Here is a 94,605-nt window from a genome sequence, read left to right as displayed (position 1 = left end):
GGCTGCACAGGCTCAAGGTTTCTTCGACAAAGAAATTATTGCAGTAACGATTCCACAGCGTAAAGGCGATGCCATTGTTGTGGCAAAAGATGAACATCCTCGTGCAACCACCATTGAAGCATTAACCAAGTTAAAACCTGTGGTGAAAGCTGAAGGTACAGTCACTGCGGGTAATGCTTCAGGCATTAACGATGGTGCAGCAGCGCTCCTTATCGCTTCTGATGATGCCGTTGCAACTTATGGTTTAAAAGCCCGTGCCAAAGTCATTGGTGCAACAACAGTCGGTGTTGAGCCTCGCATTATGGGCTTTGGTCCTGCACCTGCGATCAAAAAATTGCTTGCTCAAACAGGTTTAACACTTGAGCAGATGGATGTGATTGAACTAAATGAAGCTTTTGCAGCACAAGCATTGGCAGTCACTCGTGATTTAGGTATTGCCGATGGTTCAGAGAAAGTCAATCCAAATGGTGGTGCGATTGCTTTGGGTCATCCACTTGGCGCATCAGGCGCACGTTTGGTGATTACCGCACTGAATCAGCTTGAAGCAACAGGTGGCAAATATGCCCTGTGCTCAATGTGTATCGGTGTCGGTCAAGGCATTGCTTTGATTATTGAACGTGTTTAATCCCTCCTAAGTAAAGTCCCTCTTTAAAAAAGGGGGATTTAGGGGGATTTTTTCTACAAAGATAACTGCTCTTTCTTCCCTCCTTTCTTAAAGGATGAGGAATATCATTCCGCAAAGAAGAAAGAGGATGAGGAAAAGAAAATGCCAACATTTACATCCAATGATGCCCAAATTAATTACCAAACTTTTGGTGATGCAAGTCAGCCTGCAATTGTATTTTCTAACTCATTGGGTACAAAATACAGCATGTGGCAACCGCAAATTGATGCATTGCAAAATGATTTCTTTGTGATTTGCTATGATACACGTGGACATGGCGCTTCTTCTGCACCACAAGGTCCATATTGTATTGAACAACTTGGGCAAGATGTTGTGAATTTGTTAGATCATTTACAGGTTGAAAAAGCAACATTCTGTGGTATTTCAATGGGTGGTTTAACAGGTCAATGGCTTGCTATTCATAAGCCAGAGCGTTTTAATCATGTTGTTGTGTGTAATACCGCAGCAAAAATTGGACAAGAACAAGCATGGAATGAGCGTGCTGCTTTAGTACGCCAACAAGGTCTGCAAACCATTGCTGCAACTGCGGCATCAAGATGGTTTACGGAAAGCTTTATCCAAAGCCAAGCCGCAACTGTACAATCTTTAAGTAACGACTTAGCAGCTGGCAGCGCAGAAGGTTATGCAAGTTGTTGCGAAGCTTTGGCTAAAGCAGATTTACGTGAAGAATTGAAAAATATTACAGTTCCAGTACTTGTAATCGCAGGTCAGCAAGATCCTGTAACTACTGTTGCAGATGGTCAGTATATGGTTGATCGCATTGCAAATAGTCAGCTATTTGAAATTAATGCTTCTCATATTTCAAATATCGAATGCCCAACAGAATTTACGCAAGCTCTACGTGGTATTTTGAATTAATTCTGTTTTATTTTTATGTTTCCTCTTCAGATGTAGTGTTTCGACATTACATCTTTTTTTATGTTTTATCCTTTATCTCAAACAAAAAATGCCTCAAATGAACCTTACATTTAAAGCATTTTTTAAATTTAATGTTTAATCTCTTAAGCTGCTTTAACCGCTATACCATTTCTGCCTGGAAACTCTGGCGATAACATACGTGCATTTGGCATTTTTAACCAAAGGCGCAATAATTTACGATTTTTTTCAGGATGTTCATCATCTATAAATCCTGTTCGAGAATGCATCACTGCATAATTATTACAAAATTGGATATCGCCCGATTCTAACATCATATCTAAACGTAAATCAGGATCATGAATAAAATGATCAAAAAGATCTAAAGCTTCTTTTTGAACTTGAGAAATTTTAAAGTTTTGATATTCATGTCCAAGTTCAATATATGCACGCATATAACGACAACTTAATTTATTTTGATAAAAGCTAAAAATAGGCGTAAGTGGTTCAATATCATCACCTAAATGCGCACAAGGCATCGGATGATAAAAATAACTTAGATATTCAGGATATTCGGCTAAAATTTTATTATAAATGGTAGCTGCACTAACTAAACTACTCAAACCACCTTCTTTGGCTTTACGAATACAGAGTAGTCCAACTGCATCCGATAAGTCAGTATGATAAGGTAAATAAGCATTTGTCTCATAAACCCGTGTCGATTTTTGGCTTTGATCACCGACATTTTGTACAAAGCCAATCAAGTCCCCTTTTGGATTTTGAGTTACAGGTTCACCCAAATATAAACCTAAACCATAATAAATAATGGCTAATTGTGTTTCAGAGTAGATCTCTGCTGATAAGCCTCGTAGTACAAAAAAACCATAACCATTTTCGAGTTCATCTGCCCAATGTGCGATTTCTGCTAATACATCTTGATCATCAATCAAAAAGTCTTGCTGAGTAAAATGTGGTGCAGTTAAATGTTTCGCTTCAACTTGTTTGAGTGCCTGATCAAATACCGTTAAACTATGTGGTGAAAGTTGATAAATCCAATTTTGTTGATTTTGTGCTAAATCCTTACCGATCCATGCAGCTTTTGCTTCAATTTTTTCTTTTAAAATAATACTCATCACATTTTCCCTGTTGATTAAGCTTGTTCTATCAAGCTGTTGTTGCTTGCATTTTACGCACCATCGCATTAAAAAATTTAATGGCAAAACCACTGTCACGAATCAGCATTGCGGTTAGATCTGTGCATTTTTGTTTTACTTCTTCACTTAATGGATAGTCTTCGCCTCCTAGTGCACCTGCTTGACACTGAATTTCAGCCGCGCGCTGTACAGTCCAAAGTAAGAAAAATGCTTTTTCAATGCTATTTTCTCCTACTGCAATTCCATGATTTCGCAGCACTAAAATATGTTTATCTGCCAAATTTTCAATCATGCGCTGTTTTTCTTCTGCAAATAAAGTAATTCCCTCAAAAGCATGATAAGCCACACGCCCATAGAGTTGCGCACCATAAAAACTATCATAGGAAAAACCATTTTTCTTTTGTACCACTGCGCTAATTGGTGTGGTATGGGTATGAATGAGGCAACGAATATCATGTCGTGCGCCATGTACTGCGCTATGTAAAGCAAAACCTGCTGGATTTGCATCATATTCAGAGGGTTCAACTTTATGACCATCTAAATCAACTTTGAGTAAATTTTCAGGTGTAATTTCACTATAATTTAGCCCAAAAGGATTGACTAAATAATGATTTTCATCTCCCTCAAGACGTGCTGAAATATGGTTAAAAATGGTTTCTGTCCAACCAAAATAATCGACCAAATGGTAGCAATGTGCCAATTTTACGCGCAGTTCCCACTCCTGCTGACACATACTGGTGGGTTTTACACTTGCATTCATAAAAATCCTTTTTAAGGTTGAAGTGATTGTTGACTCAAATAATGTGTAAGATTACAAATATGTTTGGTGACTGGCATCGGACAGTTAAAGCGCTCTGCTAACTCTAAAACTGCTTCTGCAATACCTGCCATTTCTAAAGGTTGTTTTTTTTGATAGTCATACCACATTGACGTATGAATCTCGCCCATATCTGCACCAAGTTGTAAAAAAGTCATTGGGTCTATGCTGATACGGGCGCCATAACTTGCTGCAACTTGCCGTACTTCTTGTGTAATTTGCAACGTAATTTCACGTAAATAAGGATGTGAATAAATATCTTTTAATGTGGCTCCTGCCACAACTGACAAAGGATTTGAACTTAAGTTTGCAATCACTTTCGTCCAAATCTGATCTCGAATATGTTCTGTAATTCGCAACTCAATTTCTGTATCAACAAAGATTTTTTTAACTGCTGTTAAACGTGATGTAATTTGATGAGTTGGTTCACCTAAAATCAATAAATACGGATTATTCGACTCAACTTTTCCATAGCTTCTTAGCTCTGCGGTAATAAATACAACCGCACCGATTAAATGTACTAAAGGAAACTGTTGAATTAATTGCTGATCTGCATCTAAACATTTCACCACAGGAATATCTTGTTGTGCTTCCTGCTGATAAAAATACCAAAAAGGAATACCATTCATTAAAGGAATAACTAAACTCTCTGCATGTAAAACATGCTGAAGTGATTGCACAATTTGTGGCAAGGCATTGGATTTTGTGGCAATAAAAACAATGTCTTGCTTATCTAACTGGGTTAAATCTTCAACCACTTGGTAGGGCTGCACATGATATTCACCTGTTAAATCTTTAAGATAAATACCTTGCTTTGATAAAACTTGAAAATTTTCACCACGTGCGATCAAACTAACACAATCACAACCCGATAAAATGAGTCGTGCTGCTAAGGTGCAACCGATTGCACCTGCTCCTAAAATGGCAATTTTGGCATTTTTTTGCATCACAAAACTCCCTACTAAATTGCCAGAATGTCCTGATGTTTACTGTTAATTCCCAAATAACTTTCAATAATTCTAGGATCTTCAACTAAATCTTGCCCTGTTCCTTGCATAGATAATTCACCCATTTCAAGTACATAAGCATAATCAGCAAGTTTTAGTGCAGCACGAGCATTTTGTTCAACCAATAAAATTGATACACCTTGTCCACGCAATTGATCAATAATTTTAAAAATTTCACGGGTAATTAAAGGTGCAAGCCCCAAACTTGGCTCATCAAGCATTAACAATTTTGGTTTTGCCATTAAAGCACGTCCCACGGCTAACATTTGACGTTCACCGCCTGAAAGCGTACCCGCCTCTTGAATACGACGCTCTTTTAAACGAGGAAAAATGGTATAAACTTCATCTAAGGTTTCTTTTAAAGCCCGATCACCATGACGATAACGCTGAAAGCCACCCAGCATTAAATTATCTTCAATCGTCATGGTACTGAAAAGTTCTCGTTTTTCAGGGACAAGTCCTAAACCACGTACCACCATTCTTTCAATTTGTAGGCATTGTTCAACTTGACCATCAAACTCAACCTGACCTTTTGAACCCAATACCCCCATAATGGCTGAAAGTAATGTGGTTTTTCCTGCACCATTTGGACCCACAACAGAAACAATTTGTCCTTCATTCACTCGCATATTAAAGTTCATTAAAGCTTCGACTTTGCCATAAGCAACACTTAAGTTATTGACCTCAAGTAAGCTTTTCCCTTGCGTATTTGCTGTTACGATGCTCATGCTACACCTCCTAAATACGCCTCTAATACTGCCTCATCTTTTTGTACATCTTCTGGTAAGCCTTCTGCAATTTTCTCACCAAACTCCATTACGACAACCTGATCAACCAAGTTCATGACAAAATCCATATCATGTTCAACCAGTAAAATTGCCATGCCTTCAGCTTTTAGTTTGCTTAATAAATCAGCCAAAGCTTGCTTTTCTTTGAAACGTAAACCTGCTGCGGGTTCATCTAGTAACAATAAACTTGGATGCGCACACAAAGCACGTGCAATTTCTAAAATGCGTTGTTGCCCTAATGCTAAACTGCCCGCTTCGGTATAAAGATATTCACCTAAACCGACACGTTCTAATTGATATTTAGCTTCATTTAAAAGATTATTTTCTTCTTCACGATCTAAGCGAAATAAAGATGCCCATACGCCTTTTTTGCCACGTAAATGCGCGCCAATCACGACATTTTCGAGCACTGTCATTTCAGGTAAAATTTTGACATGCTGAAAAGTCCGACTGAGTCCTTTTTTCGCGATCTCACGAGAATGCTTGCCATTAATTTTTTCACCTAAAAAAATCACTTCGCCACTGGTTGGTACATCGACCCCCGAAAGTTGATTAAACATGGTACTTTTACCTGCACCATTTGGACCAATCAGGGCTAATATTTCACCTGCATGAATTTTTAAATTCATATTGTTATTGGCAACTAAACCACCAAATTTTTTTGTGACATTTTTCGCTTCTAAAATGACTGTGCCTTTGACAGGTAAATCTAAGCTGGGTAGTTTTTGCGTAGGTTCAGTTAAAACAGTATGTAAATCATTGGCTTTAAAACGCTGAGGAAGTAATTTTACCAACATCGGCCATAAACCAGATGGTGCTTTTTGCATCAACACAACAATCATTAAGCCAAAGACAATCGTTTCATATTGTCCTTCATTACCAAATAATACAGGCATGAGGTCTTGTAACCATTGGCGCATCATTGTAAAAATGCCCGCACCAAAAATTGCACCCCAAATACTGCTTACCCCACCGAGTAAAGCCATAAATAGGTAATCAATCCCCATTTGTAGACCAAATGGCGTTGGGTTAATAAAGGACTGATTATGCGCATATAACCAACCAGAAATAGACGCAAAAACTGAAGAAATAATAAATACGACCATTTTTGATCTAAAGGTATTCACCCCCATAGACTCTGCCATAACTTGCCCACCTTTAAGCGCACGAATCGCACGACCTTCTCTTGAGTTAAGTAAGTTTTTAGTCAAAATAATCGCAATAAATAAAATAAACCAAATCAGATAAAACATTTTGTTATTGGTATCTAAGGCATAACCTGCAATCGCAATATTTGGAATATTGGAAATCCCTGAATGCCCACCTAATGTTTCAATGGTTGAGAAAAAATAATATAAAGAAATTCCCCAAGCAATTGTGCCTAAAGGTAAATAATGCCCAGACAGTTTTAAGGTTAATCCACCGACTAAAAGTGCAGAAACCACAGTAATGAATATTCCCAACAACAAGGCTGCCCAAGGACTTCCTCCTGTCCATGCTAAAAATTGTGGAAGCTGCTCTGTCACAGTTAAATACGCTGTTGAATAAGCACCAATTCCCACCAATGCTGCCTGACCAAAACTGGTCATGCCACCAACGCCTGTGAGTAAGACTAAACCCAAAACCACTAAGGCATTTAGACCAATATAATTTAATAATGTGACTTGATAGGTGGGTAGCAAGAAAGGACTGATTGCCATGAGCGCAACAAAGCCCATAAATAAATACTTAGACTTCATTCATGATCCTCCTCAATTTGACGAGAGGTTAAAGACTTCCAAAGTAAAAATGGAATAATCAAGGTAAATACAATGATTTCTTTATAGTCACTTGCCCAAAACATTGAAAATGCTTCAATAATACCAACAACAACAGAACCGATTGCAGCAACAGGAAAGCTTGCTAAACCGCCAATAATCGCGCCCACAAATCCTTTTAAACTGATAATAAAGCCTGAGTCATAATATAAAGTTGTAATCGGTGCAATGAGAATTCCTGCAAATGCCCCCATAAATGCAGCCATCGCAAAAGTGATTTTTCCTGCAAAAATAGGAGAAATTCCCATGAGCTGAGCACCCACTCGATTTACAGCCGTTGCTCTTAATGCTTTGCCGTAAAGTGTTTTACCAAAAAAATACCACAACAAAATAATCATGCTAAAAAAAGCAAATAAGATATATAAAGTTTGACTACTCACAACCAAACTACCAAGCTCAAAAGTTGCTTCGCTAAAGGGTTTAGTTTGCGCACCATTTGGACCAAAAATTAATAGTCCGATTCCGACCAATGCGACATGCACAGCAATCGAAACAATCAGTAGAACTAAAGGCTTAGCAGCCACTAAAGGTTGGAAAAATAAACGATAAACTTGTGGACCTAGCGGTGTAACCACAGCCAAAGCCAGTATGACTTGAACAAAAATTGGTAGCTCTGCTAAAGGCAAAAAATACATTGCAGCTGTGATGAGCGCAATATAAAACCCCCATAGACTATGACTCTTTAAATTAAACTTTGCGTTATTTTTTAAACTCACATAAGCATCTATAAGCAATTGCACAACAAAAAATACGACGAGTAACCAGACAATACGGCTTGGTGTTCCAGCTTGAATTGCAGCAAGTGTTAAAGCACCAAAAACACTAAACTCGCCTAAAGGAATAAGTAAAATTCGGGTTACGGTAAAAACCAATAAAATACATAATGCGAGCAACGCATAAATTGCACCACTGGTAATGCCATCTTGCCCAAGAATTAATGCGATATCTAAATCCATAACGCCTGATCCTTGCTATTTTAGAGGCAACACTCCGCTAAGAGTGTTTATACCCTAAATTTTAAATAGCAGATTAATAAATTAAAAAAGATGAATTATTTCAACAACGTCCATTGTCCATTTTTTACTGTAATCATCACGCGTCCACGCTTGTCAAAACCACTATGATCCATTGGTGTCATGTTATAAACGCCTTGTGTTGCAGCCAATTCTTTGGTTTGTTCCAATGCACTGCGTAAAGCTTGACGGAATTTCACATTTCCTGGTTTAGACTGCTTTAATGCAATTGGAATCGCTTTTTCAAGCAACAAACCTGCATCATACACGTTAGCGCCAAAAGTCGCGGGATACTCACCATAAGCCTTTTTATAATTATTCATATATTTCAATGCAATGGCTTTAGATGGATGTGTATTTGCCACCTCATTAATCACCAACATTAAACTTGCTGCTAAAATCGTATTTTCAACTTTTTTACCACCCAGTTTTAAAAATTGATCCAACGCTGCACCATGTGTTTGGTACATTTGCCCACGATATCCACGGTCATATAAAGCCACTTGTGGAGTAACGGCTGAACTTCCTGGTGCTGCCACCAAAATCGCTTGTGGTTTACCTGCAATTAATTTTAGCGCTTGCCCTGTTAATGACGTATCTTGACGTTGAAAAGATTCTTTTTGAGTGACTTTAATCCCTTTCTTGGCTGCTAAGTTACTGACAACTTTGCTCCAGTTTTCTCCATAAGGGTCTGCTGTACCAATAAAACCTAAAGTTTTAATGTTACGCTTCACCATATCATCGACTAAAGCTTCTGCAATCAACTCATCATTTTGTGTGGTTTTAAATACCCATTTACGTTGCTCATTCATCGGTAACACGACCGTTGATGTACCAACTGGTGCTAATAAAGGAACTTGCGCTTTGGCAATAGTACCGATAACAGCATTGGCATTAGGTGAACCTGATGGTCCAATAATCGCATCAACATTAGTTTCATTAATCAGTTTATTGACTGCTTTTACACTGGCAGTTGGGTCACTTGCATCATCCAATGAAATATAAGTGACTTTTTCACCACCAATCATTTTAGGCAGCAAAGCAACTGTATTACGTTGTGGAATGCCGACCATCGCAACAGGTCCAGTGGATGAACTCACCACACCAATACGTATTTCTGCATAACTATTTACTGCAACAGTCGTTAATGCTGAAAGCAGTAATATTTTTTTAATTTCCATATCCTTAACTCCATTTTTCATTATCACAAGTCTCTCGACTTAGCATTTTTATAACATAAATACATGTAATTTTCATGTTAATTTTAAAAATATATATCGAATTTTAAATCGATATAGATGCTATTTTTAAAATTTAGACCATATATTGCAGCAATCATCATCCCAATGATTGACTCAGCACAATACACTCATCAAAATTTCAAGTCCTCAAATTTACCGATAAAATCTTTCATTTTTTATCGGTAAATAAACGTCTTAAACAATACCTGCAATATCTCTTAAGATTTTAATGAAAATCTCTTTTTCATTTTCAGGGTACTTTTCAAAGACTTCATTTTGGTGACTATCGGCGATATCAAATAAATAATGTGCTGTTTTTTTACCTTTTTCTGTTAAATGATAAAAACCATCATTTTCCACCAATAAGCCTTCTTTGGCTAATATCGCCGCCGATTGCTCAACTTCTCGCATTGGCATTGCAATATCTCGAGGTAAATCAGCTTTGCTAGACGCTGTACCACTGCCAAGCACTAACAATAATCTGGCTTCACTGGTTCTAAAACCCGTCACCAATTGTTTTGGAATATAGTCATTTTGGTAAAATTTAAAAGCACGACTCATCAAATAACAAACGTTACGATGTAAATGCCCTTGATGCATTGCTCCAACATCATATTCAACATGATCATTGGTATCTTTTACTTGCAATAAAGGATGTGGGGTCACACCAGAATATGCACCTTGGTGATACACCAATGGGCTACGCCCTTCATCATGGAAATTTACAACTTTGCCAATAATAATCCAATGATCACCACCTTCAATAATTTGATGGCGTTCACATTCAAATACCGCAGAGCAATGTGCCAAAATTGGAGCACCACCTGCACCTTCACGATGGCTTGTACCGTCATATTTATCAATATTACGGCGTGAAAATTTATTCGATAGCTCAATTTGAGAGCCTGACAAAACATTGACTGCGAAGTGTGTTGCTTGTTCAAACACATGAAAACTCGAAGATTTTTTATCAATACTCCACAAAATTAAGGCAGGGTCTAAAGAGACTGAGTTAAAGCTATTTGCTGTAACGCCTACTTTTTCGCCCTCTGCATTTTGTGCAGTCATAATCGTCACACCTGTCGCAAAATTACCTAAAGCACGACGAAATTTCATTGGATCTATTTGCATAGTCTCTATTGCTTGTAATGCATTCATTATTCTCTCCTGAATCTTTGGTCCTATTCCTAAATGGACGGTATCTATTTGAAAAATTTAAATATCAAGCACCAAACGCGCAGATTTAGCCCGAGAACAACAGACTAATATTTGCTCATTACTGGCTTTTTCTTCATCCGTAAAATAAACATCTCGGTGATCAGGCTCACCTTCGATGACGTCACACATACATGTACCACATACACCCTGTTCACAAGACATTTCTATTTCAATACCTTCTCGTGCCAAAGCCTGTAAAATCGTTTCTTCTGCATTCACCATGATAATTTTGCCGCTTTGTTGCGCAATCACTTCAAATGCATCGCCACCTGTTTCAATATCAACCTGAAAATATTCTTTATGAATCTGATTTTCAGCAAAATTTTGTGTTGTTGCCAGATTAATCACCCAGTCCATAAACCCATTTGGACCACAGGTATAAATATGACTTTCTGCATCAATATCTTTGATTGCAGATTCAAAAAACTCCCGATGGCTTGCACCTTCCGATTTAAAATGAAAGCTTGTAAATGCCGCAAGTTCACCATTTTTAATTTCATCAACAAAAGCACAACGCTCAGGACTTGCACCACAATAATGTAGTTCAAATGAAGCGCCTTCTTGTTGCAACTGGTATGCCATCGTAATAAGTGGCGTAATCCCAATTCCACCTCCGATCAAAACACTATGTTTTGCCTTAACCAGTGGAAATAAATTTTTAGGCTCACTGACCTGAATTTGCATGCCATCTTTGAGGTCATCAAATGCAGAAACTGAACCACCACGTGATTCGGGATCACGTAAAATACCCAAACGAAATATGCCTTGTTGGCTCGGATTTTGACAAAGTGAATACTGTCGCACCATACCATTGGGTAAATGCACATCAATGTGCGCACCCGCCTCAACTTTAGGCAGTACTTTTGCTGTCGCAGATTCAAACTCCATAACTGCGACATTTTCACCTTCAATATGACGGTTTTTAACAACAACAGGATAAAGTGTAGTCATGATTTTTCTCCCTCTTATGCATTAAGCACAAGGCTTAACGCATAAATAATCCGCCGTTAATATCCCATGTTGCACCTGTCACAAATGCAGCATTTGGACTTGCCAATAAAGCACATGTTTCTGCAATAAATTCCATACTTCCTAAGGCTTTCACTGGAATATTTTGAATAAACTGTGCCATTTTTTCATCAGATACGACACTATGTACAATAGGTGACTCCATTGGACCTGGTGCAATGGCATTTACAGTCACCCCTTTTGCTGCAAATTCTTTCGCAAAAATTTTGGTTAAGGTCACAATTGCACCTTTGCTTGCCGCATAATGTGCCCCTGTTGCAGTTCCACCATTTTGCCCAGCCAACGATGCCATATTAATAATACGTCCTTGACCTTTATCTGCCATATATTTCCCAATAATTTGACAGGCTTGGAATGTACCTCTTTGATTTACTTGGGTAATCCAATCAAAATCTGCTGCTGTAATTTCTAAAACAGGTGTTGCCTTAGTGACTGTTGCATTATTAATCAACACATCGAGTTTAGAAAATTTCGTTTCGATCCACGCCACAGCAGCATGAAAATCTGCTTCTTGTGAAATATCTAATTTCAAAGGAAACATATGGTCTGCATGTGCACTACGTGCTTGAGCATTTTCAGCTTTTTCTAAAGTACTTGCCGATAAAATCACCTGATGACCTTGTGCTGCAAAATATTCAGCGATGACATTTCCCAAACCTGATGCAGCACCAGTCACTAAAACAACCTGTTTCATTTTTTTCTCCTAGAGAATGTAACTGATACCCGCTAAAGTATCTGTAGAGTTAACTAAGTTAATAATTTTACGATTAATTTTAAAACCTTGTTCTGCATCACGTACCAAATGGAATGTAATATCTGCGGTATAATGTTTTAAATTTTCTTTACGAAATTCACGTAAGTTCTGCGCACAACGTAAGACGATTTCACCATTTTCATCTTTAATAATGCGTACTCGTGACACACTACGTACAGTATTGGCTTTTGGTGATGTTGAAATTGCTTCACCATTTTTTAAGCGATTCACACGAAGTTGACGCATATGATGATTGTCATAGGCATAGTTCAAATTATTTTCATAATCAGTCAATGTCGGATCAATCGGAATAATATAAACACCTTGTTCATTCCACAGGTTTAACCATGCTTCATGTTCAAAATGGTCGAGCATATCTGCTTCAGCCCAAATAAAAGCAGTCACTTCATTTAATAAATTCAAATCAATTTTCATGGCACTCTCCTTAAGCCGTCATCAACTTTTTCCACTGCTGATAAGCAGCGCGCATCCCTGTTTCAGCACTCACATCGCTTTTTAGACCATCTTCCGTTTTCACTTCACCTGGTAAACCACGATTCAGCATGATCCACAAATCATCACCTGCACTTGCACCTTTTTGTACACGTTCCCATGCTTCAGCGTCATCTGGTGTACCAAAACCAAATGGACCTTGGAAATGTTCATGTAAACGTAGACGATATTGGTTGGCAATTTGAGGACCACCATCCATCGTAATCACAGAATGGTGAATTTCAGTTTTTTCTACAGAAATTGGCTGCATTACACGGAAAAATGCCATTGAACAAGCGATATTTGGGAAGATATTTAAGTTAAAACCTGAACCACCCACTGCACGTACAATACGACGCACTTCTAACTCTTCATGTCCTTCATCACGTAAAGCCTGTGCCAAATCTTCAAAACGTTCTTGAATTGGACGTTCCATCAATTCTTCGTCTAAATCAACCAATTCAGGAATCATGACCATCACACTATGACCATTACCCAAATCTTCGACATAGCCTGGTTGGTTTTCAAAGTTAAATAATTCTTCTGTTTTTTCATCTACAGAGCTGAGGAATGATTTGTGTACCAATGGGAAATGATACGCATCTGTTGTATTTTCTAACTGAATTTTCCAGTTACCTGGGAAGGTAAAACGGTGCTCACCTAAAACTTTGACAGGATAACCTGCACCTTGTTTCATGAACAAATCAATCCATTTTTTCGCAGCACCTAAAAAGTCTTCTAGTGGCTCTACATCATGATTAAATGAAGCGAAAATCATGCCGTTATATTCTTCGACACGTAAACTGATCATTGGTAGTTCTGATTTATCTAAACATTCACCATAACTTTCAGGAGATGGCACACCACGTAAACTGCCATCAAGTGCATAGCTCCAACCGTGATATGGGCAAACAAAACTATTGGTTTTACCTTTTTTATGTTCACAAACAGTTGCAGCACGATGACGGCAACGGTTTAACAGCACATGAACTTTTTTCTTACGGTCACGTACTGCAACCACAGGTTGTTTACCAATGTTCATTGTTTTATAACTACCAGCATCTGGGATTTCACTCGCATGAGCAACCCAAACCCAAGTTTTATAAAATATTTTTTCCATTTCATCTTCAAAGATATTGGCATCTTTATACAAAGATGTATGCGCACGATCACTTTGCACAAGCTCGTTATAATCAATATCAATATTCTGCATTGGAATAATACTATTCATTTTGATGATCCTTTTTCATTTATCCTTGGTTAATTTTGGGTCGGTACTGGCAATTCGGCTGTACTGTCCCAATGCGATACAGGGCGACTTAAAATATTTTCAGTCTGGAAATGTTTGATTTTCCAAGTTCCATCTGTCTGTTGTTGAAACTTCACACTGAGTTTGGCTGCATTTAAATGACTGCGACCATCACGGAACGTTGAAGTTTGCAACATCAGCCAAGTGGCTTTTGCCTGCTGCTGTTCTACATAAATTTGTTCTGAGCTGACAAAGTGAGCATTCATGACAAAATGTGATTCTTTTTGGGTATAGCTTTTGAACATGTCATAAATTGCCTGCCATGATTCATAACGCCCAAAAGATTTGGCATATTTTTCGCCAATCCCTTCCCAAATACTGTTGGAGTCAAATAAATCCATCAATTCATTCAGATCAGTATTGGCATCTAATGCATCACAGATTTCCATATAACGATTGATGCAATTACGGATTGCGCTCTCTGCTTCAAGCTTATTTAGACGTGCTAAGATTGCTGTCAAATCCATGTCATTCATCTTAAATACTCACTTTTTTGCCTAAAAATGCTTATAAATAACCCGGTGTTGGTTTTAGACCAAAACTTACCGAACCTGCATTTTGTAAAGTAGCGTCGCCCATAAAAGCATGCTGTGTCACGACATTGGTGTCGTTCACAAAACGGCTAAACACATTATTGGTATAAATAGCAGTCATCCCTGCCAACATTTGCATTTTACGAGCCACACGCGCTGCAACACGTGCTGCATGTGTACAAGACAAACGCATATCACTAATCTGTTGCTCTGTCGGTTTTTGCCCTGCAAGTATTTCATTCCATACTGCGTCCATCGTTTCATAGAACCATGTACGTGCTGCTTTAAACTCTGCTTCAACTTGCGCAAATTCATATTGTGTAACAGGTCGATTTGCAATTTCTGAACCGCCTGTAATCGATGCTTTACCCGGTGCTAGTTTTTTAAACTCTTCCAATGCAGCCGCTGCTACACCAATACCTACAACCGTCAACACTTGTGTTGCCAAAGACAAAGATGGATATTTAAAAAAGGGTTCAGGCAGTTTTGAAGGCTCACCACGAACAAAAGTCCACTCTTTTGCAACCAATACATCTTCAACAACTAAGTCATGGCTGCCTGTTCCTTTTAAACCAACCGTATCCCAAGTCATTTCAATTTTTACTTTATGTGCTGGCAACACTGCCATACGCGGTAAACCTTGAGCTTCATTGTCTTTACGTGGAGAAATTCCTACACCGACAATATCTGCCCCCATACAACCGCTTGAAAACTTCCAACGACCTTTTACAACTACACCTTCGTCTGTGATTTCAGCAGGTTGCGGTGGGAAAATTCCGCCAGCAAATACAATATCAGGCGAATCTTTATATAAAAGTTGCAAAGTTTCCTCAGGCAAACCACCTAAATAAGCAGGACTCATTCCAAAACTTGCAACCCAACCCACTGAGCCATCAGCCATAGATAATTTTTCAATTAACTCACAAAATGTTCTTGGCGAAACTTCCAAACCACCAAAACGTTTTGGCACAAGTGCACGATATACACCCAATTGTTTTAACTTTTGAATCATGTCTTGGCTGACATAAGCCTGATCATCAAACTCGCCTGTAATTGCACGTTCACGAATTTCCTGACATAACGTCTCAAGATCAACCGTTGTACTCTGGTCAAAACTAAACACTCTAGATAAATCATTCATTACCTAACTCCTTGTAATTTATTGCGCTGCCTTCACGACAAATTTTGCAATTGCACACAACTGCTCATCCGCATTGCGTTTAGCTACGATTTGTAATCCAACAGGAAAGCCCTGTTCTGTTTCTAGTGGAATGGATATTGCAGGATGCCCAGATACGTTAAATGGGCGAACCAGAGCAGTTAAGTTTAAAAATGCCACCGTATTTTCAGCATCAACAACTTTGGGTGCTAACTGCGGTAAAGTGGGTAAAATCAAAGCATCATATTGTTCCAATAACGCATCAATTTCTTGTGTAAAAATCTTTTTGATTTGCTCCGCTTGTTGAACTTGTTCTTGTGTCGTTTCCGCAGCTTTTAACAAGCGTCCTTGTACATCAGCACCAATCAAACCTGTTTTGGTGAGTGCTGCATAAGCCTGCCAATTTTCATAATTAATGATTTGCATACCTGCATGAAAAGCATCGGTAAAAGATGCGACATGTTCATGCCCAATATCTAAATTTCTTTGAGATAAAAATTTTTCTATACATGAAATGATGCTTACATCTGCATCTACATCCAACCATGCAAGTTTGGGTGTTTGCTCTATAGCATTTAATGCTGAAAAACTTGGATCTATAATTTGCATGGCGGTTTCAATCATTTCGACTGAGTTTGCAAAAGGTCCAACACAGTCCAAAGAACTCGTCTCAGGATGAACTCCATTGCGACTCACACGACCAAATGTAGGCTTTAAACCATATACACCACAGCATGCTGCTGGCATACGAATTGATCCGCCTGTATCTGTACCTAAAGTAAAATCTGCAAGCTGTGCGGCAACAGCAGCAGCGGAACCACTTGATGAGCCACCTGGAATTAACGCTGGATATTTAGGGTTAAGGGGTGTACCAAATGTATGATTAATACCCGTGATGCCAAATGCCAACTCATGTAAATTGGTTTTTGCGGTTATTTTGCAATCATTTGCAAGCACTCGTGCGACGACATCCGCATGATTTTCTGCCACTGCGCTATCTTCTAACGAACGGCTGCCTGAACGTGTTTTAAATCCTTGAATATCTATAGAATCTTTCACCATCACAGTGAGCATTCCTGATCCTAAATGCACATCCTCTGCAACAATATTCATTCACTTTTCCATGTATTTTTATATATAACTATAATAATAGAAAAAGTAATGTAATTGTCAAGTATTTTTTATACTTAGAATTAAAGTTTTTTTTTCAAATCCTTGTATAATTGGATATATTATTTTTTAACTCAGTTATAGCTTGGCCATGCTTAAAAATTTAGAACAATTTCTTCCCAACAATGAGCCAGAAAGCTTGAAGAGTTATCCATTTTTTTGGATTTCTCAAGTGAATGGGAAATACACTCAACTTATTGAAAAATCTATAAAAAAATTAGGTATAGACAATACTCGCCGTAAAATCATTCTGAGCGCAAATGCTTTAGGGCAAGCCAGTATTACCGAAATTGCAAATTTATCTACACTCAAATTAACAACAGCAACCAAAGCAGTATATCGACTGGTTGAGGATGGAATTGTTGAAGTATTTTCATCTGAACAAGATGAACGTATTTCAATGGTAAAACTGACAGAAAAAGGGTTTTCATTGGTCGAACAGATCAATACCATTAGCCAAATCACACTTTCAGGTATTTTGAATGCTTTTGATGACGATGAACTCAAGCAACTCAATGCTCAAATGAAAAAAATTTACGATCTTATGCCTTCAAGTTAAAATTATTTTCCAATAAAAAACCGTTGTTTAAACAACGGTTTTTTAACTTTAAGTCAAAGCATTCAATGATGATAAAATATGAAGCTAAGATTTGATTTATCAAGATATTTTTTAAACACAATTAAATTTTGGTTTTAAATTTGCCTGTTCAATGCGTTGTGCAAATGTATTTAATACTTGTAACTTATATGCAGCGACATCCATGTTTTCATAATTATAAAAACCTTGTTTTTCACGTAAACCATTTCGGTTATTTTGCATATTTTCTACAATAACCTCAGGTGTTGCATAACGCTCACCCAGTTCTTTTTGCAAATACTGCGAAGCATAGTACAAAATATCACCACCGCCCCAATCAATAAACTCAAGCAGCCCCAGTACAGAAAAGCGCAAACCAAACCCTGTACGAATTGCAATATCAATATCCTCTGCTGATGCTACACCTTCCTCAACCATACGGGCAGCTTCATTCATCGCTAAGGCTTGAATACGAGGTACGATATAGCCTGCTTTAGCATTACATAGCACAGGAACTTTGCCTATTTGTGTTAAAAAAGATCTTAGCGCTTCAACCGTTTCAGTTGAAGTCTGTTCTGAACGACTCAGTTCAACCAATGGAATCAGATAAGCAGGATTTAACCAATGTGCGTTTACAACACGCTCAGGGTGTGACAACATTTTAGCAATATCAGTCACTAAAAAAGTCGATGTGGTTGAAGCAACAATGCATTGTGTTGGTATATATTGATCAAGCCAACTCAAAATATCTTGTTTAACTTGTGATTGTTCAGGCACCGCCTCCATCACCAAATCACATTTTTTCAAAAATTCAATTGCTGTTGATTTTGCCATGATTTCAATATTATTTTGAATCATCTGCATTTGATCAGTTTGAATAAATTGAATATCCTGTAATAAAGTCAACTCTTGAGCAAGATCTTGCTTAACGTGCTGCTCATAAAGTAAAAACGCCTGTTCAGAACGTACTTTTGCATCAATTAATTTGACCTGTAAGCCAGCGTAGCCGAAAGCGATTGCAATCGCTTTTCCCATACGCCCAGCGCCAACGACTGCAACATTTTGAAGTTTAGACATGTTAAATTCCTTGTTGCAGTAAAATCTGCATGTCTTGTCTAGATTTATTGACCAAACCTAAATTTTCTAAAGTACGCCCTTCAGCATATAAGTCCTTACCTGTGACCGCAGAAGCAATATTCAATAAACCTTCAGCAACAGGGGTTGCCACACCAGCCCAACGTCCAACAGACACAATCAAAGATAAACCTAAACGCGTATCCTCTAACATATAACGATGTTTTTCTAAGTCAATATCTTCACGCCAATCACCGCTATCGGTTAATTTTCCATGTGCTCCACGTCCATACATCCACTCATCACCCTCACCATCCTTATTATAATGATCAGCGAGTGGGAAATGCGGTGCAGCATAACCTAGAGCTTCTCGTACACGTATACGCTCAGAATCAAGCGCACTGGTCACCCGACGAATAGAAGGCTGTGTTCCTTCATTATGAATATCCCATGCCTCAAAATGCTCTAAAGGACCTGCATTCATCATAATCAGTGGTGGGTGAATAATTGGACCTGCATTCATCAAAGCCCCACTTAAACCATCTTCAATAGGCTCTACACTCGGATAAGCTTGTTTTAAAATATGAAATGCATGCTCAGATAACTGACTTGGGAAGACACCCGTAGGTAAACGTGTCGCATAACCACTCACAACGATATGATTAACGCCATGTTTACGAACTAAATAGGGCAATGTTCCTGTTTCAGCAAAAGCAACTTTGGCATGATTGCCTGCATCATACATCGCTTGAGCAAACACAAAACTTCCAAAAGTACCCGGTGGTAAAAACACCACTTGTCCTTCTTTAAAATAAGGCGCGGCTTGAGCTGCAAGATTTAAATGTGTTGTTGATGGCAATGGAATAATCACCAATTCAGCATCTTGAATGGCTTGCTCTAAATTATTTTGCAGGTTGATTTGACACGTTTTAAAACCCACTGTGACTGAACGCTCACCTTGATAATCTTTGACAAAAAGCTGACCTGTAGCTGCTAATTCATTTAAAGCCTCTGTATCACGACGCCATAAAACAACCTCATGCCCTTTTTCTGCCATTTCTAAAGCTGCTGCATAGCATCCGTGACCGCCACCTAATACTGTAATTTTCATTATTCATCCTCCTGATTGATACCCTCCATCATAGAGCGAATAAAATCAGGTGGCATCTCCGTATGCGACAGAACTATTCCATTTACGAAGAGAATATGTTGAGCATTTTAACTTTAAGCAACACGCATTTTTAAAGTTTGTGAAGGTAAACAACCATAACGCTTTTTATAAATCGTCGAAAAATGTCCAAAACTTTGAATGCCATTTTCCAGTAAAATATCAGATACAGTTTCATATTCATGACTATTTAATAAGGCTTGATGCACCAATTCCACACGTAAATCACGAATATATTCGATTGGCGTTTGCTGAAAATATTGATTAAATCCTTTTTGTAAAGTACGCGTTGAAACAGCACAAAACTGGCTTAATTCAGCTAAGGTAATATTAGCTCTCAGATGTTGTTGAATATATTTTTGAGCTTTTTTCATATAATTGGGTAAAACGTGTTGCCGCCGTTCATTTAACTTTAGACTATAATTATTGGGCACTTTTAATAAAATAAGTTCAATTAAATATGCGGTAAAACTTTCTGAAATAAAACTCCAATTTTGAATATTATAATAGGCATGACATAAATAGTTTAATGTTTCAACAATGGCACTCAAACCTTCATCAGTACATGACATTCCGCTATTAAAAATAACTGCTTCTGTACTACGATAACCCAACATTTTAAATAATTGTGTTTCTACTTCTTGCTTACTGAGTTTTAGAATAATATTGCGACAATGATGATTGGTCATAATACGACTTTTGGTATGTGGGTGCGTGACTGTCATAATCCCAACAGATTGCACTACTTTGTTTTGTGCATATTCAACTTTGCATTGACCTTCTAAAGTGATCCGAAACAAATAATATGGTGAATCTTCATCAAGCGTAATCGCAACAGGTGCGCTATATTTCAAATCATACAAAGCAGACTGACCAAAACTAAAACCATTTAAACGTGTATTTAAATCAGTCACCGCTTTTACATCAAATTGATGTGGGCATAAATAATGACTAATTTGATCTTTTATTGTTTGATAATCATTGGAATTAAATAATAAAAACTCATCTAAATAATGCAAATGATTAAAGTTAAATAATTGTTTCATTACTGCCCTCCATTGGCTTTATTGTTCTTTTTTAAAATAGCAAAAGCCCACGTATTCACAAATGGGCAATCACAAAAATCTATCACAAAGACTTTTTTCTCAAATCAATTTATATGAGCGGCTATATATCACCACTTTTAAAATAAGATATAAGCCCTGCAAACATTATGAGATACCTTGACCTTGTTCTTGCTGCATACTGGTACTAAATGCTTTACAGCCTTTTTTCAATAAAATAAAGGCTAAAACACACGAAATCCCACCAACAATAGACAATGAAGTTCCAACCATTAAAGGGTTTTCAAACACTTTATCTGTGACCAAAGCCACCAAAGTTGTGCCTATTCCAACTGCAACTAAGTTACTAATCAAGAGAAAAATTGCTGAAATCTGCGCCCGTAACTGATTTGGTGCTAACATTTGCATTGCTGTGGTGGAAATTGGCATTGGGAAAGATGCAAAGAACATCGCAGGTGCTAATAATGTCACGGCTAACCAAAGCTCTGATACTTGCGTAAATGCAATTAAAGGTAAAACCAAACCCACAATGCCGATAACACCTGTAATCATTGGGGCATCTTTACGACCTTTTTGAATCAACCAATCATTTAACCAACCTGCACAAAACACGCCTAAGGTATTTGCAACCAATAATACCGTACCTAACATATACCCAGCTTCAGTTGGTGTCATACTAAACTTGCGCATGAAAAATGCAGGTGACCAACTAATTAAACAATACAATGCCATGGCATAAAAAGTGAAACCAAAATAATGACAGCTAAATGTTGTACGATGCTTTTTTAAAAATTGAAAGGTGGCTTTCATGCTCACTTTTTCAACTTGACCTGCTGCATTTAACTTCTGACCTTTACGTTGTGGATCACGTACTGTTAAAAGAAAGAGTAAACCAATAAAAACACCAGGCAAACCTACTAAAATAAATGCCATTTGCCATGCTTTAATTGCACCAAAAATTGGAATTTGGATTAAGCTCATATCTTTAAGTAAGCCAATCACATAACCGCCAACTAAAAAGGCAATCCCGCCACCGACAAATGAACCAATAGAATAAACTGCTACAGCACGTCCAAGTTTATCCTTACTGAACATATCACTAAACATAGAGTATGCTGCAGGTGATAATGCTGCTTCACCAACACCAACACCCATACGGCTAAAAAACAACTGAATAAAATTTTTACTTAAACCGCATAATGCTGTGGCAATACTCCAAAACACAATCCCAACAGCAATAATTTTAGGGCGTGAAAAACGGTCTGCTAAATAAGCAAGAGGCAAGCCCATAAAGGCATAAAATAATGAAAAAGCTAAACCGTGTAATAAACTAAATTGAGTATCTGTTAAATTTAAATCTGCTTTAATTGGCTCAATCATCAAAGCTAAAATTTGCCGATCAATAAATGAAAATATATATGCCAACATACAAAGTAAAACGACATACCATGCATATACACTTGATTTACTTTGTTCTTTTTCCCTATGGATATTTAAATTACTCATCCATTTTCATCCTGTGAAACGATAACATCGTGTTATCGTTATTGCGTTTCCTTAAGCAATGCACAATGTAAAGAAAATGTGTTGAATAAAATTTAAAATGGCAGTATTTTCAATTGGATCAATATGAAATGAGCGATTTAAAAGTCAGCAACATTTTACCCTTCATTGTGAATAACTATGTCCATTCGCGATATTATGTTCACTTTTAAATGTATTTTTCCATAACTTTTTAAGTATATTTTTATACCTTTTTATTCATTCTCCAGATTGACACCATATTTTAGAACCACAGAATATTTTAAATTTTCAAAAATAAAATAAATAATGTTTTAATTTTCATAATGTTAAAATAAATACAGCAGATAAATACTCATTTTTATATGATTTCTATCTGCTGTAAAAAATTGAATGTTCTGGTCTAATCTAAGTTCATCACCACAGATTGGCTAGATTTACGCTTACGTGTCACAATCAAGCCACAAATCACAACAACAGACGTTACCCCTAAAGACAAAGCTGTTTCATAGCTATAAGCAGGTGACAAGAACATATATCCTAACACACTTAAAATCACCACAATGACAAACCAAGTGAGCCAAGGAAATAACCACATTTTAAATGGAACAACTGCGCCTTCTTTTTCAAGTTTTGTTCTTAACTTTAATTGTGAAAATGCAATCACCAAATAAACCAATAATGCAATTGAACCTGTGGTTGAAAGTAAGAACCCAAACACTTGACCTGGAAAGATATAGTTCACAGCACAACAAATTAGACCAACGAAAGTTGACGCAAAAACAGCAATGGTAGGCACACCACTTTTATTTAACTTAATCACCATGTTTGGTGCTTCTTTACGTGCTCCTAAAGCAAAGAGCATCCGAGAAGAGGTATATACTGCGGCATTCATACAGCTTGCAACAGCAATAAAAACTACCGAATCCATAATCAGTTTAGTTTCAGGTACATTCAGACTCATTAATACATATTGGAATGTTCCAAATTTTTGTAAATCTGGCGAACGCCAGTCAACCAAAGCAACCGCAAGAAAAATAGACACGACAAAAAATAAAATAATACGATATAACACTAAATTGGTGGCACGTTTAATTTTTTCTTCTGGATTTTTAGACTCGGCTGCCGCAATAGATAAAATCTCTATACCAAAAAATGAAAATGCCGAAATTAAAATTGCAGATAAAACACCACCCATGCCATGTGGCATGAAACCGCCATTTGAAACTAAATTTCCAATTCCACTGACATCTTTAGCCAAGGGCCAAAAACCAAAAATTGCAGTTAATCCGATTCCTATAAACACCACAATCGCAATGACTTTAATTAAAGCAAACCAAAATTCAAACTCGCCAAAACTTTTGGTGCTAAAAAAATTTGCCAAACTCAACAATATAATAAAAGCAAAAGCATAAATTGCACTTGGAATTTGTGGAAACCATGCATGTAAAATTTCTGCACCAGCAATGGCTTCAATTGGGATCACCAAAACCCAAAACCACCAATATAACCAACCAATGGTAAACCCTGCCCAAGGACCAATCGCTTTACGTGCATATGTTGAAAATGAACCTGTATCTGGCTGAGTGACCGCCATCTCACCTAACATGCGCATTACAAAAAAAACTAAAATACTGGTAATCATATACGCCAGTATTGCTGCTGGACCTGCTTTAGCAATTGCTGCAGAAGAGCCAACAAATAAACCTGCACCAATCACACCACCGATACTGATCATCGTAATATGTCGGTTGGATAATCCTTCACCTAATTTTGTTGTTGTTTCATTGTTCATCTTTGATTCCTTCAAAATGAATTCTAAAAATTTAAACGACATTTCTCCAAACACAATTAAAAAAAGAAAAAGGGAAAATATCATATTTTCCCTTTTTAGGCTCAACTCATCTTAGGCATTGCAAATTGAATCACTACATTTGTAATAAACCATTGCTGAATGACTATTTTATGACATGTGTTCGGCGTAATATCTTCTAAATCAGATACATCTAAACCACAAACATCTAAATCAAAAAATAATGAAAATTGTGTATCTGGCATAAACGGACTCACCCATATTTTTCCAGTTCTACTCAGCACCTGATCATCATTCAATGATTTGACTCGCTGCCATTTCACCAGAAACAAGCTCATTTGAGCACTGTCTTTATTGGGTTTAGCCAGATTAAAACCTGCAATACGCTTCATTATTTTTCCTATCCATTTCTTATTTTCTAAAAAATATTATTCACTCAGCATATGACTAACTCACTTGATATAACGCATCTCCCACAGCATTCATTAAACGTTGTAATTCAGTTTCAGTACTATTAAACATCGGTCCAAATTGGATCGTGTCACCGCCAAATCGAACATAAAAACCTGCTTTCCAAAGCTTCATGCCTATTTCAAAACTACGAATCGTTGCATCGCCATCACGTGGTGCTAATTGTAATGCGCCAATCAATGCACAATTTCGGATATCAACAAGGTGAGGTGCCCCTTTTAAATCATGTAATAAAGTTTCAAAAGTAGGCGCTAAAGCCTCTGATTGAGCTAACAATTGTTGATTTTCAAGAACATTAAGTGTCGCTAAAGCCGCTGCACACGCAACAGGATGAGCTGAATACGTATATCCATGTGTAAATTCAACAGCATGTTCAGGTAAATCTTGCTGCATAAAGGCTTGATAAATTTCACGACTCGCCACGACGCCACCTAATGGAATTGCGCCATTGGTGATTTGTTTAGCAAAATTTAAAATATCTGGACATACACCAAAATATTCTGCGGCTGTCCATGTTCCCATACGCCCAAAGCCTGTGATCACCTCATCAAAAATCAATAAAATCTCATGCTGATCACAAATTTCTCTTAGACGTTGTAAATAACCTGTTGGTGGAACAAGACAACCTGCTGAACCAGAAACAGGTTCAATAATCACTGCTGCGATATTAGATGCATCATGTAACTCAATCAGCTTCAGCATTTCATTTGCAAGCTCTACACCGCCTGTTTCAGCACAGCCTTTGGTAAAACTTAAATCTGGCTGTAAGGTATGTGGCAAATGGTCTACATCCATCAATTGCCCAAACATTTTACGGTTCCCACCAATACCGCCTAAACTTGTTCCAGCAACGTTGACACCATGATAACCACGTGCTCGTCCAATGAGTTTAGTTTTACTTGGTTTACCTTTAATACGCCAATAGGCACGTGCCATCTTCACTGCGGTATCGGCAGACTCAGAACCAGAATCAGTAAAAAACACATGCTGTAATTTTTCTGGCATATGTTGAACAATTTTTTCTGCAAGTTGAAATGCCAATGGATGCCCAAATTGAAATGCTGGCGAATAGTCCAATGTTCCTAATTGTTTACTCACAGCGTGTTGAATTTCAGGCAAAGTATGCCCTGCACCACACGTCCATAAACCTGATAATGAATCATAAACCTGACGTCCATTACTATCCGTCAAATAAGCACCTTTTGCTCCCACAATAATGCGTGGATCTTTATGAAAATTACGGTTTGCAGAAAACGGCATCCAATGCGCTTGATAATTTAATTTCATCGGCGTTGTGGTTTCATTTTTTTCTACTGCCACATCACCATTATCTATAAGATCAAACATTCTCACTCTCCTTGTTCTTAGGGTTATTATTTGAGTGTACATAGCGCTATAGTTTTGATAAATTCAAATTATCTTGAGTTTAGATATAAAAAAACCAAAGTAAATGAAACCGAAAAAATTAAATCAAGTGACTGATTTTGATCTAAAATTACTGAAAATATTTAAAACAGTATGCGATTGTCATAGCTTTACTTCTGCTGAAAGTATTTTAGGTATTAGTCGTTCAGCAATCAGCTTACATATGAGTGATTTAGAAAATCGCTTAGGTGTCCGTTTATGTCAACGTGGACGTGCAGGTTTTGCTTTAACAGACGAAGGACGAGAAATTTTAGAATATATTGAAGTGCTTACCGCTTCGATTGAAGACTTTCGTGCCAAAATCAACCAAATGCACCATACATTAAAAGGCGAATTTAATATTGGTCTAATTAATAACTTAGTGACGATGCAAAGCGAATATATTACCAACACTTTAGCGCAATTAGCTGAAGAAAATACTGAAGTCGTCATTAATATCAGTATGTGTACCCTCTCAGATATTGAATGCCGTGTCTTAGACAATCGGTTACATGCAGGTGCAATTCCATTGGTTACGCCTTTATCTAGCTTAGATTATTTTGAACTTTATAGTGAAAATTCATTTTTATATTGCGGCAAAAATCATCCACTGTTTAATCATTTACATGAAATTAATAGCAGTGACTTAAAAAATTGGAAAGCGGTTTTACCCAATTATGCCATCAGCCCTGAGGCTGCAAAATTACACCAACTTTTAGATTGTTCCGCGACAGCAAGTGATCGTGAAGGCATTGCCTTTTTGATTTTAACAGGAAAATTTTTAGGCTTTTTACCTGACCATTATGCAAAAAAATGGGTTGAAGACCGTGTCATGCAACCTATTTTACAAAATAAAATACATTACAGTACCCCAATTTGCCTGATTACACGTAAAGGAAAAAATCAAAATATGATCTTAAAAACCTTTATGGACATGCTCAAAAATAAAGTTGCTCATTAAACGCTTCATCAGTATCAAACAGATTTAGTTTTGTTGAATCTGTTTTATTGTTGAATCTGTTTTCTACTGCGTTTATCGTGATACATATTCAGATCAGCACATTCAATCAGTTGATCAATACCTTCAGCATCTTTAGGATAAATTGCCAAACCAAGGCTTGCACCAATTTTAAGATCAAGATTTTCAAATACAAAAGGTAAACCACACGTTTCAGAAATACGATTCATTGCTTGTCTTGCCAATTCCTGATTTTCAACAGAGGCTAAAATCACAGCAAACTCATCTCCACCTAAACGTGCCACTAAATCATCATGACGTAAAGACTGCTTAATACGTTGCGCAATTTCTTTTAAAGCAACATCTCCCAAACGATGTCCATGTAAGTCATTAATCCCCTTTAGACCATCCATATCAATCATTAAAATCCCTAATTTTTTATTATTTTGTTTGGCAGTGAGTAGCCCTTGACGTAAACAATCTAAAAATAAAGCTCGATTGGCAAGTCCAGTTAATTGATCTTGTGTTGCAAGTTTATACAATGCTTGTGCACCAAACTTAGTCGCGTGATACATTGCAGCAGCAATCAACTCAGACATTAAAGTTAATAATTGCAAATCGCCTTCTTTAAAGGCTGCTATTTTTTCCGAATAAATTTTTAAAACACCAATAGCATCACCACAATGAATCAAGGGTACAACTGCCATTGAACGTAGTCCAACTTTACGACATGCCATCTGATCAACACGTGCATCGACTTCACTGTCCTCACAATATAAAATTTTATTTTGCTCAACACATAAACCCGACAAACTGTTTTTTTGCCCCAAACGTAAGCCTAAAAGATGCGCTGCACCACCTGACACTGCACGATAAACCATCTCACCATCTTCAGCCAATTCAACAACTGCACCTTTCGCATGTGTAATTAACTGTGCTTGTTCAGCCACAAGTGTCATGACAGCATTAAGATCTAGTCCTAATTTTGCAATTGCTGTTTGAGTTTGAATGACAGCCAATAATTGTTTTTGTGTCGGTTGCTTAGGTTTTGACATAGTCTATAAATAAACATTTAGAGGTAATTTTATTCTAGGAATAAATTAATTTTTTGTATAGCTTGTTTCATAGCACTTCTTTGAATTGGTTCAAATTATTCAGATGTTTTTGTTCAATTTAACAACAAATACATTTGTTTTTAAACTTTTATATTCTGTCATTCTATGTTTTAATACACTTAGTTTGAGATGAGCCTCATACAGTATATAACTTAGATTTTATATACGACTAGCCCCTGAAAAATGGGGCTTTTTATTGTCTAAATCTTTTTATGATCATTAATTCAAGCCCAAATAAGACGTTTACTTTTATAGCAATTAAACGCTGAAATATCGTATTTTTCATTTTATTCTTCTAAAAATGCGATAAGCTTTTATTCACCCAATTTTCGCTAGGCTTACAATGACTGATACCCATTATCAACTTGACCGCATAGACAGAAAAATTTTAGCTGAACTCCGCAAAGATGGTCGTTTGAGTGTGACTGAGCTGGCTGAAAAGGTAAATCTTTCAACTTCTCCCTGCTGGACACGTTTAAAACGTTTAGAAAATGCCAATATTATTGATGGTTATACAGCAAATATTAACCCGAAAGCTTTGGGAATTAATGAATTATTCTTTATTGAAATCACGCTTGAACGGCATGATGATGAAATTTTAGATGAGTTTAGCCACACCCTTGCAAATATGCCTGAAGTTGTAGAAGCACATTTGGTCACAGGTGATTATGATTATTTGGTGAAAGTTGCTGTAAAAAATGCCGAACATTATGAACGTTTTTTACGGAAAAATTTATATTCGATGAAAGGGATTCGCCATACTCGTTCTATTTTTGCATTAAGACCTTTGAAACTCGCCAATAGTGCAGATTTGTTGATGATCGAATAATTTTTAATGCTTTTGTGAAAATATTCATATTTTTGTGTGATATATCTGAAGAAAAAGCCCCTAAAAAGTAAAAATGGGGCTTTGAAATATTTGTCTTTTTAAAAATAAGTTTCAGTCTATGTCATAGACCCAATTTCGTGCTTGTTGATCTGTCGTAGTTTCACAAACATAATAATCATGATCCCATGCGTCTTGGTTAAAGATTTCCTTTTTAAAGTACGTAACTTGTTTGCCATTTTCGACGCAAACGAAGTTGTCACCTTGGTCTTTAACTTGTATTCCGTTGAGGAAACCACCTATACAGAGAAATCGGGATTGTTTGGGCATTTTATGAACCAACTCATCTAAAATACGATTTAAAATTTATTACATCGATTTTCACTTAGCCTATTCCTACAAATCTTTAATATAAGTAGGGTTTGATGTATCCATTAATAAGTCACCTTCTCTCATATATATATTTAATTCTATTTGAGAATAATCACCCCCAATAGAAAGAAAATCTTTAGAATAAGTTATTCTCATATATAAATAATTTAATTTTTTATTACATTTCAGCTCAATAGAAGCACTAATATGATCATCAAATATCAATCTATTCATTGAATTTAACTGAGCTTGTATACAAAAACTTGCATAATCATCATAAATTTTTGAATAAAATTTAAACTCATAACAATTATTTTTTTCATCATATTCAACACAAAACTCACTCTTATCATCTCGGGAAAGAATTTTCTTACCAAGAAAAAAATTCAAATATGGTATACACTCATTTTTAGTATCTTTTTTATATATTTCTTTTATAATACTATTTGAACCCATCCAAATATTTTGAGAAAATGCATTTGAATCATAATAATGAAATACATATAAAATTGGTACTACAATCTCCCTTCTATTATTTACAATAGATATATGTTCTAAAAAACCAAATATCTCCAAATATTCTTTATATTTTTCATATTTTTGATTCTTTTCATCTTCTAAAATATAACAATGTATAGCCAAAATTTGAATCAATTCATTAGGTAAATAAGATCTCAGTAAATTTGTATAAAATTTTTTATCTAATAAGTCATCTGATTCATGATTACTAACAAATTTCAAAATCAAATACAAGTTTCTTAATAAATCACCATATACATAATTATAATTTCTAACTATCTTCTTTGCATTTTCTAAATCAGATGATCTAATTTCTTTAATAACCTCATCAACATCCTGCCTACTAATGCCAGACTTGATATTTAAAAAATTATTAACTAATGAAAAAAATTTTGTTTCAAAATTATCTTGGTATGATCTTTTCCTTTCAAAACTTAATGTTTTAGCCAAAAAAACTAATGATCCTGCCGTTAAAAATATACCCAATGTGCCACTTAAAAAACTACCTAAATATCCATAATTTACAATTATTTGATTTTCATCACTCATACCTATTGACGGAATTATTGAACTGAAATAGATAACTCCTATCAAAAAAACAACTAATATTATGGGAAGAATGTAAGCGTAAAAACTTATACTCAAGATAACTTTAATGTCATTAAAATTCATATTTAATAAAAATAATATATGGTCAAAAAATAAGGGCTGATTTCTCAGCCCTTATTTTTAACTCATTTAACTTTAATTTTCAACAAATTAAGATAATTGAGCAGCAGCAATTTTCTTCGTATCTACTTCTTTAGATGCATCTGTATAAGATTCCATCTTGTCGAAGCTTAAGTATTGATAGATGTCAGCAGACATGCTGTCAATTTGAGCTGCATATTGTTGGTATTCTTCTGGAGAAGGTAATTTACCTAATACAGCAGCAACAGAAGCAAGTTCAGCAGACGCTAAGTAAACGTTTGCACCTTGACCTAAACGGTTCGGGAAGTTACGAGTAGAAGTCGATACACAAGTTGTGTTCGGTGCTACACGTGCTTGGTTACCCATACACAATGAACAACCTGGCATTTCAGTACGCGCGCCAGCTTTACCATAAGTGTTATAGAAACCTTCTTCCATCAATTGGCGTTCGTCCATACGAGTTGGAGGAGCTAACCAAAGACGAGTAGATAAAGAACCACCAGGTACTTTCTCTAACAATTTACCAGCCGCACGGAAATGACCGATGTTTGTCATACAAGAACCAACGAATACTTCGTCAATTTTCACGCCTTGAACGTCAGATAACAATTTCGCATCATCTGGATCGTTTGGACAGCAAAGAACTGGTTCAGTGATAGTTGCAAGGTCGATTTCATATACTTTGGTATATTCAGCATCAGCATCAGCTTTAAGAAGTGATGGGTTAGCCAACCATTTTTCCATGTTTTCAACACGACGAGCCATAGTACGTGCATCGCCATAACCTTCAGAAATCATCCACTTAAGCATAGTGATGTTTGATTTCAGGTATTCAGCAACTTTCTCTTCAGAAAGCGTGATAGAACAACCCGCAGCAGAACGTTCAGCAGAAGCATCAGAAAGTTCGAATGCTTGCTCAACAGTCAGGTCAGTTTCCATTTCTGTTAAGTCGATCTCAAGGATACGACCAGAGAAGATGTTTTTCTTACCTTTCTTCTCTACAGTCAAGTCACCTTGCTGGATCGCAACGTAAGGAATTGCATGAACAAGGTCACGTAGAGTGATACCAGGTTGCATTTTACCTTTGAACTTAACAAGTACAGATTCAGGCATATCAAGCGGCATAACACCAGTCGCAGCAGCGAACGCTACAAGACCAGAACCTGCAGGGAATGAAATACCGATTGGGAAACGAGTATGTGAGTCACCACCAGTACCTACTGTATCTGGAAGAAGCATACGGTTTAACCAAGAGTGGATAATACCGTCACCTGGACGTAGTGATACACCACCACGGTTCATGATGAAATCAGGAAGCGAGTGTTGCATTTGAACGTCAACTGGTTTTGGATACGCAGCTGTGTGACAGAAAGATTGCATAACGAGGTCAGCAGAGAAACCTAAGCAAGCTAAGTCTTTCAATTCGTCACGAGTCATTGGACCAGTTGTATCTTGCGAACCAACAGTCGTCATCTTAGGTTCACAGTAAGTACCTGGAAGTACACCTTGACCTTCAGGAAGACCACAAGCGCGACCAACCATTTTTTGAGCTTGAGTGAAACCTTTACCTGTAGCAGCAGGTTGAACTGGTGCACGGAATAAAGTAGAAGCAGGAAGACCTAAAGCTTCACGCGCTTTAGTTGTCAAACCACGACCGACGATCAAGTTAATACGACCACCAGCACGAACTTCGTCTAGAAGCACTGGAGTTTTAAGTTCAGATTCAGCAATTTGCTCGCCGTCTTTGAACGCTGTTACTTTCGCAGCAGCATGGTCAATTTTAAGAACGATTTCGTCACCCATGTTCATGTTTTGAACATCGATTTCAACTGGAAGCGCACCAGCATCTTCCATTGTATTGAAGAAAATCGGAGCAATTTTAGAACCTAAGCAGTAACCACCGTCTTTTTTGTTCGGAATGTGAGCGATGTCGTCACCAAAGAACCAAAGAACAGAGTTAGTTGCAGATTTACGAGATGAACCAGTACCAACAACGTCACCCACGTAAGCAACTTGGTTGCCTTTCGCGATGAGGTCTTTGATTTGGTTTAATGGACCAACTTCACCAGGAACTTCTGGGTTGATGCCATCACGTACGTTTTTCAACATTGCATTTGCATGTAATGGAATATCTGGACGGCTCCAAGCGTCTTGTGCAGGTGACAAGTCGTCTGTATTTGTTTCGCCAGTTACTTTGAAAACTGTAAGTTTAATTTCTTCTGGAACATCTTTACGAGATGTGAACCATTCAGCATCAGCCCAAGACTGCATAACAGCTTGTGCATTTGCATTACCCGCTTTTGCTTTTTCTGCAACGTCATGGAAAGCATCAAATACAAGAAGCGTTTTCTTCAATGCATCAGCAGCTAGACCAGAAAGCGCAGCATCATCAAGTAATTCAACTAAAGGCGCAACGTTATAACCACCAAGCATAGTACCTAGTAAGTAAACCGCACGTTCTTTAGAAACTAATGGAGAAGTTGCTTCACCTTTAGCCACAGCCGTCAAAAATGCAGCTTTAACGTATGCAGCTTGGTCAACACCCGCTGGAACACGGTTTTCAAGCAAATCAACTAAGAATGCTTCTTCGCCAGCTGGTGGATTTTTTAATAATTCAACTAGTTCAGCAGTTTGAGCATCGTCAAGTGGCTTCGGTGGGACTCCGAGTGCGGCACGTTCTGCAACGTGTTGGCGGTAAGCTTCTAGCACGGTGTTATTCCTCTTTTTAAAAATTTACCTGTGAATTCCTGCTTATAAAAGCTACACAAGCAATATGGACTGTCAAATTTTACTAAAAATCGCGTTAAAAGTTAATGCAAAGATCGTGTTTATTCGTGATGACCATTATTTTGTAAATAAATACTCATCAACTTTGATCATTTAACAGCAACTTTTTAGCTAACGCTTTTCATTTTACGTCGTATAGCTTCGCTCACTATTCAACAAAAAAACTTAAATAGCAAAGAAATTCTCCTATTATGAGAATTAAATAAAGAAAAATATCAAGATATTATGTTCTATAAATTTCTCTTTGATTTTAACCATAAAAAAGGCAACAAATAAGTTGCCTGATTTTTTTATACAAAAATATTCAACCTTAGTGGACTGTTGTACGCTTTATATACTGCTGATAAGCATCATGACCACCTTCGAACTTTATTTGCACTTCATCTTCATGCAACATCACATGTTCAGTACAAGCAAATGAAATTTTAACTTGATAAATTTTAGCCTGTTCATCAATCATTTCATGAAAAAAAACTTGATCACCTAAACTCAGTACATAATGACTTCCACCAATCACAGCAACACCTTGTGCATCCTCTAAGAGCAAGTCTGCATTGTGTAGATACGCAATAACTTCCATTTTCTTACTCCTTGGCTATGGCTATTTTTAATTTTCTATTTCTATATTTTATATATGCTTTTCACTTTTTATGCTAATCATATTTTATAACAACTTATGACAAGCTCTGTTCACATTTGTAATATAAGCCAATTCAGTGATGATGCTGTGTGATCTTGAAATACTGATTTAGAATAGTGGACATTCAATCGCAGTATACACCTTGCCATCGACTCTACTTTTAACTTCACGACAACCTTTTGAATCTGTTTGTGCCTCTTGCAACATTGCAATGGCTTGCGGTACACCTGCTTCAGCAGCTTCTTGTATCAAACGATACGCTTTATCCTGATCTTTTTTCGTGCCGATACCGTTGTAATACGCCAAAGCCAAATTTACTTTTGCTGTTGCCTCGCCAAGTTCAGCCGCTTTTTCCAATAACTCGACTGCTTTTTTATCATTTTGTTTTACACCATCACCACGGCTATACAGCGTTGCCAAGTTAGCATAAGCCAAAGCATTATTTTGTTTTACGCCTTTTTCTAAGTATTCTACTGCTTTCTGATTGTCTTGCTGTACTCCTGTACCTTTGTAATACATCCAACCCAGATTATTTAGTGCAAGACCATGATTTTGTTTGGCAGCAGCCTCTGTCCACTTGATGCCCAGTTCAATATTTTTAGGTAAACGCTCCCCTGTTAAATAGTAACTTCCTAAGGTCGCTTGGGTCTGTACATGTCCTGATTCGGCAACTTCAGTTAAAAGTTTTGTTGCTTCTGCAATGTCTTGTTTCGAGACATCTGTACGATGTAATAAGATCATACCCGTCATATATTTTGACTGTGTATCACCTAAAACTGCCCCTTGTTTGGCATAGTACAGTGCTTTATTTTCATCTTTGGCAACTATTTCACCTTTGCCATAGATTGAGATCAGTTTATGAATCGCTGCAAGATCACCTTGATCCGCTTTCTTGATCAGTTGTTGCGTAGATTTTGAAACAGCTTTTGAATCTGCATAACTGGACACAGAAAATCCCAGTAATAATGAAAAACTGAGTACATGAAAACATTGCTTAATTTGAGTAAATTGCATCATTGCCTTAATTTTCTAAATTTTTAAAAATTTATGTTAAATAATATAAAGATAGTTAGAATATTATTAAAAATAGTAGCGATCAGTTCAAGTTTTGGCTACATAAAAAAACCGTTCTTTTAGAACGGTTTATAATCAGGCATTTTTTTCGGGTCATGCGGTGTTTTTAAACATTGTTCATACGCTTGTTCTTTAAACTTTGTTTGTATTGCATCTTTATCTGCTTTTAATTCAGCATCAGGCACAGCATAAATTTTTTCCAAATACTCAAGTACAAAACCTTTAGTTGTTGGATCTGTAACTTTATTTGCATACTCAACTGCTTCTTTCTTCGTAATCCCATTTTGACGATCTAATGTAATCGAACGGGCAGCATTACCAATACTTGTGCAATAGCCTTGCCAAATTTCTTCTGGAGTTGCAGGTTTCTTTTCTGCACAACCTGATAAGACCAATACTGTACCGAGTACAGCAAAGATAACTGACTTTTTCATAAATATCTCCTATCGCGCCTTATCATACTGAAATTCACTTCAATTTGGAGTTTTTCTTGTTATTTTCATTGCATTGAGTCAATATTTTTTTAAATTCGCCTGTTTTTAGCAAAGTAAAATCTAGGTATGCTTCACCTCGTATAACAATATTTTTCTAAAAAAAAGGCTTTATAACGCGCTGTATAAAGCCTTTTTTACCCACATATTATTTTTTAGAAACGCCAATGATAGAACAAATCGATTGCTTTTTCTAAAGATTGACTTGCTTCTAAATACAAACGTTTATTCATTTGATAACGTAATGTCAGTTTATTGACAGGTGTAAATACCCCGACACCATAACGAATATATAAGTCTGGCGTAATATAACCCGTTAAACTCACTTGTGTATCATCACCTGTGCCTTGAGCATCTAAAGCTAAACCACTTAAACCAAAAGTTTGACCAATTTGATTGGTAAATGCGCGAGTACCGCCTAAGCCTAAACTAATACCTGCTGCTGCAATGGTATTGTTGATATCAGACTTAAAGCCCGCCTCATTACTCAAACTACTATTTCCTTCATTAATACGTCCTGTAATTAGAGCATTCATTGCCTCTTGTTCAGACAATCCTGCATCATTATAAACTTGGATATTTGGGCTGCTTGCCGTGCCTGTAACACGTAAACCCACTGTACTTCCTGAGATGATCTTATTGGTATCTACGTCTAATGTTGGGTTTGCCAAAGCACCATTAAAACGTGCAATCGCTCGATTTAAATCCAGTCTTTGCCCATAAGCTTCTATCGTTACTTTTTGACTCACACCAATCGCACCATTAGCACGCATTGCTGTTTCTAGACCACGTTGTGATAAATACACTCGCCCAACCAATGGAATACGACTATTAAAGCCTTGGAAAATCACTTTATTACCCAAACTTACATCAATATCGGCACGAATATCCCAAGGTTTTGCAGCCTTCAAAATTGCCAGTTGGTTATCGCCTTCATGTACGATACGTACATCAGAAGAAACGTTGACAACTGTGGCACTTGACTCTGGCATTGAAATTAAAGCATTTGGAACATCAACTTTACCTTTGACCGTCACACGTTTACTTAATGGCAAAGCATCTAAGCTAATATCAGTATCCACTACAGCAGTAATTAATGGCGCTTGACGTACTAATAATTTGTCACCTTTAAGCACCAACTGAATACGTGGTTCATTTTTCCAATCAATATTTCCTGTTAGTTTCCCTACACCACGACCACTATTAAAGGCGCCATCAATACTGGCTTGGTTTTGTTGAATATTTGAATAAAGCTGTATGTTTTTAAGGTTAATTGGTAGTGAAATCATGCTGAGCTCACCATTGACTACACGTAATGCACCATCAAAAGTAGGTTGTGATAATGTACCGCCAATATTTCCAGCCAAAGACAAAGTACCATCAATTTTGCGTACATCTGCAATAAATGGTTTAAGAATTTTTAGCTGCACTTTATTAAACGCAACCTCACCTTTCATTGCCTTCGCTTCTGAATATGGGTCAATCACTACACTTGCATAACCCGTACCGACATTAGGCGCTTTTAAATCTACTCGTGCTAATACACCTTGAGCAACACTTTTTACAATGACACTTGCTTCATCATAGTTCATGGATGTTGCAGGATCATCTGGGTTTTCTGCTGAAATTCCAATATTACCTTTGCGTGTAATTAATTTAGCATCAATTTTTGGTCGTGCTCCTTGTGCCCAAGCCGCTTTAGCATAACCATTTAATTCACCTGTTAATGCTAAACCTTCTGGCATAAAAGCAGCAAAATCAGTTAAATTTAAATTTTGTGTAAGAAATGACACATTACCTTTTGTTGGGCTTACACGTACAGGCTGATCAAAACATAGTTTGCTTTGCTTACTTGACCAACAATGCTGTCCAACATAGACCTCAGACTTTGCAGCAGTAAAAATAACAGGTGCAGCTTGATCTTGTAAAAGATGTGCGCGCACAGAGTCAAATTCACCTTTTTGAATTTGTCCTAACCAATCATTTTGTGCATTAAAGCCACCTGCTAACTGCACATAAAATTTTGAATAATAGTTCCAGCCTTGTAACTGCAATAAATGTGCTTTGCGTGTACCTGTTAAGGTGACTCCTGCATATTGAATTTGACGGTTACCACTACGTAAATTGTCCATACGTGCCACCATTTTAGATGGTGTACTTTCAGATGTTGGCAATTCACCAATTAAACTAATTTTTTCAACACTTAGGCTATTATTAAAACCAAAATTATCAATTTTTAAGTTTGCTGTTGCACTTAAACGTGGTTGCGCTTGTAAGTTTAAATAGCCATAAGCTGTACCTCGTAACCCAGGATACAGCTCATAAAGTGCAGGAGCATTCACTTTTAAACGTAAATTTTGTGCATTTCCTGTCGCTTGAACTTGGTTCTGTGCATAAGATAAAAATAGGTTATTTGCTTCAAACTGTTGTGGCATAAAGCCTTTTTCATTTGAATTTAAGACTACAGCTAAGTTTCCTTTGCCGCGTAAAGGTTTATTATTAATAATACCTGCCAAATTCAAATTTTGAATATTAATGCGTTTCAAACGATCAGACCAAGTGCCTTGTGTCTTCACATTACCTGAAACTTCACCACGTACAGCAGAAACAAAATATTGTGGTTTAAAGCGCACTAAAGAAGCGTTTACATCCCAACCGATACCGTTACTGATATGAAGCAAACCATTTGCAGAAATTTTTCCAGCAATACCATCATGTTGTAAGTCAGCAATTTTGATCAGTTCAGGTGTGCCTGAAACACGAACTTTGAGTAAACCACTGCCTTGTTTAAATTGTGAAGCATTCAAAGTTCCATCGTAATTGACTGCAAAACCTTTAAAGCCACCACCTGCTTTTTCATCCTTTAAAATGATCGCAGCGGTACTTGTCCCTTTGAGTTGAATCGTTTCGGCTTTGGCTTGACCTGCCATTCTGCCTGTCAAATCAATCCCTGTTAAATGAATAATCTGTTGATTTGGTTTTGCATAACCATTGGCTTTAATTTGACCATTCAACAAGTTTACAGGTGCAGTCGCAAGCACAGCTTGTGGATTAAAATCTGTCGCATTTAAAGAAGCATTCCATTTTAACTGGCGCTTTTCACTTGGTAACTCTACAATGGCTTGTCCTGTTAAACGACCTTTAGCAGCAATATAGCTAAATGTAGGCACATGTAAATTATGACCTTTTAAATCTAATTGTGCATTATATTGACCCGCAGGGAGCGATCCTTTTTCATGTTGGCGTACTACAGTTGCCACATGAACGTTTTGTTGCCCTTCAACCAGTGCCAGTTTAACTTGCCCACTTTCACTGCTCAGCCAACCAATATAAGGCACTGCACGATCAATATTTTTCCACTGCACGTCCATCAGCATTGGTTCAGGTGTTTTCTTTTTCTGCTCAGCTTGATCAAGCTTCAGATTCCATGCTTCATATTTATCAAAATCTACATTTGCAGTTAAATGCATTCCTTTTTGTAATGCGCCTTTAGAAGCAATATTGGCATCTAAACTTGGAGGTAAAAAGTCTTGAATCGCTTGTGGTATCAACTTATCTTTAGGATTAATACGATCTAAACGTCCTTTAACATCCCATTGAACATGGTCTTTCCAACTCACTAAACCTGCGACATTTACTGCACCACCCATCACCTGACCATTAAAGTTTTGAATATTTAATTGCGTCATTAAATCAGTATGTGCCAAAGCACTATATTGACCTTGTGGAATATTTGCACCGCTTAGATTTGTATCTAACTCTAAATCTAAACCTTGAATATCACCTTTAAATTTTGCAATGCCCTGTTTAGCTAAAAGTTTTTGTTCAGGTAAAATAGGCAAATGGTAATTTTTTAAATTTAATGCACCTTGCATAGGTACATGTGGGCGCATAGGGTGTAATACCGCCCAACCTGTCAACAAGTCTGGTGTATGGGTAGCAACCCCTGCTTGAATGGTATCTAAACTGCCTCTAGCATGAATATAAACATCTTGCACATTTAAGCTTTTTAAGGCTGGTAAACTTACCACTGCTTTGGCTTTTAATGGATATTTCCCTTGAAAATCCATCGCACCTTCTGCATTTTTTACCAGCAAATATCCCATATCAACACGGGAATTTTTAAACTTAAGCGCAGTACCAGACCACAAAGCTTCTTCTAAATGAACATCATTAAAATCAATTTTGCTCGTTGCAGTCTGTATTTGTAAATGGTCTACATCTGCTTTGTCTAAACGTAATACAAAAGGCAGTTTTATTTCATTAAACTTAAAAGGTTCATCACTTGGCGGAGATTTACTAATGACTCTAAGATTACGAACATCTGCATGCCCCAGATGAATTTCTTTATCTAAAATTGCACGCCAGCCTAAAGAGATATCAGCACGATCAATTTTTACATCAACTGCTGCGAGTGTCACAAGAATATTTTTTAAAATAATGCCTTGTAATAAATTTCCACCTTCATAATCATAATGGATAATTTTTTGACTTGCTGCGACACGATCTAATAAAAACTTACTGCCTTTATCTGTCGAAAACATCACCACTAAAGCAGCTATCAGTAAAACAATGACCAAACCGATAGACAGCAGAATATTACGTAATATATGCCGCTTTGGAGGTTCATGCCCAGTTTTTTGCTGAGGCTGTTGATCATTATTTTGAATATCTTGCTGCTTATCTTCAGCCATAACCATCCCAAATTTAAATTATTATGTCATTAAAGTTGTGAACCAATAAAGAAATGTAAGCGTATAGGCTTATCTGGATCAGAAATCCCAGAAGCAACATCTAGACGTATTGGACCAATCGGTGATTTCCAACGAATACCAACCCCAACACTATATTCAGGATCATTCGAAAATTTATCATTAAAAGCATTACCAACATCACTAAAAACCGCAGCACGCCAACCCTCTTTAAACTGATAATTATACTCTAAAGAGCCTATTGCCAGTGCCTGACCACCTACTTTATAGCCATATTCTTCTGGAGATAAGCTTTTATAATCAAAGCCACGCAAACTTTGATCACCACCTGCAAAGAAGCGTAAGTTATAAGGTACTTTGGCAAAATCTTTAGCAAAAATATAACCCGTTTCTAAACCTGCAACAAATTGATGATCGTTATTTTCACCTAATGAATACAAGCCTTTCCATGTCGCATTGACAATTGCCATGTCTGTATCTGTTAATAAACTACTACTACCCACTTGGACTTTATAAGATTGTTTAAAACCTTGTGTTGGGTTTAAACGATTATCACTGGTGGTTTTTGAAGTTTCATAACCTAATAATAAAGATTCTTGCTCTTGGTTTGCACCAGGAATCAAAAAGGCATCTGGAATATTTTCAAGATCAACTAAACCCGATTGAGTCACACGATCTAAACGATAACGCACACCAAATACATGCTGCCAGTCTTTACGTGAGCCTTTAATAATACGGTCTGCCCCTGCAACAGCAGACTCAATTACAAGACTCATGTCATTACCAATACTGTCTCGCTCTTCACGCTCATATCCACCCACTAAACTAATATAATCATTGAGTGGATGTTTATAAGGAATATTATAACGACCATCAAATGATTGGCGTATCTGAGATAGCTCCATATTGGCATCAAAAGAATGACCTAAATGATTAACAATGGCACGGCGATACTGCCCACGTAAACGTACCCCTGTATCTGTTCCATAACCAATACCAGCTTCTAAACTATTCAAACGATCCGCATTTAGAGTCACAATAACAGGAATGATTTTTTCCTCACGTGCCTTTTCTTGTAATAGCTCAGTTTCCGATTGTTTTACTTCTTGTTGCTCTTGCATCATACGTGCATTAGGGTTCATCTCAGCACTATTTGCCCCTGCGAACTGATTTTCATCCACAACATTTTGCGTCACTTCTGTCGCTGAATGGTGTATTTTTTTACTCTCAGTTTGGTCGGCAAATGCTGCCTCTGAAATTTTTTCTTGGTCGACTAAAGCTTGTAAATCAGGAGGTAACTCTAAAGGTTTTTCAATAGGATCTGGTTTAACAGCATCAACCAAAGTGTAATTAAAATAACGTGAATTGGTTAGGTTATTTGCTAATGAGTTTACACGCCAAGCGGTATAATCGGCGCCCGCTTTCCATGGCGCCATCGACTGCAACACTTTCAAATCAATCGGGAGAGGTTTCGTTGGGTCACTCATTCTAAACTCAACTTCGCCGAGTTTATATCGCTCTCCCGTTTCATAACGTAAGTTAATATCTGCTTTATTCTGTGGTTGTTTAACTTTTACATCGTGTAATCGCCAATAGCTGTCAAAGAAACCATTATTCGTTGCAGCATCAACAATACGTGTTTTTGTCGCTTCATAAGCACCATGATTTAAAATATCGCCAACATCTTGTTCAGGTAAAACTCGAATGACTTGTAATTGGGCTAAATTTTTCCCTGCACCAGAGAATTCTATATTTTGTTCTTCGATTAAAACAGGATCATTGGCTTCTACAATAACTTTAACTTTATTTTCACTCATTTCTTGAAATTTAAACTTCGCATTATAATAACCAACAGCTTGTGCTGCTTGATTTGATAATGTTCTAAGCTGAGGAACTGCCGCATTAAAATCAGAAAATGCTTCCGTTGTAAAACTCGAAAGTTTTGCTTTGATATTATTGGCTAATATCGTTGGCGCACCTTCAACCTCCGCACTGATACGCTCTACTTTTGCAGTATCAAATTTTGCTGGACGAATACTATAAAGAATACGCTTAAAAATATTGGCTTCTTTTTTCGGCTCTTGATCTTCAACGCTCATGTCAGACAAAGTCCGACCATACTCGTTGGCTTCAACCACAATTTTATTATCTGCACGAATAGAGCGAATTAGCTCATTGACGTCCTTCACATCTGTAGGTGCTGTGGTAATTTCAGAAATTTCTTGTTGTGTTGCATCATTTACCGTAATTTCAGGTGCTTGAGCCACACCATTTCGAAAGTTTTGTGCTTCAACTTTGGCTTCTTCCGCAACCTTAAAAATTTCATTCACTAAAGCACTATCAACATTATTTTCAGGTAGTTCTTCTAATTGTTCAAATTCGATCGGCTTAAAGTCGTTTAAAGTTGCAGGATTCTGCTCTTGCTGTTGCAGCATTTCTACACTATCTACAGCGACTTTATCTTGATTGATTTCCTTGATTCGTTCATCAATTTGGTCAATTTTTTCTTTGCCTAGACCTTGCTGTTCGGCTGCATTTTCAAGCTGTTTTTGCGTATTTCCAGCCAATGTTTGTGAGCGCGACTCCACATTTTCGGTCTCTAAGGCATAGGAACTTTGTGCCGCACAAACACTCAAAAAAATACTCGCACACAACAGTTTATTTAGATCATTTGTGTTAAAAATGCCATACATACAATGTGCAAGCATAGATTTTTTAAATTTGATTTTTGCTAGCATAGCAAGCTCTAAACACCATAATATATAAATGGAAAATAAGAGTAATGAAAGTTCCCAAAACCAACTGAAAACACTTGGCTTTTCACATTATCTTGGACGTTAAAAATATCATACATGATTTTGCGATATAGTTACCAAATGCTCACATTTCTTAATATAACTTAAATGAATGGCTTACTGAATGGAAAAAAATGAACATATCTTAGGAACTCGACGTTTTTTGCCCATGTTCCTCACCCAGTTTTTTGGTGCATTAAATGATAATGTTTTCAAAGGCTCATTATTACTTGTCATTACCTATGGTTGGATTCATTTAAATGGCACCTCCATCAGCACTTTAAATAATCTTGCGGCATTGTTATTTATTTTACCGTATTTTATTTTTTCTGCGACAGCAGGACAAATTGCCGATAAATATGAGCGTTCCTTTTTAGTTCGTGCGATTAAAATTCTTGAAATTTTCATTATGCTGCTGGCAACCGCAGGTTTTTTAATGGGCAATTTATGGGTTTTATTATTTGCCCTCTTTTTAATGGGTACTCATAGTACATTTTTTGGTCCCATTAAATACGCTATTTTGCCTGAAATTTTAAAACCCAATGAATTAATGTCAGGAAATGCTTTATTTCAATCAGGTACCTCAATTGCTATTTTATTAGGAACGATTATTGGTGGTGCTGTTATCTCAGTTTCGGCAGGCAATTTACTTTGGATTAGTTTAACTGTCATTATTATTGCTGTACTTGGTTTTATTGCCAGTCGTTTTATATTAAAACAACCTACTCTAAATAATGACTTAAAAATTGATTGGAATTTTTTTCGCACCAGTTTTCAAACCATTCAATATGCAAAAAGCTTACCTTTAATTTTTTTAGTTTTATTAGGAAATTCTTGGTATTGGTTTTATGGTGCTACCTATTTAACTCAGATTCCACAAGTGACTTTGCAGAACTTACATGCCAATGAAAATGTTTCTAGCTTATTATTAACTTTTTTTTCTGTTGGTATTGGTGTTGGTTCATTGTTGTGCCGTAAGTTTGGTGGCAGTGAAGTGAATATTAAAATGGTGCCTATTGGTGCAATCGGTTTGACTCTATTTGCATTTTATTTTGCAGCAAGTTTAGCTTTTATTCCAACACATACAGGTGATTTAATGGGAATTTCCCAAGTCTTCCAAGCAGGTTGGGCATATTATCATGTGATGTGTGCTGTGACATTATTGGGGGTTTGTGGTGGTTTTTATATTGTGCCTTTATATGCCATGATGCAAGCATATGCACCTAAATCCCATCGTGCACGTGTTGTTGCAGCCAATAATATTTTTAATGCAATTTTCATGGTTTCATCTGCAATATTCTCTATAATTATTTTAAGTGTACTCAAGCTTGATATTAAAATACTCTTCAGTATCACTGCGATTTTAAGTGGCTTATTTTGTATTTGGTTACTCATACGCTTAAAACCATTACTTGCAACAACCCAAATTACTTTGGAGGATTGACATGCGTCATTACACGGGTATCGACAAATTTATTCATTCTTTTGATCAAGCCCTAAGAAGCTTAGTGCCAGGAACAACCTCTGCACAACGTGAGAATCCTTCAGTCAATACCGAAACTAAATTGGCAGTGAGCGAAGCGCGTCATGTTGCGGGTTTAATGCGTGTTAATCATAGCGGTGAAGTGTGTGCTCAAGCGCTCTATCATGGGCAAGCATTGACTGCAAAACTTCCTAATGTACGTCGTGAAATGCAAACTGCGGCACTTGAAGAACAAGACCATTTAGCTTGGTGTGAAGACCGTTTAAAAGAGTTAGATAGTCATACAAGTTTGCTGAACCCTGTTTGGTATGGTTTATCTTTTGGTATGGGTGCATTAGCAGGAATCGCAGGCGACAAATATAGCTTAGGATTTGTCGCTGAAACTGAACGTCAAGTGAGTTTGCATTTACAACATCATATCAGCCAATTGCCACCTCAAGATGAACGCTCGCGTAAAATTTTGGTGCAAATGAATGAAGATGAACTGCATCATCGTGATACTGCTTTAGATGCAGGTGGTGTCAACCTCCCGATCCCTGTCAAAATTACGATGACGGCTATTTCAAAGTTAATGACTAAAACCAGTTACTTCATTTAATTTTTAAGATTTATTTTCTTATAAATAGAGTCTAATCCTAGGCTCTTTTTTTATTCAAAAAAAAATTTGCACCAAAAGTGATCAAATGTATTTTTCAACTGCTTTTATTTTAAGCATTTCATACAAAAATACATAAAAAACTTAGAAAAATACCTAATATCAGGGATATCTATAAGCCTAGAATACAGGCACATTATATAAAACAAATTATTAGAGAAATTTTATGGTTAATAATGAGTTAAGTTTACCTGTTCCTGTAATTATTGTGGAGGATGAACCACTCATACAAATTCGTTTGAAAGAAATCCTACTAGATATGGGATACCATAAAGAAAATTTATTATTTGCTACAGACTTAGCACAAGCCAATTCACTTTTAGAAAAGCATTCTGCTTCTTTTGCATTGGTAGATTTAGGTTTGCCTGATGGAAATGGAATCGACTTTATTAAAACCCTAAAAAAATATGATCCGAGTATTTTGGTTTTGGTGGTTTCTGCATGGAGTACTGAAGATGTCATTTTAAATGCCATTAGTGCAGGGGCAACAGGTTATGTCCTCAAAGAACGGGATAATTTAGAAGTCATGTTATCTATTCGTAGTGTGTTACGTGGCGGTGCCCCAATTGACCCATTTATTGCCCAAAAAATTTTAAAAAAATTGCAAATTGATACCTTAGCAACACAGTCTAATCATCCAAGCAATAAAGAAAAAACTGAAGTATTATCAAAACGTGAACAAGAAATTTTAATTTTAGTTTCTCAAGGTCTAAGCAATAAAGAAATCGCTGATTTATTATCACTTTCACGCTATACCATTGAGTCACATATTAAACATATTTATAGAAAACTTGCTGTTTCAACACGAATTATGGCTGTAGATGCAGCACGTCATATGGGGATCTTAGATTGAACTCAGGTGTTTTCTCATGGCTGTTCCTGATCTTTTCTAGTCTCTGGATCATGTCTAGCCATGCGTCTACACCTTTAAATAACGCAAGCAATGCTCATTGTCATTTTAAAATTTTAAGCACTCAAGTTGCCCAAGTATCTCATTATAATGATCCTGTGCCGCAGACAGGATGGAAAACTGTAGTACTGCCGCATAATTGGGATATGGACTGGAGAAATTATTCAGGCACGGCATGGTATAAAATTATTTGGCAAAGACAGTGTGCATCTAAACTTGATCAACAACAACCTGCTGCATTCCTCATCGACCGTATTAATATGGCAGGTGCTGTTTATCATAATGGCGAATTACTTTGGCAAGATGAATCTTTAGTAGAGCCATTATCTCGTAGTTGGAATATGCCACGTATGTGGACACTACTCGCATCGACCATTCATACAGACCGCAATGAAATTTTAGTGAAAGTTGTGGGCGTCCATACTCAAGCTTCTGGAATCAATAACATTGAATTTAGTTCTGTAGATGATATTACTCAATTATATAAACGATTGGTTTTAGAACGACGCAGCACCTATGTGATTAACCTAATTATTACTTTAGTTTTAGGTTTAATGGGGTTATTTATTTGGTTATTTCGCCGTAAAGAATCTGCTTTTGGCTGGTTTGCATTAACCTCATTTTTTTGGATTGGATTCATTAGTAATATTTTAATGACGAAGCCAATCCCTTTAACAGATACATTAATGACAGCACGTTTGAATCTTATTTTATTGCTGGGTTATGTTTATTGTTTATGCTTATTTTCATGGCGTTTTGCACACAAAAATTTTAAAAAAACTGAATATTTTCTTTTAGGATTAACCATCATTTTCAGTGTAATTCTTTTTATTACACCTGTTACCTATTTAAGAGAGGTTAGCCTATTTTGTTTTCTCTATAGTTGTACTGTTTTTTTAAGTAATTGTTTATTTTTTCAATGGCTCGCTTTTAAAAATCGAAATGCAGAAGTTTTATTTTTAGCTGCTATTTTTTTAATTTTTATTATTATTGCGATTCATGATTTAACAATTCGACATGTTGATATTAACGCTTTTTTTTGGACACCTTTTGCTGCACCATTTACCAGTTTAGCCATTTCTTGTATTTTGGCTTGGCGTATTGCACAAAATATTAACCAAGTCGAATTATTTAATCAAAACTTAAGCCATACAGTTGAAAAAGTAACCGTTGATTTAGAACATTCCTTAAATAAAAAATATCAATTAGAAATCAATAATATTCGTTTACAAGAGCGACTAAACTTATCACATGAATTACATGATGGACTGGGTGGCTCTATTTCTCGTTCTATGATTTTACTTGATCTAAATGAGCATGTTGATAAAGCTCAAATGATGTCCATGTTAAAACTATTACGCAATGACTTACGTCAAGTCATTGATATGGGTTCTAGTGTAGGCGCAAAAATCCCTGACACACCGATTTTATGGGCAGCCCCTATTCGGCATCGTTTTGTACAAATTTTTGAAGAAATGGATATTGAATCTATTTGGCAAATTCCACCGACATGGGTGACTACACCAGCCCCTTTACAGTGTTTAACGCTCGCACGGGTTGCTGAGGAAGCACTAAACAACATTGTCAAACATAGTCAAGCGAGTCTAGTTCAAGTGTCTTTAATTGAAATAGAAAATCATATTTTAATTTTAGAAATTCAAGACAATGGATGCGGTTTTGACCCGCTGAGTGTACAACAAGGCTTTCATGTTGGCTTACAAAGCATGCAAGTTCGGATTAAACGTTTAGGGGGTGAGTTTGAAATGCATTCTACTCAAGGTGAAACGACCATTCGGGCAACTTTACACATTTTAAAAGATCTTTCATCTCATTCACTTTCATAGAGATCAAAGATTAAATAAATCAAGAGTTATGGCTTATATGCTTCAACAGTATGTTCTTCAGGTGCAAACAAATCGCTCATTGAAAAAGATATGGGTTTGTCACTGCTTCATATTCTTGTTTTTCATTTTTTTCTTTATTTCTAAAACAAATGCTGTCCCTATTTCTCCTACAATTCAAGATATTTGTACCGCTAAAATCGAGAAAATAAGTGTTGCTCAAGGTTCAGGGCAAACTGGAGAATCTTTCCCCCAATCAGGTTGGCGTAGTGTTGAAAAACTACCCGACTATTGGTCTAAAGAATGGAAAAACAATCAAAAAAGTGCATGGTATAGCATCGACTGGACATATCTTTGCCCAACCAATACCCATACTGCACAACAGCTTGTCATTGAAAATATCAACATGGCTGCACAAATCTTTTTAAATGATGAACTGATTTATCAAGATCAATATTTAACAGATCCTGTATCACGAAATTGGCACTTACCACAACAATGGTTATTGCCTGCTGCGAGTTTAAAATCTGGGAAAAATCAACTGATTATTCATGTCATTGGCGTCCCCACACAAAAAGCAGGTTTAGGACGCTTATATATTGGCTCGCCACAAAAAATGCAGCCAATTTATCAACATCATCTGACTGAGAAACGTACACTCACTATTCTCAACATTATGATTAATTTAGTTATTGCTCTGTTATGTATATTGGTTTGGTTATTTGATCGTCGTAATAAATCGTTTATTTGGTTTTCTATTTTAGGTTGTTTTTGGACGATGTATTTAATCATCGCGATGTATCCTAAACCGATTTTTCATTTAAATAATTTACAAGTTGATCAACTTCATCTCATTGTTTTCTGTTTTTATGTGACTTTTAGTTGTATTGCGATTTGGCGATTTGCCAAGCAAAAATTTATAGTCGTCGAAAGAGCATTATGGGCTTTTGTTGCAATCAGCAGCATGACGATTTTGTTTACACCTGAACATTTTCAACCTGTGATTCATCAAGTAATTTTTGTACTTGCAGTGCTGATTTTTGTCTTAAAATGTATAACATATCCTTATATTGCCTATCGTTCAAAAGTTCCTGAAGGTTATTTTTTAGCATTTGTACAAATTTCATTTCTTCCTATCGCCTTTAATGATGCTTATTACATGATGACACTTGAAGGCAGTGTTCTCTCTCCATACACAGCACCGATTACCAGTTTATTTATTGGTTTTGTATTGGCTTTACGTTTATCAAACAATGCCAAACGAATTGAGAATTTTAACAAAACGCTAGAAGATACAGTGCGAAATGCACAGTCTGAATTATCAACTTTGCTGAACCAGCAACATGCCCTCGCCTTGGACAATGTTAAATTACAAGAAAGAATCCATTTGGCACAAGATTTACATGATGGTATTGGAGGATCAATAGTTCGCTCCATTATTTTAGTTGACCATCATGAACATATTGAAAAACAACAAATGCTGTCTATTTTAAAATTACTACGCAATGATTTGCGTCAAGTGATTGATACCAGTGCCAGTTTGGACACCAAAACCCCCGAAAATCCTATTTTATGGGTGGCTTCTATTCGGCATCGTTTTGTACAAATTTTTGAAGAAATGGATATTCAGTCCACATGGACTGTCGCACCGACATGGGTGATTACACCCACTCCCTTACAATGCTTAACCCTCTTACGTGTTGCTGAAGAAGCTTTAACGAATATTGTCAAACACAGCCATGCAAACCGTGTTGAAGTTAAATTACAACAACATCAACAACAACTTATTTTAGAAATACATGATAATGGACAAGGTTTTGACCCACTTCTTGTACAACAAGGCTTTCATGTTGGTTTGCAAAGTATGCAAGTTCGTGTGCAACGTTTAAGAGGTCATTTTGAAATCCAGTCCATACCAACCTCGACTTTAATTCGTGTCATTCTTTATTTATAAAAGTAAAAATAAAAAAGAGAGCATTACACTCTCTTTTTCAGTTATGTTTATATTTTATTTCGCTGAGAAAATTTTCCCTAACCAATTCCATAAAGCTGCAAAAAAATCAGCGATGGTAGAACCTGTCGGATTATTTCCATTTCCTTGATTCTGGTCAGGATCCTGTGCATTTCCTCTTAGATCTAAATCAACAATAATCGGATCGTGATCAGATGAACGATAGGCATCAGCAGCATAAAAATCACGCTTTTGCTCATCTGTTTTATATTCTTCGTTATAATCCAGTGCTGTAGGCTCGTCAGCATTAATATGCCATGCAAATGCACGTCTTACCCGTGGATATAAATATTGATCAGCAATCGCATGATCTAAATTTCCTGCACCACCATAACCATTGGCATCACTTGCCACACCAAAAACATAACTATAAGCCGTCTTAGCTTGACCGATTTTCTCATCATTTAATAAAGCTTTATAATTGGCTTTTTCAAGTTCTAAAATAGGCGCTTCTTTGGCGTAACTATTAAAATCACCCACCAATAAATAATGAGGATTTGGTACTTTGGTTGGATTGGTGGCAATCCATTGACTCAATTTTTGTACCGCAGTTAAACGTGTTTGATTATAACAACCCTGCCCATCATTTTGGTCGAGATCCAAACCTGTTGCACCATCACAACGTTTTGATTTTAAATGATTTGGAACAATTGTAAATTTCTTACCACCATTTACAGCCTGAAATGTTTGTGCCATTGTCACGCGATTCATTTGCGTTACATCATCATAAATGACAGCATCTTTTACAGGTTTCACACGTTTAGCATTATAAATAATCGCAACAGCAATCGCGTCGCTACCTAATTTTGCTGAATGAGGTGGAATCACATATTTCCAATCAGCACCCAAAGCTTTCGTTAAGTAAGCAACTGCACTATTTTCAGCATAGCCATTATTTGCAATTTCCATCAAGCCATAAACATCAGCATCAATTTGCTTTAAAGCACTGATAATTTTAAGATGTTGTTTATCAAATTCAGCTTGTGAGCTAGCACCACGTTCTGTAGGAAAACCTTTTTCTGCACCATTATCATAATTTAGGACATTAAAAGCAGCGACACGAATCTGTTGTTTTTCTTTAGCAATCACACCTGAGCGCAAATTACTGTCCTGAATTACTTCAGGTGCTGTATGACCTTGAATAGGTTGAATACGCCATGCATTAAAACGATATTCTAAAATACCCTCAACATTTTTGAGTTGATAACCTGAACGCAGTGTATTTTTAGCATTAAAATACTGTGGCAACCAAGGGGTTCTGTTTTGATTATTAAAACCATCATCTAAAATGATTTTTGAGAGCAAGTTTTGTTTTGCTAACTGAATCGCTTCAGGAGATTTTGCTGCAAATAAATTTGTTGGAATATACAAACGCCCAAGACTTAAAGACAAATCTCCATAACGCCCATAGCTATAGTTTTCACTCACCGTTAATGTTTGAGGCAACCTGACATACATCCCTTGATAGCGCTTTGGTACATGACCTGTACTTGAGTTTAAGTCTGTAAATGGCAGAGTTAAACTTTGTGGGCTAACTAAACTCGCTGCATCAGTATTACACGTTTGAATATTACTGCTGAGTTGATCAATCTGTAATTGGTTTTGATAATTACTTAGGCGTCCTCTAAGAATAACTTCTTCACCAACTTTGCCCCCAGTTATATGACTGCTTGTAGGAACATAAACAAAAATCGCATTGCTTACGTCAGCTTTGGCTTTACTGTCCGCAGTTTGTACATAAAAACCTGAAAAACCATCTTGATAACGATAATCTGCGGTGATTACACCACGAATAATATAATTTTGATTTTGCTGTGCTGTTTGTAAATCAGCAATAGGGGTATCTGTTACATTACAACTTATAGACGTTACAGGTGGTGTTACTGTCCCTGTTAAATAATTTGAAAAAGCGTTGCGATCTGTCCATGCTGTCCATGACTGATCTAAATTAAAATTTGCAGTACTCTCGATACTCACAACATTATTTTGTGTTTCTATACGTTGAAAGCTATTTGCTACACTTTTAACTGCTGCTCCCCAGCCACCCTCGGGACGCTCTCCGACACGACCAAAACGGTCTACGGGCACTCCTCGATAAAGTAGAACTAAAGCATCATCACCATTAAAAGATAATCCTGCAACTTGATTGACCTGATCACCAATAGCTGCTTTTAACTCTGAACGACCAATGACAAACTTCTGCTGACTTGGCAACTCACCTTGTAATGTGACTGTTAAGGTTTTAATTGTACCGCCATTGCTAAACTGTTGAATTTCATAATCTGCTAAATTCACTTTATTGGCATCAGGATTATAAATTTCTAGACCTTTGCGATTGGCTGACCCGTCAATATATTGGCTAAACATCAATTGTGCATGGCTTGAAAAAGAACAGCTCAGCAGCGTTAAACTGAGTGCAAGTGTATGTGGCTTGAATAATTTCATGATTTGAACATTTTTTGTTTAAATTAAATTCAGCTTAGTTTTCATACATGACATCGCCATGAATATTTCATGACAATTCCAGCTAAAGTGTTCACATTACACTTTTTATGCTTGAATTCTCTATAAAAGGTTTGACTTGAAAAGTAGAGTACTTAAAATAGCGCTTTTGTATTTTTGGTAATCCCCAAGCTTATGTCAAACGATCAAATTGGAGCGCAAGTTGTAGAGTTAGACAATTTGCACGAGCACCGTGAAATTGTGACTTTTATGCGTCGTTCTGCGCCTCTAAATACTTCACAACGTTCTGCGCTTGAACAACATCGTGATTTAATTTTGGAATACCCTGTTGGTGATTTACGCCAACATTTTCCACATCCTGAACGCCCACTTACTGTTGAAATTGGATTTGGTATGGGACGTTCGTTAGTACTCATGGCAAAAGCCAATCCTGAACGCAACTTTATTGGTATTGAAGTTCATGTTCCGGGTATTGCACAATGTGTCTATGAAGCAGGTATGGCAGAACTAAGCAACTTACGTGTTTTAGATGCAGATGCGATCCAAGTATTACGCGAAATGCCAGACAATAGTATCAATACCATTCAATTATATTTCCCTGATCCTTGGCAGAAAAAGCGTCATTTCAAACGTCGTTTTGTTTCACATGACCGCATGCCTCTTGTTGAAGAAAAACTAGAAATTGGGGGAACTTTCCACGCTGCCACTGACTGGGAACCTTATGCTGAGTGGATGCTTGATGTTCTTGACAACCGTCCTCGCCTAGAAAATTTAGCAGGTAAAGGCAATAGCTACCCACGTCCTGAATGGCGTCCTCAAACTAAATTTGAGCGTCGTGGTATTGAAGCAGGTCATAAGATCAATGATTTTCTTTTCAAGAAAATAGATTAATGCTTTGGCAATGATCTATTGCCTAGAAATGATATAAGGTGATCAAGCTCAGTTGATCACCTTTTTTAATTCTATCACCATTCAAATGAGATTTTAATCTCATTTTTTAGAAAAACTTAAATTAAAACAATGCATCTTTAAAAATTTAAAAAATCACAATGGCAAATCACTCCATTCATTAATGGAATTTTAAATTAATTATTACATTGAATAATATATGTTATATCTTTAATATTTTTAAAGCCAATAAAAATCTGAATATTTTTATTAGGTTATTTAAAACAAAAAGGAGCAAAAACTTGATTAACTCTGGACGTGTTAAATCGACGAAGGATCGTACAGCTTTTAAAAAAAATGTAACGGTGAGTTGCCTCAGCATAGCTGCATTATTGCTATCTGCCTGTAATTCATCATCTACACCAAGTACTCCCCCTGAAACCAGTAAAACCATTTCGATCAAACGAGATCAATATGGTATGCCGCATATTTATGCAGATGAAACCTATGGTTTATTTTATGGTTATGGATATGCGATTGCTACAGATCGTTTATTTCAAATGGAAATGTCTAAACGTACAGGCTGGGGTACGACAGCAGAAGTCTTAGGCAAAGAATATCTTGCTTTTGATATCGCTACACATAGTCGCTTTGATCCTAAATCAATCCGCCAACAACTCGACAAACTTTCTCCTGAAGATAAAGCCATTTTTGATGGTTATGCCGCAGGCTTTACACGTCGCGTTCAAGAAGTCATTGCCAATCCTGAACTTATGCCTAAAGAATTCATTGACTATGGTTTTAAACCATCAGAATGGAAGTCTGAAGATATCGCTATGGTTTGGGTTGGACTGATTTTAAATCGCTTCTTTGCATCAAGTTCTGAAGTTGCCAATTTAGATTTATATACTGAGCTACAAAAAGCCAAAGGTGCTGAGGAAGGAAAAAAAATATATAATCAATTGCGTTGGCTCAATGACCCTACCGCCCCAACCATTGTAGATACTGAAAATTCTCCATTAAAAGCTCAGGCTCAAATCAGTAAAAATTTAAAACCCATATCAAGTTATAGCGCACAAAGCTATATGCAACAAATGCGTTTAACTATGGGAAATGGTGTAGTTAATGATGTACCCACTGCAAGTAATGCATGGGTGCTAAATGCAGATAAGACGCAAGAAGGTCAAGCAGTTTTATATAATGCACCACAACAAGGTTGGTATACGCCTGCAATTACCTATGGCATAGGATTACATGGTGCAGGTTATGATTTAACAGGTATTACGCCTGTGGGTTTACCTGCAATTTTATTTGGTACAAATGGCAAAATTGCTTGGGGCTCTACTGTTGGCTCTTTAGATACCAATGATATTTATCAAATTCAGCTTAACCCATCTAACCCTAAAGAGTATTTGTATCAAGGGAAATATATTCCTTTTGACCATAAACAAATCAAAATTAAAGTTTTAGACCAAGAAGATCATCTTCTTGATGTCTACAAAACCAAACAAGGTTTTGTCAGTAGTTGGGATCAAAGCAATCATACTGCCTATGCGACACGTCGCAGTTGGGAAGGACAAGAAATTGAAACCTTACTCGGTTGGGCAGAAGCAGCCAAAACAACCAATTGGAAGGACTTCTTAACCCAAGCTTCACGTGTTGCAGCATCTATTACATGGTTTTATGCAGACACACAAAATAATATCGGTGTAGCAGCACTTGGACGTTTACCTATTCGCCCGACTAACCAAAATATTCAGTTACCTGCGGTGGGTGATGGCTCAATGGAATGGCAAGGATTTTATGATTTTTCAAAAAATCCGCAGCAATTAAACCCATCTAAAGGCTATATTGCGAGTTGGAATAATAAAGCCTATAACAACTTATTTGCTGATTCTTCTAACTTTTCTTATGTCGATCGCGTGAATGAAATCTTAGAACCATTAAAAGCCAAAGAAAAATTTAACCAACAAGATATTTGGGAAATCAATCGTATTTCATCACGCTCTGATTTAAATGCGCGATATTTCATTCCGGATATGATTAAAGTTGCCAAAAGTGAACATGCATCTGCTTTGGCACAAAGTATTGCCCCATTACTTGAACAATGGGATATGAAATTAAACCCAGATAGTACAGGAAAATATTATCAAGGTGCAGCACCAACAATTATGCGTGCATGGTTAGATCAAATGATCATTTTGGTGTTAAAACCAAATCTGCCTGCTACAATTTATCAAAAATATACCGATACTTTATATCCTGTACAAAATGATCCGCGCAGTGCCCAACCTGCACCAGCATCTAAACTGATTTGGAATGCCTTACAAAAAAATGCAGGCGTTCCACAACAAGTTGACTTTTTAGGAGGTGAAAACCCTGATCATATTGTGTTAAATGCGCTTGAGTTAGCCTTAAAACAACTTAAAACACAATATAAATCAGAAAACCCAAATGACTGGAAAACGCCAGTTGCCAATATGCACTTTTCTGCAAAAAATTCAGTGGGTATTCCTTGGGCTGATTTAAAATCAGAACAACAATTATCGACTTATAGTAATGCAGGAAGTGCGAGCTTCAAGGTGGTGCTTAGCCCAAATCAAGTGTCAATGTGCTCAGTCATTGCACCGGGTCAAAGTGGTTTTGTACATAAAAATGGTCAGTTAGATGCACATTTTGCAGATCAATTGGCTTTGTTTGAAAGCTTTAACTGTAAGCAAGACCCCGTGAGCAAAAAGCAAATTTCTGAAGCGACAAAATCAGAAATCACACTAAAATATTAATTTAAGCAATAAAAAGTGGCGTTTTATACGCCACTTTTCCTCACAAACACGAAAGTATATTAAGCATCATTTTCAGCAAGACAGATATTTAAAATACCATCTAATTCATCTAAAGAATTATAGCTGATGACCAATTTACCCTTTCCTTGCTTGTTATAGTCAATTTTGACATTGGCACTAAAACGTTCAGACAATTTTTGAGTCAATTGCTCAACATCAGGCGCAATAATCTTGGTTTTATCTTGCTTAGGTGTATTCCAATCTCGAACGAGTTGTTCTGTTTGACGTACAGATAAACTTTTTTCTATGACAACTTGTGCAATATGCAGTTGATCTTTGGCTTTCAATGTCAAAATTGCACGTGCATGCCCCATATCAAGGAAGCCTTGTTGCATAAAATCTTTGATTTCTTCAGCCAAACTTAACAAACGCAATAAATTACTGACTGTAGTACGTGCCTTGCCCACCGTATCTGCAATTTCTTGATGACTTAAACCAAACTCTTCGTGAAAACGCTGCAACGCCATCGCTTGATCAATTGGATTTAAATCTTGGCGTTGAATATTTTCAATGAGTGCTAAAGCAATCGCAACTTGGTCATTTAACTCACGAACAATGGCAGGAACTTCAGTTAAACCAGCGAGCTGCGCTGCGCGCCAACGACGTTCACCTGCAATGATTTCATATGGATGCTTTTCATTATCAATCGGGCGAATGACAATAGGTTGCATCACACCATGTTTTTCAATAGATGCCGCTAACTCTTGTAGGTCTTCTTCTTTAATGAAGCGACGTGGTTGATATTCACCACGCGTCAATAAATGCACATTAATATATTTAAACTGACCCAAATCTAATGTTTGTGACTCAAGTTGTAATCTTTCTTTTTGAATAGAGCCTAATAATGCGTCTAAGCCACGACCTTTCGCCAAGCCTCGTTTTCTGGTGGTCATGCTTTCGTTCCTTTTTTCAATTTACTCTTTTTTAAAATTTCAGCTGCTAAATTTAAATAAGCAACTGCACCTTTAGAGCTTTTCTCAAAATAAATAATCGGTAAACCATGCGCTGGTGCTTCTGCTAAGCGTACATTACGTGGAATGACGGTTTCATAAAGTTTGCGACCAAAATACTGTTCAAGTTCAGCAGATACATCACGTGTTAATGCATTTCGAGCATCATACATTGTCCGTAATACACCCTCAATTTCTAAACTTGGATTCAGTGCTTGCTGAATTTTATCAATCGTTTGTGTTAAATCAGCCAAACCTTCTAAAGCATAGTATTCGCATTGCATTGGAATCAAAACACTGTCCACAGCAGCCAAAGCATTCACTGTGATCAGGCTTAAACTTGGCGCACAATCTACAATGATATAATCAAATTGATCTGCTACTTCTTGCAAAGCATGACGTAAAATAAACTCACGCCCCTCATGTTCTGCAATGGCTAATTCTACACCTGCCAAATCACGATTTGAGCCTAAAACTTTATAGCCCACTTCTGATTTTGCAATTGCATTTTCAATCGACACTTCACCTAACAATACATCAGTGATTGAATACAATAAATCATTTTTTTGAACACCTGAACCCATTGTGGCATTGCCTTGTGAGTCCATATCGACCAATAAAACGCGTTTTTTGAGTACTGCCAATGAAGCAGCCAAATTGACAGCCGTTGTGGTTTTACCTACGCCACCTTTTTGGTTTGCAATTGCGATAATCTGAGCCATGGTAAACCCCAATTCCTAAGATGAATTAAATTTGTTTTAATAAAAGTAAATGACGTTGTTCGTCTAAACGTGGAACACGCAATTCAATAATTTCACAACTAAATTGGTTTTTTAACTGTTCCACTTCATCTTCAGGAATTAAACCTTTCATCGAAGCAATGACACTGCTTTCATGCATAAATGGAGCTGATGCCGTCACAAAATCAGTCAATGATGCAAATGCACGACTGGTAATCACGTCAAATTTTCCTAATGCTTGAATACTTTCAGGGTTTTCGACGCGTGTTTGTACAGCAATCACATTTTGTAGTTTTAAATCGGCAATAAATTGTTTAAGGAAACGAATTTTCTTACCATTTGAATCTAACAATACACACTGACGTTCAGGTTGACACAGGGCAATAATCATCCCTGGCATGCCACCACCTGTCCCAATATCCAATAAACGACCTTCAGGTAAGTCATTTAAAATGCTTAAACTGTCCAAAAGATGTTTCACCAACATTTCTTTAGGATCACGAATTGCGGTTAAGTTATATGCTTTGTTCCACAGCACTAAAGCATCTTGATACTTTAATAATAGACCAAGCGATTCATCACTGAGTTTTAAGCCAAGCTTTTCACTGCCTTGTTTTAACTCTTGAAAAAATGGATGCATAAATACACAACATCTCTAAAAAATTAGGGGAAAGTATACCGATTTCTAAATCGTGGAACACTAGCGAACGCTGAGTTAATACGCAATTAAGCACATTAAGTCCAACTTAAACATAGACACCTTGACGAATTTGTAAGTCTAGCGCCATTAAACGTTCAGGTGTTCCAACATCGACCCAAGCTGCTGACATTTTTTCCGCAGAAATTTTATTGTCTAACATCGCTTGTTTCAGCAATGGTGCTAAAGGTCGTTTTCCTTGCGCCAAACCATCAAACAGTTGAGGATGAATAATCGAAATACCACTAAAAGTAAGGTTTTCACCCTGCACATTTTGATCGAAAGTATATGCTCGACCCTCTGCCAAGGTAAAATCACCATGGGGATGTTGCTCAGGATTTTGCACAAAAATCAAATGCGCTAAATCACCATTTAACTTCACATCTAGCAAAGGTGCAAAATCAAAGGTTGTCCACACATCGCCATTTAACAAAATAAATGGCTCATCACCCAACAAAGGCAAAGCATTGATAATACCGCCTGCTGTTTCCAAACCTTCATCTTCACGTGTCCAACGAATGGTGACACCATATTGCGAACCATCACCCAAGGCACCAATCAGGACATCTGCTAACCATGCAGAGTTGATGATAATCTCAGTCACACCTATGCTTTTTAGTTTTTCGATGTGCCAAACGATCAAGGCTTTTCCACCAACTTCAAGTAAAGGCTTGGGTTTATATAGCGTCAATGGACGCATACGATTGCCTAAACCTGCGGCTAAAATCATGGCTTTCATTATGCAACAACCTCGTATTTGCCATATTTTTCTTCAAATTTCGGCAAAACTGTAGCATGAATAAACTGCATAAATGGTTGTAATTCTGCATAAGGTTTAGATTCTTCAAGCAAATACCACATCACACGTGGTAAATCTTTTAAATAACCTGACTTACCATCACGCTCAAACAGACGTACAAAAATTCCTAGAATTTTAATATGACGTTGGATCGCCATGAGGTCAGCATCTTGTTTAAACTGAGCAAAATCACGATCTTGTTTTTGTGTTTCTGGTAATAAGTCATAGAATACTTTAAACCATGTATAAACACGCTCTGGATTCCATTGTACATAAGCATCACGGGTAATCGAGATTAAGTCATAGGTATCTGCACCTATTACAGCATCTTGGAAGTCAATCACACCGAGGTCTGTTTCATTGTCCAATTTCATCAAGTTACGACTATGAAAGTCACGATGTACAATAACTTGAGGCTGTGCCAATGCAGCATTGGCTAAAATCGCAAAAGTGCGTTTAATCAAGGCACTTTCTTCAGTTGTTGGCTGAATCTTTAAAGAAGGCAATAACCAATCTGTTAACAATTCCATTTCTGAAATCAGTTTTTCATATGCATACGCTGGAAAATGCCCTTCACCTTGAATGGTTTGAAGTTGCACCAACTGCTTAAAACTTTGTGCATAATACTCATCAACAGTCTGATCATTCAATAAAGTTGATAACAAAACATCACCAAAATCTTCAAGCAATAAAAAGCCTTGCTCAAGGTCTTTTGCCACAATATGCGGTACACGCACGCCATGTTGGTCAAAGAATTCATCAATCGACACAAAAGGTACACAATCTTCTTGTTCAGGTGGTGCATCCATCAACATAAATGTTTTATTATTCAAGCTAATTCGTGCATAACGACGGAAACTAGCATCGCCTGCTAAAAAGTTGATTTCAAATTGATCTGAATTGAGTACAGATGTTATCCATTTTTGTATCAATTGTTCACGTTGTGTTTTCATTTGCAATTAAATCTATTACAGGCTGATTTTTTGAAGTGCTAAGTGTAGCTACTTATCAACTTTTTCTCTATGATTCGACAATAATTAATTGCGATCTGCATACTTGGTTAATGAGACAAATGAAGCATCAGTTTAAATTTAATCCTTTAGCGACTGCTATTTTGACACTTCTTTGTGGAAGTTCAGTATCCAGCTATGCCGAAACAACGGACACTGCATCTGCTGCCGATAATGAAACATTAAAATCAGCAATCCAAGAAAGTTATCCTGGGCAAAACTTTTATAGTCAATATTATGTTGATAAAGATTCTGCTCAAGCCCAAGTTCGTGATACCCAAGGGGTCAGCAATCGCTATTGTGATGGTATTTGGGTAACACCATTCAACACAGAACAAAAAGCTGTATCACCTGAAGAAACGACATCTATCATCACCGCAGATCATGGGTACTACAACCCAAATGGTGACTCTACTTTATCTGGAGATGTTGTCATTGACCAAAATGGTCGTATGGTACGCGCTGACGAAGTGGTTATTGATAAAACACAAACCTTTGCTAAAGCCAAAGGCAATGTACAAATGGCTCAAGGGGGCTTAATTGCACAAAGTGATGAAATTGATTACAACTTAAAAGAGCAAACAGGTGAGCTCAACAATAGTTTCTATATTGCTGAAGCAACACATGCGCATGGACATGCGAAAAAAATTGAAAAGACCTCACCAAGTACGGTGGTTCTAGAAGATGCAAGCTATAGTACATGTCCTCCAGAGCAGTCACCAACATGGCAAATTAAAGCAAAAGAAATTGAACTCAACCAAGATACAGGACGTGGTGTCACACGTGGCACTAAACTATATATAAAAGACACCCCTGTACTTGCTGTACCTTATTTTAATTTCCCGATAGATGATCGACGTACAACAGGGATTTTAAACCCAACCTTTGGTTTTACAAATGATGGTGGTATTGAAGTTGCTGTACCCGTCTATTTAAACTTAGCACCAAATTATGATGCGACCATTACGCCTCGAATTATCAGTGATCGTGGTGTACAAGCTGCTGGAGATTTTCGTTATTTAACTGAAGACTTTGGTGCAGGACGTATTTGGGGAAGCTATTTACCTTCTGACAAAGAATATAACGACCAAGACCGTAAAGATTTACATTTATTACATGATTGGCAAATCAATGATCAATGGTCAACAAATTTAGAATATAACTACGTTTCAGATAAAGACTTTTTCTCAGACTTAGACAGTGACCCAAGTTCACGTACAGAGTTAAACCAACGTCGTGCATGGGAACTTAACTATGGGCATGGTATTCCTGGTTTAAACGCACAACTACGTGTTGAAGATTTCCAGACCTTGGATAAAACTATTTCTGACATTGATAAACCTTATGCACGCTTGCCACAATTATTAGTCAATTATGTCAAAGGTAACCCACAAGGTTTACAGTTTGAATTTAATAATGACACTGCGTATTTTCAAAAAGATATCAATGATTTTAATCTGATCAATAATTCAGATTCTTCTATTTATCAACCTAGTGGTACACGTCTATATAACGAGTTTTCAGCACGTTATAACTTTAGAAACCCTTGGGCTTTTGCAATTCCTCAAGCCAGCGTACGTACTTTACACACATTTTATGATCAAAAGACCATTGACCGTATTGATGCAACCAATCCAAACCAAAGTAATGACAATAAAAACAAATCCGTTGTCGTTCCAGAATTTACTTTGGATACTGGTTTAACTTTTGAACGTGAAGGTAAATTTCTTCAAACCCTAACCCCTCGTGCTTTTTATGCTTATGCACCTTATGAAAATCAAAATGGTTATCCAAACTTTGACTCAACCACAGCATCTATTAGCTATGATCAATTGTTTAACCCTCGCCGTTTTTATGGGCATGACCGTTTAGAAGATAATAACTTCTTATCTTTAGGGCTAAGCTATAGCCTGTTTGATACAGTAGGTTTAGAGCGTTTACGTGCAGGCGTTGGTCAAAGTTTTTATTTTTCAGACCGCCGTGTAACACTCAATGAACAAGCAAGCCAAAAAGATGAGTTTGATACTGACCGTCAATCTGGTCCTGTCATTAGTTTATCTAGCCAGCTCTCTGAAAATTTCACTGTAAGTGCTAACTCTGCATGGATGTCAAATGGTGATAATGCTCAACGTGACTTCCAATTGTACTACACAGGCAATAAAGGCAACTTGTACAATATAGGTTACTTCTACCGAGATTATTTACCAGATCGACAAGATCAATACGATCAAGTGGTTGCATCATTTATACAACCTGTAAAAGATAATTGGCGTATTATGGGACATGTTCAATATGACATGGACAATAATGTCGCACGTGAATATCTTGCTGGTGTAAATTATGAATCATGTTGTTGGGGTGTTTCACTCTACGGTCGTGAATATTTTAATGATTTAGACAATGTAAATGATCCAAATGTTAAGCCTAAACGCGCAGTCATGGTTGAGTTTACATTAAAAGGTTTAGGTGGCTTAAACAATAAATTAGGCTCACTCTTGGAAAATCGTATCTTAGGCTTCGATAAAATTAATCAAACTTGGACACATTAATGAAGACGCAAAACTTAAAACAACTTTTTAAAGCTACTGCATTAGCATTATTTATTTCTTCATCAATGCCAACATTTGCTGCACCGACCAACCAAGTGATTGCAGTTGTTGGTGATCGAGCGATTTTAAAAAGTGACTTAGATCAAGGTGTAGCAGAAGCAGCTCATCAACTTCAAGCACAAAAGAAAGAAGTTCCACCTGTAGAATATTTACAGCGTCAAATCTTAAATCAATTGATTATACAAAATGCTCAGCTTGAGCAAGTAAAACGTTATGGTTTAAAACTAGATGAAAAAACATTAAATGATGCTGTGCTCAAAGTTGCAAATCAGTCTGGTTCTACAAGCTTAGAAGCATTTCAACAGAAGTTAGATGCAATTGCACCAGGAACCTATGAAGGACTACGCAATCGAGTCGCTGATGATGTTCTAATCCAGCGTTTACGCCAACAACAAGTCATGTCACGTATCAAAATTTCAGATCAAGATGTAGAAAACTTTCTAAAATCTCCTGAAGGTCAAGCTGCTGTAGGAAGTGAAGTTCACGTTCTACACCTACGCATCTCTGGAGATGCTGCACCAGAAGAGCTTGAAAATGTAGCTAAACAAATTAAAAATGACTTAAACACAAGCAATGATGTCAAAGCTTTAGAACAAAAATTCACAAATGAGCATGTAAAAATCGAAGGTGCAGATATGGGCTTTCGTCCACTTTCAGCAATCCCTTCTGAACTTTCAGCGCGTGTGAGTACACTTAACCCTGGTCAAACGACAGATTTGATCAAAGCACAAGATGGTTTACACGTTTTAAAATTAATTGACCGTAAAGGCAATGAACAAAAAGCATTGGTTACGCAATATGAAACACGCCACATTTTAATTAAAACTTCGGAAATTGTTACACCTGAAAATGCAAAACAAATGATTGAAAGCATCTACAATCGTTTAAAAGCAGGTGACGACTTTGCTACCCTTGCCTCTACCTATTCAAATGATCCAGGCTCAGCACGTGATGCAGGAAGCCTCGGTTGGGTAAGTCCAGGGATGATGGTACCTGAGTTTGATAAAGTCATGCAGAATACGCCAGCAGGTGAAATTAGCCAACCTTTTGAAACACAGTTTGGCTGGCATATTTTACAAGTACAAGATATTCGTAAACAAGACATGACTAATGAATATCAAAAACGTATGGCACGTCAAATCCTAGGTGAACGTCAATTTGACTCTGAACTAGATGGTTGGTTACGTGAATTACGTGCTAATACCTATGTTGAAATTAAAGATAAAAGCTTAGATGATAAAAACCAGTCTCAATAATTTTATCAATAACACAAAAACCAGTCTCAATTGACTGGTTTTTTTATAAAAAAAAAGAAAAATATCTTCAATAAATAATGACCATACAATCAAAAATAATTTTTAATTAAAAACCAAATACAAAAAAGAAAATATATCATTGAAAAGTATAAATATATTACAAAAATTAAAAAATAAACCTTATCATTTAATAAAGATATTATAGAAAAACAATAAAATACATCAGCTTATTTTTTTACAGTAAATTTAAATGCTAAGTAAATTATTTATGGCACTCGCATTAGATGCAACCAATGTATTAAGCACTGTATATTTACAGTGATCTTTATTATTGTTTTTAGCACATAAAAAATGGGTGCTCTAGAAGCACCCATTTCAATGCGTTAATTAAAACGCTTAATTTATGCAATAATCATGAATTAACGATTATTTTCATCATCTTGTACATCTTCAAATTTAGTTTCGCCTTCGAAACCTGAAGATGATTGACCGCCGAAGCCACCTTGGTTACCGCCGAAGCCACCTTGACCACCAAAGCCGCCTTGACCACCGAAGCCACCTTGACCACCGAAGCCACCTTGACCACCGAAGCCACCTTGGTTACCACCAAAACCGCCTTGGTTACCGCCACCGAAGCCGCCTTGACCACCGAAGCCACCTTGACCACCGAAGCCACCTTGACCACCAAAACCGCTAGCAGCTTGACCAGGAGCACCAGCAGGAGCACCAGCAGGACGAGGATTACGTGCAGGAACAACCGTAGAAATTGCATGTTTGTAAACCATTTGGCTTACAGTGTTTTTCAATAAAACTACGTATTGGTCGAAAGATTCAATATGGCCTTGTAATTTAATACCATTTACAAGAAATATAGAAACTGGAATACGTTCTTTACGGAGAGAATTTAAGAACGGATCTTGTAAAGTTTGACCTTTAGACATTTTATACTCCAAAAAATTTTAAAAATCAGCGCAAAAACTATCTTTATTTTTCAATTAAAATTTATAAAAAAGATAGTAGGTAAATTTTGCTTTATCCATATAAGTTTCGCAAGTCTTCTTGTGCTTGCTTTATCGTCAAATAGGTTTTAAATTGGTGGGATTCTTGCAAAGATCGTAACCAAGTGTATTGACGTTTGGCTAATTGTCGTGTCGCGTATAACGATTTATCTTCCATTTCTTGCTTACTTTTAAGACTTCTATCACTATTTTTAAGATATTCTAAAGCCTGACGGTAACCAACTGACCTTGCAGAAGGTAAATTTTCGTTAAGATCATATTTTTCAATCAAAGCCTCTACCTCATTTAAAAATCCGATTTTCCACATATTTTTTAAACGAATATCGATTTTTTGATGCAATTCTGCTCGATCGGGCAGCAAAGCATAATTATGGAAGTTATAACGGTACGCAATATTTTTAGGTTGCTCCGCTTGTAACTGCGTAATTGCTTGTCCTGTTAAACGATATACTTCTAATGCTCGAATGATTCGCTGCTTATCACTGACTTTAAATTTTTCACCCGCAAGAGGATCAACCGCTTTTAATTCTTCATAAACAGCTTGCCAACCTTCTGACTCACCTTTTGCTTCTATTGCCGCACGAACAGCATAATCTGCACTAGGTAAATTTGAAGATAAACCTTCAAGTAGTGCTTTAAAATACAACATTGTACCGCCAACAAGCACAGGGGTTTTTCCACGCGCGTGAATATCATCAATTAAACCACATGCATCTTCGACAAATTCTGCTGCTGAATACACTTGCAAAGGGCTAATAATATCAATGAGATGATGTGGATATTGTGCTTGCTCTTGTTTACTCGGTTTAGCTGTACCAATATCCATATCTTGATAAACCAATGCTGAGTCTACAGAAATAATTTCAACATTGCCTTGCTCATAAAGTTCACATGCCAAAGCTGTTTTACCACTCGCAGTTGGTCCCATTAAATTGATAACAGGCATTTTATTTGACATGAACAACTACTCTCCTCGAGCAAATAATTTATCTAATTGTGCCAATGGAAAGGCACGCCATGTTGGACGACCATGATTACACTGACTGGCAAATTCAGTTTGTTCCATTTGACGTAATAAAGCATTCATTTCCGAAAGGCTTAACATACGATGCGCACGCACAGCACCATGACAAGCCATACCTGCTAAAATTTGATCGCGCTTTTGCTGTAATGCTTGTGCTTCATCATTTGGATCTAGATCATTCAATAACTCTGGTACAAGCGCTGTAAAGTCAGCTTTATGCAAAATAGCAGGAACTCCACGCACAATGACTTGATCATCCCCATATTGGTCTATTTCTAAACCTAATCGCTCTAACTGAGGTTTCAATTCATCAATGCGTGTGGCTTGCATTCGGGTAATTGAAATGACTTTTGGAATCAACAATTGTTGTGATGTCCAAAATTCAGGTTTGTCCCATGCCATTTTCATTTGTTGTAATAAAATACGCTCATGTGCGGCATGCATATCAACAATAATTAAGCCTTCAGTATTTTGAGCTAAAATATAAATACCATGTAACTGTGCAATGGCAATGCCTAAAGGATATTCATCAACTACTGTGCTTTTTTGCTGTTTTAAAGCTGCTACAGACTGATCAAAAGATTCTTGGTCTGATACATGTTGTACCGTAGATGAGTGATCTTGCTCATCTCGTAATGGTGCAAGATAGCTTTTCAGCGCATTATTTAACTGCGGTGAACTACGATATTGTGGTTGCGGTTGATAATGCACAGCTTTGGGTTCTTTCGAACTAAAATCAGTTAATGTATCAGCTTCAGAAGGATTAGGAGAATTGGCACTAGATAAACTTAGGCTATTTTCCTGTATCTCATGTTGCGTGAATGATGCGTTATTTTGATGAAGTTGGAACTGTTCTTGATAACGCGGTTGAATAGGCTGCTGCATCGCTTGCGCCTGTTCTGTTTTCATTGCGCTCGCTAAATCTGCCGTTGCTGTTTGAAATTGTGACAATGTTTCTTTAGCAAAATGTCGTACAAACTCATGTACTTCACGTTGGTTTAAAAAACGAATTTCATGTTTAGTTGGATGCACATTCACATCAATATTTTCAGGATCAACTTCTAAAAATAACAAATAAGCTGCATGTTGATGCCCATGTAAAATCCCATCATATGCCATACGTAATGCATGAGAAATTGTTTTATCTTTCACAATACGTCCATTTACATAAACATATTGTAAATCTGTTTGTGCCCGCGCATCAGACGGATGCCCCAACCAACCAGATAAACGCATACTAATGCTATCTGCATCAATCCAATAAGCATTTTCGGTAAATTGACGACCTAAAAGTTGCTGCACTCGTTGAAAACGCAACTCACCACTATCTGCTACAGGCAGATTCAAACGAATATTATCGTTATGTTCCAAAACAAAACGAATATCAAAATGAGTTAAAGCTAAACGTCGAACAATTTCTTCAATATGACCAAATTCTGTGTTTGGCTTTTTTAAAAATTTACGACGCGCTGGAACATTAAAAAATAAATCTTGGATACGAATATGCGTACCCTTTTGACTTGCAACAGCCTGAATTTCTTGATGATCAAAAGCTGTGCCGTTCACCTCAACCTGATAACCAACGCCAGAATCATCTTGGCTACTGATCAATGTTAAACGTGATACAGCCGCAATAGATGCCAAAGCCTCACCACGAAAACCCAAGCTTACAATTGCGTGTAAATCATCTGCTGTTCGAATTTTACTGGTTGCATGGCGTGTCACAGACAACGCTAAATCTTCAGGATGAATCCCATGACCATTGTCAATGATTTCAACCAAAGTGCTGCCGCCATTTGCAATACGTATAATTAATGCTGTTGCACCAGCATCAATGGAATTTTCTAATAATTCTTTAACAACTGAAGATGGGCGCTCAATCACTTCTCCTGCTGCAATTTGGTTAGCCAATGCAGGATGTAATGTTTGAATTCGTTTTAAATTTACTTCTTGAGTTGACATGCGACGACCTATACGGCTTTTGCCTGTAACTGTTCATAAAGTACCGCATCATTTAATTCAATGATGAGCTTACGTACATCTTCATCTTCTGTTTTTAACAAATTTAAGACAACATCAGCTTGAGGGATTTCCTCACCACCTTTTGATGGCCATTCAAATAAAAATAATGCATTTTCGATATCTAAATAATCACGAATACCCATTAATTCAAGCTCATAAGGATCATTTAAACGGTATAAATCAAAATGAAAAACGCTTTTACCATTGATCTCGTAAGGCTCAACTAATGTATAGGTTGGACTTTTAACAGCCCCTTGATGACCTAATTTTTGTAGCCAATAGCGTGTTAATGTTGTTTTTCCTGCACCTAAATCACCAATCAAATAAACTACGCCCTGAGCAATATGCTGCGCCAATATTTGCGCTAGTGTTTGTGTGTCTTGCTCATTGTTTAAGCTTAGTTGAACTGAATACTGCATTTTACTCACTACAGGGTAGAAACAAGTGACTATAATAACACTGCAACCATTTAAAACCTATTCACGATCCCGTAGAATTTAACCAATAAAAGTGTAAAAGCATTTTATTCTTAACCTTGTTTTATCCCAGTTGGATCTCTATTTTTGATGCAAACTTTACATTCAACCTTTATTCCACCCATGATAAATGGCGTAAATGCCAGTCAAGTTTATTTACCCAAACTTGAAAATAGACCTCACTCTTTATTTGATTTTTTATGTGAAAAATTCCCACATATCACCCCAACAGAATGGCAACAACGTTTTCAAGATCAACTTATTTTTGATGAACAAGGTCAAATTTTGACGCTTCACAGCATGTATCTTGAAAATACGCATATTTATTATTATCGTTTTTTAGCACACGAAATTACCGTTCCTTTTAAAGAAGAAATTTTATTTGAAAATGAACATTTTATTGCGATAGATAAACCACATTTTTTAACCATTAGTCCGACAGGTAAGTACTTACAAGAAACACTACTTGTTCGACTTAAAAAACAAACCCAAAACCCCAATCTAACCCCAATTCACCGTCTAGACCGAGAAACAGCAGGTCTTGTTTTATTTTCCAAATGCCCTGATACACGCGGTATTTATCAACAACTTTTTGCAGAACGACAAGTACAAAAGCTCTATCATGCCATTGCACCCTTTCATGCTGATTTAAAGTTTCCACAAACTGTCCAGTTAAGAATGGAGAAAGGGCATCCTTTTTACACCATGCAAGTTGTGACAGGTGAAGTTAATTCACTTACAGAAATTGATTTAATTGAACATAACTTCAAATGGGCAAAGTATCAACTTAAGCCAGAAACAGGTAAGCAGCACCAGTTACGTGTACATTTAAATCATCTCAATATCCCTATAAAAAATGATCCATTTTATCCTGAAGTTTCACATAAAGATGATGCTGATTTTAATCAACCCTTACAGCTATTGGCTAAAGAATTGGCGTTTTTTGATCCAATTAGTCAACAAAAAATGCACTTCATCTCAAAAAAAGAACTGACATTAGCATGACAACGTAATGACGTTTTGTGTTTTTTGAGTAGCAATTATTGAATTTACATTTAGTTTGATTAAAATGAAAGCTTCAAATTTCACTTATTTTTTGGTTAATTGATGCGAAAAACCGAAGTTTATCAAGTACGTCTTGATTCACAAGAAAAAAAGCAAGCTTTTGCTGTTTTTAAACAATTAGGTATGACACCTGCACAGGCAGTTCGTTTATTTTTCAAACAAGTTGTGTTAACCAAATCTATTCCTTTTACTATTGAAAATCAAAATATAGACATGGAACAATTATTAAAGCTAAAAAATACAAAACGTACAGAAAACACCCAAAAATCAACTTTAGATGAAGAAGACATTTTTGCAGAACTCAATGCCATCTTAAATGAAAAAAGTGACAAAACTTAACAGTGTCGCATTTGCAAACAATTTACTGAGTTGAGCAACCCGTTTTTTCGTTATTATTTCTTAGAATGATAACAACAGAGAGAACAGGATGATCGTCAAACGTGCAACTGAACTAGATTTAAAACAACTTTCTGTCTTATTTGATGAATATCGCCAGTTTTATGGTGCATCATCCAACCTTCAAGAATCTTATAATTTTTTAAAGCAACGTTTTGAAAATAAAGAAAGTGTTATTTTTATTCATGTCAAAAATGAAGTGATTACAGGTTTTGTTTTACTTTATCTAGGTTTTTCCTCTTTAGCTTGTTCAACTTATTATATTTTAGATGATGTTTATGTTACACCTATTTATCGCAGACAAGGTTCAGCAAAACAGTTGATTGATACTGCTATTTTATTTGCTCGTCATGAAAATGCTTTAAGAATCAGCCTAGAAACACAAAAAAATAATTATCAATCCCATCAGCTATATGAGCAAATGGGATTTGTTCGAGATGACGAATTTTCTACCTACCATTGCTTTTTAAAATAAAAATCAATGAAACAGCAAAATTTGTAATTTTATTTCTCTATATACTGAAATATATTCAATGAATTATAACGTGACAATTAATTCATCTAAGTTTTTTGCAGCTCGAATCTGCTGCTCATCTAAAAATATAAACTCACCTTGTGCTAATTGTCCTAAATCTAATAATCCCACTTGCTGTCTATGTAACGTAATCACCTTATTTCCTACAGCAGCGAGCATACGTTTTACTTGATGGTAAACACCTTGATGAATCGTTAATGATAATTTATTTTCTGATATTTTTTGTACATCTGTTGCAGCAAAAATACCTTTTTCATTTCGAAGCTCTACACCTGAGGTGAGTTTTTCAATTTGTTCCACACTAATTTCATCTGCTGTTTTAACAATATACACCTTAGGTACATGTTTTTTAGGGTGCGTTAATGCTTGTAAGAACTTACCATCATCGGTCAATAAAAGCAGACCTGTTGTATCCTGATCCAAACGACCAATACATTGCACTCCACGATTCAATAACAGATCATCCACCAAGTCAAAAACACTAAAGTGATGTGTAGCCTGATGAGAACATTCATAATTTTTTGGTTTATTCAGTGCTAAATATACATGTTCACGATAAAGATAAGCTTTACCATCAACTTTAAAATTTAATTGTTGTTCTGATATTTTAAATTTTAAATCATCAATCACTTGGTCTTCAATTGTTACTGCACCATTTTTAATGAGTTGTTGGCAATATTTACGACTTCCAAAGCCTTGAGATTGTAAAATTTTTTCGAGCAACATTCTGATCTACCATCGTATGAATCTAGCCTAAAGATTGTAGCCGAATCGCCAATCTTTGTATGCCCCATTTAAGATTGTTATACTATTCAAGCTTTCCTCAAATGCTAGTCTCTTACCTTCATGATGAATTTTGCGTCACATCTAGATTTAAACTTAATCGTACTTTTAGTTTTATTGGCATGTGGTATTTTTAGTCATAATAGTGCGGTCACGATTGCTGCTGCTGTTTTGATTGTTTTTCGAATCACGCCTCTTAGTGAATATTTTTATCTTCTTCAAAATCATGGGTTAAATATTGGTATCATTATTTTAACGATTGGTGTACTCACACCTATAGCAAGTGGTAAAATCGCAGGAGATGCTATTTTAAAGTCTTTCCTCAGTTGGAAATCCTTGCTAGCAATTGCGATTGGGATCTTAGTTGCATGGCTAGGTGGACGTGGCGTGAAATTGATGAGTAATCAACCAAATATTGTTGCAGGTTTATTGATTGGTACAGTAACTGGCGTTGCTCTGTTACGTGGTGTACCTGTTGGTCCACTCATCGCAGCAGGTTTATTATCCATTATTATCGGGCTTTCTTAACATTTGACAAAAAAATAGCTCAAAGAGGAGTACTCACTTTGAGCTAAATAAAATCAACACATGAAAAACTTAATGTGTTAATACAAAAAACAATATCATCTAAATTTATCAGAATCAACCGATTATTGAGTGACTTTTGTAGCATTTTCAGGTTTATAGTTCACTCGATATTCGCTTAAATCAAAGTGTTTCATTTTTTGTTTTAATTTAAATGTTGTCCAAGGCCAAACCGTACTATTTTTACCATTTTTATCAATAAAATAGCTTTGACATCCGCCTTTATTCCATACTGTTGTTTGTAATGCAGCTTGAACCTCTTCATTAAATTTTCGAGTAATTTCAGGATGCGGTTCAATTGTATGAATGCCTAATTTTAACGCCTGTCGAATTGCATCCATAATATAAGTTAATTGAGCTTCAATAATAATAAATGCCGAAGAACTGACTGCAATATTTGGTCCAAACATTAAAAAACCATTTGGGCAACCTTCAACCATCGTTCCCATATAGCCTTCTGCGCTACCCTGCCAAACATCAGACATTTTTTGATTAAAACGGTTATAGACACGACTGGCTATAGGTGGGTCTGCAATTTCAAAACCTGTGCCCAAAATAATCACATCAGCTTCACAATGTTCACCATTTGCAGCAATCAAAGTTCGACCTTTGATTTCTATTAGTGCATCCGAAATAACATTTACATTTTTTTGTGCTAATGCAGGATACCAATGATTTGATTGCAAAATTCGTTTACAACCCATAATAAAGTTTGGTGTTAGTTTTTTACGTAATATCGGATCTTTCACTTGAAAGTTTAAGTGCCATTGAGCAATTTTTTGAAATTGCATCATTGCCGCAGGACTTTGAATTCCTCCATTTATGCTTTCAAAAATCCCATACACTGAGCCGCGCATAAGCTGCTGAGTAAAGGGTAAAAATTTAAACATAGCTCGTACAGGTGCAAGTAATGGCATATCTGATTTTGGCAAAATCCATTGTGCGGTACGTTGAAAAATGGTCAGTTGTTTTACATCTGGTTGAATCTGTGGGACAAATTGAATCGCTGATGCACCTGTACCAATGACAGCAACACGCTTTCCTGTTAAATCAATATCGTGTCGCCAACGAGATGAATGGAAAATTTCACCGTCAAAAGATGTAATTCCTTTAATATTTGGAATCACGGGTTCATGCATTGGACCACATGCCATAATCGCAAATTGAGAGCGAAACTCTCCTTGATTTGTTTGAATAATCCAACACTCATCTGCATCTGACCATGTTGCTTGTAATGCCTCATGTTCCAGTTTGACATGTGGCATAATTTTATATTGATCAGCAACATCAAATAAATACGCTTTGATTTCAGCTTGAGGGGCAAAGACACGACTCCAAGCAGGATTTGGTGCAAATGAATAAGAGTATAAAGCTGAAGGAACATCACAAGCACAACCAGGATAAGTATTTTCACGCCATACCCCACCTAATTCTGAGGCTTTTTCTAATAGCACAAAATCATCTATCCCCATTTCTTTGAGCTTAATGGCTGCACCTAAACCAGCAAAACCACCACCTAAAATGGTCACGCGATGATAATGATCGAAATCACTTAAGTTTTCATTTTTTTTGTTGTGTTGCATGTTTTAAATCACGAAATAGCACTGCAAATCAATCTGTCAAAAACTGACCTATTTGTCAATTTCCTGATTAGACAGTTTTAAGCATTCTATGATGCTTTTTGCCAGTGTTCAGCTATTATCAATAATTTAACAAAATTTCAAAAATATCATTTTAAAAAATTAAAAATTGGCAAATTCTGACAATAAAAGGTGCAAATAACACCATCAAAATACCTGAAATAATCATGGATAAACTGGCAATTACACCTTCTAATGTATGGCGTTGACGAGCTTTGGCAATGCCCATTGCATGCGCTGCATTGCCCAATGCTGCCCCTTGTGCAATACGATTTTTAAAATTCATCCAAAGCAATAACATATCGCCAAAAAGCAGACCGACCAAGCCCGTGATCACGGTAAATAACGGAATTAAACTGATGGATCCACCCAATTTTTCTGTTAACACCAAGGCAAATGGAATGGAAATGGAACGCGCCAATAAACTGTTGGTGACAATATCCTCAAAATCAAATGCTTTTGCCAATGCCCAACTACTCAACATACCCACCAACATGGCAACCGCTGAACTGACAATCAGCACTTTGAAATGCTGTCGAATCATTTCCCGATAACGGTACACAGGAATGGCAAAAGCCACGGTGATGGGTCCAAGCATCGCCACCAGATATTGGGTATATCCATAATAATCAGAAAAATCATGATGCAGGATCACAATCAATAGAATGCTCAGTAAAGGCACTGTAATAATGGGGGAAAAATAAATTTTCTGGGTTTGAACAAAGCATTTTTTTGCCAAAAAATAGCACAAAACCGTCCACACCAAATAAAAAACACCCCAAAACTCAGTCATGCCTCGACATCCTCATCCAAAAACAGTCGCACTGTTCCTATTGATGCCATCATCACCAACGCTGTACTGATAAAAATCACCACAAAAATTTTCCAGCCACTGTGCCAAAGCAACTGTTGATATTGAAGAATCCCGACCACAGGCGGAATAAAAAACAGGAGCAAGTCAGCTAGCAACACATCTGCACCCTGTTCCACCTGAGTCAGTTTCAGTCCGTTAAAATGCAATAATAACAGTAAGATAAAAAAACCCAACACGCCAGACGCAATCGGAATATGCAGAATTTTTTGTAAAATAAAACTCAATCCCCAAACTAGTAGAATGACCGTTATTTGTCGTGCAATAGTGACCCTATTGCCAAGCTTGCCTAAACGCATCGCATATTATCCTGATACCTTAAACACCGAGACAAGGGCAAACTCAAAAGACCGTTAAGCGAGAAATTGGACATGTTTGAGACTGGCTTGATGCTGTAAACGGGTCTGCATATATTCGGCATATACCGATAATTTTTCATAAATATGTTCAGCATAGAACATATCATCCACCAAATGCGTCGCCTGAGCACGGTTATAACTGCCATAGCACAATAACAATTGTGCATTGAGCGTGGCAAATTTCCCGCACAAGGCAACATATTGATCATCCTTGTTTTTAAATAACAGTTTGCGCATATTCACATCATCAGCGGCGATGATTTTATCCTGTGGATCAGTGCCAATCACATGGATGACCACCCTGAAAAACTGTTCAATTTCGGCAATGATGGCAATATCCAGTTTCAATGCGGTAATCAGGAAAATTTGTGTAACATCGGCACGGCACAAAGCTTTGAGCAAGGAAAAATATAAAAATTCTACTTCGTCTAATTCATTTTCATCCAAATCCAGATATAAATTTAAAGCAGACAATACATCATCAATTTTTAAATTTTGTTTTTGTTCCGCCTGATAATAACGGTTCAACACATTCAGTACAGATGGCGTTGCAGGGCTATGGTAGATCACACTTTGATTCAGATTTGCCAAAATAAAGGGCGCAAATAAAAAAGCCAGACTGCTCTGTTGCTCTTGAATGGCAGATTGGGCAATATAATGTACTTTGGAGGTGGAAAATTCACGTAAAACTTTGGCACGTAATAAAGTGGCTTCCAGATTGACATAGTGCTGTTCGAGTTTTTTGTGTAGCCGCTCTGAAAAGCCTTGCTGCTCAATCAGCCTTGAAATTGCATTCATTTTTTCAGTTACAAACACCGTAGCACCTCTGCCCTTTCATCCTTTATCTTTAAAGATTTTAGATCCTAAGTCTAAGAGTGTGTAGCTACAAAAAGTCAGGAAAAAACTATAACAACATCATCAGCACAATTCATTCTGTTATATTTTATAATATTTAAAATGTAAAATTTCATCCTCATCTTCCGTCCAATCTTTTGAGTGCTTTCCTATGTATAAATCAGAACAACTTGCTCTCAGTCTCAAGCACTTGATTGAAAGTGGTGCATGGAAAGCTCACGAAAAATTACCTTCTTTGCGACAACAGGCGGAAACATCAGGATTTAGCTTAATTACAGTCATGAATGCCTATCAAGAGTTGGAGGCGCAGGGACTGATTTATTCCAAAGAAAAACTGGGTTATTTTATTGCTGAAGATCCAGACAGTGTGGAAATTGCCAAGACAGTGATTCTGAATGAAAAAATAGAAATTAACTCAACTGTGTTTCGTTATTTAAAATCCATTCAGTCTGAACAGATTGTGCCCTTTGGGATTGCTTTTCCAGACAGCCAATTATTGTATTCTTCCAAGCTCATGCAAACGTTGGCACAGCGTGCAAGACATCGACTCAGCTATGAACAAATGCCAAGTTTGCCTCCAGGCAATCTGGAACTACGCAAACTTATTGCACAGCGTTATTGTATGCAAGGCATTCCCACCGATCCTTCCGATATTGTCATCACGTCTGGTGGTCTGGATGCGCTGAATCTGGCTTTACAAACCCTGACCAAACCCGGGGATTATATTTTACTGCAAGAAACTATTTTCTATGGGGCGTGGCAGGCGACAGAACATCTGGGTTTAAAGGTCATCACTATTCCTGAACACCCTGAACATGGACTCGACCTTGAAGCTTTTAAAAATGCTGTGTCAAATTATCCAATTAAAGTCTGTTTACTCATGCTCAACAGTCACAACCCGATTGGATTTACGGTCAGTGATGAAATCAAATTACAATTGGCAAAATTATTGCAGGAACATCAGATTTATCTGATTGAAGATGATGTGTATGAAGAACTCTATTTTGATCATAAAAAACCCTTGTCGATGAAGTATTTTGATCAACAAAATCTGGTTCTACATTGTTCTTCTTTTTCTAAAACACTGGGTGCAGGTTTTCGTATTGGTTGGGTTTATGCAGGCAAATTTTCTGAAAGTATTCAGCATTTGCAATTGATGAGTACGCTCTCCGTCAATTCATTTATTCAAAGTGCCTTGGCAGATTATTTGTCACATCGTTATTATGAAAAGCATCTCAAAACCTTAAGAAATACCTTAAAGCGTTTAAAAAATCAGTATTATCAATATCTCAGTAAAAAATTACCTGAAACGTGTAAGGTGCATTATTATCCATCGGGCTATTTTTTATGGATCACTTTGCCTGAGCAAATCAACAGTAATGTGCTTTATCATGCATTATTACAACAAAATATTGGTATTGCTTCGGGGGCTTTATTTTATCGTTCAGAACAAACACCGCATCATCTTCGGATCAATTGTTCATTTGAATTAAATCAAAACACTCAAAATGCTTTGGATCTCCTCATTTCTGCCATTATTCACTTTAAATAACTTCAGCGTTATTTTCTGATTGATTGGCTTATTTACTTGAAAAAGACTGTAATATCTTGTTTAGCTTTTAATTTTTGAATGATTTAAAAATCCGTCATCTGCATAAAACTGACGGATTTCGTGAATCAATTTAAAAGATGATATTAAAAAGTCATGCTTATTTTTTTCATTTTTAGAGCGACTAAAACACTTCTCTAATTTCCACAGTTGGATCATAAGCATCTAAACGCTTTGCCAACACATGTAAATGCCGAGTGGGTACAGCAGGAAATAAATGATGCTCTACATGATAAAACATATTATAAGTCACAACTCGCTTAAACTCATTTCTCACAGTACGTGCCATATAAATATGATCTTCAGTATCATGATGGACTGTCCAAACTGCAAAAAATGCCGTCATACATTGTCCTATTAGCATTGCCAATACATGATATTTTAAAAAAGTAAAATCTAAAATTGCAAAAACTAAAATCAGAAATAATACATTTGCAATCAACTCTGCAAACATCCATTTTTTCTGAGTTTTTGTGCCAACTTTAAATGCTTTTTGATGCAACATGAGTGGGAAAAATGGACCAAATAATAAGGCTTGCCACCATTTCATACGGGCACTTTTCGCTTCAACATCTTCATCTTGCATACAAAATTGGTGGTGACGTAAATGATTAATTTGTACAGCATGCATTGAACCTAACATGAGAATGCTTAATACCCACATGACCCAATGTGTTTTTTCTCGGCTTATTCCAAGTGCAAAATGAAAAGCATTATGCACTTGACGTAAGCCTGTTAAAAAAAACATAAATGAACAAAATAATGCCAATGGATACCAAGCCAAATACGCAAAAGCCAAAGATGCACATAACCAAGGTATTGAAATCAATAATTCAGAAATAACATCTCTTGTTTGTAAATGTACTAAATCTTTCCATTGCACGACTTTTAATAAATATTGTTGATCATTCATTTTTATAAGTTTTTATTTAGAGAATAAATCGACTATAAAATGAACATATTTTCTTTGCAAGCTAAATATAGCTTAAGACTATTCTATTTTTTGTCGACTGATAATTTGCTCACTTAACATGCGGTAAATATCAGTCAAATGAGGTTGCTGTGAAGCAGTTAACATTGCTTGATGCATATTCAAAATCACATGGTCTCCACGCATCGCAGGACCTGTTTGCATCAATCTAGGTTCATTTTGAACGGCTTTTTGAGCGGTTTCTAAAATCAAAGGAGACAATAAACTAAAATCTACCTGTTGAGCATCAAGAACTTGTTTTGCCATGTCATAACATGCATTGCTAAAATTACAAGCAAATACAGCAGCTAAATGTAAACTCAAACGCTGCTCTGAAGAATAGAGATAAACCCTATTACTTAGGCTATTTGCAAGTGTTTCTAGTTTTTGTTGGCTCGCTGCGAACTGTGCTTCAATAAATAAAGGGGTATTTTCCCAGTCAATTTCACGTTCAAAACTAAAGGTCTGTAAAGGATAAAATACGCCTACATTCTCATAATGGTCAGCCAATACTTTTAAATGTGTACTTCCAGAACTATGTACAACCAGTGTATTTTTTAAATAGGGTTTGAGCTGCTGTATCACCTGCGCAATAGCTTGATCACTTACAGCAATGACACATAAGTCTATATTATCTTGAAAATCTTGAAGATGATGGATTGCTTCTGCCTGTACAAGACTGGCAAGTTTTTGTGCATTTTCAAAATGAGTACTAAAAATTTGTACGATTTGATACTGCCGAGCAAAAGCCTGTGCTAAATGGGTTGCAACTCGACCCGAACCAATAAAACTTATACGCATCATGTCAATTTCTCAATTTTAGACTTTATTTCTAGTTGCATATTTTCAAGATAATCTAAAATGAAAGCAAATAAAAACGAGCGACCTAAATCGCCCGTTTTAATGCTATTGGCGATTATTGCGTTTTTTCTTCAACCCCGTTGTTATCTACTTCACGCACTGTACCTGTTTCAGTATTAATCACTTCAAACTCAATGCGGCGATTTTTAAATTGCCCTTCTTTGGTTGCATTGTCTGCGACAGGTTGGTCTTGACCAAAACCTTGCGCTTGTAATTTACTTGGGTCTACACCTTTTGCAACCAAATAATCTACAACCGATTTTGCTCGTTTTTGTGATAATGCTTTATTTGCTTCAGCATTTCCTGTCGAGTCGGTATAGCCTTTTACAACCAATTGTACATTTGGTACTTTATTCATTAATGCTGCGGCTTGGTCTAATACCGACTTATTCACATCAGGAATCTCAGCAGATGCTGTCGCAAAGTTAATAATCTGTAAGTTTAATGCAGTCGCAATATCTAAGGGACGAACTTGATTTGGGTCAATATTGCTCAAAGCCGCTTTCGCTTTGTCAATGCTGCTTGTCACCGCCGCCCCCTCATCTAAACTTGCTGCTTCACCCACAACGACTTGCACATCTTTGACCAACGGTGTGATTTTATCTGCTAACGCTTTTAAACTCGCAGTATCTGCACCTTGTAAACTGATTTGATTTCCTGTCCACACCAAATTGACATTTGGTACACCTTTCAACAATTTTAATACACTCACTAAAGCATTCTGATCTACGAGAGCTGCATTAAAATTATTACTCGAATCTACACCACAACCATTTTGATGGCTAAAAATTTGTTTGACTTCTTTTTGTAAAATATCAATATAATTTGCATCACCAATCTTTGCCTGACATGTGACTAATGCACCTGCTTGGTCTGTTGAGATTTGGAAATATGCAGGTTGCTGACTAGAACTGGTCATTGTGCTATTGGTGACGGGTGTTGGCTCTTCTGTCTTACAACTACGCAGTAACCAAAAAGCCAAAAACAATAGAATCAATAAAGCAATTAAGGCTGCCCAAAAATTTGATTTTTTCTTCTCCTCCACAACAGGTGTTGGCGTAACAGGAGGCACAGCCTGTGATGTTGTATTTGCTGTTGCAGCTAAAGTACCTAGCCCTAAAGCGGCTAAAATCCCTCGCGCCCAAGGAGCTAAGCCCGCAGAAATTGCATCATAATTTTGTTCTAAAAAATGCTGTATTACAGCAGGGTCATGAGAGCCCGCTTCATCTTCTAATACATTTAAAGTCGCTGGAATTGACCGATTTAAAACATTTTCAATTTCACCATGAGGCACATGTTGACTAACACTATCTAAATACTGTTCCTTCAAAGCGCTATGTGTATTAAATAAATCATCTAATCTTGGATTTAAATTATTTTGAAACAACGAGATTAAACTGGGCTTCGCCTTTAATACAGTTAAAACAAAAGGGAAAAACTCAGCCAATGCTGTACTTTTCTCTGTTAAATACGTCGATTCACCTTTTAGTACTATGGGGGTCACTCTTTCTTTCAATAATGAAATCAGATCCATTTCAATACTCCTCACATGAAATTTTATTTGTTATGTGACTTTTTATTACATGGATCAGTATGCGCCGAAAAATTCGGCAAATTATTTAAGTTTTGTTATTTTCCTTAAACTTATATAAATATGGAATGCGTTATTTTCTCGTTAAAAACAAATAAAATTACACTAAAATATCGCTATATTTTCGTTTTTAATTGAGCCCTTCGTGGAATTTTTTAGCCTCATCTAAAATCTCAAACCATGCTGCTTTATAGTCGATAAAAGCATGTGATGCAATATGTGCACTCAATGGCTCATTGATAATTCCGACTCTTAAACGAATCACTTCTGGTAAATCTAAACGCGCACTAAATAAAGGGGAACCACATGCTTTACAAAACACGCGCTTTTTATTTTCAGTTGCAAAGTATTCTGAAAATAATGTGTGTCCTTGTAAAATTTCTAAGTATTTAGTTTCAATGGGCGCAATGGCAACAAAAGCTGAACCTTGTGCTTTTTGACATTGCCCACAATGACAAACAAACACTTCAGGAATTTCTGTATTAATTTTAAGTTGAATTCCGCCACAAAGACATGAAGCTGTATACATGATTTCATCATTTTAATTTATTTTGATAGAGACTAGATTAGCTAACATTGAAGTAAATGGAAGTATTATCAATAGAGAAAATTTTGATTATTTATTTACAATCACTTTCTCGATACACTTTTAAAGCTGCAATTTCAGCATAAATCAGTTGCTGTAAATCATCACGAAACTGAATCATATCCTCCATGTTTTCAATCTGATCAATACTTAAACGTGGCATAAACTTGAAATAAAACGGAATTCTTTTGGGGATAATATGCTTTGGAATCGAAGGAATCACCTCGCCATTTCTCAAAAACGAACCTATTTTTGGATTGGATAAAATTTTATTAAACCATTTTTGCTTTAACAGCATATTGACATCAAAACCCAGTTCAAAAACTTCATCTCCGCCCAAAGCCACAAATGGTGCAATGTCATAGCCAAATTCCTGTGCCAGTTTTAAAAAGCCATAGCGTTGCTTCCAAATCAGTTGGTAAGCTTCACCCTTTCGTTTAATGACTTCACGACCACCGCCGGGAAAAACCAAAATGGAATAGCCTTGTTGCATGGCTTGTCGGGCATATGCTTGTACACCATCGACACCACCAACTCGCTTCACCATTTCTTTCCATATAGGAATATGAAAGTGCATATGATCTGCCAAACTGACAATGGCAATTTTATGTTCATTATATAAATAGTCGATGAGAATCGAAGAATCCAGCACACCATAAATAGTATGGTTTCCCACATACATGGCAGGTTTTTGAGGATTGATATTTTCAGCCCCTAAAAAAGTGGGACGAAAATAAAAACGTTGCAATGCACTGATTGCACGTAATAATTTGGAATTATGTTTAATTTCTAATTGTTTTTTTACCATACTGTATCCCTACAAAAACTTCAATAATTCCATATTTATACCAGAAGTCCCCTCTCCTTTTAGGAGAGGGCTAGGGAGAGGTTTTAATTAAATCAAGCTCCCTCATCCTCTTGCTGACTTTCAGTCCTCATCCCCAAGGAGAAGGGACTTTTAATCTATATTTCATAACAATTACGTATAAGTATTTACGCAAGATCTGTTATGAATAAATCAAACCACATGCTTTTGCACAAGAATCGAACCCACCGAATAACCCGCACCAAATGAACACAGTACGCCATATTCACCATCATTCACTTGATCTGCAGTTCGATGCAACGCAATGATCACACCTGCAGAAGAAGTATTGGCAAATTCATCCAAAATAATTGGCACTAAATCAGGGTCAGCTTCCGCCACTTGTTTACCCACAATCAATTTTAAAATCAATTCATTCATATTGGCATTGGCTTGATGCAACCAGAAACGTTTGACATTTTCAGGCTGAATGCTGTTCTTTTCCAATTGCGTAGAAATGATTTTCGCAACCAATGGACAAACTTCTTTAAAGACTTTACGACCATCCTGACGGAATTGTTTATCATCACGAGATGTCAGTTCTGAACCGTTCAGGAAACCAAAGTTATTGCGGATATTGTTTGAAAATTGCGTGAATAAGTGTGTATCCACAATTTCAAAACCTGTTTTGCTGTCTGTTTCTTCAATGATCGACGCTGTTGCCACATCACCAAAAATAAAGTGACAATCACGTGAACGATAGTCAGTATGACCTGAAGTAATTTCTACGTTCACCAACAACACACGACGTGCACCTGTTTTCACTGCATCATAGGCTTGTTTTAAACCAAAAGTTGCAGCCGAACATGCAACGTTCATATCATAAGCATAGCCTTGAATACCCAGCGCGGTTTGGATTTCAATCGCAACCGCAGGATAGGCACGTTGTAAATTTGAACATGCCAAAATCACCACATCGATATCTTCAGCAGTTACACCTGCATTTTCCATCGCTTGCTTCGCAGCCATTACGCCCCACTCAGCCTGAATAGAAAGCTCTTCATCTGAGCGTTCTTCTAGACGTGGACGTAAACGGTTAATATCCAACACACCAGATTTTTCAATCACATAACGGCGTTTCACACCTGACGCTTTTTCAATAAAATCTGCACTTGAACCACGACGTGCAACAACTTCGCCTGCTTCAATTTTTTCAGCATTTTCACTGTTAAATTGTTCTACATAAGCATTTAAACAATCCACCAATTCTTCATTGGTAATGATTTCCTCGGGATGATACAAGCCTGTTCCTGTAATGCGGATGCCCATGGAAAACTCCTTTTCTAAATTCACAAATATTTCAAATTATTTCTATTCTAACTGATTCCGAGCTTTTCCCATACTTTTTGTATACGGGTTGCTGAAATTGGCATCTTGGTTTTCATCGGTTGAGAGAACAAAGAAATCCTTAACTCTTCCACCATAAAATACACATCTTTGACACGTGGATCCTGTTTAAACTTAAACAATTTATCCATCCACGGATCAACGTCTTTAATTGCAGCATCATCTCGACTTAGATTATTCGGCAAACGATCCAAACGCAATAACAATGCTTTTAAATAACGTGGATATTCTTGCCAAACATCAGCTGATTTTGTATAGACAAAATTCGCCAGACTCATCAAATCAAGCTGATCTTCAATATCATCCATATTTTTGCCAAATACAGCTTGATCCAGCATGAGCAATTGCTGACGAATCTGTTGCCATTGAATATAAATATCACTGATCAGTTTTAATGCTTCCTGACCATGACTTAAAAATGACTTTTTCACATCTGCTGTTAATGTCGCAAATTCTTCTGCATTAATGGGTAACTTTTCAATGCTCATTTGTAAGGTTGCATAAACCAGCATTTGTTCAAGCTGAGCCCGATCCCCCAATGGCGAATAAGCCAAAGCCAAAGGTTTAGAAATCTGCTTTTTCAACTGACGAATCAAATCGCCCAATTGCAAATGAATCAAACGAATCACCCCTTCACGGTGTTGTTTAATCGCTTCATCCTGATCATTGAAGGTTTGAATCACCACACCCGACTCATCTTTTGCATCCAACTGCGCAAATGCTTTGGTTGCCACAAGCGCCTGATATTGCTTCACCACGACGCCTGTGACTTTTTGCGAGGCTTCAAACACAAACTGCTCAGGAAACGTTTTAAACTCACCTTTCAGTTGTTTGACCGGGCTATGTGTTTCTGTACGGCAACGTGCTTTTAACTCGTCAAGATCACGTCCTTTTTCAATCAATTTACCTTTTTCATCAATCACTTTAATCAAAGGAATCAGGTATTGATCAATACGTTCAAACGAAAAATCTTTGGCATTAATTTGCTCGCCACGCAGTTGAAATGCTAAAAAGTCGAAAATATGCTCACGTAAATGCTGTGCATCTACCGCTTTCATCAATTTTTTTGCCGTATCAGGAATCGGCACCAAATTACGGCGTTTATCTTTAGGCAAAGCTTTTAATAGGGCTTCAATCAAATCTGAACGCCAACCGGGAATTCCCCACGACCAAATATTTTCATCGACTTGTGGCAGGGCTTGTACAGGAATTTTAACCGTTGCGCCATCTTCATCATGACTTGGATCAAAACGATAACTTGCCGCTAAACGCAATGAACCATTGTGTAAATAGTCAGGAAATTGCTGCGTGGTTGGACGATCATTCATCCACAAATCATCATCATCCACAAACAAATAACGTGGATTTTTCGGCTCAATCGTTGCTCGCCAATCTTCAAAACTACGGCGACTGGCAATTTCCGCAGGTACTTTGGATGCATAAAACTGGTAAATGGTTTCTTCATCCACCACCAAATCACGACGACGTAACTTATCTTCAACTCGTTCAACTTCTTCGAGTTTTAATAAATTGTGCTTTAAAAATGGCGGTGTCGTACCCAAATTTCCTGTGGTCAAAGCATCACGTAGGAAAATTTCATGTGCCGCAGGCTGATCCACCTTTTCATAGTTAGTGGCACGTTTTGGTTCAATGATTAAACCAAACAGTGAAATTTGATCATAAGCATTCACCACACCCGGTTTTTTCGCCCAATGCGGTTCAAAATAATGGTGTTTCAATAAGGTCGGCGCAGCCAATAAAATCCATTCAGGTTCAATTTTTGCCAAAGTCCGCAAATAAACCTGAGAGGTTTCCACCATTTCAAATGCCATCACCCAAGGTGTATTGGTTTTATGCAAGGCAGATGCAGGGAAAATTCGGGCTTTTTGCTGACGTACTGCCATATAGACATTTTTTTCGTCCGTTTTATTGGCAATGAAAGACAATAAACCTGTCAGCAATGCACGATGCAGATTTTCATAACTGGCTTTCTTGTCATTAAAAGATAGTTTTAAACCTTGAGCCAAATCAAGTAATTGCTCATGGGTTTTTTTCCACTCACGTAAACGCAACCAACTTAAAAAATGTTGTTTTGCAAAAGTACGACGTTTATTTTCAGTTAAATTTTCACGGTTTTCTGTCAGGGTATTCCATAGTTTGATATAGAATAAAAAGTCCGAATCCGCTTCTTTAAACAACGCATGCTTTTGATCTGCTTGCATTTGCTTATCGGCAGGACGTTCACGCGGATCTTGTACTGCAAGGGCTGCGACAATGATCAAGACTTCATTTAAAACACCAAAATGCGCACCGCCTAAAATCATCCGAGCAAGGCGTGGGTCGATTGGCATTTTCGCCATTTGCTGACCGATTTTAGTTAAATCGTCCTTGTGTTCATTATACGCACCCAACTCAATTAACAACTTACGACCATCATTCACCAAACGATGATCAGGTGGCTCAATAAAATCAAAAGACTCAACCGAACCTAAGCCTAAACTTTGCATCTGTAAAATCACCGATGCCAAATTGGTACGCTTAATTTCAGGTTCGGTAAATTCAGGACGACTTTGAAAATCTTCTTCACTAAAAAGACGAATACAAACACCCGGTGCAATACGACCACAACGCCCTTTCCGTTGATTTGCGGCTGCCTGTGAAATCGCCTCAATCGGTAAACGCTGCACCCGTGAACGATAGTTATAACGCGACATACGCGCAAAACCACTGTCAATCACATAGCGAATATTCGGTACAGTTAAAGCTGTTTCCGCAACGTTGGTGGCAATAATAATGCGTCGTCCGCCACCTGATGGATTAAAGATTTTTTGTTGTTCGGCAAGTGCTAAACGTGCATATAACGGTAAAACTTGGGTATGTTTTGGACCAAACTTATGCAACGTTTCCTGTAATTCCCGAATTTCTTGTTCGGTACTGGCAAAAATCAGAATATCCGCATGTTCAGGATGCCCTTTACTTTCCGCATCATGAAAACATTCTTCTACAGCACTGACCACCGCACGTGGTAGATTTTCTTCAAAATCATCAAAGTCATCGTCATCACTGCCACCTATCGTCATTTCTGAAATTGGACGATAACGGACTTCTACAGGAAAGCTACGCCCTTCCACTTCAAAAATCGGGGCATCATTAAAGTACTGACTAAAACGATTTACATCCAAAGTTGCAGAGGTGATGATAATTTTTAAATCAGGACGTTTTTTAACAATGGTTTTTAAATAGCCCATAATAAAATCGATATTCAGCGAACGTTCATGCGCTTCATCGATAATAATCGTGTCATATTTATTTAAATAACGGTCATTGGATAGTTCAGCCAACAAAATCCCGTCCGTCATCAAACGAACAATAGAATTATTGGAGCCTTGTTCATTAAAACGAACTTTGAAGGAAATCGACTCACCAAGTTTTTGCCCCACTTCTTCCGCAATACGTTGTGAAACACTGCGTGCAGCCAAACGACGGGGTTGGGTATGACCGATCATGCCCGTCAAACCACGACCTGCAAGCATGGCAATTTGTGGAAGCTGTGTGGTTTTACCCGAACCTGTTTCCCCTGCCACTATAATAATCTGATTATTTTGAATCGCTTCAATCAGTTTGTCTGCATATTGTGTGACAGGCAGATCTTGATTGAGTTTAATGGTGGGTAAACTTGCACATCTTTTTTTAACTTGTTGATTAGATTTTTCAAATAGTTCTTGAAATTTTTCTGGGTTGGCTTCTTTGCCTTTTTTAAGCCGATTTAAACGATGAAGATCACGAACCATGACCAATTGATCGACATTAAACTGATTTGGCACAGATGCACATTCCTAAATATTAAAAATTGAACCGTATATTTTACGCTGTGCGCTTATAGAATTAAAGATCAATCTATTTTCAATACTTAGATTTAAATAAATACAGCACGACAACCCAGCAATATACATAAAACATCACAACAGAGATCAACAATATATAATGGTTACATAGAAAAATACTGTCATACATTACTTGATAAAAAGGTGCTGTAGAAAACATATTCATCGGAATTGCAAGGCACAAAAGCAGAAACACATTGATCACCAAAAACCAAATTTTAGTTCGAGTAAAACCAAGAAAAACAGCAAAAAATATTCCGATGATTCCTGCAAAAACAAAAAGCAAAGGCTCATCCGATGTAAAGCCATTCAGTTGATTAAAATAAGTCACGCCTTCCGCACCATAACCTGTTACACAAAAAGCGTTATCATTGGCAAATGCAACAAAGGTACTTAAGGACGCAAGCACTAAAATAAAAATTGCGATAAATTTATAATAATGAGTAGCCATTATTTTCATCGTCCCCCATGATGTTTGAATCTGTCTTGACGATCTGAAAAATACAACAACTTGCCAATAATAAGAAAACTAAAATGATGATTTTATAAGTATTGATTTCAAATATTTTTGTATTTTTAAAATTCATGAAAAATAAACACTAAACTTAAAATAAAAAATAGCAATTCTCCAATTACCCACAGCAAGAGCCAATAATTTTGACAATACACAATACTGTCATAAACCAAGCCCAATACCGAAGGTGAATCGATCATGGTACTCAGGAAAATCATTTGCAGCACGATCAGTATGGCAAAAAACAATACATACCATCCCCGATGATAAGACAACAGTAAGGGAAACAAGAAAATCAATGCCGTCATGGCACACATGCCAAATATACTTGGATCTTTACTGATACCGCCATTTAACTCATCAAGTGACCAGACTGTATTTTGACCGATATATTCATATAGACAAAATGCATTATCTCCTGCCAGTAGAGATAATGATGAAATCAGCAAAGCCAACACAGCAATAATGCGAATACTTTGATCAATGATCATTTTATACAATTTCATGCCAAGCCATGAGCATCTTAGCTGAATAAAATATATACACTAAAATATTTTTTATTTCTTTTTTGCAACAATACCCTTGAAAAGCACTGTCACTGACTGCATCTTGTTTGTGTATTTGATTGGATTGTTTTGTCATTCAATTAACATATTTTTAATATATCAATCAATATTGAAAATTGTCTTGTATGAACAAAATGATCTTTTGAAGAAATAGTTTTCGTGTTTGGTTAATTCGATTTTTCCGATCTTAACCATAAAAAAATACTATTTCCCCAATAAAGAAATATACTTTATGCTAATTTTAAATTAGATACTCACTTCAATCATGGAGATAATGATGAGCTTAATTAATACTGAAGTTAAACCATTTAAAGCACAAGCTTTCCAAAACGGTCAATTCATCGAAGTTACAGAAGCTGATCTTAAAGGTAAATGGTCTGTAGTTTTCTTCTATCCAGCAGATTTCACTTTCGTTTGCCCAACTGAATTGGGTGACCTTGCTGACAACTATGCTGAATTCCAAAAATTAGGCGTTGAAATCTACTCAGTTTCTACTGACACTCACTTCACTCATAAAGCTTGGCATGATTCTTCTGAAGAAATCAAAAAAATCCAATACGTAATGGTTGGTGACCCAACTTGGACTCTTGCTAAAAACTTCGAAGTATTAATCGAATCTGCTGGTCTTGCTGACCGTGGTACTTTCGTAATCGATCCAGAAGGTAAAATCCAAATCATCGAAATCAATGCTGGTGGTATTGGTCGTGATGCATCTGAACTTCTTCGTAAAGTTAAAGCAGCTCAGTATGTACATGCTCACCCAGGTGAAGTATGTCCTGCTAAATGGAAAGAAGGCGAAGCAACTCTTGCTCCTTCAATCGACTTAGTAGGTAAAATCTAATTTCAATTAGATTTAACTGCTTAAAAAAACCACGCTTTTAGCGTGGTTTTTTATACACAAAGCTAAATTATTTAATTTCAAGTAAGTTTACATTTTCAACTTGAACATCACTCATGATCTGTCCTTGATCAAGTAAGTGATTAAAATAATTTTCAACAACTTTTGCTTGCTCAATGGTACTTTCAACTTTATACATATTTTGACGAAATTCATTACTTGAACGCAAACCCTTGGTATACCAAGCAATATGTTTCCGAGCAATACGACAACCTGAGTATTCACCATAAAATTGGTAAAGCTCAGATAAATGCCCGAGTAATACTTCTTTTACTTCCTGAATATCTGGTGCAGCTAAATGTTCACCCGTTTCTAAATAATGTGCAATTTCACGAAAAATCCAAGGACGACCTTGCGCAGCTCGACCAATCATGACCGCATCGGCTCCTGTATAATCCAAAACATATTTGGCTTTTTCAGGGCTATCAATATCGCCATTTGCAATAACAGGAATAGACAGCATACTTTTCACTTCTTTGATTAAGCTATAACGTGCTGTATTTAAATACATATCTTCACGTGTACGCCCATGTAGTGCTAATGCTGCAATGCCTGCTTCTTCAGCTCGTTTGGCAACTCGCATAATATTTTCATGACCATTTAAAAAACCTAAACGAGTCTTTAAAGTCACAGGAACATCTACCGCAGCCACAACAGCATCTAAAATACGAGCGACTAAATCTTCGTCTTTGAGTAAAGCTGACCCTGCCAGCTTATTACACACCTTTTTAGCAGGACATCCCATATTAATATCAACAATTTGGGCACCGTTTGATACTTGATAACGTGCAGCTTCAGCAAGTTGCTCAGGTTCTGAACCTGCAATTTGTGCGGAAATCGGCGCCAATTCACCATCAAAATTGGCACGATACAGACTTTTTTTGGTCATACGTAAAGTTTGATCAGATGTCATCATTTCACTAACGGCATGACCTGCACCAAAGTATTTACAAAGAGTTCTAAAGGGACGGTCTGTGACACCTGCCATAGGTGCGACCCAAAGTTTCTTACTTATTGGTTTATCAAACAATTCTTTAACTACATTGTTTTGACTCAATTTCTTTAACCTCGTTTAACTTCTTTGAATCGACTCTTATTGACTTCTAGCACCCTGTTGTTGCACCCTGATTGCACCGTAGAAATCTCAGGGTGCAATTTAATGGGTACAGTCACTAAACGTCAACTATTGGATGGCACTATACGCTATCGTGCTCAAGTTCGCATAAAAAAAGAAGGCTACCCTGATTTCAAAGCATCCAAAACTTTTAGTAAAAAATCTTTAGCTGATGAGTGGATTAAACGCACTGAAGCTGAAATAGAATTGAATCCAGATAAAATTCTTAACCCTGTTGCTGAAGTCAAGCAAGCAACATTGGCTGATTTCATTAAAAGGTATTTAAGCGAGGCAGATAATTTTGCTCGCACAAAAACAGGAGCATTAAACCATATCTCTAACATGGAGATTGCAGAGAAGAATATTTATTCATTAACACGTCAGGATTTTGCGGATCATGCAATTTCCAGACGTAAAGGAGATCCTTTAAGAGGGATTGATGGTGTTGCCCCATCTACCGCTTTAAAAGATATGAGTCATATTAAAGCTGTTTTGGTTCATGCCGAATATGTTTGGGGTGAGCAAATTGAGAGTGTCATTTCTGAGTTTGATAAATCTTTAATTGGTTTGCGTAAATCACGCATTGTAACTAAATCTAAAGTACGAGATCGACTACCTACCAATGATGAACTGCAAGCTCTCACAACACTTTTTTATCAAAAATGGAAACGTAAACGCAGATCCATTCCAATGCATTTAATCATATGGTTTGCCATTTATTCAGGTAGACGTGAAGATGAGATATGCTCTTTGAGACTCTCTGATTATGATAAACATAATACACAATGGCTCGTGCGCGATGCTAAGCATCCAGATGGGTCTGAAGGAAACCATAAATATGCCCACTTTGAACCTAAGGCTATCGACTTAATTAATAAATTTTTAGATAAAGAAACACGCGCTCGAATGCTTGAATTAGGTGGCGATGAAAAATTATTAATTCCAATGAATGCAGCAACTATTTCAACATACTTCACCAGAGCGTGTTCTCAACTTGAAATTGAAGATCTTCGCTTTCATGATTTACGGCATGAAGCTGCAACTCGTTACGCTGAGGATGGTTTTTCTATCCCTAAACTTCAAACAATTACTTTGCATGAATCATGGAACACATTAAAAAGATATGTGAATTTAAAGAAGCGTGGTGAACGACGTTTAGACTTTGCTGAAGCAATTGGTCATGCTGACTCTGACTATAGCAGTCACTATAAAGAGTGGAATAAAACTCAACGTGCTTTTGGTGCAATGGATATTCTTGAAGCATATGATTTAAGTATTAATAGTGAAATTGATGTTCCATATCAATTTATTAAAAATCAGATTGCTGAATTTATTGAGCACCACAAAAAGAATAAGTTTTTTATTAGAAAACATGTGAAAAAATTACAAACAGAGCATCCATTTTCTTGGAATAAAGAGAAGCAAGAGTTTTACATATCTGAAATTCAAATAGCTTGGGAAGACTGGTTCTCTGAGTGTGGTGAAGTAGATTGGTCTGAGTTACCATCTGAGACTTCGCATTTTAGTTTTAAGAATAATCGTGTTATTAGGTTGTTTAAAAATCGGGTGCTTGAATTTGAATATGAGCTAAATGCATGGCTAGACATTTCGGACTCATACTTCTTTGATGAAAATTACCATATTGAGAGAAAGTAAATTTTAGCTTTTTAGTTGTTTTTTATTCCAAAATTATTTCTGACTATTTTTTACTCAAATTAGTTATAAAAAGTTGGAAATAATTCTGTTGGTAAAAAATTCACACATCATAAAGATCAAAAAAACAACTAAAAATAATTAAAATATATACAACATACGAAATTTTTTATATACTTTTTGACAAAATAAACTTATGAACGGTATTATAATGACATTGGATGAACTGAAACCCCATATTCAGAGTCGCTTAGCTCATGAGCTAAAAAGTAATTTCCTTGAATCGTTGTCTATTGATATAACAAATAGACTATTAAATTCAAACGAATTTGTTTTATCAAATTTTCATAACCCAGAAATTGCCAATCAAGTATCACCCAAACTTGAACCTGATGTTTTAATGGATGAGTTATTTAATGTTGCTAGAGCAAATGGGCACAATGTTATCGTTAAAGAAACATCCCCAAAAGGACATTTCTATACTCATGTAACAACGTCTTCTTGCAATTTAATAATTACAAGAAGAGTTAGTCGCAATGTAATGAAATCTCATTATTTTGCTAATCAGGCTGCTCTAAATCAGGGGTTAGTTGAGCCAGTTCAACCTGATTTGCTTGATGACATCGCTCTTTTAGGTGATGAAGTTCCATTAAATTCCTTGCTTTTTGTATATGCATCCATTTATTGGGATCGAGAAAACCAATTACTTGATTTTGAGTTGATTCTACCTCACCCAACAGAATTCTATTCATTACTAACATTCTCTCTCGATGAATTAAAAGCATCAGCAAAAGAACCTATGACAGACATAGCAGAGGATGACATCGTATCTATCAAGCGTAGAGTCGATCAAGCTGCCCCTAAAAAGTAGTATTTAAAGGTATTAATCATGCAAGGAATAGAGCAATTCCAGTCCGAGCGACTAAAACGTGCTCGTCTCATGTATGACGGACTCACAAAGGCCGCTCTAGCAGAAATGATAAATGTTTCCCCGTCAACACTAACAAAGTGGGAAGATGGGACTCATTTTCCTCAAAATGAAGCTATCGAAAAATTATCCGAAGCTCTTAAAATTCCATATCATTGGTTTTTAAGACCTATTCCCAATCAAGGTTCTCCTTTATTTTTAAATAGAGCAAAAAAGAGACTACTAAAAGCTCCAGGTGATAGATCAAATGAAATGCTTCTGAATTTATCTGAAATCTATCATATTGCAGTAGATTGGATCAATTTTCCTGATGTTAACTTGATTGATAGTCTTAGTAGAACCGAAGCACTATTGCTTACATACCCTCAAATTGAGGATATTGCTTCTAGGTTAAGAAAGCATTGGGGAGTAGGTGTTTCCCCTCTTCTAGAACTCACTAAGCGTATTGAAAAATCTGGGGTTATTGTTACACGATTTGAGATTGGCTATGATGATATGGATGGGAGTTCTGCGTGGATTAATGATAGACCATTCATTTTTATTGCAGCAGATAAAAACAACTACTTTCGAAGCAGATTTGATATATCTCATGAGTTAGGGCATTTAATTATGCATAGAAATTTAACTCATGAAGATAAAAAACTTAGATTCAATCTTTTGGAGGAACAAGCACACTATTTTGCAAATTGCTTACTATTCCCTCCTAATGCATTTATTGCAGAGGCTAATAAAATATCTATTGAATCATTAACAATGTTAAAAAAACGTTGGGGTATTTCAATAGCAGCAATGATATATAAAGCACAATCCATGCAAATGCTTTCGGAAGATCAAGCATCTCGACTATGGAGAAGCTTAAGATATCGTGGCTATCACAAATGTGAGCCTTATGATCTCGAAACCAAACCAGAACAGCCTGTTGCTTTAAAAAACTCAATCAAGTTAATGTTGGAACAAGGTGGTTTTTCTAAGTCTAAAATAATTGATGAATTTGGCTTAAAGAAACATCTTGAAATGCTATGTGGACTACCACTTGGTTATTTAGATGAAGATTTTGGTCAAATTATTAGCATGAAATCAAGAAATATGCATTCTTTGGAAAATACAACCAGTACTTACACAAAACAGGGTGAACTCATAAAGTTTTCACGAGATTAACTGCTTTTATATTCACCTGATTTTTTATTAAATAATAAAGCCCTTAAATTAAGGGCTTTATCTTTGTAACATTTTGCCACCAAATTAAAAACATAAACATTAGTAAATACAATCAATTATAAATTTAATAAAGTTTGACCAACTTGATATTAAGTTTGACCAAA

General features: G+C 36.7%; 79 protein-coding genes. 23 read left to right on the top strand and 56 right to left on the bottom strand.

Going from position 1 to position 94,605, the window contains the following annotated elements; all coding sequences use genetic code 11:
- Nucleotides 1-625, top strand: a 625-nt coding sequence (locus C9E89_RS09510; RefSeq protein ID WP_116746693.1) for an acetyl-CoA C-acyltransferase, incomplete at its 5' end; no start/stop codon positions are given.
- A gap of 141 nt (nt 626-766) precedes the next feature.
- Nucleotides 767-1,543 (top strand): 3-oxoadipate enol-lactonase, encoded by a 777-nt coding sequence (pcaD, locus tag C9E89_RS09505; protein ID WP_107007941.1) that lies wholly within the window; start codon nt 767-769, stop codon nt 1,541-1,543.
- Nucleotides 1,544-1,686: 143 nt separating this feature from the next.
- Here pcaD and C9E89_RS09500 read toward each other — a convergent pair whose 3' ends face one another.
- From C9E89_RS09500 to C9E89_RS09430, 15 genes are all read right to left on the bottom strand, one after another.
- Nucleotides 1,687-2,673: a TauD/TfdA family dioxygenase gene (locus tag C9E89_RS09500; RefSeq protein ID WP_107007942.1), complete on the bottom strand. Its 987-nt coding sequence runs from the start codon at nt 2,671-2,673 to the stop codon at nt 1,687-1,689.
- Nucleotides 2,674-2,704: 31 nt separating this feature from the next.
- Nucleotides 2,705-3,454, bottom strand: coding sequence for a class II aldolase/adducin family protein (locus tag C9E89_RS09495; protein WP_107007943.1), 750 nt, complete (start codon nt 3,452-3,454; stop codon nt 2,705-2,707).
- 11 nt (nt 3,455-3,465) lie between these two features.
- Nucleotides 3,466-4,458, bottom strand: a complete 993-nt coding sequence (locus C9E89_RS09490) for a ketopantoate reductase family protein (RefSeq protein WP_107007944.1) — start codon at nt 4,456-4,458, stop codon at nt 3,466-3,468.
- 14 nt (nt 4,459-4,472) lie between these two features.
- Entirely contained in the window at nt 4,473-5,246 is a 774-nt protein-coding gene (locus C9E89_RS09485; protein ID WP_107007945.1) for an ABC transporter ATP-binding protein, read from the bottom strand.
- Nucleotides 5,243-7,045 (bottom strand): branched-chain amino acid ABC transporter ATP-binding protein/permease, encoded by a 1,803-nt coding sequence (locus tag C9E89_RS09480; RefSeq protein ID WP_107007946.1) that lies wholly within the window; start codon nt 7,043-7,045, stop codon nt 5,243-5,245. Before C9E89_RS09480 ends, C9E89_RS09485 begins: the two co-directional genes overlap by 4 nt.
- Nucleotides 7,042-8,079, bottom strand: coding sequence for a branched-chain amino acid ABC transporter permease (locus tag C9E89_RS09475; protein ID WP_107007947.1), 1,038 nt, complete (start codon nt 8,077-8,079; stop codon nt 7,042-7,044). Before C9E89_RS09475 ends, C9E89_RS09480 begins: the two co-directional genes overlap by 4 nt.
- Before the next feature lie 95 nt (nt 8,080-8,174).
- Nucleotides 8,175-9,317 (bottom strand): ABC transporter substrate-binding protein, encoded by a 1,143-nt coding sequence (locus C9E89_RS09470; protein ID WP_107007948.1) that lies wholly within the window; start codon nt 9,315-9,317, stop codon nt 8,175-8,177.
- Nucleotides 9,318-9,572: 255 nt separating this feature from the next.
- The gene (locus C9E89_RS09465; RefSeq protein ID WP_171405116.1) at nt 9,573-10,538 is read right to left on the bottom strand and encodes a p-hydroxyphenylacetate 3-hydroxylase reductase component; all 966 of its coding nucleotides are present in this window, start codon (nt 10,536-10,538) and stop codon (nt 9,573-9,575) included.
- A gap of 54 nt (nt 10,539-10,592) precedes the next feature.
- Complete coding sequence (locus C9E89_RS09460) at nt 10,593-11,546, bottom strand: PDR/VanB family oxidoreductase (protein ID WP_107007950.1); 954 nt, start codon at nt 11,544-11,546, stop codon at nt 10,593-10,595.
- 34 nt (nt 11,547-11,580) lie between these two features.
- Nucleotides 11,581-12,318 carry an SDR family NAD(P)-dependent oxidoreductase gene (locus C9E89_RS09455; protein WP_107007951.1) on the bottom strand — a complete coding sequence of 246 codons (738 nt, stop codon included), beginning with the start codon at nt 12,316-12,318 and terminating at the stop codon, nt 11,581-11,583.
- A gap of 9 nt (nt 12,319-12,327) precedes the next feature.
- Complete coding sequence (locus C9E89_RS09450) at nt 12,328-12,813, bottom strand: aromatic-ring-hydroxylating dioxygenase subunit beta (RefSeq protein ID WP_107007952.1); 486 nt, start codon at nt 12,811-12,813, stop codon at nt 12,328-12,330.
- 10 nt (nt 12,814-12,823) lie between these two features.
- The gene (locus C9E89_RS09445; RefSeq protein ID WP_107007953.1) at nt 12,824-14,101 is read right to left on the bottom strand and encodes an aromatic ring-hydroxylating oxygenase subunit alpha; all 1,278 of its coding nucleotides are present in this window, start codon (nt 14,099-14,101) and stop codon (nt 12,824-12,826) included.
- Between the two features lie 29 nt (nt 14,102-14,130).
- A complete protein-coding gene (locus C9E89_RS09440; protein WP_107007954.1) occupies nt 14,131-14,655 on the bottom strand; it encodes a nuclear transport factor 2 family protein in 525 nt (174 codons plus the stop codon).
- A gap of 31 nt (nt 14,656-14,686) precedes the next feature.
- The gene (locus tag C9E89_RS09435; protein WP_107007955.1) at nt 14,687-15,853 is read right to left on the bottom strand and encodes an acyl-CoA dehydrogenase family protein; all 1,167 of its coding nucleotides are present in this window, start codon (nt 15,851-15,853) and stop codon (nt 14,687-14,689) included.
- 18 nt (nt 15,854-15,871) lie between these two features.
- On the bottom strand, nt 15,872-16,984 hold the full coding sequence (locus C9E89_RS09430; RefSeq protein WP_107007956.1) for an amidase: 1,113 nt from the start codon (nt 16,982-16,984) through the stop codon (nt 15,872-15,874).
- A 148-nt stretch (nt 16,985-17,132) separates the two neighbouring features.
- On the opposite strand from C9E89_RS09430, the gene C9E89_RS09425 reads away from it, so the two are divergent.
- Entirely contained in the window at nt 17,133-17,600 is a 468-nt protein-coding gene (locus C9E89_RS09425) for a MarR family winged helix-turn-helix transcriptional regulator (protein WP_107007957.1), read from the top strand.
- 111 nt (nt 17,601-17,711) lie between these two features.
- Here C9E89_RS09425 and C9E89_RS09420 read toward each other — a convergent pair whose 3' ends face one another.
- From C9E89_RS09420 to C9E89_RS09390, 7 genes are all read right to left on the bottom strand, one after another.
- Nucleotides 17,712-18,695: a 3-hydroxybutyryl-CoA dehydrogenase gene (locus tag C9E89_RS09420; protein WP_107007958.1), complete on the bottom strand. Its 984-nt coding sequence runs from the start codon at nt 18,693-18,695 to the stop codon at nt 17,712-17,714.
- A 1-nt stretch (nt 18,696) separates the two neighbouring features.
- Nucleotides 18,697-19,803 carry an NAD/NADP-dependent octopine/nopaline dehydrogenase family protein gene (locus tag C9E89_RS09415; RefSeq protein WP_107007959.1) on the bottom strand — a complete coding sequence of 369 codons (1,107 nt, stop codon included), beginning with the start codon at nt 19,801-19,803 and terminating at the stop codon, nt 18,697-18,699.
- A gap of 113 nt (nt 19,804-19,916) precedes the next feature.
- A complete protein-coding gene (locus tag C9E89_RS09410; protein WP_107007960.1) occupies nt 19,917-20,906 on the bottom strand; it encodes an AraC family transcriptional regulator in 990 nt (329 codons plus the stop codon).
- A 165-nt stretch (nt 20,907-21,071) separates the two neighbouring features.
- Nucleotides 21,072-22,430 carry a spinster family MFS transporter gene (locus C9E89_RS09405; protein ID WP_107007961.1) on the bottom strand — a complete coding sequence of 453 codons (1,359 nt, stop codon included), beginning with the start codon at nt 22,428-22,430 and terminating at the stop codon, nt 21,072-21,074.
- Nucleotides 22,431-22,848: 418 nt separating this feature from the next.
- Entirely contained in the window at nt 22,849-24,240 is a 1,392-nt protein-coding gene (locus C9E89_RS09400) for an amino acid permease (protein ID WP_107007962.1), read from the bottom strand.
- A 101-nt stretch (nt 24,241-24,341) separates the two neighbouring features.
- Complete coding sequence (locus tag C9E89_RS09395) at nt 24,342-24,650, bottom strand: hypothetical protein (protein WP_107007963.1); 309 nt, start codon at nt 24,648-24,650, stop codon at nt 24,342-24,344.
- Between the two features lie 55 nt (nt 24,651-24,705).
- The gene (locus C9E89_RS09390; RefSeq protein WP_107007964.1) at nt 24,706-26,076 is read right to left on the bottom strand and encodes an aspartate aminotransferase family protein; all 1,371 of its coding nucleotides are present in this window, start codon (nt 26,074-26,076) and stop codon (nt 24,706-24,708) included.
- 103 nt (nt 26,077-26,179) lie between these two features.
- Between C9E89_RS09390 and C9E89_RS09385 the strand changes: the two genes are divergently transcribed.
- The gene (locus C9E89_RS09385; RefSeq protein ID WP_107007965.1) at nt 26,180-27,094 is read left to right on the top strand and encodes a LysR family transcriptional regulator; all 915 of its coding nucleotides are present in this window, start codon (nt 26,180-26,182) and stop codon (nt 27,092-27,094) included.
- Between the two features lie 44 nt (nt 27,095-27,138).
- On the opposite strand, the gene C9E89_RS09380 is transcribed toward C9E89_RS09385, so the two are convergent.
- On the bottom strand, nt 27,139-28,146 hold the full coding sequence (locus tag C9E89_RS09380; protein WP_107007966.1) for a sensor domain-containing diguanylate cyclase: 1,008 nt from the start codon (nt 28,144-28,146) through the stop codon (nt 27,139-27,141).
- A 403-nt stretch (nt 28,147-28,549) separates the two neighbouring features.
- On the opposite strand from C9E89_RS09380, the gene C9E89_RS09375 reads away from it, so the two are divergent.
- Nucleotides 28,550-29,035 (top strand): Lrp/AsnC family transcriptional regulator, encoded by a 486-nt coding sequence (locus C9E89_RS09375; RefSeq protein ID WP_107007967.1) that lies wholly within the window; start codon nt 28,550-28,552, stop codon nt 29,033-29,035.
- Nucleotides 29,036-29,146: 111 nt separating this feature from the next.
- On the opposite strand, the gene C9E89_RS09370 is transcribed toward C9E89_RS09375, so the two are convergent.
- The 8 genes from C9E89_RS09370 to C9E89_RS09335 all read right to left on the bottom strand — a co-directional run bounded on the left by C9E89_RS09370 (nt 29,147) and on the right by C9E89_RS09335 (nt 43,055).
- On the bottom strand, nt 29,147-29,362 hold the full coding sequence (locus tag C9E89_RS09370; protein WP_107007968.1) for a hypothetical protein: 216 nt from the start codon (nt 29,360-29,362) through the stop codon (nt 29,147-29,149).
- A gap of 66 nt (nt 29,363-29,428) precedes the next feature.
- Complete coding sequence (locus C9E89_RS09365; RefSeq protein WP_171405115.1) at nt 29,429-30,472, bottom strand: putative phage abortive infection protein; 1,044 nt, start codon at nt 30,470-30,472, stop codon at nt 29,429-29,431.
- A 210-nt stretch (nt 30,473-30,682) separates the two neighbouring features.
- A complete protein-coding gene (locus C9E89_RS09360; protein ID WP_107007970.1) occupies nt 30,683-33,322 on the bottom strand; it encodes a bifunctional aconitate hydratase 2/2-methylisocitrate dehydratase in 2,640 nt (879 codons plus the stop codon).
- 388 nt (nt 33,323-33,710) lie between these two features.
- The gene (locus tag C9E89_RS09355; protein WP_107007971.1) at nt 33,711-33,980 is read right to left on the bottom strand and encodes a hypothetical protein; all 270 of its coding nucleotides are present in this window, start codon (nt 33,978-33,980) and stop codon (nt 33,711-33,713) included.
- A gap of 168 nt (nt 33,981-34,148) precedes the next feature.
- Nucleotides 34,149-34,988, bottom strand: a complete 840-nt coding sequence (locus tag C9E89_RS09350; protein ID WP_171405114.1) for a tetratricopeptide repeat protein — start codon at nt 34,986-34,988, stop codon at nt 34,149-34,151.
- 185 nt (nt 34,989-35,173) lie between these two features.
- Nucleotides 35,174-35,548, bottom strand: a complete 375-nt coding sequence (locus tag C9E89_RS09345) for a hypothetical protein (RefSeq protein ID WP_107007973.1) — start codon at nt 35,546-35,548, stop codon at nt 35,174-35,176.
- Nucleotides 35,549-35,760: 212 nt separating this feature from the next.
- Nucleotides 35,761-40,299 carry a translocation/assembly module TamB domain-containing protein gene (locus C9E89_RS09340; RefSeq protein WP_107007974.1) on the bottom strand — a complete coding sequence of 1,513 codons (4,539 nt, stop codon included), beginning with the start codon at nt 40,297-40,299 and terminating at the stop codon, nt 35,761-35,763.
- A gap of 29 nt (nt 40,300-40,328) precedes the next feature.
- A complete protein-coding gene (locus C9E89_RS09335; protein ID WP_107007975.1) occupies nt 40,329-43,055 on the bottom strand; it encodes an autotransporter assembly complex protein TamA in 2,727 nt (908 codons plus the stop codon).
- Between the two features lie 181 nt (nt 43,056-43,236).
- Between C9E89_RS09335 and C9E89_RS09330 the strand changes: the two genes are divergently transcribed.
- The 5 genes from C9E89_RS09330 to C9E89_RS09310 all read left to right on the top strand — a co-directional run bounded on the left by C9E89_RS09330 (nt 43,237) and on the right by C9E89_RS09310 (nt 49,955).
- Nucleotides 43,237-44,556 carry an MFS transporter gene (locus C9E89_RS09330; RefSeq protein WP_107007976.1) on the top strand — a complete coding sequence of 440 codons (1,320 nt, stop codon included), beginning with the start codon at nt 43,237-43,239 and terminating at the stop codon, nt 44,554-44,556.
- A gap of 1 nt (nt 44,557) precedes the next feature.
- Entirely contained in the window at nt 44,558-45,193 is a 636-nt protein-coding gene (gene coq7 / locus C9E89_RS09325; RefSeq protein WP_107007977.1) for a 2-polyprenyl-3-methyl-6-methoxy-1,4-benzoquinone monooxygenase, read from the top strand.
- Nucleotides 45,194-45,416: 223 nt separating this feature from the next.
- Nucleotides 45,417-46,103, top strand: a complete 687-nt coding sequence (locus tag C9E89_RS09320; protein WP_107007978.1) for a response regulator — start codon at nt 45,417-45,419, stop codon at nt 46,101-46,103.
- Nucleotides 46,100-48,004: a sensor histidine kinase gene (locus C9E89_RS09315; protein ID WP_228199011.1), complete on the top strand. Its 1,905-nt coding sequence runs from the start codon at nt 46,100-46,102 to the stop codon at nt 48,002-48,004. The genes C9E89_RS09320 and C9E89_RS09315 overlap by 4 nt, the downstream gene beginning before the upstream one ends.
- 115 nt (nt 48,005-48,119) lie before the next feature.
- Entirely contained in the window at nt 48,120-49,955 is a 1,836-nt protein-coding gene (locus C9E89_RS09310) for a sensor histidine kinase (RefSeq protein WP_171405113.1), read from the top strand.
- 54 nt (nt 49,956-50,009) lie between these two features.
- Here the strand turns inward: C9E89_RS09310 and C9E89_RS09305 are convergent, their stop codons facing one another.
- A complete protein-coding gene (locus C9E89_RS09305) occupies nt 50,010-52,457 on the bottom strand; it encodes an ExeM/NucH family extracellular endonuclease (RefSeq protein ID WP_107007981.1) in 2,448 nt (815 codons plus the stop codon).
- 192 nt (nt 52,458-52,649) lie between these two features.
- Here C9E89_RS09305 and trmB point away from each other — a divergent pair, with 192 nt between their 5' ends.
- Together trmB and C9E89_RS09295 are read left to right on the top strand one after the other, a co-directional pair.
- Entirely contained in the window at nt 52,650-53,366 is a 717-nt protein-coding gene (gene trmB, locus C9E89_RS09300; protein WP_107007982.1) for a tRNA (guanosine(46)-N7)-methyltransferase TrmB, read from the top strand.
- 362 nt (nt 53,367-53,728) lie between these two features.
- Nucleotides 53,729-56,146: a penicillin acylase family protein gene (locus C9E89_RS09295; RefSeq protein ID WP_107008013.1), complete on the top strand. Its 2,418-nt coding sequence runs from the start codon at nt 53,729-53,731 to the stop codon at nt 56,144-56,146.
- A 59-nt stretch (nt 56,147-56,205) separates the two neighbouring features.
- On the opposite strand, the gene C9E89_RS09290 is transcribed toward C9E89_RS09295, so the two are convergent.
- The 5 genes from C9E89_RS09290 to C9E89_RS09270 all read right to left on the bottom strand — a co-directional run bounded on the left by C9E89_RS09290 (nt 56,206) and on the right by C9E89_RS09270 (nt 60,345).
- Nucleotides 56,206-57,099, bottom strand: coding sequence for a ParB/RepB/Spo0J family partition protein (locus tag C9E89_RS09290; protein WP_107007983.1), 894 nt, complete (start codon nt 57,097-57,099; stop codon nt 56,206-56,208).
- Complete coding sequence (locus C9E89_RS09285; RefSeq protein WP_107007984.1) at nt 57,096-57,878, bottom strand: ParA family protein; 783 nt, start codon at nt 57,876-57,878, stop codon at nt 57,096-57,098. Before C9E89_RS09285 ends, C9E89_RS09290 begins: the two co-directional genes overlap by 4 nt.
- Nucleotides 57,879-57,903: 25 nt before the next feature.
- Nucleotides 57,904-58,536 carry a 16S rRNA (guanine(527)-N(7))-methyltransferase RsmG gene (rsmG, locus tag C9E89_RS09280; RefSeq protein ID WP_107007985.1) on the bottom strand — a complete coding sequence of 211 codons (633 nt, stop codon included), beginning with the start codon at nt 58,534-58,536 and terminating at the stop codon, nt 57,904-57,906.
- Between the two features lie 106 nt (nt 58,537-58,642).
- Nucleotides 58,643-59,332, bottom strand: coding sequence for an N-acetylmuramate alpha-1-phosphate uridylyltransferase MurU (murU, locus tag C9E89_RS09275; RefSeq protein WP_107007986.1), 690 nt, complete (start codon nt 59,330-59,332; stop codon nt 58,643-58,645).
- Nucleotides 59,332-60,345 carry an aminoglycoside phosphotransferase family protein gene (locus tag C9E89_RS09270; RefSeq protein WP_107007987.1) on the bottom strand — a complete coding sequence of 338 codons (1,014 nt, stop codon included), beginning with the start codon at nt 60,343-60,345 and terminating at the stop codon, nt 59,332-59,334. Before C9E89_RS09270 ends, murU begins: the two co-directional genes overlap by 1 nt.
- A gap of 119 nt (nt 60,346-60,464) precedes the next feature.
- Here C9E89_RS09270 and C9E89_RS09265 point away from each other — a divergent pair, with 119 nt between their 5' ends.
- The gene (locus C9E89_RS09265) at nt 60,465-62,951 is read left to right on the top strand and encodes an LPS-assembly protein LptD (protein ID WP_107007988.1); all 2,487 of its coding nucleotides are present in this window, start codon (nt 60,465-60,467) and stop codon (nt 62,949-62,951) included.
- Nucleotides 62,951-64,267 carry a peptidylprolyl isomerase gene (locus C9E89_RS09260; protein ID WP_107007989.1) on the top strand — a complete coding sequence of 439 codons (1,317 nt, stop codon included), beginning with the start codon at nt 62,951-62,953 and terminating at the stop codon, nt 64,265-64,267. Before C9E89_RS09265 ends, C9E89_RS09260 begins: the two co-directional genes overlap by 1 nt.
- Nucleotides 64,268-64,686: 419 nt before the next feature.
- Here C9E89_RS09260 and hfq read toward each other — a convergent pair whose 3' ends face one another.
- From hfq to tsaE, 4 genes are all read right to left on the bottom strand, one after another.
- Nucleotides 64,687-65,208, bottom strand: a complete 522-nt coding sequence (hfq, locus tag C9E89_RS09255; RefSeq protein ID WP_107007990.1) for an RNA chaperone Hfq — start codon at nt 65,206-65,208, stop codon at nt 64,687-64,689.
- Between the two features lie 91 nt (nt 65,209-65,299).
- The gene (miaA, locus tag C9E89_RS09250; RefSeq protein ID WP_107007991.1) at nt 65,300-66,244 is read right to left on the bottom strand and encodes a tRNA (adenosine(37)-N6)-dimethylallyltransferase MiaA; all 945 of its coding nucleotides are present in this window, start codon (nt 66,242-66,244) and stop codon (nt 65,300-65,302) included.
- A gap of 6 nt (nt 66,245-66,250) precedes the next feature.
- On the bottom strand, nt 66,251-68,272 hold the full coding sequence (gene mutL / locus C9E89_RS09245) for a DNA mismatch repair endonuclease MutL (protein WP_107007992.1): 2,022 nt from the start codon (nt 68,270-68,272) through the stop codon (nt 66,251-66,253).
- Between the two features lie 8 nt (nt 68,273-68,280).
- The gene (gene tsaE, locus C9E89_RS09240; RefSeq protein WP_107007993.1) at nt 68,281-68,751 is read right to left on the bottom strand and encodes a tRNA (adenosine(37)-N6)-threonylcarbamoyltransferase complex ATPase subunit type 1 TsaE; all 471 of its coding nucleotides are present in this window, start codon (nt 68,749-68,751) and stop codon (nt 68,281-68,283) included.
- 147 nt (nt 68,752-68,898) lie between these two features.
- Here tsaE and C9E89_RS09235 point away from each other — a divergent pair, with 147 nt between their 5' ends.
- The 3 genes from C9E89_RS09235 (at nt 68,899) to C9E89_RS09225 (ending at nt 70,744) form a co-directional block, all read left to right on the top strand.
- Entirely contained in the window at nt 68,899-69,813 is a 915-nt protein-coding gene (locus C9E89_RS09235; protein ID WP_213069634.1) for a pseudouridine synthase, read from the top strand.
- Nucleotides 69,814-69,915: 102 nt separating this feature from the next.
- Entirely contained in the window at nt 69,916-70,212 is a 297-nt protein-coding gene (locus C9E89_RS09230) for a type II toxin-antitoxin system RelB/DinJ family antitoxin (RefSeq protein ID WP_107007994.1), read from the top strand.
- An 88-nt stretch (nt 70,213-70,300) separates the two neighbouring features.
- Nucleotides 70,301-70,744, top strand: a complete 444-nt coding sequence (locus tag C9E89_RS09225) for a GNAT family N-acetyltransferase (protein ID WP_107007995.1) — start codon at nt 70,301-70,303, stop codon at nt 70,742-70,744.
- Nucleotides 70,745-70,807: 63 nt separating this feature from the next.
- Here C9E89_RS09225 and C9E89_RS09220 read toward each other — a convergent pair whose 3' ends face one another.
- Nucleotides 70,808-71,530: a pseudouridine synthase gene (locus C9E89_RS09220; RefSeq protein ID WP_107007996.1), complete on the bottom strand. Its 723-nt coding sequence runs from the start codon at nt 71,528-71,530 to the stop codon at nt 70,808-70,810.
- A 123-nt stretch (nt 71,531-71,653) separates the two neighbouring features.
- Between C9E89_RS09220 and C9E89_RS09215 the strand changes: the two genes are divergently transcribed.
- The gene (locus C9E89_RS09215; protein WP_107008015.1) at nt 71,654-72,115 is read left to right on the top strand and encodes a DUF441 domain-containing protein; all 462 of its coding nucleotides are present in this window, start codon (nt 71,654-71,656) and stop codon (nt 72,113-72,115) included.
- Between the two features lie 122 nt (nt 72,116-72,237).
- Here C9E89_RS09215 and C9E89_RS09210 read toward each other — a convergent pair whose 3' ends face one another.
- From C9E89_RS09210 to C9E89_RS09195, 4 genes are all read right to left on the bottom strand, one after another.
- Nucleotides 72,238-73,755 carry a flavin-containing monooxygenase gene (locus C9E89_RS09210; protein ID WP_107007997.1) on the bottom strand — a complete coding sequence of 506 codons (1,518 nt, stop codon included), beginning with the start codon at nt 73,753-73,755 and terminating at the stop codon, nt 72,238-72,240.
- Nucleotides 73,756-73,906: 151 nt separating this feature from the next.
- Complete coding sequence (locus C9E89_RS09205) at nt 73,907-74,605, bottom strand: LrgB family protein (protein WP_107007998.1); 699 nt, start codon at nt 74,603-74,605, stop codon at nt 73,907-73,909.
- A complete protein-coding gene (locus C9E89_RS09200) occupies nt 74,602-74,982 on the bottom strand; it encodes a CidA/LrgA family protein (RefSeq protein WP_107007999.1) in 381 nt (126 codons plus the stop codon). The genes C9E89_RS09205 and C9E89_RS09200 overlap by 4 nt, the downstream gene beginning before the upstream one ends.
- A 54-nt stretch (nt 74,983-75,036) precedes the next feature.
- Entirely contained in the window at nt 75,037-75,858 is an 822-nt protein-coding gene (locus C9E89_RS09195) for a hypothetical protein (protein ID WP_107008000.1), read from the bottom strand.
- Between the two features lie 190 nt (nt 75,859-76,048).
- On the opposite strand from C9E89_RS09195, the gene C9E89_RS09190 reads away from it, so the two are divergent.
- A complete protein-coding gene (locus C9E89_RS09190; RefSeq protein WP_107008001.1) occupies nt 76,049-77,449 on the top strand; it encodes an aminotransferase-like domain-containing protein in 1,401 nt (466 codons plus the stop codon).
- Nucleotides 77,450-77,630: 181 nt separating this feature from the next.
- Here the strand turns inward: C9E89_RS09190 and C9E89_RS09185 are convergent, their stop codons facing one another.
- From C9E89_RS09185 to C9E89_RS09145, 9 genes are all read right to left on the bottom strand, one after another.
- Entirely contained in the window at nt 77,631-78,419 is a 789-nt protein-coding gene (locus C9E89_RS09185; RefSeq protein ID WP_107008002.1) for a fatty acid desaturase family protein, read from the bottom strand.
- 78 nt (nt 78,420-78,497) lie between these two features.
- A complete protein-coding gene (locus C9E89_RS09180; protein ID WP_107008016.1) occupies nt 78,498-79,277 on the bottom strand; it encodes a Rossmann-like and DUF2520 domain-containing protein in 780 nt (259 codons plus the stop codon).
- A 115-nt stretch (nt 79,278-79,392) separates the two neighbouring features.
- On the bottom strand, nt 79,393-80,871 hold the full coding sequence (locus C9E89_RS09175; RefSeq protein WP_228199010.1) for an OmpA family protein: 1,479 nt from the start codon (nt 80,869-80,871) through the stop codon (nt 79,393-79,395).
- A 187-nt stretch (nt 80,872-81,058) separates the two neighbouring features.
- Nucleotides 81,059-81,457 carry a GFA family protein gene (locus C9E89_RS09170; protein ID WP_107008003.1) on the bottom strand — a complete coding sequence of 133 codons (399 nt, stop codon included), beginning with the start codon at nt 81,455-81,457 and terminating at the stop codon, nt 81,059-81,061.
- Between the two features lie 91 nt (nt 81,458-81,548).
- Nucleotides 81,549-82,322 carry a lysophospholipid acyltransferase family protein gene (locus tag C9E89_RS09165; RefSeq protein ID WP_107008004.1) on the bottom strand — a complete coding sequence of 258 codons (774 nt, stop codon included), beginning with the start codon at nt 82,320-82,322 and terminating at the stop codon, nt 81,549-81,551.
- A 210-nt stretch (nt 82,323-82,532) separates the two neighbouring features.
- Complete coding sequence (locus C9E89_RS09160) at nt 82,533-83,648, bottom strand: beta-ketoacyl-ACP synthase III (protein WP_107008005.1); 1,116 nt, start codon at nt 83,646-83,648, stop codon at nt 82,533-82,535.
- A 47-nt stretch (nt 83,649-83,695) separates the two neighbouring features.
- Nucleotides 83,696-87,550, bottom strand: coding sequence for an ATP-dependent RNA helicase HrpA (gene hrpA / locus C9E89_RS09155; protein WP_107008006.1), 3,855 nt, complete (start codon nt 87,548-87,550; stop codon nt 83,696-83,698).
- A gap of 79 nt (nt 87,551-87,629) precedes the next feature.
- Entirely contained in the window at nt 87,630-88,061 is a 432-nt protein-coding gene (locus C9E89_RS09150; RefSeq protein WP_107008007.1) for a hypothetical protein, read from the bottom strand.
- Nucleotides 88,062-88,186: 125 nt separating this feature from the next.
- Nucleotides 88,187-88,630, bottom strand: coding sequence for a hypothetical protein (locus tag C9E89_RS09145; RefSeq protein ID WP_107008008.1), 444 nt, complete (start codon nt 88,628-88,630; stop codon nt 88,187-88,189).
- A gap of 337 nt (nt 88,631-88,967) precedes the next feature.
- On the opposite strand from C9E89_RS09145, the gene ahpC reads away from it, so the two are divergent.
- Nucleotides 88,968-89,531, top strand: a complete 564-nt coding sequence (gene ahpC / locus C9E89_RS09140) for an alkyl hydroperoxide reductase subunit C (RefSeq protein ID WP_068972746.1) — start codon at nt 88,968-88,970, stop codon at nt 89,529-89,531.
- A gap of 67 nt (nt 89,532-89,598) precedes the next feature.
- On the opposite strand, the gene dusB is transcribed toward ahpC, so the two are convergent.
- A complete protein-coding gene (gene dusB / locus C9E89_RS09135; RefSeq protein WP_265935924.1) occupies nt 89,599-90,618 on the bottom strand; it encodes a tRNA dihydrouridine synthase DusB in 1,020 nt (339 codons plus the stop codon).
- Nucleotides 90,619-90,747: 129 nt separating this feature from the next.
- Here dusB and C9E89_RS09130 point away from each other — a divergent pair, with 129 nt between their 5' ends.
- The 3 genes from C9E89_RS09130 to C9E89_RS09120 all read left to right on the top strand — a co-directional run bounded on the left by C9E89_RS09130 (nt 90,748) and on the right by C9E89_RS09120 (nt 94,441).
- Entirely contained in the window at nt 90,748-92,358 is a 1,611-nt protein-coding gene (locus tag C9E89_RS09130) for a tyrosine-type recombinase/integrase (protein WP_107008010.1), read from the top strand.
- A gap of 208 nt (nt 92,359-92,566) precedes the next feature.
- Complete coding sequence (locus tag C9E89_RS09125; RefSeq protein WP_107008011.1) at nt 92,567-93,226, top strand: hypothetical protein; 660 nt, start codon at nt 92,567-92,569, stop codon at nt 93,224-93,226.
- Between the two features lie 18 nt (nt 93,227-93,244).
- Nucleotides 93,245-94,441, top strand: a complete 1,197-nt coding sequence (locus tag C9E89_RS09120) for an XRE family transcriptional regulator (RefSeq protein ID WP_107008012.1) — start codon at nt 93,245-93,247, stop codon at nt 94,439-94,441.
- Nucleotides 94,442-94,605: the final 164 nt, after the last annotated feature.

Source organism: Acinetobacter sichuanensis (genome assembly GCF_003024515.2).
Taxonomy (GTDB): Bacteria; Pseudomonadota; Gammaproteobacteria; order Pseudomonadales; family Moraxellaceae; genus Acinetobacter; species Acinetobacter sichuanensis.
Note: the sequence above shows the minus strand (reverse complement) of the source record. Positions and strands in the feature narration are given on the sequence as shown.

Coding starts and splice junctions, on each gene's coding strand:
- C9E89_RS09160 (WP_107008005.1), bottom strand. CDS start 83,648: ATGGGCATCCGCATTACAGGAACAGGCTTGTATCATCCCGAGGAAATC.
- C9E89_RS09130 (WP_107008010.1), top strand. CDS start 90,748: ATGGGTACAGTCACTAAACGTCAACTATTGGATGGCACTATACGCTAT.
- C9E89_RS09335 (WP_107007975.1), bottom strand. CDS start 43,055: ATGCTAGCAAAAATCAAATTTAAAAAATCTATGCTTGCACATTGTATG.
- miaA (WP_107007991.1), bottom strand. CDS start 66,244: ATGTCAAATAAAATGCCTGTTATCAATTTAATGGGACCAACTGCGAGT.
- C9E89_RS09320 (WP_107007978.1), top strand. CDS start 45,417: ATGGTTAATAATGAGTTAAGTTTACCTGTTCCTGTAATTATTGTGGAG.
- C9E89_RS09200 (WP_107007999.1), bottom strand. CDS start 74,982: ATGCGTTTAGGCAAGCTTGGCAATAGGGTCACTATTGCACGACAAATA.
- C9E89_RS09460 (WP_107007950.1), bottom strand. CDS start 11,546: ATGACTACACTTTATCCTGTTGTTGTTAAAAACCGTCATATTGAAGGT.
- C9E89_RS09220 (WP_107007996.1), bottom strand. CDS start 71,530: ATGTTGCTCGAAAAAATTTTACAATCTCAAGGCTTTGGAAGTCGTAAA.
- tsaE (WP_107007993.1), bottom strand. CDS start 68,751: ATGCAGTATTCAGTTCAACTAAGCTTAAACAATGAGCAAGACACACAA.
- C9E89_RS09210 (WP_107007997.1), bottom strand. CDS start 73,755: ATGCAACACAACAAAAAAAATGAAAACTTAAGTGATTTCGATCATTAT.
- pcaD (WP_107007941.1), top strand. CDS start 767: ATGCCAACATTTACATCCAATGATGCCCAAATTAATTACCAAACTTTT.
- C9E89_RS09165 (WP_107008004.1), bottom strand. CDS start 82,322: ATGGTAAAAAAACAATTAGAAATTAAACATAATTCCAAATTATTACGT.
- C9E89_RS09355 (WP_107007971.1), bottom strand. CDS start 33,980: ATGGAAGTTATTGCGTATCTACACAATGCAGACTTGCTCTTAGAGGAT.
- C9E89_RS09475 (WP_107007947.1), bottom strand. CDS start 8,079: ATGGATTTAGATATCGCATTAATTCTTGGGCAAGATGGCATTACCAGT.
- C9E89_RS09285 (WP_107007984.1), bottom strand. CDS start 57,878: ATGGCTCAGATTATCGCAATTGCAAACCAAAAAGGTGGCGTAGGTAAA.
- C9E89_RS09145 (WP_107008008.1), bottom strand. CDS start 88,630: ATGAAATTGTATAAAATGATCATTGATCAAAGTATTCGCATTATTGCT.
- C9E89_RS09470 (WP_107007948.1), bottom strand. CDS start 9,317: ATGGAAATTAAAAAAATATTACTGCTTTCAGCATTAACGACTGTTGCA.
- C9E89_RS09415 (WP_107007959.1), bottom strand. CDS start 19,803: ATGAAAATTACAGTATTAGGTGGCGGTCACGGATGCTATGCAGCAGCT.
- C9E89_RS09410 (WP_107007960.1), bottom strand. CDS start 20,906: ATGAAACAATTATTTAACTTTAATCATTTGCATTATTTAGATGAGTTT.
- C9E89_RS09425 (WP_107007957.1), top strand. CDS start 17,133: ATGCTTAAAAATTTAGAACAATTTCTTCCCAACAATGAGCCAGAAAGC.
- mutL (WP_107007992.1), bottom strand. CDS start 68,272: ATGTCAACTCAAGAAGTAAATTTAAAACGAATTCAAACATTACATCCT.
- C9E89_RS09490 (WP_107007944.1), bottom strand. CDS start 4,458: ATGCAAAAAAATGCCAAAATTGCCATTTTAGGAGCAGGTGCAATCGGT.
- C9E89_RS09405 (WP_107007961.1), bottom strand. CDS start 22,430: ATGAGTAATTTAAATATCCATAGGGAAAAAGAACAAAGTAAATCAAGT.
- C9E89_RS09420 (WP_107007958.1), bottom strand. CDS start 18,695: ATGTCTAAACTTCAAAATGTTGCAGTCGTTGGCGCTGGGCGTATGGGA.
- C9E89_RS09400 (WP_107007962.1), bottom strand. CDS start 24,240: ATGAACAATGAAACAACAACAAAATTAGGTGAAGGATTATCCAACCGA.
- C9E89_RS09365 (WP_171405115.1), bottom strand. CDS start 30,472: ATGAGTGATGAAAATCAAATAATTGTAAATTATGGATATTTAGGTAGT.
- C9E89_RS09270 (WP_107007987.1), bottom strand. CDS start 60,345: ATGAAAACACAACGTGAACAATTGATACAAAAATGGATAACATCTGTA.
- C9E89_RS09385 (WP_107007965.1), top strand. CDS start 26,180: ATGAAACCGAAAAAATTAAATCAAGTGACTGATTTTGATCTAAAATTA.
- C9E89_RS09485 (WP_107007945.1), bottom strand. CDS start 5,246: ATGAGCATCGTAACAGCAAATACGCAAGGGAAAAGCTTACTTGAGGTC.
- C9E89_RS09375 (WP_107007967.1), top strand. CDS start 28,550: ATGACTGATACCCATTATCAACTTGACCGCATAGACAGAAAAATTTTA.
- C9E89_RS09430 (WP_107007956.1), bottom strand. CDS start 16,984: ATGAATATTGTTGCAGAGGATGTGCATTTAGGATCAGGAATGCTCACT.
- trmB (WP_107007982.1), top strand. CDS start 52,650: ATGTCAAACGATCAAATTGGAGCGCAAGTTGTAGAGTTAGACAATTTG.
- C9E89_RS09205 (WP_107007998.1), bottom strand. CDS start 74,605: ATGACTGAGTTTTGGGGTGTTTTTTATTTGGTGTGGACGGTTTTGTGC.
- C9E89_RS09435 (WP_107007955.1), bottom strand. CDS start 15,853: ATGAATGATTTATCTAGAGTGTTTAGTTTTGACCAGAGTACAACGGTT.
- C9E89_RS09215 (WP_107008015.1), top strand. CDS start 71,654: ATGAATTTTGCGTCACATCTAGATTTAAACTTAATCGTACTTTTAGTT.
- murU (WP_107007986.1), bottom strand. CDS start 59,332: ATGAAAGCCATGATTTTAGCCGCAGGTTTAGGCAATCGTATGCGTCCA.
- C9E89_RS09450 (WP_107007952.1), bottom strand. CDS start 12,813: ATGAAAATTGATTTGAATTTATTAAATGAAGTGACTGCTTTTATTTGG.
- C9E89_RS09225 (WP_107007995.1), top strand. CDS start 70,301: ATGATCGTCAAACGTGCAACTGAACTAGATTTAAAACAACTTTCTGTC.
- C9E89_RS09125 (WP_107008011.1), top strand. CDS start 92,567: ATGACATTGGATGAACTGAAACCCCATATTCAGAGTCGCTTAGCTCAT.
- C9E89_RS09305 (WP_107007981.1), bottom strand. CDS start 52,457: ATGAAATTATTCAAGCCACATACACTTGCACTCAGTTTAACGCTGCTG.
- C9E89_RS09395 (WP_107007963.1), bottom strand. CDS start 24,650: ATGAAGCGTATTGCAGGTTTTAATCTGGCTAAACCCAATAAAGACAGT.
- C9E89_RS09260 (WP_107007989.1), top strand. CDS start 62,951: ATGAAGACGCAAAACTTAAAACAACTTTTTAAAGCTACTGCATTAGCA.
- C9E89_RS09120 (WP_107008012.1), top strand. CDS start 93,245: ATGCAAGGAATAGAGCAATTCCAGTCCGAGCGACTAAAACGTGCTCGT.
- C9E89_RS09380 (WP_107007966.1), bottom strand. CDS start 28,146: ATGTCAAAACCTAAGCAACCGACACAAAAACAATTATTGGCTGTCATT.
- C9E89_RS09500 (WP_107007942.1), bottom strand. CDS start 2,673: ATGAGTATTATTTTAAAAGAAAAAATTGAAGCAAAAGCTGCATGGATC.
- C9E89_RS09290 (WP_107007983.1), bottom strand. CDS start 57,099: ATGACCACCAGAAAACGAGGCTTGGCGAAAGGTCGTGGCTTAGACGCA.
- C9E89_RS09230 (WP_107007994.1), top strand. CDS start 69,916: ATGCGAAAAACCGAAGTTTATCAAGTACGTCTTGATTCACAAGAAAAA.
- C9E89_RS09170 (WP_107008003.1), bottom strand. CDS start 81,457: ATGTATACAGCTTCATGTCTTTGTGGCGGAATTCAACTTAAAATTAAT.
- C9E89_RS09440 (WP_107007954.1), bottom strand. CDS start 14,655: ATGAATGACATGGATTTGACAGCAATCTTAGCACGTCTAAATAAGCTT.
- rsmG (WP_107007985.1), bottom strand. CDS start 58,536: ATGCATCCATTTTTTCAAGAGTTAAAACAAGGCAGTGAAAAGCTTGGC.
- C9E89_RS09455 (WP_107007951.1), bottom strand. CDS start 12,318: ATGAAACAGGTTGTTTTAGTGACTGGTGCTGCATCAGGTTTGGGAAAT.
- C9E89_RS09150 (WP_107008007.1), bottom strand. CDS start 88,061: ATGGCTACTCATTATTATAAATTTATCGCAATTTTTATTTTAGTGCTT.
- hfq (WP_107007990.1), bottom strand. CDS start 65,208: ATGTCTAAAGGTCAAACTTTACAAGATCCGTTCTTAAATTCTCTCCGT.
- C9E89_RS09370 (WP_107007968.1), bottom strand. CDS start 29,362: ATGCCCAAACAATCCCGATTTCTCTGTATAGGTGGTTTCCTCAACGGA.
- coq7 (WP_107007977.1), top strand. CDS start 44,558: ATGCGTCATTACACGGGTATCGACAAATTTATTCATTCTTTTGATCAA.
- C9E89_RS09445 (WP_107007953.1), bottom strand. CDS start 14,101: ATGAATAGTATTATTCCAATGCAGAATATTGATATTGATTATAACGAG.
- C9E89_RS09235 (WP_213069634.1), top strand. CDS start 68,899: ATGCAAACTTTACATTCAACCTTTATTCCACCCATGATAAATGGCGTA.
- ahpC (WP_068972746.1), top strand. CDS start 88,968: ATGAGCTTAATTAATACTGAAGTTAAACCATTTAAAGCACAAGCTTTC.
- C9E89_RS09390 (WP_107007964.1), bottom strand. CDS start 26,076: ATGTTTGATCTTATAGATAATGGTGATGTGGCAGTAGAAAAAAATGAA.
- C9E89_RS09180 (WP_107008016.1), bottom strand. CDS start 79,277: ATGCGTATAAGTTTTATTGGTTCGGGTCGAGTTGCAACCCATTTAGCA.
- C9E89_RS09175 (WP_228199010.1), bottom strand. CDS start 80,871: ATGGATCTGATTTCATTATTGAAAGAAAGAGTGACCCCCATAGTACTA.
- C9E89_RS09495 (WP_107007943.1), bottom strand. CDS start 3,454: ATGAATGCAAGTGTAAAACCCACCAGTATGTGTCAGCAGGAGTGGGAA.
- C9E89_RS09340 (WP_107007974.1), bottom strand. CDS start 40,299: ATGGCTGAAGATAAGCAGCAAGATATTCAAAATAATGATCAACAGCCT.
- C9E89_RS09345 (WP_107007973.1), bottom strand. CDS start 35,548: ATGAAAAAGTCAGTTATCTTTGCTGTACTCGGTACAGTATTGGTCTTA.
- C9E89_RS09480 (WP_107007946.1), bottom strand. CDS start 7,045: ATGAAGTCTAAGTATTTATTTATGGGCTTTGTTGCGCTCATGGCAATC.
- C9E89_RS09185 (WP_107008002.1), bottom strand. CDS start 78,419: ATGAATGATCAACAATATTTATTAAAAGTCGTGCAATGGAAAGATTTA.
- C9E89_RS09330 (WP_107007976.1), top strand. CDS start 43,237: ATGGAAAAAAATGAACATATCTTAGGAACTCGACGTTTTTTGCCCATG.
- C9E89_RS09265 (WP_107007988.1), top strand. CDS start 60,465: ATGAAGCATCAGTTTAAATTTAATCCTTTAGCGACTGCTATTTTGACA.
- C9E89_RS09190 (WP_107008001.1), top strand. CDS start 76,049: ATGTATAAATCAGAACAACTTGCTCTCAGTCTCAAGCACTTGATTGAA.